This is a genomic window from Flavitalea flava, assembly GCF_054461575.1.
In genome coordinates, this window is the sequence record NZ_JBTLQH010000011.1 from 56000 (window position 1) to 171342 (window position 115343).

Genomic DNA, 115343 nt, shown 5'->3' on the forward strand with positions numbered 1-115343 from the left:
CAGCGCCTTTCAAATCGGGGATGAAGTTTTCGGAATGGTAAACTTTGTTGGTCACGGGAAGGCCTATGCAGAATATGTGGCAGCGCCTGCAGCCCATCTTGCAAAAAAGCCTTTAGTCATTTCTCAGGAAGAGGCTGCTGCTTCGACATTGGCAGCGCTGACCGCCTGGCAGTCGCTGGTGACCTATGCGAAAATCAAGAAGGGAGACAAGGTGCTTATTCATAGTGCTGCGGGCGGTGTCGGTCATTATGCCGTTCAACTGGCCAAACATTTTGGGGCTTATGTGATCGGGACGGCCTCGGCCAAAAACAGGGACTTTGTGCTGAGCCTCGGTGCCGATGAATTCATCGACTACAAGACCCAGCCATTCGAGAGTATCGTCCAGGATGCTGATATTATATTGGATGCTGTCAGCGATCCGAAGCATTTAGCCCGTTCGTTAAAGGCTGTAAGACCAGGGGGATTGCTCATAAGTCTTCTTTTTCATTTTGATGAAGCGTTTGTGAAACAACTGCGCCAGAAGGGGGTGGTTGGGCACCGACACATGGTCGGCAGCAGTGGAGATGACATGCGGAGCCTGGCCGTACTGCTGGAACAGGGGGCTTTGAAATCTCACGTGTCACATGTCTATTCCTTCGATGAGTTACCCCAGGCTCATTTACAGATAGAGACCGGGACTACCAGGGGCAAGATCATTGTAAGGGTGTAGTCATTTGTTAGCTAATAATCGGCGAACTCAGCAAGCGGGGTTTCTCTTTCATCCCCCAAACATAAGTTTTGCGGTTTTTACAGCACATCCTATAAAATGTGTACAAAAATTGTTTACTTTTGTTTTACTTAAATTGAACCTGTTTCATGAAAGAGAACTCCCTTGCAAATTTTGTTTATTGGGAAATACGCAAAAAAATCCTGGCCAATCAGTTGACCGGAGGGTCCCGATTGGCGGAGAATACCTGGGCTAATAAGCTGGAAGTCAGCCGGGTAGCTGTGCGGGAAGCCTTGATTCGGCTTTCCGGAGAAGGTTTGGTTGAGTTTGGAGAAAAGGGAGGTTGTTTTGTGCGTTCCTTTACCATGGACGATATCAAAGAGATCAAGGACCTGAGAGAGTTGCTGGAGATCGGAGCACTTAACCTTCTTTTTAAACACCGGGACCAGGAAGTGATCAGGGAATTGGAACAGATCTGTGAGGATTTCTCTTCCATGGTGGAGCGGGGATACCACAGCGGTGCCTGTGAAGCAGATGTAAAATTTCACGAGACCCTGATCAAAGGGGCGAGGAATGGCCGGTTGATCAGCATTTATACCAATAGTAATATCCCGCTGTTTCACTTTAAATTAAGCAGTTCCAGCCAGGTGGACGACTATGCGGAGACAAATACAGAACATCGCAAGATCGTTGAGTATTTAAAGAGTAATGACCTGAAAGCCGCTTCCCAGACACTTTTACAACATCTGAACCGGGGCGAAAAATTAATGCTGGAATTATTGCCCGTGGAGATGTAGCAGGCCAAACCGGAACGATTTTCCGGAAGACATATTTAACGAGGACGATTTTCCGCCAGATATTGATAACCATCCAATTCGGATGGTTTTTTTGTTGTCCTGTTAAATCAGCCATGGCGCTTTTTCATAAAAAGTATACAAAATCTTTTGAAAATTGTATTCAAAATACTTAGATTTGTTTGTAAGGTTAAGGCTTAATTATACTCACTTATAAACTAAGGACTGCTTATGAAAGGGAAATGGAGAGGTTGGCTGAATTCCTTAATTCCTGGTATCATCACAGTAGCCGTGGTCTTCGGCCCGAGCAAGGTGACCATCGCCTCCAAACTTGGTGCACAATACGGAAGCGCTCTATTGTGGATCATCGTAGTGGCCATCTTCTTTATGGCCATCTATACCAATATTGCGGCCAGGATCGGTATGGCCACCAGGGTTTCCCTGCTGACGACGATCCGCAACAAATGGGGGAGCGCAGTGGCCGGCATCATCGGATTAGGCGTATTTGCCGTCTGTACCTCCTTCCAGGTTGGCAATGCGGTAGGTGCCGGAATTGCGATCGGAGAATTTACCCATACTTCCGCCAAACCCTGGATAATTGTTGTCAGCCTGATCGCCATTGCCCTGCTTTTCGCCAAACGTTTTTATGCCTTATTGTCCAAGGTGATGATTGGCGTTGTCCTGCTGATGTTGTTCTCCTTCCTGGTTACCTGTATATTATCGCACCCCTCTTTTCAGGAGATCGGACAAGGTTTTGTTCCTTCCATCCCTACGGGTTCGGAAGGTCTGGTGATTGCTTTTGTAGCCTCCTGCTTTTCTTTGGTGGCCGCCTTTTATCAATCTTACCTGGTACAACAGCGTGCAGTCCAGTTAAGCGATGAGGCAAGGCTGGGCATGAAAGACAGGAGCCTGACGGGCATGTTGGTGTTAGGGGTGATGAGTGCCGCTGTATTGTTGTGTGCGGCAGCCGTCCTGCATCCCAGGGGTATATCCCTGCAAAGCGCCAAGGATATGGGCAAGGCGTTGGAGCCCTTATTTGGTCTTCGTGCTTCCCAGCTTTTTTTATTGGGATTGTTCGCCTCCTCCTTTTCAGCACTGGTTGGTAATGCAGTCGTGGGAGGCACCGTTTTTTCCGATGCTATTAAATGGGGATACAGCATGGATCAGCTCAGGGTAAAGATCTGCATCGCGGTTATCATATCGCTTGGGGCAGCACTGGCTTATATATTCGGAGCCATGCCGCTGCAAATGATCGTTTTTGCACAAGGCATCACCATTCTGATCGTTCCGGTGATCGGACTGGCCTTGCTCCTCATCTCCAATGATGCAACGATCATGGGCGAACGCAGGAACAACCCCTTTTGTAGAATCAGCGCCATTACCGGTCTCCTGTTGATACTGGTCCTGGCCGGTATGAACATAAAAACCTTGTTTTTTAAATAACGTTTTAAAGTAAATGATATGACGGATTTACAGACAAAATATGCTTCCATGCTGAAGCCTTCTGCAAGGCTCATAGAAGATATCAAACGATTGGATGGGGATATCCTTTTTTTAGGCGTGGCCGGTAAGATGGGACCATCCATGGCGGTCTTAGCAGCCGAAGCCGTACAGGCGGCCGGGCTTCAAAAAAAGATTTATGGTGTAAGCCGATTTTCGCAGCCGGAGATAAAGACGGATCTGGAAAAAAAAGGGGTGATCACCATTTCAGCAGATCTCCTGAACAGACAGGAGCTTTTTCAGCTCCCCGACGTAAAAAATGTGATCTACCTGGCCGGAACAAAATTCGGAACGACCGGCAAAGAGTATTTCACCTGGGCGATGAATAGTTATCTGCCCGGTATGGTGGCCGAAAAATTCCAGCAATCGCGGATCATTGTTTTTTCCACCGGAAATGTTTACCCGCTCACTCCTTTGTCCAGGGGCGGCGCCACTGAATTGGACCCAACAGGACCAATAGGAGAATATGCACAGTCCTGCCTGGGACGCGAGCGGGTATTTGAATATGGATCAGCCACCTACGGAACGGAAATGCTGATGTATCGTTTGAATTATGCCAACGACGTTTCCTATGGGGTGTTGCTGGAGATTGGAAAAGCGGTAAAGGAAGGCCTTCCCCTGGATTTGAACATGGGACATGTGAATGTCATCTGGCAGCAGGATGCCAATGAGATTGCCATCCGCTCCTTATTGCATTGTTCAAATCCACCCAAACTATTGAATGTTGCCGGACCCGAGACGGCCTCCGTCCGTTGGATCGCAGAAGAGTTCGGAAGATTGATGGGCAGGAACCCCGTGTTTACCGGGGAGGAGCAATCCACTGCTCTGTTGAGTAATGCGGGAGAAAGCTTCCGCTTATTCGGATATCCGTCCGTCTCTTTGAAGGAGATCATAGAACTGGATGCCGCCTGGTTATCAGAAGGTGGCAAAACGTTGAACAAGCCTACACATTTTCAGGAAAGAAAAGGAAATTTTTAATACTATGCCGTTAAATTCATCGATCAAGAAGATATTAAGTACAGGTGCCTTCATACCTGCACACCCTCTTGCGCTCACGCAGGATTTCAAACTGGATACGGCCTGGCAGAAAGGCCTGACCAACTATTATATCCGTTCCGGTGCCGACGGCATTGCCATTGCTGTACATACCACCCAATTTGAGATCCGGGATCCCCGGCATGCCTTGCTGGAACCGGTATTGGCCCTTGCCGCCGAGAGCATTGATAAGGCAGGAAAAAACCAGGATTCTTTTATCAAGGTAGCCGGTATTTGCGGCCCCACCACACAGGCGGTTAAAGAGGCGGAGCTGGCGGTAAAGTATGGCTATCACCTGGGCCTGGTAAGCAATGGGGGGCTGAATGATTGGTCCAATGCGCAATTGCTGGAGCGGACCCGAGCCATTGCGGAGGTCATCCCCGTATTTGGTTTTTATCTTCAACCAGCCGTAGGCGGCAGGCTCCTGGATTTTGATTTCTGGGCTGCCTTTGGCGGGATACCCAATGTAGAGGCCATCAAAGTAGCATCGTTCAACCGCTACCAAACGCTCGATGTGGTTAAAGCCGTTTGCCATTCCCCCCGCCGCCATGAGATCGACTTGTATACAGGCAACGACGATAACATCGTTGCCGATTTGCTCACGCCCTACTACATCCCTGTGGGGGATACGATCGTTGAAAAACGTTTTGTGGGAGGCCTGTTAGGACATTGGTCCGTGTGGACAGCTCCTGCAGTACGCTATTTCCGGGAGATCCAGGCCTATCACCGGGACAAGACCGGCAGCCTGGAGAAGTTGCTTGCCTTGAATAGTAACGTCACCGATCTCAACCAGGCGGTATTTGATCCCGAACATAATTTCAAAGGCAGTATCGCAGGGATCCATGAGGCCCTGCGCCGGGATGGTCTCCTCGAAGGTTTGTGGTGTCTCAATCCTAATGAAGTACTTTCCGATGGTCAGGCTGATGCACTTGACCGGGTGATCCGGGCCTATCCCTCCCTGACCTCCCTGGTCTAAATTGGTCTAATTGAAAAACTATGCAAAGGAGGTCCTTTCTAAAGAATACTGTGATGCTGGGCTCATCGGTTGCCTTAGGTAGCCGGGCGTCTTTAGCCTTTCCAGCCGCAGCTTTGCCGGGCACCCAGGGCTCCTCCCAGTTCTCCCTTCATGCTTCCCGGACCCTCCCGGATGTCCCGGATGTCCCGGCATCCCTTCAGGGCAAACGAATTGGTATCATCGGTCTGGACACCTCCCATAGTGTAGAGTTTACGAAAGTACTCAACAATCCTTCCTCCGATTCTCCTTATAAAGGTTACCGCGTGACGGCCGCCTATCCTTATGGCAGCCGCAGTATCGCCAGCAGTAATAACCGGATTCCAGGTTATATAGAGAAAATGAAGGCCTTCCAGGTAATCCTCTGTTCTACCCTGGAGGAATTGCTGGACCAGGTTGATTGCGTATTGCTGGAAACCAATGATGGCCACCTGCATCCACAGCAGGCAGCGCAAGTATTTCAAACCCGCAAACCGGTTTTTATCGATAAGCCTTTGGGAGCGAATCTCCGGGAAGTCAAAGAGATTTTTAAGACTTCAACTCACTACGGTGCTTCATTTTTCACCAGCAGCGCACTGCGATATACCTCCGCCATCCGGGAGATCAGAGCGGCAGAGCCATTTCTGCATACCGGGTCGGACAAGATAACCGGGCCGGGCAAGATAGCCGGGCTTGACAAAGTAACCGGACCGGGCAAAGTACTGGGGGCATCCTGTTTTTCACCCTGTACGATCGAGCCCAGCCACGAAGATCTGTATTGGTATGGCATCCACAGCGTGGAGATGCTGTTTGCCGTGATGGGGCCTGGTTGTAAGACAGTACAGGCCGCTCATTCGACAGATGCCGATATGGCGGTGGGTACATGGGAAGATGGCAGAATCGGTACCTTTCGGGGCACCCGTTCCGGCGTCAATGCTTTCGGAGGCATTGTTTTTGGCGAAAAAAATAATGTCGTGCTGGGAGATTATGATGGTTATGAAGGCTTGTTAAAGGCCATTATTGACTATTTTGCGTCCGGAAAAGTACCGGTACCTATGCAGGAAACCAAGGAGATCTATGCGTTCATGAGTGCTTTTCAAAAAAGCAAACGTCAACGCGGTAAACCCATTCTGCTGGAGCAGTTCTGACCCGTAATTATTTTCTAAAACCAAAAAACGCCAAATGAAAAAAGAGTACAATCGTCGGGGGTTTCTAAAAAATTTATCCATGGCCACCGGGAGCGTCATTGCCGGTGGGGCGATAACGCAACAGGCTTCTGCCGCCCAGATAGAGCAGATCAGAAGGGAGATCCTGGGTGATAAACCTTATTCTGCCAATGACAAGATCAATGTGGCATTGATCGGTGCGGGAGGTATGGGTTCGTCGGATACGAATACTGCCTTGCAGGTGCCGGGTATAAAACTGGTAGCCGTTTGCGATCTCTATGATGGCCGCCTGAACGATGCAAAGACCAAATGGGGCAAGGATCTGTTTACCACCAAACATTACAAGGATATCCTGAACCGGTCGGATGTGGATGCGGTGATCATCGGAACGCCGGATCATTGGCATAAACAAATATCTATTGACGCCATGGCGGCGGGGAAGCACGCTTATTGCGAAAAACCAATGGTCCATGCTGTGGATGAAGGCCCTGCCGTGATCGCCGCTCAGAAAAAATATGGTAAAGTATTCCAGGTCGGCAGCCAGGGGTTGTCCTCACTGGGTAATGAAAAGGCCAGGGAACTGCTGAAAGATGGCGCCATTGGTAAGCTGAATTACGCAGAAGGTTTCTGGGCACGCCGTGCTCCGGTTGAAGTATGGCAGTATCCTATCCCCGACGATGCTTCAGAGAAGACCGTGGATTGGGACACCTTTATCAGCAATACCACGCACCGGCCCTTTGATAAAATGCGTTTTTTCCGTTGGAGGAATTACCGCGATTATGGCACCGCCATGGCCGGCGACCTGTTCGTGCATCTTTTCTCCAGCCTGCACTTCATTACCAATTCGATAGGGCCGGATCATGTGTATGCTACCGGCGGATTGAGGTTTTGGAATGACGGCCGTGAAGTGCCCGATGTATTGCTCGGCTCATTTGATTATCCCGAAAGGACCGAACACCCTGGTTTTAACCTTTCTCTTCGCTGCAATTTCGTGGATGGCACAAGTGGCACGACTTATTTGCGTCTGGTCGGCAGCGAAGGTTCCATGGATGTCGAATGGGACCGCGTTACGGTAAAGAGAAATAAAGCGTTCGATTCGCATGATCCGTTTATGGAAGCCCAGTTGGCCAAGGCTGGCAAAGGACAGGACAACCGGAAAAAAATGTTGTCTCCCGAATCCTTCGTTTTCCAGGCAGAAGAAGGGTATAAGGGAGCGCATTATGATCACTTTTCCAATTTCTTCAACGCTATCCGTAATAACGGCAGCGTGGTGGAAGATGCCGTATTCGGTTACCGGGCTGCCGCACCGGCGTTGATCTGTAACGATAGTTATTACAGTCACAAGCCGATACAATGGGATGCCGTAAACATGAAAGTAATCGGATAACTATTGTTGTATCCATATTTAAGATAAAACAAACAAATCATGAACATTAGAAAAAGTATAATGACTGCCTGGATCGGCTTGGCTGCCATCGCGCCACAGCTGGCCCATTCGCAGGTTGCACCCGTCAATGCCAATTCCGTTACCGGCGGTGACCTGGCAGGCAGGTGGGATCTCACGGTGTTGGATGATGGCAAAGAAAGAGCCTCCTGGCTGGAGATCGAGGTCTCGGGTTTCAGCACGCTGGTAGGGCATTTTGTCGCATCCGGCGGAAGTGCAAGACCGATATCCAGAATCATAACGGATCATAATAAATTTTCCTTTGCCATCCCTCCGCAATGGGAGAAAGTGGATAAAGATATGGTCCTGGAAGGGGAGACCACCCCGGAAGGAATCAAAGGGGTCATCCATTCAAGTATGGGACAGGATCTTACCTTTACCGGTGTAAGAGCGCCACTGCTGACGGAGACCAAAAAAGTTCAATGGAAAAAGCCAATCCAGCTGCTCAATGGCAAAGACCTGACAGGATGGGTAGTGGATGGAGACAAAAATCAATGGATCGTTGAGAACGGAGAATTGATTAGTCCGCATTCCGGTTCCAACATCATTACCAAAGAGAAATTCCGCGATTTTAAATTGCATATCGAGTTTAAATACAAACAGGCCAGCAACAGCGGCGTGTATTTGAGAGGCCGCTACGAAACGCAGATCATCGACAATGCACTCACTGCACAGCCATCGAGCCATCTTTTTGGTGGAATTTACGGGTTCCTAGTACCCAGTGAAATGGCAGCGCTTGGACCCGAAAAATGGCAAAGCTTCGATATTACCCTCATTGGCAGAATGGTTACGGTCGTTGCCAATGGTAAGACCATCATCTGTAACCAGGAGATCCCCGGTATCACCGGCGGGGCGCTGGACAGCCGGGAAGGAGAACCCGGACCCATTTATCTGCAGGGCGACCATGGTCCTGTGTCCTTTAGAAATATAGTGCTCACACCCGGTGAATAAGAGGCGACCGATCTAATAGCTAGTTATAGATACTTAATAGATATTTTACAGAGTAGGGGAGGTACGAAAATCGTACCTCCCTTTTTTTTGTGGCTTTTATGTCAAAGTCTCCGCTACGTCTCTGCTAGGTCTCCCCTTCTTTGCCAGGATCTTATACAATTCCTGTTCTGATGTGTATACACAAATATGATCTTCGTCGGAGTCCAATCTTGACCCCGGGCAGGTAAAAATGAACTGGCCCAGTGTTCAAATGCCAGAGAAGCCCCTTTCTGCTCTGCGTCCCAATGGTTTCAGGCCCCTCAAAATCGCATTTTCCAGAAAATAAACTTATACAATTAACTATATTTTTTTGTATACAAAAATATCCTTAATTTGGATGCACAGACGCTGATTAGTAATATGAATATAACAGACAAACATACCAGACTGCAATCCTTGGATATTTTCAGGGGTATGATTGTTTGTACCTGTTCTCAGAATTGTTGATGAAGCTGCTGCTGTTCCCGGTATCCAAGGCCGGGGATCAATGTGTTCAATTGTTAATAATAATATCTAACCGTTCATTTTTTAAACAACTGCTTATGAGTATTAAAAGTGGTGCCAAAACTACTTCTCTTAAGACCGATTTACATCCTTGTTCGGGTACTGGTCCGAACGATGTATTCAGGGGTCTTTTTTCAAAACTAGCCTTGACAGTCTGCCTGCTCCTCGGTATGACAATATTTGCCCAAAGCCAGAAACCGGTAGGTTCCAAAGACTCGGCTTTTGTGTTGACGGGCTATGTCAGAGATGAATCCGGTAATGCCTTAAGTGGGGTTGTCGTAAAAGTTTCCGGCAAGAACAAAACAGTGCTATCCGATAACGATGGTGCTTTCCAGCTGTCCAACGTCACCCTAAAGGACAGGATCATACTTACGAGCGTTGGCTTTAAAGACCTGGAAACGGCAGTCTCGTCCCCTCGTCTGGAACTGGCCATGCACACCGGCGCCAAAGAATTGGAGGAGGTGGTCGTCGACGGTTACCGGACCACTGCCAAAGTAGTGAGTGTAAGTGCCATCGGGAAAGTTGATGGTAAGGCGATGGAAAACAAACCCTTCGCTTCCTTTCAGCAAAGCCTGCAGGGAAAGGTCGCCGGTGTGACGGTGGTTGGAACCAGCGGGGCGCCCGGAGCAGAGCAGAGTATCCGTATTCGTGGTCTTGGTTCGATGGCGCTTTCTTCCAACCCCCTGGTCGTTGTGGATGGAATGATCGTTAATACCGGAAACCTGGCCAACAATATCAAAACCATGGATGCCTTGTCCGGCATCAACCAGAATGATATTGAAAGCGTGAACGTATTAAAAGATGCGGCAGCCACTTCCCTCTATGGCTCCCGGGGTAGCAATGGTGTGATCGTCATCACCACCAAGGCTGGTAAATATGGAAAGACCAGGATCAGCGCAGATGCAGAAGTAGGTAAATCCCGGCCAATGGACCCTCCGAAAGGTGGTAAACTGTTGAATGCGGCCCAGTATGCAGAACTCTTTAAAGAAGCGCTGACCAATGCGGGCAATACCCCTGCCCAGATCCAGACCCTGTCGGATAGCTACGGCCTCAACAGTGGTAAGAGTAATGATTGGTACGACCTGGTCACCCGCAACGGAAGCCAGTCCCAATACAATATCAGTCTGAGCAGCGGAACGGATAAAACAAAAATATATGCATCTGGCGGCCTCTTCAAACAGGAAGCTACCACCATTGGCGCCAGCCTTAACAAAAAAAGCCTCCTGTTGAATCTCGATCATAAGATCAGCAAACGGATCACGCTGACCACCGGTCTGAATGTATCCAATGTCGCGCAGAACACGCCTTATGCAGATAACTATTACGGCAACCCTACCTATGCGGCGCGTTTTCTGAGACCATTCCAGGTTGCCTATAATGCCGATGGTACCCTGAATACTTCCACCACCGGAAATACCAACTTTCCCGGGGTTTATAATCCGCTCGTCATTTCCAAATATGACGTTAAGAACATGTCCAATACACGCCTGCTGGGTAATGTCAAACTGAGATGGAATTTGTTTGACAATCTGTATTATACCAGCTATTTCAGTGCGGATTATAATGCATTGGAAGAAACAACCTTTCTCAATGCGATCATGGGCGACGGAAAGTCCCTGGGCGGACGCAGTAAAAATTATTATGAAAGATATTTTAACTGGCTGGCCCGCAATCAGCTGGATTATCATTATGATATTCCCGGTTTTGATAATTTTGTCGTAACCGCTACTGCAGGGTATGAAGCCCAGCAATCCAAGTTTTATCTGCTGGCAGCCGATGGATATGGATTCCCCTCTGCCGCCTCCGGTCTGACGGCGCTCAGTAATGCCGCCACCCCCGTGGGCACCTACGGACAGAATGAAGGTTATTCCTTTGTCTCCGGCTATGGTATCTTATCGTTGAATTATAATAACCGGTTCGTATTTAACGGATCCTACAGAAGGGACGGGTCTTCACGTTTTGCTATCAATAACCGGTATGCCGATTTCTATTCTGCCGGCGGTTCCTGGAATATCGACCAGGAAGAATTCTTCAGAAAACAGCATGTTCTGTCTTCGCTGAAACTCCGTTCCTCTTATGGGATCACCGGGAATGCGAACCTGGGTAACTACGCCTGGATGCCCCTCGTCTCCTATAGCGGAGCTACCGGGTATGCTTATAATGGAATAACCGGTCAGGAATATGTCACTTCAGGAAATACCGATTTGAAATGGGAGCGTGCCAAAAAATGGGATGCAGGTCTTGATATCGGATTCCTGAAAGATCGGTTCAGCCTGGTGGTCGATTATTATTATAATAATATCGATGGTTTGATCCAGAATGTGGCTACTTCCTATACTTCCGGCTTCTCTTCTACCCTGAAGAATATCGGGGCGATGGTCAACAAAGGATGGGAGTTTACCTTGAACGGCAACATCATCCAGACCAAGGACTTTTACTGGAATACCAATTTTAATATAGCCTTCAATAAGAACAAGGTCACGTCGCTCTACGGAGCAACGAATGCCCAGAACGGACAATTCTATCTGAAACAGGGATACAATTACTACACCTATTACATGAAAGAGTTTGCCGGCGTAGATCCGCAGAACGGCGATCCGTTATACTATAAGGATGCCGCCCACGGTTCGACGACGAATAAATATTCCGATGCCAGTTATAATGTGTTGAATAAGCAAGCCAATCCCAAGTACATTGGCGGTTTCAGCAACAACTTCAATTACAAAGGCGTAAACCTGGCTGTCGACTTCAATTACTGCATGGGTAATTATGTGTATGGCGCTTCTGATATCTCCTTTACTTCAGCGGCTTATTATACCAATAACAAGTATCTCTATATTTACCAGCATCGCTGGACGGCACCCGGACAGATCACCGATGTGCCCAAATATGCGACGACTACCGATAACTCCACCAGCACCTATCGCCTGTATAAAGGAGATTATATCAGGCTGCGTAATCTTTCGCTTGGATATGATCTTACCAATCTGAAGGGCATCGGTCTGTTTAAAAAATACGGGATCACTAAACTAAATCTGTATGCAAGGGCTACCAATCTGGTTACCATCCTGTTCGACAAGAGGTTGCCCTTTGATCCGGAAGTCAATTATTCCGGGTATGACTACAATAACCTGCCCAAGTATAAAACGATCACTTTTGGAGTCAATGTTGGTTTCTAAAAATCTTACACAATGAAGTACTTAAACAATAGATTTTCTATAGCCCTGATACTGATTGCATCGCTGGGATCCTGCAGTAAGAGTTTCCTCGATCAGTCGCCTAATATTTCGCTCCCGGTTGACAATGCTATTACTTCGGAAGCAAGCATGCTGGAAGCCGTAGCGGGTATGTACCGGTCCATGACCACCTACTATACCTTTGGAAGGAATTATTCGGTTTTTGGTGACCTCTTGTCGGATAATGTTTACCTGAGCAGCTCGAATTCCAGCCGCTTTCTCACCCAGAGCGGATATTTGTGGACTTCAGAATCGGCCGAAGTGCTGGCTTTGTGGCAGAATACTTATTTCAGCGTTCTGCAAGCCAACCGTATCCTTTCCAGCAATCTGGCCCGGACGGAGAATGTAAATTATCTGCTGGGTGAATGTTATACCGCCCGTGCGCTGAGTTATTTTTACCTGGTGAACTGGTTCGCCAAACCCTATACCGTATCATCTTCTGCGCCTGGCGTACCCCTGGTGATCCAATCGGCCAATATCACGGGACCATTGGTATATCCTGCCCGGAACACAGTTGGTGAAGTCTATACGCAGATCGTAAAAGACCTGGATAGCGCCTACAACCTGATGGGTGCTGCGCCCAAACTGCACGCGGGATCCAGTAACTTCCTGTCCAAATATGCCGCCAAGGCCCTTCAGGCCCGCGCTTATCTGTTCATGGGTGATTATGCAAAATCACAGGATGCAGCTTTGCAGGTAGTGAACAACGGAGGTTACAGCCTCGCCGCCGATAATGCCGCTTTTACGACCTATTGGACGGGCACAACCGGCAGAACGGACAAACTGGAAAGCCTTTTTGAATTGAACTATCCCTCCACGGCGAATAATGGGGTGGAAGGTCTGGATTATATTTATTCTCCCAATGGTTTTGGAGATTTGCTGGCTACGGATTCGTTGTATCTTCTTTATAGCGCAACGGATATGAGAAGAGGGCTGATTACGGACGGATTGCGCAACGGCAACCAGGCCTATGTGGTGAATAAATATAAGAATGCTACCGGCTCCAACCGGGATGAGGTGAAGTTGCTGCGTTACGCGGAAGTATTGCTGGTGGCCGCTGAATCCTATGCCCGCAACGGAGATGTCGACAATGCGTTGGTTTATCTCAACCTTGTGGCGCAAAAGCGTGATCCTTCTTTTACCGGGTACGACAATTCGCTTTCTGCTACCGACCTTGTGACGGTGATCCTCAAAGAACGTCAACGGGAACTGGCGTTTGAAGGTCTTCGGTTCTGGGATCTGGCGCGGACCAATGTGGATTTTGTACGGGAAGACATGGGAATAAAAGCCTATTCCAATTATCCAGGTGTCCTGACCACCGATCACCGGCGTATATTACCAATTCCCCTGTCTGAGGTCAATGCCAACCACAATATTGGGCAGAATACAGATTATTAAATAAATTCCAGGATGGTTTACAACGGGCCTGCTTTCCGGTTAAGATATTTTACCTGCCTGTGCTGGTCGTTGCTGCTTGTTTTTCAGGCGGCCGGCCAGCCGGGCAAACCCCTTCCGAAAAGACCGGAAACGAACCCCGTTCCGGTAACGGTTTATCCGGACAAGGCGCCGATTGACAAACAGTATTTTGGATTGCTGAAGGATTCGTCCCTGAAAACCCACAAGGCCGTTTACCGGAAAGACAGTGTCCTGCCCGATCCGGGATATATTCCTCTGGATCTGGATCAGCTGGAAGACGGCACCTATGAATTTTCCAGTTATGCGATCCTTACGCCAAAGGCCGCCACCCTACCGGTGAAGACTTACCGCATGCAATGGCAATGGGGCGGAAACCGGGTTACCAGCAGGATCGTTTATGATAATTATGCCGGAGGCTATCAGTACACCGGCAAATTCGATCTGAGGGGAAAGAAAAAATCGCTGAAGATCTGGTTACCGGCAGGGGTGGCCTTGGGATATATTACCTGTAAGAAATACGAGGGGCCAAAACTTCCGGAAGGCATAACCAACTATGTGCCCAAAGTGACACCTCCACCGGAACATCCCCGGCTCTGGGTGACTCCGTCTTTTCTTCCGGTTTTGAAAGAAAGAGTACAGGCAGCAGAGAACAGCGCAGCCTGGAATAAAGTCCGGCAAACAGCGCTGGCTGCTTATCCTTTCACACCCGATTCATCCAAAGAGATCTTTTATAATGAGACATTGGAAGCGGCTATCCGCATCAAGGCATTTTATTATCTCGTCAATCAGGATACCCGGACCGGACAGGAAGCCGTTGGTCTGCTCTCCGGGTATTTGAGTATGTTGGAATTTGGCAACGTCACTTACGGAGACATCACCCGCGAGATAGGACGGACCATTTATACCAGCGCGCTGGTATACGATTGGTGTTATGATCTGCTGAACGCCAGGCAGAAGGCTTATCTCCGTCAGCACATGATGCGGCTCTCCAGGGATATGGAGATCGGGTGGCCTCCTTTTGTCGATCCGATCGTGAACGGTCATGCCAACGAGGCGCAGGTAAGCAGGGATCTGCTGGCCATGAGTATCGCCGTATATAACGAGGATACTTTGCCCTATCGGTATACCTCCTACGCTTTACTGGAGCAGTTGGTTCCCATGCGGGAATTTGAATACCAGTCACCAAGACATAATCAGGGTATCGATTATGGAGCCTACCGTTTTGGATGGGAGATGCATGGCGCTATGTTGTTTGACCGTATGCTGGGCCGGAAACTATACCCGGATAATCTGAAGAATCTTCCGTATTACTGGATCTATATGCGTTTGCCAGATGGGTATATGCTTAGGGATGGGGATATGTTCAGCAATAAAAAAGGCAATGGGGCCAACAGCTATTGGAAGCAGCCCCAGACTATGCTGCTCTGTTATGCCTACCTGAAAGACCCGCTGCTGAAAGGCGAATTCGAGCGGGAAGGCGGTTTGCCCGATGATCCGGTCCTGTTCTTATTGCTGAACGATCCGGCGCTCAAAGCCATCCCTCAACCCACGCAGCTGTCTTTGACAAAGGACTTCGGACATATACTCGGTGGCATGGTAGCCCGCACGGGTTGGAACAATACTCCGGAAAGTAATGACGTAATAGCGGAGATCAGGGGCGGGGGTTACTCCTTCGGCAACCATCAGCATCCGGATGCAGGAGCCATACAGCTCTATTTTCATGGCATGCAGTTCGGGGATATCGGTTTGTATCTGTCTTATGGATCTCCCTATGACTATAATTTCAACAAAAGATCGATTGCGCATAGTATGATGCTGGCCTTTGATCCGCAGGAGAAATTGTATTACCGGGCCAGGACCAATGACGGAGGCGCCCGCTTCAGCCAGCGTTTTCCGGTAAGCCCTCAGCAGGTGCAAAACGATCCCTGGTTCAACGCGGGGGCTGTATTGTCATCCGATGCAGGGCCCGACCCAAAGACTCCGCTCTACAGTTATTTCAAAGCGGATCTCACCCCTGCCTATTCCGGTAAGATGAGCAGCTATACACGAAGTCTTTGTTTGTTGCATCTCGACAACCCGGCCGTACCGGCGGTTATGATCGTTGCCGATGATATGGAGACCTCCTCTCCGGAAATAGAAAAATACTGGCAGCTCAATGCCTATAACCCCCCTGCCATGACCGGCTCAACTATTTTCCTGCATAGCAGGGTGGCTGATATCACCGGTTATACGGCCATGGACATGCTGCTGCCTGCAGCCGGTGACAGGGAGACAACCATATGGGGTGGAGACAGTTCCCGGAATGTTTTCGGAACTTATTATCCCGTAGACTCTTCCAAGCCGGAAAGCAAGGCCTACCGTATTATGATCTCGCCCCGAGGGAAAACGCGCCATAATAAATTCCTTACCCTTTTTCAGATGACCACCGATACGACGCAGCGATTGCCGGTTTATTTTAAGGAACATGCGGCTTACTATGAGATCCGTATTGCAGATGTCGTCCAGCTATTGAGTCCCGGAAAAGATCTGATCACCGACTCCATTGCCCTGGAGATTCCCCGGAACCCCTCGGGTTTTACAATGGTAGCCACTGGTTTGAATTACGGATTCTGGCATTTGAGGCGACAAGGGGCTGCGGCAAGCACGAATTATTATGTGCGACCGGAAAAGAATACTTTACAAATACGCCTGACGGAAGGCAGTTACTGGCTGGTACCCGGAAGAACTTATAATGGATCTTATACAGAGGAGCCTAACGGGCTTCCTTATATTTTGAAATAAAAAAGATATGAAACCTGCTATAACCTGGTATGTCAAGGCCTGTGCTGCCTTTTTATGGTTCCCTTTTCTGGGCTGTCACCAGACAGAGAGGCAACCGACCTTATTGGATTATTATAAATTAAAGGACCAGGTGGTAAAGGTGACGTCCATTCAGGACAACCTGGATGTGCCCTGGGAAATACGCTATGACAACGGGTCCATATGGTATAGCCTTCAGAAAGGCGAGATCTGGAAAATGGATCTGGCAACGGGGAAAACCCGGAAGATCCTTTCCGTACCGGGTGTTTTTCGTCTGCGTACCATGGGGGCCCTGGGGATGGCGGTAGACCATGATGCGGATTCCACGCATTTGTACCTGATCTATAATCAGCAGAACGATACTTCCAGACTGGATACGTCTTCACTGGTGACCAGGTTGGTGAGATATACCTACGATGCACAAAAAGATAGCCTTATCCAGCCGAAGCTGGTATTGCAATGGACGGCCTATACGGGTCACAATGGTTCCAGAGTACTAATGGGCAGGAAAGGAGATTTGTATGTGACTACCGGCGATATCTCGGAAGGCGGGAGGGCGCAAGACCTGCAGTCACTCAATGGAAAGGTCCTGCGGGTGATGAAAGATGGTTCTGTTCCGGCTGATAACCCCTTTAAAAATTCCTATGTCTGGTCTTATGGGCACCGTAACCCGCAAGGCATATGTTTTGGAGAGAACGGTCTGCTGTATGCTTCGGAACATGGAGATGCCGTTGAAGATGAAGTGAACTTAATTGAGCCGGGCCATAACTATGGCTGGCCCCTGGTAGAAGGCAAACTCGATCAGCAGGAGGAGATCCATAAGATCGACTCTCTGAAGCTGTCGGTGACGGAGCCCATGATCAGCTGGACACCCACCATTGCGCCCGCTGCCATCGCGTGGTACGGGAAGGGGCCAATAAAAGATTTTCAAAACAGTCTCTTACTGGTTACCCTGAAAGGTAGTGCGCTATATGTCATCCATCTGGATGCTGGCGGAAAAAAAGTAACCGGTCATGCTGTTTATTTTAAGAACAGATATGGGCGGCTTCGTTCCATTAGTGTAGATGACGAAGGGCAGGTATATATAGGAACCAGCAACCGCGATTGGAACCCTGCTCCCGGTTATCCCAAACCAACAGATGATCATATCCTGAAAATAACGGCTGCGGATGCCGGCAGTTTGGATAAGGCACTGATAAAAGAGGCTCATGTAAAGGACAGTACGGCCGGCGACGGGGCCGACAAGGGGGCTACGATCTTTCTTAATTACTGTGCTGCCTGCCATAAACCGGCAGGAGAAGGTTTAGCGGGGAACTTTCCCCCGCTGAAAAACAATCCGACCCTGAAGAACACCGAAAAACTATTGGGAATACTCAACCAGGGAAGGACCGGCAATCAGACCATCCTGGGAAATGTTTATTCTCAAAACATGCCCGGTTTTGGCTTCCTGACGGATGACCAGATGCTGGACCTGGTTAATTATCTGAAAACGCATATGGTCATTGACCAGCCTTTATCGCTGACTACGTTGAAGACGCTGCGGAACAAAGCAAAGAAACCCTGACCGTGAAAATAGCTCAATACACTGGAAAACACTATACGTACACGATAGCACTATACGTACACGATAGCACTATACGTACACGATAGCACTATACGTACACGATAGCACTATACGTATACGATAAATCTATACGTACACGATATACAAACATTCACTAAATAAAGAAACGACAATGAGTAAATGGTCTGGATCTGCTGAATTGGTCCAAAAAAATGAAGCATGGATACCCGGAGGCGTAGTTTCTCTTAATCGGAAATCAGAACCCAATATTTGTTTCCATCATGGAGCAGGCAGCCATGTATTCGATATCGACGGCAATGAGTATATTGACTACCAGGCAGGATTTGCCGCATCCTTCTTAGGGCATAACGACCCGGATGTCAATAAAGCAGTGGCGGCATCCCTGGCTGGTAATGCCGTATTGATGGGAGCTGGCCCCACCGAGCTGGAAGGTCGTTTTGCAGAATTATTCTGCCAATATGTGCCTACTGTTGAAAAAATACAGATCACCACGACAGGGTCTGAAGCTACCTTCCACGCGATCCGGATCGCTAGAGCCGTGACCAGTCGTGATCATGTCATCGTCATGCAAGGTGGGTACAACGGCTGGCACAACGACGTATCCTGTAATGTGATCAGCACCCTGGAAGACATCGGAGCCCGCGTGAGCCCGGGTGAATATCCCTACGATACCACTTCAGCAGGGATTCCGGCAGCCCATAAGGCACTGGTCCATGTGGTCAATTTTAACGACCTGGCATCCGTTGAATATGTGATCAAACGTTACCCGGTAGCCTGCATTATCGTGGAACCCATCCTGCAAAACGTGGGTATCGTACCGCCACAGCCTGGTTATCTGCAAGGCCTGCGCAAGCTCGCGGATGAAAATGGTTTCCTGCTCGTCTTCGATGAGGTGAAAACCGGCTTCCGTCACGCGCTGGGAGGATATCAATCCATCTGCGGCGTGCAGCCCGACCTGTCTACCTTTGGTAAAGCATTGGCCAATGGTTATCCTTTGGGAGTGATCGGCGGCAAGAAACAATACATGGATTATTTTGTACATCCGGAAAAAGCCAGACGGGTTTTGATCGCAGGCACCTTCAACGCTTTTCCGCTCACCATCGCAGCGGGTATTGCCACCCTGGAAAAACTGGCTTCCCCTGAGCATCGTGTTTTCGAACATGTTTATGCGTTGGGAGAACTGATGGAAAAAGGCCTGAAGGATATCCTTGCCGATTTGCGCATTCCCTTCCATATAGCCAGACAAGGTTCGGCCTTCTGCGTGTATTTTATGGATCACCAGCCGGTTGACTTCCATGATATCCTTCAAAATCATAATTTTGAGCTGGATAAAAAATACCGCAGACAATTGATTGAAAAGGGGATCTTCCATTTCCCTTTACCGATCAAACAAGGCAGTATTTCTTTTGCGCATTCCAAGGCAGATATCGAAAAGACACTGGAGATCACCAGGAATATTTTTAAATCGTTATAGTTAATTTACGGCCAGTTATGGAAAAAAGCCGGGATAATAAGGTTGTACTGATCAGCGGAGGCCTCGGGGATATTGCCCTGGCTACTGCCCTGGCTTTTGGCAGGGAGGGTGCCCGGATTGCTTTATCTGACATCCATGCTGGCGATGCTGCCGGAGCGAGGTTGGAACTATTGCAAAAAGAAGAGATCGCCTTTTTGTATCACCAGGTCGATATCGGCGATGCCGCAGCGGTAAACAGGTGGGTCGCTGCGGTGGACCAGGCCTGGGGACGCATCGATATAGCCCTTGTCAATGCGGCAACCATTACCCAGAAATCCATTGCCGACATCACCGCAGCGCAGTGGCAAGCGGAGATCCAGGTCAATCTCAATGGTGCTTTTTATCTCGCACAACAGGCAGCGATCTATTTTTCAGCCCGTAAGATTAAAGGGAATATTGTTTTTCTGGGAAGCTGGGCGGCCCATGCCGTACACCCCCATATCCCGGCCTATAGTGTTGCCAAAGCCGGTATCCGGATGTTATGCCAGTGTCTGGCATTGGAATTTGCAGACAGGGATATCCGGGTCAATGAGATCGCTCCCGGTTATGTAAATGCCGGTCTTAGTAAAGCTGTCTGGAACCAGCGTCCCTCACTTGCGGAGGAGGCCAGATTGAAGGTTCCGCTCGGAAGGCTGATTGAAGCAGGGGAAGTGGCCGGCCAGATCCTTTGGCTTTGCCAGGAGGAGAACAGGCATGTTACCGGTAGCTGTTTGTTGATGGATGGGGGTTTATCCCTGCTCCGGCCTTAGCCGATTTTCACGAACCGGTTTCCGGTCGGGTTAAAATTCAAAGGTGAAATGAAGGAAATGGATGTACGCAGCATAGAACCCAATTGTTTTACAGGCTTTTTTGGTGTGGCAGAGGCTTCGATCGATCCGCCGCCGGACATTTATTTCCGGAACTGGGGTGCGGCTGCCGGGGATGCTGCTATTGGTTTTCACAAAACCATGAAGATGCAATGTCTTGCCATCCGGTTGCAGGAAAGTGGCAAACCCCTGGTGCTGGTCACTGCAGATCTGGGATGGTGGATACATGCAGGAGATGAATTGGCCATCCGGCAACAGATGCTCACTACTTTTCAGTTGGAAGAATCACAGCTTTTATTCTGTCTGTCACATACCCATGCCGGTCCTGCCATTTGTTCGCAGGACAAGGATAAAAAGGGAGGCAACCGTATCCTTCCTTATTTGAACCAGTTGAAAGAAACCATGGCGGGTCTGATCCGCCAATCTATGGATCAACTGGCTCCCGGGATGCTGAGCTGGGAATATGGAAAATGCAACCTGGCTACCAACCGGGATCTCCAGGTCGAGCCGCTGAAAGCGGCTCCTGGCAAGGAGGATGAGGGTGGGCAGGTATACCTGGTGGGCTATCATCCCGGTGCGCCTGCAGATGATACCCTGCTCTTTGGGCATATCACCACGGAAGCCGGGTTACCCATTTGTTCTATTGTCAATTATGCCTGCCATCCAACGACCCTGGGGCATGAGAACAGACTGTTCTCTCCGGATTTTGTAGGGGAGATGCGCGAAGTGATCAGTGCCAGGACCCAGGCGCCCTGCCTTTTCCTGCAAGGAGCTTCGGGAGAGTTGTCTCCGATGGTGCAATATGTTGCGGATACCGCCATTGCCGATGGGCATGGGAGGCAGTTGGGCTATGCAGCCTTGTCGGTATATGAAGGGCAACTTCCTCCCGGCAAGGGGTACCGGTTGAGCAAGTCCTTGCTTTCGGGGGCACCACTGGCCATTTGGGAATATATGCCCTTGAATGCCAATACAGCGGCTTCCGTTCTGAAGCTGGAACTGGAAGTCCCGCTGAAAGAGTTGCCCTCCCTGGAGGAGATCAGACAGGAATGGCAGGATTGTACCGATCGTGTATTGAAGGACCGGCTTTGGAGAAAAATGAATACCCGTCAGGTAGTCGGCGATGGGAAAAAGGCCCGGGTCCAGGTATGGCTCTGGAAATTGGGTGACGCTTATATCGTAGCCCAGCCCAATGAGACCTATTCCTATTTTCAACAAAAGCTGCGGGCGGCCTTTCCCGACAAAAAAATGGCTGTAGTGAACATAGCCAACGGCTACGTGGGGTATATGCCCGATGCGGAGTACTACGGCAAGGACATTTATTCCTGTAATACCACTCCCTATGACAAGGGAGCATTGGAGATTTTGACACAAGGCGTCATTGAAGCCATCCGAAACCTGTAAGCGCTATGCATTTAGCTCCGATAGACATCATTATTTTTATCGTATACATTCTGCTGATCATTGGTGTAGGACTCTACGCTTCCCGCAAGGCCAAGGCGACCAAGCGGGATTATTTTCTTGCCGGCGACCGCCTGCCCTGGTGGATGATCGGGGGAAGCATCATCGCCGCCAATATCAGCAGCCATCATCTGGTGGGTGCGATGGGCGCTGCCTATAGCAGGGGTTTTGTGGCTATCACGATGGAGTGGGGGGCGATCCTGATCGGATTCAATGCCCTGCTCTGGGTGTTCCTGCCTTTTTATCTGCGAAATGGTTTTTATACCGTCCCCGAGTACCTGCAACGGCGTTTTGGCGGTGCTACCCGGACCGTGTATTCTGTGCTGATCCTGCTAACCTATATCCTCGTTGAGATCGGGGCGGTATTATACCTGGGCGCACTTTCCTTGTATGCCTTATTTGGCATTCCCCTGCTGTATAGTATCATCTCCTTATCGCTGCTCACCGGAGTGTATACGATCATCGGAGGTTTGCGGGCCGTGATCTGGACCGAAATGTTACAGCTGGTCATTCTGATCGTGGGGGGGATTGCCCTTTCTTTTGCCACCGTGCATGCCTCCGGAGGCATACAGGCCGTGCTGAAGACGACCTCCAACTGGAAAATGTTTTATCCTGCTTCCGATCCGGATTTTCCCTGGACCATGTACCTGGGGGGGCTGTTTTGTATCAGTGTCTTTTATTGTGCGACCAACCAGTTCATCGTACAGCGGGTATTGGCCGCGAAAAATGAATGGCATGGCCGCATGGGAGTCATCTTTGGCGACTATCTCAAGTTCCTGGTACCCCTGATCATTACCATTCCGGCACTGGTGGCCCCCCTGATCTTGCCTTCCCTTGAAAAACCGGATCTTTTATTTGCGACCCTGGTAGAAAAGCTGTTGCCATCCGGACTAGTGGGTATTGTGATGGCCGGCCTTATCTCAGCCATCATGTCGCATATTTCCGGAGCGGTGAACTCCTGCACTACGATACTCACCATGGATATTTATCTGCCCTATATCAACAAAAAAGCCACAGACAGCCAGGCAGTAAGTTTTGGTCGTCTATCCGGCGTGATGATCCTGTTGGTAGGCATCGGCAGTGCCATCTTATTGATCCATTATTCGGACCGGCCCGTTTTTCTGTACCTGATGAATCTGTATGGTTTGTTTACACCCGGCATTGCGACGATGTTCCTGATGGGGGTATTTTGGAAAAAAGCATCGTCGAAGGGTGCCCTTGCCGCGGGTTATCTCACCATACCGTTATCCATCGCACTCAATCTGCTTTACCCCCGAATGCCATTTTTTAATCGTACCGGCATCGTATTCTGGACCTGCATGCTGGTTTGCTGGATCGTCAGCCTGTTTACGGCTCCCAAACCGGAGGCGGAGTTGAAGGGTCTGATCTGGAGCAGAGCCATCCTGCGAATGCCGGAGGACGAAAGAAAGTTCAACAGAGGATGGCGCAATACCGGTATGTGGTGGTTCCTGATTACTGTATTGGTATTGTATTTTTATATCCGTTATGCATAGGAATAGGCAAAAAAATCGTTACTTCAATCATGCGAAAATTTGTCATGTTCCTGTTGATTGTCGCGGTGGCCATTGTAGTCGGGGCCATTTACGGGGTTATTCACGATCAGGTTACCTATTCGATCAGCCCGGAATATTATACCAAATTTAAATTCATCCAGTTCGATCTGGCTGACTCAGTGGCGGCACAACACATGACCCAACCGCGTAGCGCCGTGGTCATGGTGGGTGTTAAGGCAACCTGGTGGATGGGTCTGTATATCGGGGTGATTATCGGGTTGATTGCGTTCATTGGTAAGGATCCGGAGACCATGTTTCAATTGGCCATTCAGGCGGTAGGATGGGTGATAGTCGTGGCCGTGCTCACGGGCATCATTGGCGGGGTCTATGGCCATTATGTTCTCGTGAAATCAGGTGTGAATTGGTGGCTCCCTGAGCATTTAGTGGATAAACCGGCCTTCATTACCGTTGGGTCGATCCATAATTTCAGCTACCTGGGTGGTGGCCTGGGCCTGCTGGCGGGGATCATCTTTATGATCCTGAAAAACAGGGCGATCCGGCGCAGGAGTCAATCAATCTGATATCATGACCACCTGGTATCATGACCACTGCTGAATAATGATGCAAACATCGGAATCATCTTTTAATGCAAATTCCCTGGCTCCCCATGGCCGGAGGGTTATTTCTTTAAGGTTTGGATGCAGGAATTCCGGATGTGTGGAGGCTACTTTTTTATATACCTCTTCAATATTATTTGTCACCAACCTCAATTCAGGCCTGTCCTTTTCGGCGTATTCCTTGTTTTGGAATAAGAGCATACCCAATCCATCTTTCTCGATGGCACAAAAAGGATGATCTGTATTTAATTCATCATGACCAATACTAAATTCAAGACAGTCAATAAAAAGCCGGAGGCCTACCTTAATATCTGTATAAAACAGATTGGGGACCAGTTTGGTAAATTTCATACTTAAGTTGATTTGTATATTTTACGCCTTCCACCTATAAAATCCTACAGAACCTGCTCGGGAGTCTCGATCTTCCGCAAATGTACAAACATACCGGTGACAGGATCGATGATCAAATCATAACTGGCCTCATAACCGCCGGAAGCCAATGCCCTTCCGATCAACCCAAATGCTACCTGGGCACCATTCTTATCTCCCTCGCTGGCAAGCACCTTGACCTTTCCCGTAAAAATGAAGTTGTTGTGCACCTTTTCCAGGGGATAATAACCGTATTCCGTCGCGACATAGGGCTTGCCATTATACACCAGCGCGTACAGGCTTTTGGACTTTAGCTTCACCAGCTTGCCCATACTATCCGCCGCCTCGACCCGGGTGATCGCTTCCTTCCTGTCGGTCTTTATTTGCCCCTGCCGGTCGGGTTGTTGCCGGCTGAAGGAATGGTAATTGTCATATAAACCATCTACGTATTGGGTGGTGGTATACAGTGTTATCCGGCTTTTTTGGATACTGTCGTATTGCAGGATTTCCCCTATCTGGCAGGTTACAGCATCCTCCGGCCTGCGAGGTAATTCATGAGCCAGGAATTCTGTGATGATCCGGCTGCCCTGGTTTTGAGCTGCGCCCGTGACATCGGAGCTGGTCAGGATCATCACGGTGTCCAGGATGGATAGTTGCTGATATTGGTCCAGTACTTTTACGTACAGACCGATCTGCAGGTAGCAGTAACGGGTTGCCGTTTGTTCCACAAAATGAAAATCGCGCAGCTGGAAAAGCAATTCACCATTGCCGGCGGAACTATCGGTCAGGGAGTCCATCAGGGCTTGCAACTGCGGTTGGAAGGGCATGCGGAGCTTAAGTTTCGCCTCATGCCTGAGTAAGCCGGTATTTATGCTGCCGATATAGGTCGTGTCTTCCCGGGAGTCGAGGAAGTTGATTTTTTTATACAGACTGTTGGATACTTTATTGTAGGCCGGCAGGTTCTTTTTGTGCGACGGCTCCCTGATGTCAAAATAACGGAGAGGCAGATCCTGTGCGGCCACGTTTATACCGAACAGACATATAAAGAAGGTAATAGAGCAAGTAAAGAGGGCCAGAGGGCAAAATAGTTTCATAATACCCTAAGATAAACGATAGCTTTTATATTTACAAATGATGGGGGAAACGCGATCATTTAATCCTTTAACATTAAGAATCGTTTAATCCCTTCCCCTTGAGAATATCCTTCATGGATTTTTCAACCCTTGACTCCCGGGTTTTGGATAGTTTGGCTGCGGAAAAATAAAGAAGATATGCTCTTTGCCGCCCGGGGGTCAATGCCCTGAAAGCAGTTTTCAGGGCAGGTTTCTCATCCAGTTTCTTTTGAAATTCTTCAGCAACAGGGAATTCCGTGGTCTTTTTAAATTTCACAGCCAAACCGGCTTTTTCCACTTCAATGGCTTCGTAGATACAGGCTTTCAGGGCAGGTGCCAGTTTGACTATTTCCCGGACATTGGTGAACCTGACCTGGCGCGTTGCCTGCGTATTTTTTGATTGTTGGATCAGCATATCATTGGGATCATGTAACAAGGCACCTTTGAAAAACAAAAGCGCACAGTACTCTTTAAACACATGTATTAAAACGATATTCTTTTTCTGAAGCTGGTAACAGGGAACACCCCACTTCAATTCTTCGGTAAGCCCGCAATCAAGAACGATCATTCTTAATTTCTCAATTTCTTTCTGCCAGGTTTGGGCATTACCGAAGTAAAAATCAACCTTAGGATTCATTTTATTCTTTGTTGTAGCAAGGCTTAAAATTCAAATTTAGCGTAATTGTTCCATATTATTTGTCTCCTATTCAGACGCTTAGCGAGCACCGAAAACCCCTTGCGGCATAATAAGATTCTGCACCGTTGTGATAAACAAAAACAGTGTCGTACCGGCGATCGCAAAAGATAGCCCCGCCAAGTTCTCTGATATGGGCGGGGGTTATTATCCAGCTCGATGTTTTGGTATCGAATTTTCCAAGTTGCTGCAATTTCCGGTATTGCTCTTCTGTCAACAGCTCGATACCCATATCCGAGGCCATGTCTATGGCGGTATTTGCTGGTTTGTTTTCTTTCCTCGAATTCAAAGCTTTACGGTCGTAGCAAAAACTTCTGCGCCCTTTGGGACTTTCCTCCGAACAATCAAAAAAAATGTATTCGCCCTTGTTTTTATCCTGATCGACAACATCGGGTTCGCCGCCGGTTATTTCCATTTCATGGAGCGACCACAGCTTTTCGGTATTAGCTTCCAGCCTTGCCTGTACTTTAGCCCAGTCAAGATCTTTATGCCGGTTTGTGTTTTTCTCAAAACGGGCTTTTACTATACTAAGTAGTTCTTTACGTTGTGCTGGTGACAACTCCTTTTTGCGGCTCATGTTATTCATTTATAAATTAACTGAACTGATCTTTCTATCGGCGGGTCTCAAATACCAGGATAATACCGTAAGAACGGCCAATAAAACCGGGGCAATTATTTGAACCGCAATATCACCGCTGGCAATATGCGAAAACACTGCGCCGGTCATGGTAAAAAATATACCCGCGTATGCCCATTCTTTCAGCAATTTAAATTTCGGGATTAATATCGCAATTATGCCCAATACTTTCCAAACCCCGATAAGCGAAATAAAGTAAGCAGGGTAGCCCAGGGGTTTGAAACCATCCATCACTCCTTTTACCTGGAAAGCCTGAGCCATTCCGCCCGAAAAAATACAAAAAGCTAATATCGCAGTAATTATCCAATACCAAAGCAGCTTTCTCTTTTCCATTTTTTAATTATTTTATAGTACTTAATATTTCCTGAATTCTGTTATGTGCCATATTTAGGCCTTTGGCCATACCTATACCGATATTGATCATTTGGTCTCTTAGTTCGACTGATCTGTATACGATTTGCATATTGAGTCTGCTGGTGTCCTCAGTAAGCGCTTCAAAATCCCGGAACTCAAGCTGGACACCAAAAGGGGTATTTTCCATTTCAAAGGTCCGGGTGATTTTCCGGTTCGGAACAAACTCATGGATTACCCCATTGGCCTTGAATAATACATTTCCTTTGGCATTTGTTGTTTCAAATGACCAACTGCCGTGGTTTTTATTTTCCAGTTTCAGCACTTTCGTTCCCATCCATTGCTCGACAATTTCGGGCTCTGCATAAGCTCTGAAAAGTAATTCCAGCGGCAAATCAAATTCCCTGGTAATCAGTAATTCCTGTTTGCCGGCTTCGGCATTGACTTTTGTTTTTTGTTCCATGGCTGGCTATTTTTTTGTTTTGTATTTTTTCATGATGGCTTCTAATTTATTAAACCTGTCGTCCCACATGTTGCGGAAGGGTTCAATGAAGTCGGCTACTTCTTTCATTTTTTTTGCATTGATATGATAGTGAATTTCCCTGCCGTTCTGATTTTGCTCCAATAATTCGCATTCGGTGAGTATTTGCAGGTGTTTGGAAACGGTCGGTCTTGCTGTGTCAAAGTTTGAGGCTATCGCACCAGCCGTCAGGGATTGTGTAGCTACTAACAGCAGTATAGCCCTTCTTGTCGGGTCTGCTATGGCTTGAAATACATCTCGTCTTAAATTCATTATGTAGCTATTTGACTACAAATATATGCGTAGTTACTTAACTACGCAAATTTATTTTACGATTTTTTTGGCAGGTAACTCCATCCAGGCTGAAACCAGGGAAAAAGAGGATTTTATGAGTTATAACTCATAAAATCCAAAAAACAGAGTAGTTTATCAGTTATAACTAATGAAAAAGGCGCAACTTTATTAGTTAGATAAACACGCATTGACCAATGATTGATAATGACACTACCCGGCTTTCCCGGTTAACAGCCATACTGATACAGCTGCAAACAAAAAAATTGATCACGGCTACCATTCTTGCGGACAAATTTAATGTTAGTGTAAGAACGATTTATCGGGATATCAGAGCATTAGAGCAATCAGGTGTTCCTATTCTGACCGAAGAAGGGAAAGGCTATTCCTTAATGGAAGGCTACCGGATCCCACCGGTTTCCTTAACGGAAAGTGAAGCAAACGCATTGATTACGGCGGAACAATTTGTTTTGAAAAATAGGGACGCTTCCTTTGTAAAAGAATACACCGGAGCCATCAGTAAAATAAAATCCGTTCTGGGACAAACTACAAAGGAAAACGCAAACTTACTTTCCGACCGGATAGCCATCAGTCAAAACAATACAAACGACAGAACAAGTAATTATCTGTCAACTTTGCAATTGGCACTGACAAATTTCAGTTTAACAAAAATAGACTACCAGAAACAGGACGCAAAGGAAACCAGTACAAGGATAATTGAGCCTTTTGCCTTATTAAGTACACAGGAGAACTGGCTTTTGGTTGCCTGGTGCCGGTTACGCAAAGAGTTCCGCCTTTTCCGGCTTGACAGGATTAAAAATCTGCAAATTCAATCTGAAAAATTCGAACCTCATAAAATGACCTTGAAGGAATATTTTGCCCTTTCCGTAAAATAAATCTGACCCCTGACATAGGGCTGTCATAGCCCCCTTTTACCTTTGTTCTATAAATAATTGCAAAAACAAAGAAAAATGGAAAAATCATCGGTATTACGGGGTTTAGCGACAGTTAACTTTTATGCAACAGACCATGCAGCCGCCAAAAAATGGTATAGCGAATTGTTAGGAATTGAGCCTTATTTTAATGTTCCGGGTTATACCGAGTTTCGCATTGGCGACTACCAACATGAATTAGGAATAATCGATAGCAGTTATGCACCGGAAGGTTATTCCGCAAAACCTTCAGGAGCAATTGCCCATTGGCATGTTGACGATTTGAAAGCAACGCTTGACAAACTTATTGCCATGGGTGCAACCGAATATCAACCCATCACGGACCATAGTCAGGGAAAAGGAACATTTGTAACGGCCTCTGTGGCTGACCCCTTTGGAAATATTCTGGGCATAATGACCAATGTGCATTATCTCGAAATTTTAAAACAAAAGAATCTATAACTTCTATAAGAGAACAAATATAATCAGGCAAACAAATTAATACGCCGTTATGGAGATAAAAGATGGAAAACAAGCTGTCTATGCCAAAAAGAGAACAGCATGGCGGAATTGGTTAAAACGGAATGGCCAATCCGAACAATCAGTTTGGCTCATCCTGTATCACCAAAAAAGCGATGTTCAAACTGTGAATCGCATTGAGGCTACAGAAGAAGCCTTGTGTTTTGGCTGGATAGACAGCTTATGTAAAAAGCGGAATGCTGAAAGTTACTATCTGACTTTTACGCCCCGTAACCCCAAAAAAAGTAATTGGAGTAAACCCAATATCGAGCGGGCGGAAAAAATGATAGAACAGGGGTTAATGACTGAACACGGTCTGCAGCTTATTGACATAGCTAAAAAAACCGGGAAATGGGATCATCATTCCGAACGCAAACTCCGCACGGGATTCATCAACGCAGTCCGTATCGACTGAAAACTTACCGTCACAGCCGTAATCAGGATCGCCACCACTGCCGCCGCCACAAACACCAGCGGGTTGATTTGGATCCGGTAATAATATCCATCCAACCATTGGTTCATAAAATAATACGCCACCGGCGATGCGATCACACAACTGAGGATCACCAACAGCATAAAATCCCCTGACAAAAGTACCAATACCTGGGCTACAGACGCACCCAGTACCTTGCGGATACCTATTTCCTTTGTCCGCTGCTCGGCTATATATGCCGCGAGCCCAAAAAGTCCCAGACAGGAAATAAAGATCGCCAGCGCCGCAAAAATCCCTGCCAGTCGCCCGATCAGCATTTCCAGTGCAAACTTGGATGCATAATTTTCATCCACAAAGGAATAATCAAACGGAGTCTCCGCATTGTATTTTATATAGATCGTCTTCAGTTTCTCCAGCGCCACGGGCGTAGACAAGGTAGGGGATAATCTGCTCGTGTTCGTCCAGGCCCAGCCGGGCTGATACACAAACACGGTCGGTTCGGCCGCTGCAAAGGGATTTGTCGTCAGCGCATCCTTTACCACTCCGACGATCCGGAGCCGGTTGGGTGCGTTCGACAGACTCCAGGTCAGGGTTTGATTGATCGGCTGCTTCAGCCGCATCCGGCGCATGGCAGCTTCATTGATGATGACGCTCGTCGAATCCGCCCCCACATACCCTTTAAAATTGGTACCCGCAACAAAACCGATTCCCAATGTCTTGAAATAATCGGTATCCGCCACTGCATTCATCACAGGTGCAAATGGTTCGTTCGGTAGCCGCCCCGGCCAATTATCTATAGTATTATGTGAATGGACCTCGGTCGCCGAGGTCAGCGACATAGTCATACTGCTCACTATCCCCGACTGCAATACCTCCTGTTTAAACGCGGGATATTTTTCCAAAGCTACTCCGGCAGTCACGATAAGCCGGTTGGGATCATACCCCCTCGGCCGGTTCTTAGCATACTGGATCTGTTGATACACGATGACCGTACTGATGATAAGCGCGATGCTACAGGTGAATTGCAGCACGACAAGCACCTTCCGCGGCAAGGTCGCGGCCCGGCCGACCCGCATCGCCCCCTTCAGCACTTTCACCGGTTGGAAGGAAGAAAGATAAAAAGCCGGCCGGCTTCCCGCCAGCAAACCGGTTAACAAAACATAAGACAGCATAACCAGCCAGAACAACCCGTTTCCATAAGGAATATGAATACTGGTCCCTGCAAGGCTGTTGAACGCAGGCAACACGGCTTGCACGATCAAAAAGGAAAAAACAAACGCAAAAAAGGTCAGCATCACCGACTCCATCAAAAATTGGAAGATCAACCCCTGTCGCGAAGACCCGATGACCTTCCTTACCCCAACTTCCCGAGCCCGCTTCTCGCTTCGCGCCGTCGACAGGTTCATAAAATTGATGCAGGCGATCAGCAGCACTAACACCCCGACGATGCTAAACATACGAACATAGTCGATCAATCCACCGGCAGCCTTCCCGTCTTTAAAATCCGTAACCAGGTGCCAGTCCTTCAGGGCATAAAACATGGGTTCCCGGTGAAAAGTGTTATATGAATCGGGAGCGTACTGTTTCACCAGCCTCCTGGCTTTTGCCTCCGCCCTCGCCGCATCAACGCCCGGCCGCAGGGAAGTATATAATTCGAAATACGCGTCCTTCCAATTCGTAGTCGCCGCCTTCACCCAGCCTCCCGACGCAAATTCCACAAAAGGCACCAAAAAATCAAAATGCAAACTGGAATTCCGCGGCAGATCCTTCACTACGGCCGTCACTTTCCGCGAATCACCGCCTCCCATCCTGACGATCTTATTCATTGCAGGACCATTCCCAAACGCCGCCTTGGCCATCGACTCGGTTATTACCACAGTCCCGGGTTCCCGTAGCGCCGTCGCCGCATCACCCTCCACCAGCGGAAATGGGAAAACCTGCAAAAACTCCGCCCCGGCCGAGATCATATGCCCATAGATACGCTTATCTCCTAATTCGAGCCTTCCCTGTCCAAAATCAAAGGCCGGCGCCACATGCGCTATCTCCGGGATATCTTTTTTCAACGCATCACCCAGTGGCAGGCACACATGGTCCTGGTTCCGGATAACCCCATTGTCATTGTAATTGAACCTAACCTGGTAGGAATTTTCATAGCCCGGGAGAAACTTGTCATACGAGGCCTGATCGATGACCCAAAGTCCGATCATCAATGCAACGGCCATCCCTGTCGCCAACCCCAGAATATTCAATGCGCTGTACACTTTGCCGCGGATGATATTGCGCCAGGCGGTCATGAAATAATTCCTGAGCATAGATTTAGTCTTTCCCCTCTGACACCAAACTAATGCCAGTTTCTCAGATGATTATAAATCAATAATTTATGCAGCCAAGAATTTTCCGACCGTTCGTTTCCGGGACAACTGGTGCCCGGTTATCAGCGCAGTTTTTAGCGATGATGCATAATTGAAGGAATAGTGCTATCAGGAATGAGCCTTCTTGGTAAGCTGTTCGGGGAGACCTGTTTTTTTCAACAACTCTTTAGCCTTGGCGGCTTTTTTTTCAAAGAAGGGGTGTCCTTCAAAGGAAGGTAATGAGGGATCTACAGTAACCAATGGTTGGGTACCGGTTCCTACCTGAACTTCTTTTTTTGCTTTAGTTGCCATACCCAACAAAGTTACTTAATTTGACTTGTGAATCTTGTTTCTTATAAAAAACCCTTGTATTAGCTCCGCAATTTGTTCGGTATTCTGCTCACAAACCGCCCAGTGTCCGCCATTTAATAAATGGATTTCCGCCTTGGGTAAGTCTTTAAGATAGGCTATTGCTCCGGGAACGGTAAAGTAGGTATCCTCTTTGCCCCAGGTAATCAAAACGGGTGGCTGATACTTTTTTAGATAATCATGCCATGCCGGATAATTTTTAACATTATTCCCATAATCAAACCATAGTTGCATAAATAATTCCAATCTGCCGGGTTTCAGCATAACGGCTGCATCCAGCACCCTTCGGTCTGGATTTACCTGGTTATTCAATTTCCAGTTATAGGGAGGCTGTTCATAAAAATTCCGATAATAAGCGATCCAATTCTTTTCATAGGTTTTATTTTTATCTTTCCAATATTGTTGCAATTCCCCGAGCGTGTCCCGGGCTTCCGGGAATCCATCTATATAGGCATTTCCATTTTGGATAATCAATGCCTCGATATTTTCCGGATGTTGTAGGGCTAATCTAAACCCTATCGGCGAACCGTAGTCCTGCATATAGAGACTATACTTATGAATGGCTAAGCGGGATAAGAGCAGATCAATGGTATGGCTGATATTATCGAATGTAAAGGAATAGGCGGCAGGAGGAGGGGATGAATAACCATGAGCCGGATAATCAGGAGCTATTAAATAAAACTTATTTTTTAAGCGCTGCATTAATTCCTGGTACATAATGGAAGAACTGGGAAAGCCATGCAGCAATACAAGGACTGGATTTGCGGGATTACCTGCGGTCCGGTAAAATAGTTTCATGCCATCGATCTCTTCCCACTTATAGGAGTTTTCATTCGGTTGAGCACAGGACCTTAACCAGGTAGCTATTAACAAACAAAGAAGGATAACCATTTTTTTAAACAGAACAGCAAGATGTAGCATGGCGGCAGTTTTATTCCTGCTGCAAAAGTTGTAAATGATTCCAATGGCGGCAACCTGATTCTTGCTGAATGTAAAAAAGCTTAAACGGCAAGCGTTGCCATTTCCCAGGCAATCATGGTTTGTTTGCGTATTTTACCATATTGAAAATTACCTACTGTCCCATTTTTAGTGATGATGCGGTGACAAGGTATGAGGTATACGATGGGATTTTTACCGGCTGCGGAAGCAACGGACCGTATGCTGCCCGGATGGCCAAGATCCCGGGCTATTTGCTGGTAGGAGCGAACTGATCCAAAGGGAATATTTACCAAGGCCTCCCAGACTTTTATCTGGAAATCCGTTGCCTGGACCAGCAGATTGATGGTTTCTTTTTTTTCCGATCCCGGCCGGAAGATCTTTTGAATAAAAGACTGAGTAAGATCCGGCTGATGTTTTAATAGAGCAAAAGGCCACTTTTTTTTAAACCGTTCATATTCATCCCGGCTTCCCTCTTCATCGATAAAATGCAAATCACAGACCCCTCTGCCGGTAATGGCGATAAAACACATGCCGAAGGGGGTAACGTGATAACCATAAGAGATTTCCAAACCCTGCCCGGCAGATTTAAATTCCTGGGGACTGACGCCTTCGATATTTACAAAGAGATCATATACCCGTGACTGGCTGGAAAGACCAGCCAGGTTGGCCGCATCTATTACATTATTTGTCCGGTGCAATTGACTTTTCAGATAATCGATAGTCACGAATTGCAGAAACTTTTTCGGAGTAAGACCGACCCAGTCTAAAAACAGACGTTGGAAATGAAAGGGACTAAGATGCACTTTTCCGGCAATCTCATCCAGATCGGGTTGATCCTTGAAATGGGTGGTAATGTAGTGGATCGCCCGTTCAATCCGGTAATAGTTAATAGATAATTCTTTGCCCATCTGAGATAAAGATAAAACACTAGCTAACAATTGCTCCCATATTTTCTAATTGCAGCAGGGCCGTCCTGCGTACTTCTTCTGCGGTCTGGACGCCAAGTAAGGTATGGCTCATGGCACAGGCTCCTGTTCCTTCAAGGGATAAATACACGATCAAGCCGGCCATAATGGCTTCACGGGCAGTAGTAGAGACACAGCCATGGGTATAAAAGCCCATGATCTCCACTTCATCCGTCTCTATTGTTTTGAGCCAGGCACCAAGATCGGTACCGGTAAATGCCCCATAAACATCTTTTTGGAATTCCCTTTCCCTGCCCGCGCGGAGATCGGGGCCCAAACCCGGTACAAATTCGGCTCCCCAGGTCCCGGGCATAAAAGCCGGCGATTCCGTGGGCCGGTTAAAATGCCTGATCCAGGCAATATGCCCTCCCGTTTTACGGGATTGGTCAACCCTGTTCCTTATAACGTCTATTATTTGGGAATGACCGGGCACGGGTCTTTTGCCATCGGGAGAAAACTCATTTTGGGCATCGATAATAATCAATGTTTTCATAAATCATTTCTTTACTTGGCTTTGATTGGAATAGGACAAAGGAAGTAAATAGCCTGTACCCCGGCAACCTGATTCTTGCTGTAAAAAAAGTAGACTGTTAGGCAACTGTTACTAAAAACATCCCGTTTTCCTCTATTCTACCATACTTTTCTACATAGAAGAGTCACACATGCAAGCGCTAAACCGCGCCCCTCCTTTTTGGGGCGGCGGACTGAAACCTGTTAGCCGGAATTTTATTTTATTTTCAAAAAATTATGTATGGGATCGATCCTTAAAAAACAAATAGATAACAAGATCTGCCTGCCGACCCAGAAAGGGTTCACCATTGTAAAATTGGAAGAAATCGTTTACTGCCAGGCGAGCAGGAGTTATACCGTGTTCCATTTTGCGAATAACAAACAAATTATCATTTCCAAGCCCTTATTCGATTTTGACAGCATATTATCCGGCAACATTTTTCTACGCATACATAAGTCATTCCTCATCAATCTTACCCATGTCAAGGAATATATCCGTGGCGAAGGCGGATCGGTTATAATGACCAATAACATGGAAATTGAAGTAAGCCGTCGAAAAAAGGAAGTTTTCCTGGAAAAGGTACAAGGAGTTTTTACCTGCTGACCTGGCAGGCTGCTGACCTGGCAAGTATGATAAATGTAGAACCTGGTCATCGGGTCTTAAAAATCCCCTCCGGCACCACCACCTCCTCCGGAACCTCCACCGAACCGGAAGTCCGGCCCCTCCGGCTGGGCAGCAACAGATTGGAAAGTCTCAGCCAGTATCAGGCCTTCGACAGGTAAATTTTCCAGCACATGCGTTTCCTGGGGCATGGCCGAAGTGAACCCATGCCGCTCAGAACGCAGCCAGCGGATCAGCCTGTAAGCAGCGGCAATCAGCAGGCCGCCTCCGATGATCATTGCCCACTCTGCAGGCAGTACATGATAATAATAACGGAAGGTGAAGATGGCGGCTGCTACCAGGGCCAGACCTGCCCAAAGCCAGATAGGATCTTTTTTTTGAATGCCTTTGAAGATATAGAAGATCGGTGTGATCCCTGTCAGGCCCCACCATAACCAGCCCAGATTGACGGAACTTGATCCGGAACCTGATCCTGGTTCACCTGATAGCTGCGCATTCAATTCACGAATGACATAATAATTCCCGGCCAGGTAAAAGAGGATAAGAGTTATCATTCGCAGGATCTCCAGGCTATCTGCATAATAACGCAGGCGTTGAACAGCAGATAACCGGATGAAGAGCTGATAAGAAGCAATGGCAACGACCATGATCAGGAAAGGCAAAAGAGCCCTGCCCATAGCGCCCTGTCTGATTGCCATATTAAAGAAGAGACTGATCAAGGCTCCATAAGCTACCAGGGCCATCAACCGGTTGATATAACGCAGCGCACCCAACAAGGCCAGCAGAAAGACGATCAGGCTTTGCATTGTAGGGGTGAGTTCAATGAAAGACCTATGTTCTTCAACCAGGAAATTGATCCCTGTCAGCAGCAGGCCGCTGGCTATCCATAACAAGGCTTCATCTGCGCCAGATCTGAACAGGCTTTTGGACCGGATAAAATACTCACATGCGCCATACACGATAATTCCATAAACAATAAGCGTGCTGCCGATATTATTTCCTAATCCGGCAAGCAGTAATAATCCCAGACAGCAGGATGTTCCGAGCACCGTGAGCAGGAAAAGGCCGATACGAACCCAAAAATTGGGATTGTACAATTTGAAGGGATAGGCTTCCCGGATGCTTGCGTGTTCCTCTGCAGTAATGATTTTTTTAGCCAAAGCATTTCCTGCCTCCTCCTGTATGGTCCGATGATCGAGTGACTGACGGTTATAGGCTATCATAGGTTATTCTGGGATTTATTATCCTGGGATTTGAGTTGACGGTTCAAACGGACGAGCACTATGCCCGTTCCCATTGCTGAAAGAATAAAATAGATCAGTCCCAGGATAATTGGGCTGAGATCCCTTGACGGCATCATCGACAGGAATTCAACCACAACATAGGACAAGGCAATATAGGCGTAAAAAAATAGCACCAGGATGAAATAAAACGACCGCCGCTCCATCGCCTGGGTATAAAAAAACCAGGCGACCGCACCTAGTGCCAGAAACCATAGCAGGTATATGCTGTCATACGTGAAAAGGCCGGCGAGTGCGGCTATAAAAAACAAATGGAGCCCAAAATTCGTATAGGTCATCTCGAAATGGGGTTTTAACCGCCTTGCCAGGGACAAACGCCCCGCAGCCAACAGGACGGCCCCTAATAACAATCCCGTAGAGATCAGCCGGTGATCGGCAAAATTCCCCTCTTTGAGTATGGATAAGGGTGTGATAGCGATTCCTGCCCAGGCAGCCAGGTTGGTGATGGCCAGGCTAAGTACCCCCAGGTGGTCGAAATAATAGGCCGCAAAGATCAGGATGATCATCGGGATAAAAGTAGCCATCCCATAATGTTCACCGAACACCGCATATTCATATTGCAGATAACCCAGAAAGATCAATAGGCTTAGACAGCCCAGCAGCAGGATGTAATCATAGAAAGGGTTCCCCTGTTCCATCTTCTCCCACCCGAAGGGAGCCTTTTTGCGAAAGCAGTAATAAAAACAACCGGCGGTAACCAGCGCGATAAAAGCCAGGACCGCCTGGTGACTGATCGTATCGATGTTCTTATACACCAGCATGCCCAATCCTCCGGTGAAGAGCAGTACGCCTAAATACAGCAGGAGCCTGAGCTCCCAATAAAGCGAAAAGAGTCGACGGCCTTCCAGATCTTCCACCTGCTGTAATTGCTGGTCAGAGATATGTCCTTCGGCATGCAGTTTTTTGAAAAGAGGTATATCCATAACGGTGCAATCTTAATCATAAAAATCAAGAGATTTAAACGGAACCCTCCAATTTTTTTATAATATTAGTTATAATGGTTAAATTTAGTGACACCTGGTTTTGCCTGGACAAAAATTAAAAATATCTTATATGCCCATAAATAAGGAAGATATTAAACAGGAAGTATTTGATCTGTATGACGATTATGCCCATAACCGGCTAAACAGACGGAATTTTATGGAAAAACTCTCTGTCTATGCAGTAGGTAGCCTCACCGTGCCTGCCCTGATGAGTTACCTTATGCCTGATTACCAGAATTTCATGCAGGTAAAAGCCAACGACCCGCGTCTGCGTTCTGAATATGTTACCTATAAATCCGAAAAAGGCGGCGGAACGATCAAGGCGTTACTCTCCCAACCGGTTGACATGAAAAGCAAGCTGGGTGGTATTGTCGTCGTTCATGAAAATCGCGGATTAAATCCATATATCGAAGATGTCGCCAGGAGAGCGGCAATAGCCGGATTTATATCCATAGCTCCGGATGCTTTAACGCCTTTAGGCGGCTATCCGGGAGATGATGATAAAGGCCGCGAGTTGCAGAGCAAAAGGGATAAAAATGAAATGCTGGAAGATTTTATAGCGGCTTATGGATACCTGAAAAAACATCCTGCCTGTAACGGGAAAATTGGAGTGGTAGGTTTTTGTTTTGGCGGCGGGATTGCCAATATGATGGCCGTTCGGCTGCCGGAGCTGTCTGCCGCCGTCCCTTTTTATGGAGCTCAACCTTCAAAGGAGCTTGTTCCGCAGATAGGAGCTCCGCTTCTTCTGCATTATGCAGGATTGGATACCCATGTCAATGAGGGATGGCCGGCCTATGAAACTGCCTTAAAAGAGAATAAAAAAGCGTACACTGCTTACATTTATCCCGGCGTGAACCATGGATTTCACAACGATACCACTCCCCGTTATGACAAGGCCGCCGCCGAATTGGCCTGGAAAAGGACCATTGATTTTTTTAGTGAAAAATTAAGCTGAAGGCACTAACTTATCCTTCGGTAACGTATCATTTATGTCTGTATCATTTAAGTCTGTATCATTTATGTCTGCCATAAAATCGAAAATGATCAAATTGTTTGTTGCCGGGTTCGTATCCGGATTTTTGGTTTGCTCCGGAACCGTTTGTGTTGCGCAACCAACTCCGAAACGCTCACTGCTGGCGCTTTCGAAAACTGACCATACCCTGGCCATTATCGATCCGGGAACGCTGAAAGTTATTGCGCGTATTCCTGTTGGCAGTGATCCCCATGAAGTTATTGCCTCTTCTGACGGCAAGACTGCGTATGTTTCCATTTATGGGGGCGGGAGTTTACATGAACTTAACGTATTAGATCTTGTTGCGCAGAAACCATTATTCACTTTTGATACCAAACCGCTTTATGGCCCGCATGGTTTGACGTTTGTGAATGGCAAGCTGTGGTTCTCCGCAGAGGGCTCCAAGTCAGTCGGCCGCTACGACCCTGCCTCCGGTAAGATGGACTGGGCCATGGGAACAGGGCAGGATAGAACGCATATGATCTATGTTTCCAGCGATGGTAGGAGGGTTTATACGACCAACGTTTCTTCCGGAACCGTCAGCATCCTTTCAGATACCGTTCTTCAGCCTGGAAAATCCGCACCTCCGGATGCTAAACCCCGTGAGGTATGGATCCATACAGTAGTTCCGGTCGGCATGGGTTCCGAAGGATTTGATGTATCGCCCGATGGTAGCCAGTTATGGGCAGCAGCAAGCGAAGACGGGACAATTGCTATAGTTGATCTGCAGACAAACAAACTGGCTTCAACTATAGATGCCAGGGTGTTTGGCGCTAACAGATTAAAGTTTACTCCGGATGGCAGCCAGGTATTTATTTCAAGCCTCAGATCCGGCGACTTGTTCATATATGATGCCATAACACATAAAGAAAAAAAACGCCTGAAAATTGGTCATGGGGCAGCAGGCATTCTTATGGACCCGGACGGTTCACGGGTGTTTGTGGCCTGTTCTGCCGATAATTATATAGCAGTTATAGATCTCAAAACCCTGGAAGTCATCAGTCAGTTTGCTGTGGGTGGAGTGCCTGACGGCCTTGCCTGGGCAGTTCGACCTTAAGGAAGGGTATTACCATAGCATTGCTTTTCCTGATTGTTAAATATACTGGTCGGGTAATGCTTTCCTTATTAAGCTCTCCCGGTTCGACCTCTCCGCGGTCCTTAGTAAAAGGACAAGGTCAGTTAATTTTTCAGCATCCACTTTAACACTGCCAAGAGGAATATTCAATTCCTGGCACCCTATCGATTTTGAAAGTTTTGACATGTTTTTGGCGAATTTACCTTTTGACCCGGATGGCTCGAATTGTTCGTCAACAACCAGGCAAATAAATTTTTGACGATAGATTTCTGCCAAATAGGCGTCCTGGATAATTTCCCAATTTATAACGTTTTTATGCACAGTCCTGTCAAAGATCCCGATTTCATTTATGATTATTTGTGGTCTCCTGTCAAGTAAATGATAAATCCCAACCAGCATCGCCAACCCAAAGAATAAAATACCTGCCCATGCAACAAAGGAGGGCGCGTCAGGCCCATTGAGCATATAAAGACCGCCCAAAACGAATATTGAGGATAACAGGATCAGTTTTATTGCTTTCCAGGGAGATTTATAAAGCATTAAATCTGTCATGAGTATCGGTTAAATTTTGTGTCAGATGAATTAAATATAATTTTTCGCGATAGGTCATAAGTAATTTTTTATGTTAAAATAAAGAAAAAAAACACTCCTTATATGTAATTCTTCTTTTCTCCGCATCCTATCTCCAAACTAATTGTATGAATCCGAATTTTCAACTGAAGCTGGTAACCCCTTGTGATAAATCCTGGAATTCCATGCACCCTGAGGAAAATGGCCGCTTTTGTGGATCCTGCAACAAGACCGTGGTGGATTTCACGGGCATGAGCGACAGGGAACTGATCACCCACCTGGCCCGGGCAGGGCAAAACGTATGCGGCCGGCTGGCGCCGGATCAGCTGAACCGGGCTTTTTTGCTGCAACCTGAACCTGATAAAAGCCGATGGAAGGGATGGCCGCTGATCCTGGCAGGATTGCTGGTGGCCAGCCGCCTCCCGGCGCAAATCAGGCAAGCCAAACCCCGAGGCATTGTTGGAACATCCCCCGTCCGTGAACGTATAGCCGCGGTGGCAGTACAAGACACTATGCCAAAACCTGTTACAGATTCATTCAAAGTTTTGCCCACGGCAGTGGTGCATGGGTTTGGGAACCAGAATACGTGCACCGTATATATGGGTGGGCTGTCTGTGGTGCGTAGTATTAAAATTACCAGTTGGAAACAGCGATTGACAGATACCCTTGAAAATTGTCATCTCCTTCCAAAAAAGGAACTATCGGTCTATCCCAACCCGGTGCGTCGGGGTGTGGCTATCAGCCTTTCCTGGCAGGTAGAGGAGGGGGAATACCAGGTATGTTTGTTCAATATGGCCGGCGCCCTTATTCAGCAACGGATTATGCAGGTGGGAAGTACCGCGCAGGTTGATTTGCTGGAAATCCCGCCCACATTACCGGATGGCCTTTATATCATCCGGGCCATCAGGGCCGGTAATGGGAAAACATATTCCCGAAAATTGGTGGTGTTGTGACTTTTATACTAAAACCTCCTTATGTTTATTTGCAAGGGAGTAATCTTTAAGCAAAGCTGGTTTGATTAAGTGAAGCGCCCAATATCAGGGTTTAGTTCGTTGAAAAGGATAAAAGAAGAAAACTTGCGGCAATTGCAGCTTGTAATAAAATCATTGATCGTTTTTTTACTCTAAACATGCTCCAAAATTGGTAAAATTTAATTTACTCTCTTTTCCATTCCTCTATTGCTTGATTAATGGCCGGGTCATTCAATTTTTTCAGGAATATTTCCGCCTCTATTCCATAAAGATTTAAAAAACTGTCTGTCGAAAATTCCCTGGTATCCTCATCTGTACTTTTAAGTAGTTGTTGCAGTACTTTTTTGGTGTTTTCATGTCTAAAGGCACCTAGCGCAAGAGCTAAGGATTGATTTATGGAATTGGATTTACGTTCAAGGAGGAAAAGCAGTTGGTTGGGGTCGGATCTTCTGCGGGTGCTTTTTATGGAATAAAGTAAATTGTCTATTTCGTACTCATCGGTTTCCTCCTTAAGTTTTGTAAGAAGCTGATCAAAAGAGGCCTTCTTTGAAGGTGGCTCTAGCTTTTGACGTAGTTTTCTGCCCTTGATGTTCCCTCGCTGGATACATACCTGACAGGCGCAAGTTGGTCGTTTTAGATGACTATGCGGCAAATACCTCCATCCGATTTTTTGAGGTAGAAGTCTTATCTTATCAATTTCTTTTGGTTCGATTTTCCTGTCGACGATCAGTTCATAACCTAAGGGGTCTTCCAATGCCATAATTTCTTTGATAGCCTCTCCAAGTTCTATTTGCCGGTGTGGCTCGTTATATTTTCCGGCATAAACCATTGCTTTGCTGTCTATTCTAAAGTAAATACCAATAAAAGTCCGGGTGCCATTCCTTTTTAGCTCACGAAGCCATTGGTGCGAAATAAAAAAATTAGGTAGGACAGGCATGCAGAAAATACCTTTCCGGTCCTTGCCAATCTTTATTCCATTTCGTTTGATTCTGGCTCTTTCTCTTTCGTCTGCCAGGTGAACTAATATTGGCATGAATTACCTGTTTAAATTTGACAAGAAAAGATCATGTATTGATCCCGCCCTTCTTCAATAATAATATTAAGGACATTCTTTTTTCTCAAAAAGGGTCCTTTATCGAAAATGTAATATTAATTCCAGGCCATGGGGTAATTTTAATTTTTTGGTTTTCCTAAGATAAGTTTTTGATAACAAAACCGAATAAAATAAGCGGAAAATTGGTTGGAATTTCGTCCTGGCAGGCAAGCGATTCTGAATCAGGTATTGAAAATTGATTTTATGTGGTTAATTTCAATAATGGCATAAGCAAAGATACTGCATGCGGATCGGTTTCGTCATCTGAATATTTTTTTGTTTCAGCTATTCCTTACGTTTTTTGTGACCTTTTTAATTTGCTTCCTTTCGACGGTAGTTGATGGAGAATGGCGGGATTATCTGCCAATAAGAGCGTTAATGACAATTATGATTACAATAGTCATTTATGGGAGGGGTTATCATGCTAATTCTGTCCGCTGTTCCCTATTTCAAGGAAGTAAAGAGAACTTATGATACTGTAATGATAGCAAACAATCCATTTTTGTCAATAACGGGTTGGTTTTTAACTACATTTTGTTTATTACATTTATACCTGCCAAACAAATTCAGTGCATAATTTAGGGACGCATTGCAGGAACTCCTGTTTTTTTGGTAGCTTAGTACAATACCCGTCGCATGAACAAAAGGACCTTCCTCAAAGGCATGACCATTGCCGGCACCAGTCTCCCTTTCTCGCTTTCCGGAATGGCCCGGTGGATCGGCAGCTTCGACCGGCATCCTGTAGAAAATCTCGCTGCAAATGAAGATTTCTGGACCGGCATCCGTCATGGTTACCGGCTAAAGCCAGACTATATCAATCTGGAGAACGGCTATTATAACGTAATCCCCGAAGTAACCCTGGAAGCCTTTATCCGGCATGTGAAAGAGATTAATTATGAAGGGGCCTATTATATGCGGACTGTCCAATACGACCGAAAAAAAGCGGTGGCCTCAAGGCTGGCTTCTCTCGGAGGATGCTTGCCGGAGGAACTCATCATCACCCGGAATACGACGGAATCTCTTGACATGATCATCGGCGGCTATCCCTGGAAGACTGGGGACGAAGCCATCATGGCGCTGAAGGATTATGGCGCCATGCTCCAGATGTTTCACCAGGTTGAAAAACGACAAGGTATCGTTTGCAAGACTGTATCGATACCCAATCATCCCAGTTCGGACGAAGAGTTGGTCTCCTTGTATGAGCGCATGATCACTCCGCGAACCCGGTTACTTATGGTGAGTCATATGGTAAATGTCACCGGGCAGATTATGCCCGTCCGGAAAATCTGCGATATGGCCCATGCCCATGGCGTAGAGGTGATGGTGGATGGAGCACATTCGTTCGCTCATATCCGGCATACAATTCCTGATCTGGGTTGTGACTATTATGGGTCAAGCCTGCATAAATGGCTCAGCACTCCGTTGGGTGCAGGTATCCTTTATGTAAAGAAGGGACTCGCCGGCAAAATCTGGCCCTTGCTGGCAGAGGCCGACGATACCGTCACCAGCATTGCCCGGCTGAACCATACAGGAACCTTACCCGTCCATACCGATCTGGCTATCAATGATGCCATCGATTATTATAATACGCTGGGGCCTGGCAATAAAGAAGATCGGCTCCGGTATCTGCAGCAATATTGGACAACCAGGGTGCGCGGCATTGCGGGCATTATTGTTAATACTCCCGTGGAGGCGACACGCAGCTGTGCCATAGCCAATGTAGGGATCAAAGGGATAAAACCGGACGATCTCGCTGTGCGGCTGCTTCAACGATATAAGATTTACACGGTGGCCATCGACATGCCGGATGCAGGAGTCCAGGGGTGCCGGATCACTCCAAATATTTTCACCATGCCGGAGGAGCTGGACCAATTGGTTTCTGCATTGAAGGAGATGGCAGTGGGTTGAGGCACCATAAATCTTATCTTTTTTCTTTCGTTGCTGCAATTTTATCTTGAACTATGAAGGCAACGGTGACGGGAAGGGGCATTATTTTCAGAACATTATCTTCATAAATTTCGATAGCCTTTGCCATCGCTTCAATTTTTTGAGCATCAGCATCACTAATATTATTATCACCCAAATTCATTAGGCTATATACTTTGTGCACGGCCCCTTTATATTCTTTGTCGGTTGATATTTTCATATTAAAAATTGTTTAAATTAAAAACTGTTTCATTTTGTGAAACTATTAAATATGACCCTCTTTTACTAATATCGGGTATTCCAGGTTGGGTGGTAAATAGCAGAATGGCAATTTCGAAAATTCTGTGATACAAAAATCTTTTGTGGAAAAAAAGATTAACAAGATGCCGGACAAAAAATAGAGGATAACAACTACATCGTGCCGCCTTCCGGCCAATTTTTCCAATGGGTGTTAGCAGGATGTGATGGTCTGTAAACTTTCGTATCCCCGGTAGCCAAAACTCCGGCTATCTGCTGCCAGGTCTCATAACTACTTGGCCGGTCTTCCCATTGAGTTGCGTTCCACTGTTTTGTCTTCTCCAGTTCCTGTTGTATCATTTCGGCTATCATCGGGTTGGTCTGGTCAAAACTCAATAATATCTGAGGGTCTTCAAAGGGTGACTTCATCTGATGAAAGGATTTGTGGTGCCATTCGTCCAGCACCATTACCTTTTTCACCGTTGTTGGGATACCTTGGTATAGTTCCCCCTCCGTAGCGCGAAAGAGCGGACGATGCCGGGGGACCAGGAACCGGAGTATTTCTTCTCCCGTTATCTCCCCGGGTTCTGTTTCTTTCAGTGTGATTCCCTCAGCCCCATAGTCGCTTTTCTCATGGGAGAGCGGGACCTCGACTCCGCGCACAAGCCAGGAGGTCGCGCCGGGTTGTAAAACGTCTATATCGATGGTAGCGTTGAACCTTTCAGCATCCAACGGTAATACAGTATAATAGTTATACTGCTCTTCCTGATCTTTCAGCGGGAGCAGACAGTTCCCAAAATAACGGATCTCCAGGGACACTGCCCAGCCCGCACCACGGGTATTATAACCCAGCACTTCCGATACGATGGCCCATTGTCCGGCCTCATCCCGGAAAAGGTGGAGACGGCAGTCCGCGAGATAGACATAGGGATGTTCCAGGTTAATAAAATGAAAGGCACTGTCCTGGTCGCAGTTGTCGAGTGTGGTGAGAATATTATTTTTCAATAGCGTTATATTTTGGCGCTTTATCGGCTGGTTAAATGGCTACTCCATTAACATCGGTAGTTAACACCTCACTCATATAATCGAAGAACGGGCGCATATTTTTGAAAGCCTGCGATGCCTGTTTAACGAATGAGGTTTCTAAGACTTCTTCATCTGTAAATTTCTTAATAAGTATAAATTGTTTATACCTGAGTAAGTCAATGGCCTCATTGTTACTGTCAAATCCTCTGGGAACAGTCTTTAGCTGTTCGCCCTGCAATTTTCCAAAAGAAGACAAAAACGATTTGCTGTTCAATATTTTTCGTAAAGGAGCAGGATCAAAAGCAATTTCATCCCGTATACGTTTGATATCCTGCGGTTCGGGCCCCCAAAATCCGCCAGCTACAAAACTATTGCCTGATTCAATATGAAAATAATAACTGCCGCGACGTAATTTGGTCGCCCGGGTAAAACTGCCGCTCCAGTTAGTTTTGTAGGGTATCTTTTCCGTAGAGAACCGGGTATCCCTATATATCCGGTGCAGGCTTTTTTTACCGGTGGGAGTTTCGATCAGGTCATGGGAATTAAGGGCGGTCAATAAGGCTCCGGCAACTATTTCCAGGTTATTTTGCCCCTGAATATACAGTTCCTTATTTGCCATAAACCAGGGCCGGTTATTATTCTTTTTTAATAGTTTCAGGAATTTGATACTTGATTCCTGAATTTGAATTTTCTGCATTTTATGATTATACGTTTGCTCTGAATTCTTTTTTCATTTTAGTTTAGGAAATTAGTTACCGGCTGAGGATTGCCTTCTCCACCAGCCCCTTTGATTCCTCCTCATTTACTACAAAGGTACGCGACCATTTGTCGTGCCAGGGATGGGGTGGGCTACCTAGTGCAGAGATAGCCTCGAACGGGATTAACCGGCTAAAACCTCTTATGAAGGCCATGGAAGTAGTAATCGGGCTCCCGTCTTCCTGAACGGCGCGTGTTTGGGTAACCAGCTTACCCAATGTCTTTCCGTTGAAGACCGCTTCGGCAAGGGAGTAGTAAAATCCGAACAGAAGATAATCATCTAACAGGTTCTCCTGCGGGTTCAGGGATGGGTAATTTTTTTCCATTAAGGAAGTATTAGTAAAACCGGAAATTACCATTAAAATCAGTAAAGTGGCACAAAAAAACCCTTAAATTGGCCTATAAAGCGCCTGCCTCTATTTTTTGAAGCTTGTATTTTTACCTTTATTGACATAAATATAAACACGGCTTATGCAAACGGACAGGATCCCGATTTCCGCTGAAACAGAAATAAATGCACCCATTGAAAAAGTCTGGAAAATCTGGACCACTCCTGAAGATATTATGCAGTGGAATAATATGTCGGATGAATGGCATAACCTGAAGGTTGAAAATGATCTTCGCCCGGGTGGTAAATTCCTTTTTGTCATGGGACTAAAAGACGGGAGTTTGCAATTCGACTTTTCCGGCACCTACGACGAGGTGAAAAATAATGAATTGATCTCCTATACTCTTGGAGACGGACGGAAATCGATAATAACCTTTATTCAGGGAGCAAATCCGGAAAAACCCGTCAGGTTGTTGGAAACATTTCAGCCGGAAAATACGCAGCCCGTTGAATTGCAAAAAGAGTTTTGCCAGGCTGTTCTGGATTCTTTCAGAAGATATGCTGAAGCACAACCCTGACTAAAACTCCTTAATTTTCTGCGGCGGGTCATCGGTATTGAATTCAAAAAAACTATATTTGTAAGGACACCATCCTAACTAAAAAGTTTTATTAGATTTTAATGCCCATAAAATGCCTGGATAAGATTTGGACATTCCTTAGCTGTATGTTTTTTTTCAGTGTACTCCGGGCAGCTGAAGGACCTCCTGTTACCTACCTGGGCATTGAACTGGGACTTTCCAATAATTCGGTTACCTGTTTGTTCCAGGATCATAAAGGCTTTATGTGGTTTGGTACCTATGATGGATTAAATCGTTACGATGGTTACAATTTCTATATTTTCCGCAACCGGTTAACGGATGCAAACTCCTTACCCAACAACAGGATAGCATCGATCATCGAAGATTCCTCCAAAAGAATGTGGATCGGGACAAGAAGCGGTGTGGCCCGGTATGATGAGGTGACATCCACTTTTGATCCTGTCTTGTACATTCCAACCGGGGAAAAGAAACCCAGGAAAATCAATGCTATCGTTAATCAGCTAAAAACGGATTTTTGGGGAAATGTACTGATCGCCACGGACGAGGGTCTTTTACGCTACCAGGAAAAAACAAAGGTCGCGCTTCCGGTCTTTATTTCCAGCGATCAGGGCGATCGGGCTAAACATGAAGCCTATCAGGCTTTGTCGGTAGAGTGCGATAGTAAGAAAAATATTTGGGTCTATGTAAGGGAAAAAGGGTTATACCTCTACGACTCAACGTTAAAAACACTTCGCCTGGTGAGTGCTGAGATCAAAAACGGGATTTACCTGAAAGCCGACGGAGCAGGAAATCTTTGGATGGGTGCGGATGACGGGCTCTTTTGTTACGCCATAGCACAAAACAAATTTTCAAAATTTCTTTCCTGCGGTAGCCGTATCGTGCATTTGTCCGCCTACGGTAACTGCCTGTATATTTCATCCGATGGGAATGGGGTATATGCGCTGGATATTCCTTCAAAAAAAATAGCCCCTCTTTTCGCCGGTTCTTCCCGGCAGAAGCTCACCAGTGTAAGCGCGTATGGGGTAATAAAAGACCGGGACGAAAGACTATGGATCGGCACGATCAGAGGGGGTGTAAATGTAGTAGATCCTGAAAGGAATAAATTCAGGACCATAGCACATGACCCGCTTCGGTCCAACAGCCTGATCGATAATTTTGTTACAGGCTGTAGTGAAGACGCGGAAGGGAATCTGTGGTTGGGGACCGATGGGAACGGCCTCAGCTGCTGGAACAGGGGACAGAATACCTTTACCAGCTTCCGCCACCAGGAGCAAAATCTGCAATCGAGAAGCAGTAATTTCGTAACGGATGTCCTTATAGATTTCAAAAAGGAAATTTGGGTCTCCACCTGGGGCGGAGGAATAAACCGTCTTGACAGACGATCCCGGTCCTTCACTCATTTTAATTGCCTGAATACTGAATTAGGCAGAGAGGATAAAAATAATTTCCTGTTATTTCAGGATGGCCGGAATAATCTTTGGGCAGGCAGTTGTTTGGAAGGCGGACTATATTGTTTTAACCGGCGGCAGGAAAAATTTGAATTGTACGATTACAGGCTGAAGAATATCCTGGCCATGTATGAGGATAGGAAAGGAAGTCTGTGGGCAGGTGATTTTTGTTCGCTGATCCGGATAGATCAGGTAAAAAAAGCACATCAGCGGTATCATGTGGGATATGCCGTCCGTTCCATCCTGGAAGATAAAGATGGCAATTTCTGGATTGGAACGGAAGGCTCCGGTTTGTTATTATTCGATCCTGTCACCGGCCGGTTCACCCGATTCTCCGAAACTGACGGGTTATCCAACAACTCGGTGCTGAAAATCCTTGAAGACAAAAAGGGTAATTTGTGGATCAGCACTTTTAACGGTATTTCTGTATTTAATACCGTCACGAGGAAATTCATCAACTTTTCACAATCCGATGGGCTTCAGAGCAGCCAGTTCAGTTACAATGCGGGGTTAAAATTGCGGTCCGGCGAATTTGTCTTTGGTGGAATTAAGGGGCTGAATATTTTCTATCCGGATAGTATTATTAACAATTCCCGGCCTCTTACCGTTTTGCTGACCGGTCTTACGGTCAATAACCAGGCTATCAGGGAAAATGACAATTATATTGACAGACGTACCCAGGACAGGATCGAATGTATCAAACTACCATTTGACAAGGCTGTTCTTTCGGTGGATTTTGTTGCGCTCAACTACTCAGCGTCCGATAAGATCAGATATGCTTATTTTCTGGAAGGTTGGGATAAAGGGTGGAATTATGTCGGAAAGACCAGGACTGCCAATTATACCCGGATTAATGAAGGGGCTTATGTTTTTCATGTTATGGCAAAGGATGCGACGGGTAACTGGAGTGTAAGCCAGGAGAAACTGCTCATAGAGATATTGCCTCCCTGGTACCGGACCTGGTGGGCCTATCTGGGGTATTTATCCATTTTTTGTGCGCTTGTTTACCTGTATGTCCGGTACAAATCCCAACGCGACAGACAGGCTTATGAGATTGCACTCGCCAGGATAGAAACGGAGAAACAAAAAGAACTGAATGAAAAGAAATTGTCTTTTTTCACAAATATATCGCATGAATTCAGGGCGCCGCTTACACTGATCATCGACCCTGTCAAAGAACTGCTGCAGCATCCGGAAAAAAGACATAGTGCCGTCGGTTTAAATATAGTATATCGCAATGCCAGGCGTTTACTGAGCCTGGTAGACCAATTGCTGCTTTTTAGAAAGGCTGATACAGAGGGTGGTATAGTAAAACCGGTCAGGGTTAATTTTTATGAGTTGTGTCAGGATGTATTTATTTGTTTTTCCCAACAGGCCAGGGCAAGAAATATCAATTACGAATTTTCCTGCGACAATCCTTTCCTTGAATTAATGGCGGACAGGGAAAAAATGGAGATCATCTTATTTAATCTTTTGTCCAACGCGATAAAATTTACACCGCCCGGCGGAACGGTGATCCTTAAAATAGCCGAAAATCCGAAAAAGCCTGGAATGGTAGAAGTTGAGGTCTCGGATACCGGTTGCGGTATTGACCCGGAAATAGGAAATACCCTGTTTGAAAAATTTTATCAGGTTAAGAACGGCCAGCATTCGGTACATAAAGGTTTTGGAATCGGTTTGTACCTCGTTCACCAGCTTGTTCAGGCCCATAAAGGGACAATCGTTTACGAGAGCGCGATCGGAAAGGGTACCCGCTTTACCCTGAGTCTCCCGGCCGACCTCCGGGTCGACTTCCCGGCCGACTTCCGGTCCGACTTTCCGGTCGACTTCCGGGCTGATGATACCGGCGGTCTGGCAGCATCTGCCAGACCCAGGGAGGCTATCGGACCAAAGGAAGCTGTCGGGCCGACGGGATTGATCTTTGATGAGGCCCCGGAAAGAAAGCCGGTATTGTTGGAAGAACTGATGGCAGGTCTTGAGGCGGAGACGGCAGGAGGCGCCCGGCTGGACGACCGCGAAAATCTGAACGGGGCAGAAGGGGCTTTACCTGCATTGCCTGATTTCGTTTCGGGAAAAAAATCAATCCTGCTGGTCGATGATAATGCGGACATCCGGGAATATCTGAACGGAATATTTAATAGCCGGTTCCTGGTCTATGAAGCGGAAAGCGGGGAGTCGGCCCTGAAAATGGCCGAATCCTACATACCGGACATCATTATCAGTGACTTGATCATGAATGGAATGACGGGGGTGGATTTCTGCCATAAAATAAAGGCGGATCCTGAGCTTAATCATATCCCCGTAATCCTGTTGACCGCCTCTACTTCGTCTGAGGTCAAACTAAAGGGCATAGAATGCGGTGCTGAAGACTATATTACCAAACCCTTCGAAAAAGAACTGTTAATTGCACGGGTCGATAATATCCTCAAAAACAGAAGTACCATCCAGCAATATTTCCTGGAAACGGTTACCTTACGGAAGAACAAAACCAAGGTTTCCGCTTCTTACCGCGATTTTCTGGACCGTTGCATACAGGTCGTTGAAAACGAGATCAATAATGAAAATTTTACGATAAAGGCGTTCTCCCGGGCAATGGGAATGAGCCATTCCAGTTTATATCAAAAAATTAAATCTGTATCCGGTCTTTCCCTCAACGCTTTTATACGATATCTGCGGCTCCGTAAAGCAGCGCTCTTATTATTAAGCACCGATATCAATATCAATGAAGCGGCTTTCCAGGTTGGTATCAACGATGCCAGGTATTTCCGGTCCCAATTCCATAAATTGTTCGGAATGAATCCCTCGGAGTATGTAAAAAAATACAAAGAGACCTTTAACCACTGATTTACCCCCCTTATTTAGTGATTTACCCCCTCTCTCCTCAGGGCAGATTATCCTAATCTTGTATGGCAGATTGCATTTCACAAACCAAATTAATTGCCATGCGAAATTTACTTTGCTTACTCATTTTTTTCAGTTTTATTAACGGCCGTCTTTCTGGCCAGCAATTGGTCCGCGGCAAAGTTACAGCCGGGGATTCTTCGCTCTCGGGTGTTTCCGTGCAGGTAAAGGGGAGGAGCCAGGCTACCCAGACCAATGCCGAAGGAATATTTCAAATCAATGTATCACCCGGTGCCGTGCTAATATTCAGTACAGTAGGTTTTGCCTCCAAGGAAGTTTCGGTAGGAAATCAGACCAGTTTGCTGGTCCAGCTTTTATCCCTGTCTCAAAACTTGCAGGACGTAGTAGTGGTTGGTTATGGAACCCAGAAAAAGACCAGCCTGACCGGGTCTTCCGCAACCATTTCGGCCGCGGCCTATAAAGATCAGCCGGTCGTCAGCGTCAGCAGCGCCTTACAGGGCAGGGCGTCGGGGGTCGCCGTCAGCAGCGCCTCGGGTGCGCCGGGCGGGGTGGTCAAGGTGCGGATCAGGGGCAGCAACTCGATCAATTCCAGCAACGATCCACTTTTTGTGGTTGATGGGGTTGCTCTGGGAAGTGCCGGTTTCCAGGATATCAATGTCAACGATATTGAATCCATGGAAGTCTTAAAAGACGCATCTGCCTCCGCTATCTATGGTTCAAGGGGTGCCAACGGGGTTATATTAGTCACCACCAAAAGCGGGAAGGCGGGAAAAATGGTTATCGATGTCAACACCTTCCTGAGTACCAATAAGATAAAAAAATACGATCTGCTGGGGCCTTCGGCTTATGCCGAGGAGGCCAATCATATTGCGGGAACGACTGTCATTTCCAATCCAGGAGCCGGAACGGATTGGCAGAGCAAGGTGTTCCGCAACGGCATAACACAGAATTACCAGCTTTCCGCGGCAGGCGGTACGGATAAATCACGGTACTATGTTTCGGGGTATTATGTCAATCAAACAGGTATTATAACCAATACCAGTCAGAAAAAAATAGCCCTCCGTTCGAATATCGACAGTAGAATAACCAACAAGGTCAGTTTCGGGCTGAACCTGTTCCTAACCAATATACAATCGCTTAACAATGGTGATCTGGGTAGTAAAGCCAACCCGGTGGTATCTTCGCTGGCCTGGGCGCCTACCGAACCGGTGTACGATGATCCCGCCACCGGCGCCTATAACCGGTACGCCATCTCTCCCATCGGCCCGAATCCGTACATGATTGCCAAAGAATCCGACTATGAAGGCAAGTCAACTACGGCGGTCCTTAATGCCAAACTAAAGTATGATATTACCGATTGGTTGAGTTTCAGCACGAATGTCGGATTAGACGCGAATTTTTACCGAAGCGCTTATCTGAATAATGAGTGGATCAATCAGACAAATATTTCTTCCGGTCAGGGTTATAAGGATAATTACACCCTGCAGAACAGCAATATCCTAAATTTCCACAAGACTTTTAACAGGGACCATAATTTGTCCGTAACCGGTGTTTATGAGCAGACTTCCAATAAAATCAGCGGTTTTAACGCCGACGGAGGCGGACTAAGTTCTACAGCTTATGGTTACTACGCACTTCAGCTTAACGCCACACAAGGTATCCGATCAAACTACTCAAACTGGGGACTTCAGTCCTTCCTGGGAAGGGTTTCTTATGCCTATAAGGACAAGTATTTGTTAACGGCTACCTACCGGGCCGACGGTTCTTCCAAATTTCAAACCACAAAAAACAAATGGGGTTATTTCCCCTCTGTTTCTGCCGGATGGAGATTGTCCGAAGAAAGGTTTATCCAAAGTATGAACATTTTCTCCAATCTTAAGCTTCGTGGTTCCTGGGGTATTACCGGTAACCAGGCTATTGAACCCTACAGTACCCTTGGCCTGCTTGGCGGTCAGCAGTATTCTTATGGAACCGGAACTTCCTACCAGGGGTATACGCTGGGTAACCCGCCCAATCCCAATTTGAAGTGGGAAACCACCAAACAATGGGATATCGGCGTGGACGCCGGTCTTCTGGCCGGAAGGATAAATGTCACCATGGATTATTTTTCCAAGAACACAGACGGATTATTGCTGCAAAAAACCATCCCGGATTATGATGGTGGCGGATCCCAATGGGTGAATCTGGGATCGGTAACCAATAAGGGATTTGAGTTCTCGGTAAACGCAATGCCTGTTAGAACGACAAACTTCAGCTGGAATGCGACCTTGAATTTCACCACCTATAAGAGTAAGGTAATTAGTTTGGGTGGACAGGACATCATTTATGCCGCCTTCCCCGGAGGCGGTCTGATCAATACGTCCATCCAGGTTGTCAAACCCGGTTATGCGCTCGGTTCGTTCTACCTGATCCCGTGGGAGGGTGTTTACAAACAAGATGATCCCACCTTGGGTTTTAAAGCCGGTGATAACAAATATCGGGATGTCGACGGTAATAAGTCAATTGGTTATGAGGACCGCGTGATTTCCGGTAACGCCACGCCTACCTTTACTTTTGGCTTCAGCAATGATTTCAGTTACAAAGATTTTTCATTGAACCTGTTTCTTCAGGGATCCCAGGGCAATAAGGTCTTTAACGGGACATATGCCGCCATTGCAGCACCATCCAGCGATATAAGATATCCTACCCTCGCTGCCTCGGCCAACTACTGGTCTGCCAAGAACCCCAATTCTGAATGGGCGGATCCTGCCAGCAAGACCGGCAGAAGTTATGTTGAATCCACCCATTATCTCCAGAACGGAAGTTATGTCCGTTTCAAAAATATCAGTCTGGCCTATACCCTCAAAAAGAGGTGGATCGGCTTTGGTGATATACGGTTATCTGTAAGTGCACAAAATGCCATCACGATCACAAAATATAAAGGATTTGATCCCGAAGCCGACACCATGGGTAATAGTGATATCGGTGCCGGTATTGACCTGGGTGCCTATCCTAATCCCCGCACCTTCACGATTGGATTGAACGCTAAGTTTTAATTAAAAAAATATTTTTTATGAAAAAATATCTTGCCATTGCTGTCGTCTCGCTTCTGGCTTCAGCCTGTAGCAAAAATCTGTTAAAGGAAGAACCCAAAGTTCCCACCGGAACCGATTTCTATGCAAATGCCAATGACCTTTCCCTGGCGGCAACCGGTCTTTATGCCTTAAATAATGTGGCTTTCAACCAGGTCGCCGGTTTTGCCACCTGTTATGGCAGTGACGACGTAGGGGTAGCCAGGATTGGTAACAAACTTTCTTTTTCCGATTTTGACACCTTCCAGCCAAATTCATCGAACGACAGAATGACCAACTGGTGGACCAGCTTCTATGCAACGATAAAATCCTGCAATTCGATGATCCTGAACTATGCCAAGGCAACTGCTTCAGCCGACCAAAAGAACAGGGCCGCGGGGCAGGCCTATTTCCTCAGGGCATTGAGCTATTTCTTTCTTACCCGTACCTGGGGTGCTATTCCGTTAACGACGGAGAATAAGGTGGATTATACGCGCCCGAAGGCCGACCCGTCAGAAATATACAACCTGATCGTCGCCGATTTACAACAGGCTGAGACCATGTTACCGGATACCTGGAGCGGACTGGGCGTGCAATTTCAAAATGGGGTGAATGTGGCCCCCACGAAAGGATCGGCAAAGGCGCTGCTGGCGAATGTCTATCTTACCATGGCAGGCTGGCCGCTCAAACAGGCGGATAAATATGCATTGGCCGCTGCAAAAGCCAAGGAGGTAATCGACAACAAAACCCTGTATAGTATCGATCTGCATGGTAATTTTAATGATTTGTGGCAAAGGGAATTCCAATATAACAACGAAGCCGTTTTTGCCTGTTATTATAATAATAACGTTCCGAACACGCCCTGGAACCAGTGGAATATGATGGGGCCTAATTCTTCACAGCCGGGAGATGAAAATGGATGGGACGATTGGTTTGGGGAAATAACGTTCTACAATAACTTTCCGGCCGGTGCCCGCAAAGATGCGACCTACCAGGCCGTATACATGGTCGGGGGTACGTCAAAAGATTGGACGGGCACGGCACTGAAACACCCCTATTTTCAAAAATACCGCGATGACGCAAGTTATAACAGGGTAACACATGTCGGTAACTGGGCTGGCGATCATACCGTCTATGTTATCCGCTATGCGGAAGTCCTGCTTACCTACGCCGAAGCAACGGCTATGTCTGCCACACCGGATGTCTCTGCCTATAATGCCATCAACCTGGTACGCCATAGGGCCGGTCTGGGTGATCTCGTGCCGGGGCTTTCTCAGACAGTATTCCGTGATTCGGTAGTGGCAGAAAGGGGTTGGGAATTTGCCGGTCTCGAACCCGCTGCACGCTGGTTCGATCTGCAGCGCACCGAAACCGTGGCTAAGGCAAACGCCAGCCGCAGCGCGGGCGATGAACCGTTGAAGAATGTTCCAGACGATACGCAGCACAGTTTTTACCTGGCTCCGATCCCTGTTAATGACGCGCAGTTAAACCCTAATCTAAAATAGGTACGCCTTTTGCAAATTCGGGAACTACGGTATCCTCCTAAAAAGTCTCGTTCAGATTCAGGAAAAATCCTTTGTTGCCGAATTTGCCAAAAGCATAATCCAGTGCCAGATTGGTTCTTGTAGCCTTGTTGAACAACACCCGCAGACCGCCGCCATAGCCAGGCTGAAAAACCTGGAATATTTTGGTCCCATGTTCATCATTGCCGGTTTGCAGATTTCCAAAAACAACGCCGCTGAGGAATTTGTTGGCCAGTATGGGAAAACGGAATTCGGCTTCGGTATCGTTAAACTGAGTTCCTTTAAAATATTGAGACGTATAACCTCTGCCGCTTCTAAAGGTTCCGTCCCTGGCCGTACCCGGTAATTCCAGGTAGGGTATTGAACCGGCAACCAGGTAAGAGCCCCAGTTCCAAAAGGCAAACACGGTTTCCGGGCTTGTGGACGACAAACTAAAATATTTCCTGAAGTCGGTTGTCATTTGCAAGGAATTTTTTGTGCTTCCAATCCATGTTTGATTTAGCCGGAGACCTGCATCAAAAAAAAGACCCTTGTAGGGGCGGTTCGGATTGTCACGGGTGATGTACTCTATATTAAAAAGAAACCCGTTGGCCGAGTAACTGTTTTGAGGAAAACCATGCCGGTTGTTGTAAACGCTGGATGGTGTGGCATTGTTCGTCGTATCTTTGTTTTCAATTTTCCTCCTGATCTCAAAGGATAATCCTGCACCCACAAAAAAGTTTTTCGACACGTTTTTGTAGACCTTTTCCCGGATATTGTAATATTGAGAGTGTATCGCATAAACCTTATGCGTTGGATCTGCCAGGACAGAATCTTCAGCGCTTCCTCCGTTGAATTTCTTGCCTATCCCTAAACCAAAATCTGGAGATACGGTTTTGGCGATTACCAGATTGCCCTGTAGGTTCCACTTGTTGCCGGGCGTAAATATATTATGGTTCACATAAAAATAAATAATTCCCTTGGTGGTTATGGAAGCCGAAGTGGCTGCCACGGAAAAAAGGGTATTCGGATCGTTACCGAGCCTTCTGCCAGCCACTGCTTTTATTCCCAACTGCCCGCCGATGGTGGGATTGGCGGCGATGTTAGGGACAACGGTGATGCCCGATCGTTTTTTTAAGGTGTCGGCCGACTTTTTGGGATGAAAGACATTCCGCAGTAAATCCCCAAAATCATATTGTTGGTTGATATTATCTGCCGGTTTATGAGCCTTTGCGGCATTAATGCGCAAAGAATCTGCCTTGAGAGAATCTGCTTTGAGAGAATCTGCAGGAACGATCACCTGGCTGTAGGCAAATCCTTGTATGAAAAGGAACAAGGAAAAGAATAGCCATTTTAATGGAAAAGGTTGTTTATTGCCCGGGCTTAACTGTTTGACCAAAGTGTATAGTTTAAATGCCGATAATTAGATATTAAAATCATCTGATGAAAAGAGCCATGACCTGTTATTGTACAGGAACAAAGTTAAATAACAAATATAAGTCCATGACCAAACGGCCTGCTACCTATTAAACAAATTGTTATATCATTTGATTTTGATTGGAGATTAAAATATTGACATAATTCCTTAATTTTCAAATAGATAGTATTCGCTACGTCTTCGAAAGTTGGCCATTGGAGAAGGTATTTCTTTATTGTTTTGATTGTACTTCCGGTTGATTTCCGTCTTCAGGTTAAGGGCAGGATTAACCGGAAAAGTGGGGAGAAAGATCCACAACGGATGAATAGGAATTTATCCAGGAATGTCGAGCTTCATAGACTTCGCATTTCCTTTATGTTGCCTTCCCATTTCACCTGTCCTTTTAGGACCAGGAGTTCTTTCTTTTTCATCCAGGCAACACAGTTTTTTGGCGTTTCTTGCCCAGCCCCTTTTTTTGGTTTTCATTTTGTTAAGCTTAACAGCTTGTCTGAAGAACATGGAGGAGAAATTACCTGCCAGGTTATTCATGCGGGTAAACCGATCCTGTATTGTCTCCTTGTCAAAAATTACGGCGGTCACCAGGACGGCTGTACAGATCAATGAAACGGTCATACCGGTGGGAGAGAATTACAGAGAGGCCTTTAGCCAGTTCTTCCGAAACTGGATCGTGTAGCAAGCTATAGCCATATGTAAATATGTAAGACAAATTTTTTTCCATGATTAATGGATAGGGGATTGTTATTGCCTTTACCTTTTAAATTTTTATGTATGTATCCCGGACTGCCCATTTCCTTGTGTCTTTTTTTTCTGTCAGTAGCTTACCTGCCTGTCGGAGCCCAACAGAATAAACCTGATCCGGTAGAAGCTCAGCAGAAGATACCTGTTTCTGCACGGATCAAACGAGACTATATGCGCCAGCAGGCGGCACTCCGGTACCCGGCCTTGAGATTGGCCACGATTCAGGTGGAGACGATCGGCAGCATGCATTATACTTCCAAGCTGGATGGCAAAGATTTTCTGAAAGGCACGATGCAGCCCAAAACCAATATCAGGGCGGTATTTAATCTTCCGGTTTATACCTCGGGCGGTCAGGAACTATCCGTTGTTGTAGCCTATAATTCACTACAGAACGCACTGAAGAATACTGTCAACGAGATCCCCCAGTCCCGGGTCGGCGATGGATCGTATACCTTACAGAATCTTTCGCTGGGGCTCAATTATCGAAGGACAGATTCTCTTTTTAATAAACAAATCATATGGGGCGGCTTGTTGCTGACGAATTTTTCGCTTCAATCATCCTATTCCCGCACATACGGCCTGATCTATGGTATTGTTCCTTTGAAAATGACCCGAACGACCCGCATCTCCGCCGGTCTGGTAGTGTCTACCAACCCCTCCAGCCCTATCCCTGTAATTCCGACTTTTTCTTACTGGCATAAATTTACCGGCACCCCCTGGGAAATAAGCCTGGATCTGCCTACCCGTCTCCTCCTGAGAAGGGCCATCTTTTCAAAAGGACTATTATCCTTTGGCACGGAACTGGCAGAAAATACATTGTTACGAAAAATAGATCAGCCCGGGTTGGAGGGAGGATTGGCCTTCAAGGATTTTAGCTTGAAAACAGGAGTCACCCTGGAATATCCCATTTTCCGAAAATTGCTTATCGGGTGCAGCGCCGGCCTCCTTTATACGACGACATACAGAGTGGTGGATCCGGGTAAGAGCATCAACGATTATATCATGGGGATCAAAAGGGATCCAGGCCCTTATTTTAACATTAATATTTCCTTTCTTCGTTAATATCCACCAATATGAAAATCGTAAAAGTCTTCAAGACAGATGTGCAGGATCATCAGGTTGCTAAACATGTCATTCTTTTCCTTCAGCAAACTTTTTCGCATTGCAGGATCAATTTCGATCTGGACGATTGCGATAAGATCCTCCGGATTGAAAGCCTTCGGGAGCCGATCGAAGAAACCAGGATCCAGTTATTAATGGCGGGATACGGACATTTCTGCGAGCCTTTGCAGGACTGAACTATTAATACATTTAAGTACTAAATCCTCCCGAAAACCGTTTACATACAAGATTCCTTACTACCAATATCCACCTTAAGAAATAGCTGTATGAAGAACCGGATCGCCCTGCTCTGTATTACCGTAGCCTGCTATTCCTGCAGTTCTACCAATCTGATGTCCCTCAGCGTGATGCAACCGGCCCCGGTGAGCCTCTCGCCCAATATGAAGGCTGCGGCCATCGTAAACAGGACAAGGGTCACCGATGAGAACAAGGCTATCGATGCCATTCACAAAGTAGTCTCCCTTGAAACCAGGGACCTGCAGGCGGAAGGGGCAAAGGCCAGTATGACCGGCCTGGCGGACGAATTGTTGAAGAACAACCGGTTTTCCTCAGTAAAACCCCTCAATAACCTCGATCTCCGATCATACGGGGCAGGAGTATTTCCTTCCTCCCTGCCCTGGGATACAGTGGAAAAGATATGCAGGGAAAATAATTCGGATTTGTTGTTTTCCCTGGAGCTTTTCGATGCAGAAACAAAGGTTAACATCAACGCTTCCCCGGCAAAGCTGAATGCCATCATTGGTAATATCCCGGCCCTACAGCAACAGGTGAGCATGACTACGCTGGTAAAGACCGGCTGGAGGATCTATGATCCCTCTTCCCGAAATATCCTTGACGAATATATCCTTTCCAGGGACCTGGTCTTTTCCGGCCAGGGAATCAATCCGCTTGCCGTCGGCTCGGCCCTCATCGGTCGTAAAGAGGCGGTCAAACAGGTGGGCAACAAGGCAGGGCAGGCTTATGCATATCGGATCGTACCTTATTCCATGCGGGTATCCCGATATTACTATGTCCGGGGCTCCGGTAATTTTATCATTGCCCGGCGCATGGCTCAAACCGGTAACTGGGATGGCGCCGCTAAGATCTGGCAGCAGGAAACTTCAAGCGTCAGCCGGAAAGCGGCGGGGAGAGCCTGTTATAATATGGCCATAATCAGTGAGATCAACGGCGAATTGGACGGAGCCATCAAATGGGCCCAAATGTCCTATGAGAACTATAACAACCGTTTGGCCCTCAGTTACGTCAATGTCCTGCGAAAGAGGCAAGATAACAATGCTGTTCTGCAGAGTCAGAACGAAGTCTCACGCATTCCCTGACTTCATGAGTAGAAAGATGAGCAGGAAGACTTTAATTCTTCTCCAGCCATTTCATCAATTCGTTTCCTTCTTTTTCCGTCCAAATAGCGCAATTGGATAGGATAATGACCGCAAATTTCTTTTCCGCATTTATGGCCAGGTACGATCTGTAACCCCCGGTAGCACCATTATGAAAAAGCACTTTCCTTTCTCCAGGTTGAGTATAATGCCAACCAAGCCCTATTACGGACTGACCATTGGAAAATGTCGTATCATGTGTCAATTGCATGGCTTTGACTAAGCCGGTCTTGCCCATCGCATTAACATCCCCCTCGGCTCCGGCATATTTCAGCATATCCCTGGCGGTAGACCGGATGCCACCGGCTGCGACAAAGGACGGAGGTAAATTCCAGGGACCATTATATTCTCCGTTTTCATCATAGCCTTTTGCAAAACGGGCGGAGTCATTTTTCCGGATGAGGATGCGGGTATCGTTCATTCCCAATGGGGTACAGATATATTTTATGATAAGCTCCTCATAAGAACTATGATAGATCTTTTGCAGGATGGTCCCCAAAAGACCTACAGCCGTATTGGAATAGTCGTACTCCTTTCCCGGTTCCCGGGTCAATTTCAAATGGCCGAGAAAGGCATAGAGCTTTTCAATGCTGTAGTTTTTATACAGGTCTTTGGGGTCGGTTATCGTAGATTGAAAATCAGAAGGCAGGGAGGGGATAGCCGAAGTATGATTCGAAAGATCTTTCAGGGTAATTACCCTGCCATTATATTGCAAAGAGGGGATGGAGTCCGGAAGATATTTATTGACGGGGTCATTCAGTCTGACCTTCCCTTCTCCTACGGCGATAGCCAGGAGTGTTGCGGTAAAGGTTTTGCTGATGGAGCCGATCTCAAAGATCGTTCCGGTCTCAGGAATGGTTTTATTTCCTTTGGCCGTTTCCCCATACCCATAGAAATAGGTTTTGCCATCTTTCAGGATGCCTATGCTGAGCCCGATGGCGCCCCCTTTTTTAATATAGGAACCGGCTACGGAATCGACCTTTTTATCAAGAGAAGTGGTTAATGGGTTGGAAGAAGGAACCGGGTAATTTTTGATGCTAGCCTCTTCTTTATAGGGTTGAAAGGAAAAAGCCTCCAATTTTCCTTCCGGATTGAGACTCATCACCAGAAAAAAGGAGACTGTATTAAAATCGGCTTTGTAAAAGCTAATCCCATTCACATTTTTTTTAAACAATGTTTCCTTAATCTCTCCCAAAGGGAACAGATTGTTCTCCGAGATCGTTTGGAATTGTTCGGGGCTGAGCTGTTTCTGAAAGCTTTGCCCGGTTAGCTGATATAATTTATCAGCTGATTTTTCATTGAAATATTTTTTTACAAGGGCGCAGATAGAGTCGGTTTTTTGTTGTTGAGAAGTTTGTGAGAAGGCGGAAAAAGAAATGAATAGAAGGAAGAATAGAAAAGGAACTGATTTCATGATATTTTCAGGTTAGGTTAATCATTGGTGAAATTAGGGATTAAGCATTAAATTGATTAGGCTTGAAGGATAAGCGGAAATGGAATAAAACGAAAGGGCATATAAGGGGAAATATGTATTTTGCAGGATACTTGTTGTTCATGATCACCAAATCCCTTTTACCTCAGCTTTTATGTTTGCTGCTTTGCGCCAGGACCTTTGCCCAGGCTGATAATTACAAGGCTGAACCTTCAGCCGGCACCTGGTTTCCGGCAAAAGGGATTTCAGAAAAAGCCACGAGTGATTCGGTGACGGCGGTTGACTCGCCGTTGTCTGCATCCGTTAATGATTTTTTAAAGGATCTGAATGGCAGCTTCCGGCCGGTGGTTTGCTGGTATTCCGGTTCAACGCTTGACTCGACAAAGACTTTTACAACCGGTAACCTGAAAACCGGGGAAAACAAATGGACCTGTCAGATCAATTCGTCTGACAAGTCCGGTTTATCCGGTAATGCCCTTGATCTCATGCTCAAATTTACACTGACCAAAGGGACCGCTCAATCAGCTGGCGTCGCAGCTGCCTTTGATTTTTCCGGCTGGACTACGGATAATTATATTCTTGTGCCTGCCGTACTTTATGGAGGGAACCGGTTCCATATTCTTCCCATAGGCTATCCGCCCTACATACATGATGAAAAGGACAGGCCTTTGGATATGCCGGTAACCGTTACCAACATTCCTCATCTGAATCGGGATGGCAGTCATGCAAAGGTCGAGATGAATACAGGCAATGTTGCCACTCCCCTGCTTAGTTTTTTTAATCCGAAGAAAAAAATGGGCTTTATTCTCCTGGCCGGACAAGGTACCCGTTTTGGCAATAATGGCCTTTTCGTGGAAGAGGATGCCGGCCTGAATACGGTTAACAAACATATGTCTTTCGTGGTCAGCGCTCCGGGTGTACGGGTTCAACGTTATGAGATGTGCGGTCGCGCTGCCAGCGGGGATAAGGGGGCAGGCTGGAAAACAGGGGATGAGTTAACCCTTGGATTCAAACTCTATTCGTTTCCCGCTACAGATATGGCCGCATTCTATGAAAAAGTGATGAACGTACGCAAGGCGCTTACCGGAGCCAACAGCTTTGCCAATGTTACTCCATACAGCGCAGCAGCTGGTCTGGTCCTTGCACATTTCGACAAGGACAAATGGTTCGAGGATAAAAATACGGCTTATTACAGCAATCGTCCCGGCGACCCCAACCCTTATCATTTTCAGATAGGATGGGGAGGAATGCCTGTTCTGGCTTATCCAACCATGCTTGCACAAACGCCCGGGCGTTTGCGGCGGATGTTGCTCCTATTGGATAACATGGTTTTCAAAGCCCAGGGAAAGACCGGGCTTTTCTATGCCATATATAATAATGGGGTGATCTTTAGCGATGAGCATGGGAAGATGTCGGAACGGCCTGCCATTTCCATGACCAGACGCAGTATGGATTTGTTGTACTTCACGCTTCGTATGTTTGATTTGATGAAACAGCGCGGTCAAAACAATATAATCAGACCTGAATGGGAAAAATCTTTGCATGTCTGTGCAGATGGTTTGTTGAAAGTCTGGGCAGCTTACGGCCAATTCGGCCAATTTATAAATGTAGATAACGGGAAAATGGACATCAATGGATCAACCGCCGGTTGCGCCGCAGGAGCGGGTCTTGTATTGGCTTCGAAATATTTTTCCGAACCCAAATATCTTGAGGTTGCCGAAGCTGCTACGAAAATGTATTATGAACGGGATTTTCTAAAAGGTTATGCCGGTGGCGGCGCGGCTGAAATATTACAGTCTCCGGACAGCCAAGCTCCCTGGGACATGGTGGAGTCATGTATGGCCCTCTATGAGGCCACGGGCAAACAGGAGTGGCTTGATCGTGCCCGGTTCGCCGCCAACATGCTCGCCACCTGGATGGTTTCTTACGATTACAAATTTCCCAAAGGGTCCGACATGGAACGTGCAGGCACACATGCAGCCGGTAGTTTTTTTGCCAGTTCCCAGAACAACCACGCCGCCCCCGGATACTACATCTTATCCGGAGATTGTTTGCTCCGGCTTTTTCGCGCCACCGGTGACCGGAGATATGCTGAAATGTATAAGGATCAGTCACATAATATAGTCCAATATGTCGGCGCACCGTATAACCCGCTTCGTCACGAAAGCGGTTATGTGACGGAACGTGTCCAGCTTTCTGACTGGGATGGCGGGAATATGGGCAGTGTAGACAATGGAGATTCAAATATGGCCTGGGAAACATTGGCCGCGCTCACCTGTATTGAAAACCCCGGCATTTATCTGCACACGGATGATTCTACCTTTTTGTTGATGGACCATGTGGAGGCGAAAATTATTAAACGGGATAAAACAGGTCTTACACTCAGGATCACCAATCCCACTGCTTACGACGCAATAATATCCATCCTGGCAGAAACGGCAGAACAGGCAAAAAAACCACTTTCCGCAAATGCATTTTCCAACTGGCCAAAAGTAGAACTGAAAGCCGGTGGGTCTAAAACGATAACTATTCCATTATGAAAAAAAATAACCTGATTGCTTAGCCTAATACCGACAAGGACACCTTGATGATATCTTCCAGTGTTTTGCGGTCGGTGCCGGATTTGGCCGTGACACGAAGACCGGCCAAGTTGGTGAAGAAGAAACGGGCGATGGAGAGGGGATCAAGTGTAGTGGCGATCTGACCTGCTTTTTGCCCTTTTTTTATGGCTATGGAAAGAATGTCCTCCACTTCCTGCTGGTTGGATTTGACGATGGCTGCGATTTCAGGATCGTGCGGGGCCAGTTCGATGGCGCTGTTGACCATAAAACAACCTTTTTTCAAGGGGGCGTTAAGATTGTCCGGAAGGATGGATTCGAATATTTTTTCCAGGGTCTGCCTGACGTCTGGACTGGCATCTACATTACGCCTCATCTCTTCTATACTTTCCCGCTGGTATTTTTGCAAGGCCTCCAGGAAAAGCTGGTGTTTGTCCCCGAATGTCTCGTATATACTTGACCGGCTGAGACCCAGGCCGTCCACCACGTCCTGCATGGAGCAGCCATTGAAACCCTTGTCCCAGAAAAGATTGATGGCCTTGTTCAGGACATCGTCGGTATCGAATTCTTTTGTACGAGCCATAGGAAAATACCTTTACAGGTTTGATCTGTAAAGGTATTTAAATTCATTCATTAAGACAGGATCGAATTGACCACTATGCCGCCGTCAACAAGATAATCGGCTCCTGTGATGAATCCTGCATCGTCACTGGCCAGGAAGGTCACCAGTTTGGCCACTTCTGAAGAAGCTCCCAAACGTTTCAGGGGGACCCGGCTGCTTAAGGTAGCCGCGAATCCATCACGTGTAGCCTTATCCAAACCCATTTTGTCCATGATAGGTGTTTCGATCGGGCCTGGACTGACGGAGTTCACCCGGATCCTTCTGGGCGCCAGCTCCGTAGAGGCCACTTTCGCCAATGAATTCAGGGCTGCCTTGCTGGCGCCATAGACAGAGGAGTTGGCCATTCCGGCTGTTGCACTGATCGAGGATAATAAAATGACGGACGCACCGTCCTTCAACAGGGGAATGAATTTGTTAAGGGTGAAGTAGGCACCTTTGAAATTAATATTCATGATCTGGTCAAATTGCTGTTCGGTAGCCGATTCAAGGGGAAAGAAGGATCCTACGCCGGCATTGATGAAGAGTACGTCTACTGTGCCATACTGTGCTTTTACTTTGGCGACCAGGGCATCGGTATGTTCAAGATTGGCGGTATCTGCCAATACTCCTGTGGCATTGTCGCCCAATTCGCGGACTGCCTCGTCGATGGCGGCTTGTTTGCGTCCGGTAATGATAACTTTTGCACCCTGTGCGATAAATTCTTTGGCGGTGGAAAATCCTATACCGCTATTGCCACCGGTAATAACGGCGACTTTGTTTGCTAACCTGCTCATATTTTCGTTTTTTCTGATCTGTTGTTATAAATTTTTTTCTATGTTGTTGTACTTGCCGGCATATCTGGAACGATCGTTCCGTAAAGGTAAGGTTATTGGAACGATCATTCCAAATAAATTTTTAAATCATTTTTCAAGATTTTATTGCACCAGTAAATTCAGATCGATATAATTCAGATGGTCCAGGTTGTCTCCTCCCATATAAAGTTTGTCCTTATACTCAAAAACGGAGGACATTTCGCTAACGGTTTTGCCTTGCGTATCATAATAGCTGTTCAGGATTTTTCCCTGTTCATCGATATGCAGCAAGAGACCAAATGGTGCCGGTTGTGGTTTTAAAAAGCCCGGGAGACCCATGACTATTTTTTTAAGCAGGGGATAGGGGTGAATTTTATCCAATTCATCATTGCGGTTGGTGGAAAAGGCCAGCCAGAATGTTCCATCCTTTCTGCGGACGATATTATTGGGGAATCCGGGAAGATTTTCTGCTATAGTTTCCTGTGTGCCTTTCTTTTCTCCTTTTATCCATATTTTTTTTATCCGGTAGGCTCCCATTTCAACGACCAGGAGCGCTTGTTCATTTTGTGTTAAGCTGACGCCGTTGATCCCTAAAAATCCCTTGGCAATCGTTTCTACATTTCCGGTTGAGGGGTGATAACAATATAATCCTCCCTGTGGCTGCGACGATGCCAGGAGTTTGACCATATTATCTGTGTTGAAATAGGTTTCACCGGAGGTGACAGAAAAAAATATATCACCATTACCAGCAATATCCATGTCGTTGGGGATTTGAAACGGCTGGTTGTCACTGTCATGCAGGGCCAGCCAGGTAACCTGCCCCAAACTATCAATCGAAGCCAGCCCTTTACCGATAACACAGGCGATCAAATTCCCCATATTGTCGAATTGAATGGCGCCCAACCAGGATGGAAGAGATGCAAATTCTTTGACTTCCCCGGAAGACAGATCGATCTTCAGGATTTTTCCCTTGGCGTGGAAATCTTTTTTATCTGCACGCGCCCCGCAATATAAAAAACCGTTTTTTTCGGCAATATCTTCCGGACCGTAATAACCCTGCAAGGATAGTTGGCATGCATGCTGTAAGACCTCATTTTTGGATAATATGCCGGCATATCCGGGTTTTACCGGAGGGGTAAATGCGTTGGCCGTATATGTCCATGAGTTGACCAGCGCATAGGTCAGCAGGACTAAAAAGAAAGTGGGTATTATCAACAGCGCTCTGATAATTATTTTTTTCATGTAAATAATTTAGATCAAAGCTAGCTGGACCTTGCTGTACCAAAAATGATAATTGTTAGGAAATCGTTGTTGGCCGGGTTATTTCATTTCTTATCCGGCTCAGGGACTCAGGGGCAATGCCCAAAAAGGTGGCAATATATTGTACAGGAGTTTGATTGATGATCTTTAAAGGTTTCTCCTGCAGGAATTTAAGATAGCGGTCTTTTGCCTTTATATGATGCTGGTTTTCCAGGAGATTGGCCAGACACAATACGCTTTCTTCCATTAATTTTCGTCCCACTATATTCCAATTGGGAATGGCCTGGTAAAGGCCTTGCATTTCTTCAAAGGAGATTTCCAATATGGTTGAGTCCTCCAGACATTGTATATTATCGTAGTAAGGCTTTTGTAATAAGAAACTTTTCGCGGAAACGACAAAGGAGCCATCACAAGCCAGGTAGTTGGTAATTTCCTTTCCATTTTCCCGCAATTGATACATGCGTATAAGCCCTTCTTTTATAAAAAAAAGTTTGGTACACACTTTCCCGGCTTTCAGTAAGAAATCATTTTTTGCATATTGTTTTACCACGAATTTCTCCGAGATCGTGATTAATTCGTTTTCGGTAAAACCTGCTATTCCGGTAAAGTTTTTTAATAAGGACTGGGAATACATGTCCTAAATCTACGCAATTTTGTGCTTGTTTTAAATCAATGGTGACCTCCCCGATTTTTTTCTGAAAAAGACATAGTTCTGTTTTAAACATTTGGGTTGTATATTGAGACGGTAAAACGGAAATAACACAGGATATATGAGAATTATAACGATTTCACTTTTTCTCCTTTTGGCCTTTCTCCTGGAAATTACGCTTGTGCAGGGCCAAACCGAAACCTTCGAATTTTTTGATGCCAAATGGAAACCCATAAAAGAAAAAAAAGCTGTTTATTTAGTTCGTATGCGTCTTTCCGAAGACACTTGTTGGGAGTATAGCTTTTATTATTTGCATGGCCCATTGATTAAGATAGAATCCTATCAGGATGAACAAAAAAGCGTTCGGCAGGGTTTGTTTGCCTGGTATAATAAGGAAGGTAGAATGGATTCCAGCGGTTACTTTTACAGAGGCCTTCCGGATAAGGATTGGATTTATCCGGATGAAACCTGGAAGATTCGGACCACGAAACATTATGATAAAGGGATAGCTCTTACCCAAAAAGAGTTTGAGGAAAAATTAAAGGCAATGGAAATAATTGATCCGGCATACCCTGATCTTTCCCGATTAAGTCCGGAATCTTACTACCCCGGAGGGTCCAGAGGGTGGAATCAATACCTTGGAAAAAATTTCCGTTACCCGGACAGAGCGGTAAATAATATGGTCGATGGCCGGGTCCTGGCCTGTTTTCTTATAGAACCTACCGGACAAATCCAGGACATTCAAATTTTACAATCTGTTGAACTTTCGTTGGATGAGGAAACCATTCGGGTCTTAAAAAACTCTTCTACCTGGGTGCCTGCTATAAAATTTGAACGAAAGGTCAGATCTTTTAAGATACAGCCAATGATATTCAAACTCGATTTCCCAAAAAGGCGATGAACAGGCTCCCACTCTCCGGGTCACTGACCACCTTTCCATTTCAATAATTTCTCGTCGACGATTTTTTCCAGGTTGTTCTCAGAGGTTGTTGTTTAAGGGTTTCAATCGCCGTATCCAGATCTTTGAATTGGTCAAAGATATTTTTGCCGGCTGTCCGGAATTGTATTTCCGGGTATACCAGTCAATATGATTTTCAAAGAAGTCTCCTTTTTTTCTAATACTACGTAGCGATTTTGAAAAGATATATCCTTCCGGTGCCAGGGGTACTGCTATAAATTCCTGAAATAACCGGGAAATCCGGTCACCTGGTTTCAGATCGGTGTAAAGATGATTGGGCATTGGAGATACTGTTTGGATGATGGTTAGGACGGTTAAAAATAAAACGTTAACCCTGATATTTTCATACATTTGTCCCCACATGGCAAAAGAAAAGAACAAACCAGTCCCGGTCAGATTTGATTTGAAGCTGATGGAAACCTTGAAGGAAGAAGAGAAGATCGATACTCCTCAACAGGCCCTGAACTTTCTGGCCAGATTCTGGGAAGATAACCGCCCGGCCAAAGAAGGCTTTGAAAGTGGTCTTACAGAGATTGGAACAGGGGTTAAGCCGAAAAAAGCCGCTGCCGCTTCAAAAAAAAAGGATCGTGATTTAACCGCTTCTTCTTTGGAAGCTGGTCCACAGGAATCAGGATCTTCCGGATCCGGTTCGGCCGCTTCTCATCCATCCGGCCTGTCCGGTATCGATCTTTCTATCTGGAAGGCCGAGCAAAAAGAAAAAAGCAAGGCTTAAATCAAGGTCAGTGCTTTTCAGGTAACGGACAATAGTTGGATAAAGCTTCCGGTATCATTTTTGATTTGTCACCCAGAAATACAGCTTTTCTTAAATCCTGGCAAATTTTGTCTTTTTCTTCCTGCGGGATGGGAACTTTGTCTTTTGAAGCCAATACAGTTACCTCGCTGTTTTTAAATAAGCTTCTGCTATTTCCAAATTGATATTTTCTTATTCTTGCAAATGCCCGATTGCTTAAGGCATTTTCCATAAACGGTTCAAATTGCAGAGCTTTAAACTATCCTTGTTCTTAATGACGGTAATATCCGAAATATCGTTGTTTTCAATTTCGTTTCCTTCTTCAGGATCGGTTAATACTGGAATGGAATCAAATAAGGTTCTTCACGATCGATGGTTTAGGGATGACAATATACCGCTTTTCTTTTATAGAAAGGTCTTGTAACCCGTTGAGCAATAAACTCCCCAAAAGCCTCCTGGAATAACCGCTGGCAAGCTGGTGGCACTGGCTTTGCATAGTTAAGTATATTACTTAATTAAAACCAATGATTTATGCCAGTTAACACACCCTACAACATAGCCAGATTGACCTTAATTGCAGCATTCAGTATCGGAGGGTTGGTTGCCTGTAACAGCAATACCGACTCTCAGGCAGATAAAGAGGCTGCAGCCGATAGTTTGAGAAATGTAACCGATAATGCTGCTAAAGACTCTGCCGCAGCAAAAACCGCTAAGGTTACCAAAAAGAAAGGTAGGGGAACCCTAAATCTTTCTTCAGACAATACTGCGGATGCCTCTGCTGCCAGTAAAGAAAAAATGATGAAGGATAAAGATGGTATTTACAACAGAGCCGAAGTAATGCCTGAATTTCCCGGTGGCAATAATGCCCTGGCCAATTATGTGAACAATCATCTGGAATATCCGCAGCAAGCAATCGATAACAATAAAGAAGGTACGGTAAAGGTATCTTTTGTCGTCGATGAGAACGGGAAAGTAAGCAAGGCGAATATAATGGATGGCTCCAAATTGGGTAATGGGCTGGATGAAGAAGCCTTGAAGGTATTCAACAATATGCCTGTATGGAAACCCGGTAAGGTCCATGGAAAGAATGTAAAAACGAGATTGGAATTACCCATCGCTTTCAAATTGGAAGAGGCCTGATTGAAAGGGGATCAAGATTGAGTAGGATTATGATTTGCGTGAGCATAATGTAAACTTTTTTGAGCCATGGATTTCACTATCCATGGCTTTTCTTATTTTATTATCCGTTCTTCCAGCTTTACGGTTACCTTGTCGCCTGCTTCTTTGCCGATTGCTTTTCGTAAGTCGGCATTAATGGGAAGTTTATGGGTGCCATTTCCCAAGGCCATAAAGGAGCTTCGGAATCTGTGACCATCCATGGTACCTCTCACTTTCACCAGGCCCTTTGTTTTGAAAAATGTAACAGAATCCGGCCAGATCACATAGTGCCAGCCGTTTTTGGCAGCGCTCTTATGAATGGCTGCCGTAAATTCTATATTCAGTTTACCCTCCTTGACCGGAGTAGTTTTTACCTGTTTCATTTTTGAGATTTTTAACGGTTTAACATTTTTGATGCTTTTAAATATTTTCTGTAAATAATTGAACATACATAATGGACATAAAGGTATTCATCCCGTTTTTGTCGGATCGGGCGTGTTTGTGACTTATCCCGGGGGAGATTGGGACAATGAGGGCCTTGATCTTTAAAGATATTTTCCTGTTTAGCTGGAGATTCTATAGGCTAAACCCACCTGGAAGACGCGGTTACGCAAACGGGCGAAGCCCCGTACAGGATAGTAAGTAGGATTTCCATTGATATATTCCAACCTTTCTGATGCTAAAAGAGGCATCAAACCATATACATAACGGATATCTAAGGATAATCGTTTGCCGGCCTTATAGGAAAGGCCCCCATCAAGACCTAGATCGAATCGGGCAAATTCATTGATGTCCGGAGAATAATCAGCAGTCCTTACCCTCACCAGAAAACCGAATTCGGGCCCCAGAAGAATTGACAGTTTTTTGGAAAGATTAAACCCGGCCAGAAGAGGAGCGCACAGGTAATCAATTCGGAAATTGCCCAGACCCCGGACTACTGTTATTTTATTACCCTTCCTTGAATAATAGAGTTCAGCGTCAAGGAAGAATTTTTTGTTGATGGGTAGAGTAGCGTACAAACCAGCGTAATAGGATATCTTCCAGGGGGCAAACTCATTTACATCTCTAATAGTGGTGATATTGCTCCCACCTTTAATACCAAAGTTTAGCTGGGCGTAACCGTTGAGCGACAGAAAGGCTAGTATAATGAGGATAACCCTCTTTAGAGGGAAGTAAATACAATTCATATGATTGGTTTAGGGGATAAATATATAAAAGATAAAATGACCCCGGCCAATCAGGTTGGTTAAAAATATGGTAATTGCTTGCTTTATTTAAATTTGCCTGCGGATCGCATTAAAGACTAGCCATATCGATAACAAAACGGTAACGCACATCTCCTTTTAACATCCGGTCGTATGCCGCTGTGATATCCTTGATATCGATCATTTCTATATCCGAGACAATATTGTTTTTGCCACAGAAATCCAGCATTTCCTGGGTCTCGGCAATTCCACCAATACCCGAACCGGCAAGACTTTTTCTACCGCCGAGCAAACTGAAGGCAGCAACTTCTGCCGGTTTGGAGGGAACACCTACACATATCATGGTACCATCGGTTCTTAATAAAGAGAGGTACATATTAAAATCGTGTTCTGCAGATACCGTGTCCAGGATAAAGTCGAAAGAATTCCGCGCTGCTTTGATCTGGGCCGGATCGGTGGTTACCACAAAATGATGTGCACCTAATTTTTTTGCATCCGCTTCTTTTTTTGAGGAAGTACTCAGTACGGTAACCTCTGCGCCAAAGGCAACACCAAACTTTACAGCCATATGACCAAGACCGCCTAAGCCAAGAACAGCCAGTTTGTGCCCTTTTCCTACCTTCCAGTGTCTTAAGGGTGAGTAAGTGGTGATTCCGGCGCATAATAAAGGGGCTACGGCCGCCAGATCCAGGTTGCCTGGAACACGAAGGACGAATTCCTCCCTGACGACGATGCTATTGGAATAACCGCCATAGGTTGGCGTTTTGCCATCCTGTTCCAATCCATTATAGGTCTGGGAGTTTCCTTTCAGACAGTATTGTTCCAGGTCCTTTTTGCAATTTTCACAAACCTGACAGGAATCAACCATACAGCCGGTGCCGGCCAGATCGCCCACCTTAAATTTGGTAACCTGGTTACCCACTTTTACTACACGCCCTACGATCTCGTGGCCCGGAACCATCGGGAAGATACCCGGGAACCAGTCGTTCTTGATCTGATGAAGATCCGAATGACAAACACCGCAAAACAAAATATCGAATTGAACATCGTGCGGCCCTACTTCACGTCTTTCAAAATTCCAGGGGGCTAAATCCGTTTGCGGATCCTGTGCTGCATATCCTTTGGCTGGTATCATATTTCTTATATTTTTTTTGGTTAAACCGTTGTGCCGGGTGGAAGGGGTATAAAAGAAGTATGAAGATATACCATATATGGCATAAAAACACCCCCAAATTTGTTATTTACCCCCCTGTTGAAACAGCAGGTAGCAACTATTTTGAGGCTAATTAAATTTCAGACCATGACTGCTTTACCCAAATTCACTTTAAGGAGCCTTATCCCTGTTTTTTTTTCTTCTTTATCTTGTTTGCCGGAACGCCTGGTTCGGCTCAGGTGGCGACGAATAGTACATTAGAAAAAATGCCTGTTTCCCTGGAAACGGATTTTGCTTTAAGCGCCCTTCCCGCTCATCTGCGTGAAGGTGCAACTGTTTATCTCCTGGATCCCGCCAATGAACGGGAAAGGGCGAAGATCCTGCGTGAAAATAAAGATCAGCTGAAAAGGCTTGCGGATTATAAGCCATATTTTGCCGTAGAGCCAGGAGGTATGTCGCATTGATAAACCAGGCTGTATTCCCTATTGAATTTCCAGAGACAGGTGATCAAAGCTTTTTGGCAGCTTTGATCTGCGTCTGCATATCGGCGGGGGTACTGTCTGCAATTTTTTTCGCCACCAGCTTTACCCAGAGAAAGGCCAGGATTCCCTTTACCCAAATGGTATTGGTAATTTTCAGCCCATCGGGGGTCGTTTCAAAAAGATGCTCATCATACATTTTTGCTAAAGGGAAGGACGTCACATCTATATACTTCTTATTGGGAATGGTTTCCGTCAATACGACTTTTACCTCAGGACCACCTTTTGGCCGGAGCATAAAATAATTTCCCTGTTCGAAAGGGCCTTCCAGTTTAGCAGATTCAATCCCCGTGTCCCAGGTATACCAGTTGTTGACATCGGAGAAAAGTTTCCACATTTGTTCGGCCGTTGCTTCTTTTGTTACTGTCGAGTAAGTTTTGATCCACATAAATTTTTGTTTTTGATATTATATGTACAAATATAATAAGTGCACTTAGTATATCCAAATTATTTCCAAATTTTATCCGAAAAATATTTTTACCTTTTTCAAAACCGTTGCCCAACCCATTTCCACCGGTAAGTTTGTTATTGCCGCCGGATAAAAACTACCGCCTTTAGTGCTTGTACGATCAGGTAATTTTCCTCATGGTACAACATATCCTCATGGTGCAACATATAAGACAAAAGTCCATTTCAGGCAAATTCAGGGTTCTTATCCTTATATTGGCTGGGTTTGGCCTCTTCGCGGGGGCCTGCCGTAAATACGATAACCCCCCGGTCGCGATGCCTGTTCCGGCCCCACAGTTGGTTTCATTCGATCCGGCCGAAGGGCCAATGGGTTTCACCGTGGTACTGAACGGGGCGAATTTCAGTTCTTCGCTAACCGGGAATACCGTAACCTTTAATGGCAAAACGGCTATTGTTTCGGCGGCTACCAGTAACCGACTTACGGTTACCGTACCTGCCGGAGCAGGGGATGGCAAAATAGCCGTTCAGACAGGCGGTCAGACCGTCACCTCGGCAACCGGTTTTACCTACCTGTACACCGTCAGTACTTTCGCAGGGAGCAGTCCTCCTGCGTATTTGGATGGAGCAGGCGCCGTTGCTAAATTCCATTTCCCCTTTGGTGTGGCGACAGACGCCGCCGGAAATATAATCATTACGGATCTCAATAATCAGCGGATCCGCAGTATTACGCCTGCAGGAGTGGTGAGTACGGTAGCCGGCGACGGTTTGCAGGGTTTTATAAATGGGGCAGGTGTGGATGCCCGGTTCAGAGAACCCTTTGCAGCTGCGGCAGATGCCTCCGGTACGATCTTTATCGCGGATGTGGATAATAATATGATCCGGAAGATCACGCTGTCAGGGGAAGTAAGTACCCTGGCCGGTGATACTATTCAAGGGCAGGTAAATGCCACGGGTACAGCTGCCCGTTTCTCATCACCATCCGGGGTGGCCGTAGATGGGGCCGGAACGATCTTCGTCGCTGATGCAGATAACCACCTGATCCGGAAGATCTCGCAGGCGGGGGTAGTTACCACTTTTGCCGGTGATGGTCATTCCGGGTATAAAGATGCCCCGGGAACGGAGGCTGAGTTTAATTATCCCAGCGGAATAGCCCTGGACGGTTCCGGAAATGTATATGTAGCGGACGAGAGTAATAATATGATCCGCAAGATCACGCCGGCCGGAATGGTCAGCACGCTTGCCGGTAATTTGAACAGCGGACACCAGGATGGAAATGGCAGGGAGGCGGGTTTCAATTCTCCGATAGCCATGACAGTTGACCGGTCGGGAAATGTATATGTAGGGGATTATAACAACCAACTCGTTCGTAAGATCACCCCGTCAGGAGTGGTCACTACCATTGCCGGCGATGGGTCTCCGGGTTTTAAGGATGGGGTCGGCAGGGATGCACAGTTCCGAAATCCCGCAGGTATTGCCATCGGTGCTTCGGGAATTATTTACGTGGCCGATTTTGGGAATCACCGGATAAGGAGCCTTCAGTGAAGCGGCGGATGTGCTTAAACAGTTCCGATTTGTACAATTATAAGCGAATTATAAGGAGTAACTTTGAATAAATAAGCAGTACCGGAATAAGCAGTACCGGAATAAGCAGATCCGGAATAAGTAATCCCGGAAATTATAAAAACCCAATAGTGGCCTTTACAGAAATTCTTCCCAGTCCATCATTAAGACCTTATATAAAGGGGTTCTACCTATATGAGTCGACCTCGGACTTAGCGTTTGACGATATTGTATTTCCCAGTGGAAATATGGAAGTGATCTTTAACCTGGGAGAAGGGAGCTGGATGACGAGGAAGGAAGAGGGGCGAAAGGGCGGAGTCTTTTATACCACACCTCCCATTGAGCTTTGGGGTCAGATCACCCGGCCGAAATCCATAAAGTCCCTGGGGAAAAACACCATGCTGGGTATCCGGTTTTATGCCCATTCTGCTGCCTATTTTTTCAAGGAACCGGTTTCTCTTTTTACGAATGAAATTATTCATGCAGCTGATCTGTTGGGACGATCTATTACCATTTTGCAGGAAAGGTTATTGGAGACGTACGATTTAAATAGCCGGATTTCGCTCCTCGAAGAATATTTATTGAACCGGTTGACGGTATCCGGTAAAAAACATCATAAAATAAAGTTTATCGGCGAGATTGCTGCCAGTTTACAGGATAATGCCAGTAACGAAAAAATAATTTCCGTTTCTATTCGGAATAATATTTCTACCCGGTATCTGACGCAGTTGTTCTCGGAATATACCGGGCTGGCGCCAAAACTGTTTTGTAAAATAAACCGGTTTCAGCACAGTCTTAATCTTATACAGGCCAATGATCAGAAGCTGACCGGTATCGCCTATGATTCCGGATATTTCGATCAGTCCCATTTTATCCGGGAATTTAAATTGTTCACCGGTATTACACCCACCTCCTTTGCCACACAGGCATTTCCTATCAATCAGTTGCTGGCTAATAATTAATTAATAAAAACCTGGTATTGCCGATTTGTACAATTTCCGCTGATAAGGACTAACTAGTTTTGTACGGTAAATATGATTTATTCACCAGTACAAATTTTAAAAAATGAATCTCCCCAAAAAAGCAGAGGATGTCCATGCAGCATTGGCAAACGCCTTTAACACCGGTAATCCTGACATCGTAATGAGTATGTATGATGTTTCCGGAATTATCGTACCTGAGCCCGGAAAACCCGTTTCCGGTAAGGAAAGATTTGAAGAAGCGATCAAAGGCATTTTATCCATCAAGGGTAAAATGGAGATTAAAACCGTGTATTGTCTTCAAACGGGAAATATTGCCGTAGGTAGATCCGAATGGAACATTACCGATAAGGGTGAAACTAAAATCAGTGCCAAAGGAATCGAGGTTATGAAACAACAGGAGGATGGCAGTTGGAAAATTATCGTCGATCATGCCTTCGGCGCCGAAGAGGGGCTTGTTCCTTCCCGATAATTTATCCGGTTTTGTCTTTTTTGAACTATTTTTATTCCTGAACGTTCCTTCGAAGTTCAACTTGCTTATTTCCTATGTCTGCAATAGTCAACGAAAAAGATATCAAAGCCCTTATTAAAATTGATAAATTATTTGCCGATATCTACAAGGCTCATAAAATGCCGCCAAATTGGTCCCGACCGCAAGGGTTTATCACCTTGTCGAAAATAATTCTGGAACAGCAGGTTAGCCTGGCTTCAGCCAATGCCCATTTTCTAAAGCTCAATGGTTATATTCCGGCTTTTACGCCCGAAAATATTTTAAAGTTGAGTGATATAGAAATGCGGAACTGTCAGATCAGCCGTCAAAAAACAAAATATCTCCGGGAACTGTCCACGGCAATCCTCCATAAAAAAATTGATCTGGACAATTTATCGACCCTACCCGAACCGGAGATCAGGCGGCAGCTGACTGCTATAAAAGGGATCGGCAACTGGACCGTCGATATATACCTGATGTTCGCTTTGCAGGGAAAAGATATTTTTCCAATTGGCGATATCGCCATTGTCAATACCATTAAGAAATTGACGGGTGTTACGACAAAAGAAGAAATTTTAGCCATGGCTGAAACCTGGAAACCTCTTCGCTCCCTGGCCACCTATTTTTTTTGGCATTCCTACCTGGAAAAACGGAAAAAGGGATAAAGCGAAAAAAAGAGATAATGTGATTTTTTATGTGTCAGTTGGATGCTGATCATTTTTTAATTGAACACTAAAATCAAACAAAATGGCAAACAGATTTGACGAATTTTTGGCCTTACATCATAATGACCACCCTCTTCTGATTGGCAACGTTTGGGACGTTCCGGGAGCAAAAGTTTTTGAACGTAAAAAATTTAAGGCAATTGCTACCTCCAGTGCAGCAGTAGCGGAAATGCTAGGTTATGCCGATGGCCAGGAAATGAGTATCAGTGATTATTTGTTTATTGTTAAACGGATTGCCCCCTCTGTTTCAATTCCTTTTTCGGTGGATATAGAGGCTGGGTATAGCGATACACCGGAGGCCATTAAACATTGGATTGCCCGGTTATATGAGATGGGGGTTGCAGGTATAAATATGGAAGATTCCACGGTTAAGGATGGCGTACGAAATATTGAGCCCGCATCTGTTTTTGCAGAAAAACTTAAAAAAATAATGAACCTGTTGGAGGACGATCATATCCATATGTTTGTAAACGTTCGCTCTGACAGTTTTCTGTTGAATTTGCCCCATGCGTTGGAAGATGCACTAGCCAGGATAGATTTGTATCAACATACCAGCGTTCATGGATTATTTTTTCCCTGTATTACGGGCCTGACGGATATTGAAAAGATCACGAAACGATCTATACTTCCGGTAAATGTTATGTGTATGACGGGGTTGCCAGATTTTGCCCAATTGCAGCAGGCCGGTGTAAAGAGGATAAGTATGGGCCCTTTTTTACATACAGGTTTGTACAAGGTTATGGAAAACACGGTTGGGGATATAGTCGCAACAGGCAGTTTTGCCGGTCTATTTAATGATCAGCGTTCCTTTCGCCCTCAGGTCCTGTGACGAAGCGCCGATCATAATCCGGTAAGCGCCGGGCTCCGTTACCCGTTGAAGCGATGCATTCAGTGTAAGCAGCAGGGCAGGGCTTATGTCGAAAGAGATCTCTTTCGTTTCTCCGGGCAGCAAATGCACCCGTTGAAAACCTTTAAGCTCCAGCACAGGACGGGCAAGGGTTGCCTCCAGTTCCCGGATATATAACTGGACGACCTCATCGCCTTCTTTTTTTCCCTTGTTCGTTAACGGAATATGAACGCGGGTGGATTCCCCTTTATTGAGGATCGTTTTGTCAAGGACCAGTTCTCCATATTCGAAATGGGTATAACTCAGCCCGAATCCAAAGGGGAATAAGGGAAGACCGCTCAAATCGTTATAGTCGTCACCTCTGCCTGTTGGTTGGTGGTTATACACCAATGGTAATTGTCCTTCGGAAACGGGAAAGGTGATGGGAAGACGACCGGCTGGATTATAGGTTCCAAAAAGAACATCGGCTACCGCTGCTCCGCCTTCTTCTCCCGGATACCAGACATCGAGAACCGAAGGTACTTTATCGAGCCATCCCGACATCGTGATAGCGCTGCCACCGGTGAGAATGACCACCACCGGTTTGCCGGTAGCCGCTATTTCGCGGATCATTTCTTCCTGATGTCCGGGCAGACCCAGGAATGCCCTGTCCTGGAATTCACCTTCCCGGATACCGGTCACGATGACGGCAACTGAAGACTGGCGGGCGGCAGCCACTGCCTCCCTGACCCTGGTCTTCCACCCGGTATCTGCGCCAATAGTCCATACGAGTTTGATATGGCCATTTCCAACGGGTTCGAAGAATTCCACCCTGATCGCATAGGTCTTTCCTTTTTCGAAGGAATAATCCCTGAGTAAGGTGCGATAGGTCTGTTTTTTCCAATTATCGATGATCAGTTGCTGGTTGATATAAAGCCGGTATCCATCATTTCCCTCCAATCCGATCTTATAACGACCACTCTGCGGAGCTGTTAACAGGCCCGTCCATCTTGCGGAGAAAAAATCATTTTTTATCGATGGGGCGGGAGAGGAAAGCGTCCAGCTAAAATTTATGGTTTCATCCTGCCTGGTAAAGGTTGGACTTCCTTTACAATCGATATTAGTAAAGTATTCTGCCAAAAGACCTTTTTTGAAGGAGGCTGCCGGAATGGCTGTAAATTCTTCGGTTCCTCTGCCAGATCCCGGTGTGTAAAGGACCCGGGTGCCAGCTCCGGCTTTTTTACGGATCCCTTCCAAAATGGAGATCTTGCCATTGCCTTTACCGCTGTACCCGCCCAAACGCGCTTCTTCGGCATCGGAGCCGATTACGGCGATTGACGCGAGATTTTTATCGAGAGGAAGAAGGCTTTCACCTGGTTGTAAACCCGGGGCTGAGACTTTTTCATTTTTCAACAGGACAATGGTCTCCAATGCCGCTTGTCTGGCCAGGGTTTTATGCTTCTTGTCTTTCGATAGGCGTTCTGCCTCCTGCATGTCAACATAGGGGTTTTCAAAAAGACCTAATTCGAATTTGGCCCGGAGCACTCTGGATACGGCATCGTCGATCCGTTGCTGCGCAATACGCCCGTCCAGAAAAGGAGGGATAAATAATTTATATTGGTCATAACCCGTCTGGAAGATAACATCGAGCCCATTGGTGATGGACTGTGCACTGGCCGTTGGGTAATCTCCGGAGGTCAGGTGAAGGACGGTGGAGCCGCCGGTGGCGCCGGCATCAGAAATGACAAAGCCCTGAAAGTTCCATTCTCCCTTGAGCTTTTTATTGAGCAGCCAGTCATTGGCCGTACAGGGATTTCCATCCAGGGAGTTATAGGCGGTCATGACCGATCTTGCCCCTGCCTTTTGAAAGGCTTCCTTAAACGGGGGAAAATAAATTTCTTCGAGGATCCGTTCGTTCAGGTGTACGGGATAACTATCCCGGCCGCCGTCTGCATAATTGGCGATAAAATGTTTGGGTGTGGCAATGATACCTGTTTGTTCAAAGGGTCCGATATAGGAAACCCCCATGGCCGCAGATAAAAAAGGATCTTCTCCATAGGTCTCTTCCACTCGCCCCCAGCGGGGATCGCCGCCAATATTTATGACCGGGCCCAGGATATCCCTGATCCCCCTCATTTTTGTTTCCTGTGCGACGGCTTCGGCTATCCGGGCGATCAGGCTGGTATCAAAAGTAGCAGCCAGACCGATGGCCTGCGGGAATGCTGTGGCCCCATCCTGAATCAGGCCGTGCAAGGCTTCGTCGAATACGAGGACAGGGATGCCCAGACGGGATTTTTCCAGAAAATATTTTTGGATTCCATTGACTTTTCTGGCTAAATTAACGGCATTCCCGGATTGGCTGTAATGCAGGAGTTGGGTGAACGCATCGGCACCTTGTCCCTGGGCGCTCATTTGAAATCCGAAGATGCCATGCAGGTATTGAGTGTCAGGAACATGATCCAGATCCCCGGGGATCATATACAGTTGCCAGAATTTCTCTTCCGGCGTCATTCTCGATAACAGGTCCTTAACCCGCTGTTCCACTGGTAAAGCCGCGTTTTTATAGGGGGGAAGGGGTTGCCCGGAAATGCCGGATTGCGCTGAATTGCCGGGTTGCCCGGATTGCCCAAGGACAGTTAAGGTGGTAAAGATCAAAATGATAGAAAAACCCATTTTTCTCATGTGCCGGTGATTCAGGTAAAAATTAATAAATGATGTGCCGGCGCAAAGATAAGGGGTGGAGCTTATTTTCGGATGAACGGTAATCGCCCGGAAATCGTTCTGCAGTAAATTCATTAATGTTTGCACACCCATCAATCTTTGCACACTAATAAATCATGTCCAACCGCCAAACCTTTCCCAACCATGACTAATTCCTGTAAAACTGCCTTTTATTTATTTTTGATTTCCCTTGTTGCGATCAATGACTCCATAACGGCGCAGCAGCCTGCAGCGGTCGTTGCAGATAAATTCCTTATCCCGGAAAGCATTACGTACAATGAAACTACCGGAGAATTTCTTATCAGCAGCCAGAACAAACAAAAAATAGTAGCCGTCCGTCCCGGGGGATCATACCGTGATTTTATTTCTTCCGCGCAGGATAGTTTTCTATGCGGTGTAGGCGTGAAGGTGGATCCCAAACGGCATGTACTTTGGGCATTATCCAATTCGGGTATTAATAATATACGCAGGGGAGGGATCTGGGCTTATGATTTGGGAACGGCCAAACTGTTGAAAAAGTGGATATGGACGGATACGGCTGCTTTTATGTTCAATGACCTGGTGATAGACAGTAAGGGGAATATATTTATTTCAGAGTCATTTGGCTGCCGGGTTTATTATCTGGAAAAAACAATGGATCAGCCACGGCTTTTACTGACACTTCCCAAAAATAATTATCTTAATGGGATCGCCCTATCCGACGGCGATGAACGTTATTTGTTCATCGCCTGTTATCAGAAAGGGATCGTTTGTTATGACCGGCAAACCAAAGAAAACTGGGAACTGCAGGCTCCCGAAAAGGTAAATGCAAAAGGATTGGATGGTTTGTTCTGGTACAAAAACTCCCTTATCGGCGTGGATAACAGCGCGGAGGATTTTTCCAGGCATAAAATTGTTCAATATACTATTTCCCCTTCCTTCAAAACGATCAGCAGGGCCGCTGTCATCGATGAGCATAATCCTTTTTTTGATGTACCTACTTCTGCCGTAATTGCCCATGATTCCTTGTTCGTCCTGGCCAACAGCCAGCTCGGGAATTGGGATGATGGAAAAGAAAAGATAAAGGATTCGACAAAATTGAAGCCGATATACATTTTATCCTATGACCTTAAAAAGGCAAAGGGAATTAATTAGAATCAATTGTAGTTTAGTCAAAATGGGTTTACCGGTTATTCCCGATTTTGATAGAGATCAGTGAATTGTTAACGGCCATACTCCCTTCCTGGAGGGTCACTGCCCCACCGGAAGATTTCGCGGAGCCTGCAGCAACCTTGCCGGAGCCGGGTTCGAGGACAATATCCAGCTGCTGATTTAGCAGATTGACAAATTCAGTATAAGAAGGGGGGGTACGTCGGTTGAGGTATAGCGTTAACAGACCGGTAACCGTATACCTGAGCTGACTTTTCAATAATTCTGCGTTTTCAACGCTTATCAAACCCTTGCTCAGGCAATAGTTCCATTCCTCTTCGCAAACGCTGTCCAGGGAATATTGTATGGTGTCCAGAACCGGTTTTTTCCCTTTGATGTCCCCGATCTTTTCGATAAAGAACAGATCGAATATGCCGGGATACTGAATAAAAAAGTCAGCATACGCCCTGATCGCAGCGCGTAAACTTTTAATTCCTTTTTCCTTTTTTTTTATTTGCTCTTTTACGAATTGTTTGGCTTCTTCCTGGAAATCATGTACGCATAAAAACACGAGATCGTTGACATCCTTGAAATAACTATACATAGTGGCGAAAGAATAACCCGCCTTATCGGCAATACTGCGAACGCTGATACTTTTCAGTCCCTCGCCTTTTAAAAGTTCCTTCGTAGCCTGTAAAAAATACCCCCTCATTCGCTGTTCCTGGAGCTCCTTATTCTTCATTTTGTTGGTGTTATGCCGTTTTTTATCTGTCTGGATTTCATCCGACCCCGGTTTAACTAATGTAAATATATTTAACATTGTTAAATTTTCAAAACATTGTTTTTTTATCTGACAAAATGAGCGGGAAACTATCTTTTACGGGAAACTGTCTTTAAAAGAGAATTTTCTTTACTTATTCCGTCTTTAACGCCTTTACCGGATCGCGCCTGGCGGCGTTAAACGTCTGTGAGCCGATGGAGATCAGTCCCAGCACCAGTAATATAAGGGTGCCGGAAAGGATGGTTCGCAGACCGAAATCTACCCGGTTGGGAAATTTTCGCAGCCACATCGTATTGAGCAGATAACTAAGGGGGGCTGCGATGAGGATGGCGATCACCAATACCCGTATAAAATCTTTGGACAGCAGCAGCATTATCCCCAAATTCTCTGCGCCGAGCGCCTTGCGGATGCCAACTTCCTTTATCCTTCTTTCTGTAGTATAGGTAGCCATACCGAGCATCCCAAGACAGGCGATAGTGACGGCTGTAAAAGCCAGGAAACCCAATATAGAGACAAGATCGAAAAATCCACGGGATGTTGAAGCCAGCTGGTCGTCGAAAAATTGATATTTAAAAGAGTGCACGGGATCGATGGTTCTCCATTTTTTTCCAGGCGGTCCAGGGTCCCCCGCAAGTCTCCCGAAGCGATCCGTATATTGACAAATTTAAAGAGTGCCGGCTGGTTCTGCAATACCAGGGGCTGAATCTGGTCCTGATCGAGGCTCATATGGAAATCCTGTACTACCCCCGCCACCTGAAAAGAAAAGGTATCGTTGCCTTATATCGTCGATCTTTTTTGCCTTGATCAGGGTTTCCATGGAGGAGGCCGAAATCAGCACGTCGAATTTCAAATGAGATTTATAGGGTTTGTCCGCCAGGACTCCGGTGATGGTATACACCCCCCATTTTACCGGGGCCGAGGATTCTCCCTGGTCAAAGAAAGTCAAACCGCGATCGGTAAATTCAATTGTTTTACCGATAGGGTCTTCTTCCTTAAAAAGGCGACGGGCCGTCTCACTGGTAATGACCATCGAACCCGGAGCTGCCAGCGCCTCTTCTTTATTGCCTTTGCCCAATTCGAAGCTAAACAGGTTAAAAAGAGAGGGTGATGCGAAATAACCCCGCATTTCCACGGAATGCTGGCCGCTCAAACCGCCACTGTTCAATCTGTCTCCGGTTACTCCGTTTTCGCTTAACCTGCCTCCCCCTATTCCGTCTCCGCCCACTCCCATAATGAGCTGGGTCACATCTTTAATGACCGGGTCGTTTGCCCTTATGGCGCCGGCCATCGGGTAAGGACTGGTAGCATAAGGATGCCGGAAATCCGGTTTGTCTGTAAGGATACGGTAAAGGCTTTGTTTGTTCGTATTGAACTGGTCATAACTTTTCTGGTCGGCCACCATCAGGACGATCAGCATACAAACCGCCATGGCCGCTGCCAACCCGAACAGATTTATAAAGGAGAACACCTTGTGTTTCAGGATATTCCGCATTCCGACTTTCAGGTAGCTTTGGAACATGTTGATTTTATTTTAAAGGAAACGGGCTTACCTCCGGTAGTTAAAGTGGATCAGACGCCTTAAAAATGCGCCAGGTTACAGCCATTCATCGGTTTAAATGGTTGTTCGGCCCGTTGTTCCGCCCGTTGTTCGGCGATACCGGATAATATTAGATGCCATACCTTCAAACATAAAAAAGTGGAAGGGTAATACTGCATACCAATACAATCTGCCCGCCAGGCCTTTGGGGCGGAAGGTGGCGGTTTGTTGGAGATAAGATATATCATTTTTAGTGATGATCCTGAATTCAAGCCAGGCTTCTCCCGGAAGTTTCATTTCGGCATATAACAATAATCGTTTGTTGGGTTTGTCAGCAGCCAGCACCCGCCAAAAATCCAGTGAATCTCCGGTGTTGATGGTATGTGGATTCCTTCTTCCCCGGCGCAATCCGACTCCGCCAACAAATTTATCGGCGATTCCCCGCAAATGCCATAACCAATTTCCATAATACCACCCGCGTTGGCCACCGATGGACCAGATGTTGTCAAGAACCTGGTCAATGCCCGTTGTCAACTCCTTCTCTCTTCGGTCGGTAAAACAACCATCTGTTGGGACATTAATATGTTCCATCAGAAAAGAATTACCGGTATAACTGGAAATGAGAGAGTCCTTCCAGCTTGAAAGGATATTGTTTTGTTCAATCTTCTGAAAGGCCAGCTGTACGGCTTCCTCGTAGGGCACTGGTTTAATGCCGAGTATTTTTTCAAGGTTATTATCTTTTGCTACAACCTCCACTTTCATGCTGTCCACCAGGTTTACGGCAAGTCTGTAGGAGGTGGAGGTGACAAAGTACAGCCAGTAAGAGGAAATCCTAGGCGTCATGACCGGGACGATTAAGATGTATCTTTTTAGCCCGCGTACCTTTGCAAAAATCAGCAGCATTTGCTTGTAGGTTAAAATATCAGGCCCACCGATGTCATAGGATTGGTGGAAGGTTTCCTGTTTGCCTAATACTCCGCTCAGGTATTCCAGCACATTTCTGATGGCGATGGGTTGTATCTTTGTACTGAGCCATTTTGGGGTGATCATAAAGGGCAGTTTCTCAACAAGATCACGGATGATCTCGAAGGATGCGCTGCCGGATCCAACAATAATGCCCGCTTTGAGGGAAGTAAGGGGGATATGGCTTTTGCCGAGGATCTCTTCCACCTTTTTTCTTGAATCCAGATGTTTGGATAGTTTGTCCACGTTGGTGATCCCACCGAGATAGATGATCTGTTTGACGGAGGTTTGAACCAACAGGTCGATAAAATTATTAGCGGATAAGGCTTCGAGGGTATCAAAGTCTTTTACACCGGCACTCATCGAGTGGATGAGATAATAAGCGGCATCTATATCTTTTATGACATCGGGCAGGTCGGTTTTTATAAGGAAATCGATTTCCAGCAAAGAGATGTTTGCCTGCTGAAAAATGCCCTCGGGAGGAAGCCTGTTCTTATCCCTTAAACAACAGACAATCTCATGACCCTGTTCCACCAGGACGGGAAGCAGTCTTTTACCAATATAGCCGGTTACTCCGGTTAGCAATATTTTCATTAATCAGGAATAGTTGAATTCTACCATTACTAATAGAAAACATAAAAATAAGTTAGCACAAATATCCTTATGCTGTAACTGGAAAAAGGGTTTTTCATCGGGAAAATGACGGTGTATGCGAAAAGCTATTCGTGATAACCTGAATGCGGCTGAGAAGGATATTTATGAACCGGTCACCAGCGCATTCTTACGTCACTGGGCAGAGGAGCCTAATCAGACCACGCTGATCTATATTGCCGGATAAGGGGATGATGGGTTGAGGGGCTGGATTATGCGTCCGGGTCAGTGTTTGGAAAAATGCTCCCGGACAAAGGCATGTTGTTGATTCTCCGTCATCTTTTCGGCTGGTTTGATTTCTATCACTACTTTTTCGAAAAGATGATCGGCCCTGAGGAGGTTCAAAAGCTCCGTTTTGGCATTCGTAGGACCGAAAAGAACGACATGATCGAATTTTTTGACGACTTCACCCAGTGTTTTGTAATAAGCCGTTTGTTCATGCTGCTCCTTGTTATGCGACAGGTTCTCACTCTTACCCAAACTTTTCTCTTTTTCCGCATGGTTAAAGGTGGAAGAAATCAAGGTCGTCGTTATAGGGTCGGTGGTGAATTCCATGACGTGGGCGCTTGCATGATCCATCCAGATACCTGCATTTTTTGTTATAGTCATACTATGAATTTTTGAGCGGACAGATTTATATTCATCCGCCGCGGGAACGAAATTAAGGGTAAGAATCTCCCTAACTCTTACATCATTAAGGAATTAGATTACATTATTCACACTACGGGCGAAATACCGTGTTTCTACCTATGGCGATTAAACCAGAACACCCTATTTTTGTAACCTACCAGGAACTACTTTTCTACCCGGGCTACCCCCTTTAATTATAACCTTTCGGATAAACTTTCCGTATTCAACTGATTAGTTTCACTATAGCAATTTGGTTGATTCAATCGATTAGATCGATCCAAGCGTCTTATTGATTCGTTCATATTAAAACCATGTTTTATGGATTTGTTCGACCCGGGACCTCCTGCAGCATTTGCCCGGCATTTTGCCGCACTTCCCGATTATACGCCCGTAAAAGATAATTTCTGGTTCGATTGGGGCCCTGTGTTTTACCGGGGTCGCCTCGATGGCAGCGCCAAAGTGATCTGTGTAGCCTCCGATCCGGGTCCGACCGAGCGGATCGCCTGCCGGACTTTAGTGGGGAATGCCGGTCAGCGTGTTCAGGGATTCCTGAACAAGATCGGCCTCACTTCTTCCTATGTCTGTGTAAATGGTTTTGCCTACGCCCTTTATCCCAGTCATCTCAGCGAGGGAATCGAAACCTTATCCCGGCCCGATCTCACCGATTGGCGGAATAATCTTTTCGATATGTTGAAAACCCCAAACCTTCAGGCCGTTGTGGCCTTCGGCGAGGTGGCACAACAAGCGGTCAGGCTTTGGACGGGTATTGAAAAGACCCCGGTATTCAATACGTTCCACCCCAGTTATCACACTACGGCGCCGGGTGCGCAAAAGAAAATGATGGCGGACTGGAACAAGGTTGTGCTTGCTTTGCGCCTTATTATTACCAGGGACGCCGGAGCTGTAGATAATTTGCCGCTTTACGGCAGCAAATTCATCGAGCGCGATTATGCTGCGATCCCAAGATTCGATCTGCCCTTCGGCATGCCGGACTGGTTTGGCCATGATACCTGGTTCAGGGCGCATCGGAGTATGAATAGTGTCAGCCGTCCCAGCCCGGATGACCGGCATACCCTGAAATGGAAAGCGCCAAAGATAAACTCCTAAAAAATGAATATGCCAGTTACCTCCATGAAAGTTACTCCAATAGATCCTCTGGAAAGCCCTTCTTATGGTTTAAACGGCCGGATCGTAACCATGCGGTCCGCTGACGATATAATCGACAATGGGATCGTGTATATCAGCAAAGGGAAGATCATTGCTGTTCTGAAAGAAGGGGACCCCGTTCCTCCGGAAATGAAAGAGCTGCCGGTGTATAAAACAAAGTGTACTATTTTCCCCGGCCTGATCGAACTCCATAATCACCTCAGTTATAATTGTCTTCCTCTTTGGAATGTTCCAAAGACCTATGGCGACCGGTCAAAATGGGCCGGGATAGATGAGTACAAACAATTGATCAGTGGACCTATGAAGGCCCTTGGGAAAACGCCGGGTTATGTGGAAGCCATCGTTCGTTATGTGGAATGCAAATGCCTGGTTGCCGGGGTTACTACCTCACAGGGGGTTATGCTGTTCAGCAATAGCGGGATCAGAAAATATTACCGCGGCATCGTCCGTAATGTCGAGGATACGCAAGATCACGAACTTCCCAGGGTGGATGCACATATTCCGGATATCGCTGCCAAAGACGCCACACATTTTTTAGCCCATTTAAAAAAGACATCCTGTCTGCTGCTGCATCTCAGTGAAGGGACGAATGCACTTGCCCATAAAGCGTTTGAATCTCTAAAGATCGATGAGGATAATTGGGCGATCACGGAGGCCTTGACAGGTATTCATTGTGTCGCCCTGCAAGCGGAAGATTATGAAATTATGAAAGAGAAAGGCGCCTCTATGATCTGGTCCCCGCTAAGTAATCTGTTGCTGTATGGCAAAACCGCCGAAATAAAGGCGGCCAAAGATAGCGGGATTACCATTGGCCTGGGCTCGGATTGGTCGCCTTCCGGCAGCAAAAATCTTTTTGGGGAATTAAAAGTAGCCAAGCTGTATAGCGCGGCTAACGGCAATATTTTTTCCGATTATGAACTTATCTGCCTGGCTACTAAAAATCCTGCAAAAATTATTCGCTGGGATAAGTTATTGGGTACCGTGGAAAAAGGCAAACTGGCCGATCTTCTCCTGATCGAAGGCGTAACCAAAGACCCTTACCAGCTGTTGCTGAATGCCGCCGAAAACAAAATAAACCTGGTTGTCATTAATGGCACTCCCCGTTTTGGCACTATTCCCTTAATGCAAAAATTTGGTGTATCGACCGAGCAGCGTAAGATCGGCGGGGCGGACCGGCTGTTAAACCTGAGCCAGGATACGGAGGATCCTGTGGTCAGTCAACTGACCCTTGCGGCTGCGGAATCCAAACTAAAAAAAGGGCTAAAGAACCTGAAGGATATCGGTAAAAATTTGCCTCCCTTAAAAGCCATAACGGGACCGGCTAATGCTAAATTTTTTGTACCGGAAGAAAAAAAGAAACTGGTGCAGAAACCGCAATGGTACCTGGTACTCGATCATGATGAAGGGGAAGGAGAATCCGTCAGGCCCCATTTGCCGGGTGATCCTCCTTCAACGGCGGAACCTCTCGCTTCCGCAAAGTTTGCGGCGAAACTATCTCCAAAAAAAGATTTACCTGTCCTGCCCATTCGTCTCGATCCGTTAACGGTTGCCGACGACAAACAATTTTTTAAGCTATTGAAAGGGCAATTGAATTTGCCGGATATCATGAAGGATGGATTGGAGAAGATGTACAAGTGATATAAGATCTGTGAAGGGCGGTGAAGATCAGTTTGTAAACAGAGCGTTAATTTTTGGATTTTGGCGCAAAATAAACTTCGACTGAGGTAATAATGAATTCGCCGGGATTGATCTTGCTATCGATGCCTCCGGGGAAGGTGATACCCAGACGAAGTACTGAGGTCGAACCCACGCGTACGGGGAGCGGCCATGACCAGGCATTGGCAGAGGCATCCGGTTTGTCGGTTGTCCTGGTGGTATAGTCTCCCCTGAGCAGGGTGGGAAGGGTAAATTCTGTATTCGATCCGTTACGCAGCTCTACACTTCGCATGGATGGTCCTTGTGCGCTGGTTCGAAAATGGATGACAAGCCGTTGCATTTTAAAATCTGCGGCATTTGGCGGAGGCATTACCAGGTTTCATATACCGGCCTCCTGTTTTAGTAAGTTAACCAATTTGGGAAAGAATTCAAAATTTTAACGAAGCCAAAATGAAGTAAACCTTTTTTTAGGTTAAATTGTTCCATGAAATATTTACTACTTATCCTTGTTTGTCTCTCCAGTCTTCTTCCGGCTTATGCACAATCCGAAGCGTTGACCGTGGTGATCATCCGGCATGGTGAAAAAAATGATGCAACAGATAATCTTTCCTGCAAGGGGCTTCATAGGGCATTGTTACTGCCCCATGTATTAAATAGTAAATTTAAGAAGCCTTCTTTTATCTATGTGCCTTCGCTCTCCACCCACAAATCCACGGGGCATGCCCGCATGTTTCAAACGGTCGTGCCGTTTGCGGTGCAGGATGGGCTTCCGGTGAATTCGAAATATGAAGTAAATCAGACATCCGGTCTTGCTGCCGAGATACTGAAAAAGACCGGCATCGTCCTGGTGGTATGGGAACACGGGAATATTCCCGATATCGCCGTCGCTTTGGGTGTGAAAGATGATCATCTGCATTGGGAAGGCAAGGATTACGACAGTATATGGGTGATTACCTATAGTACCTCAAAAAAGGGCAATCTTAAGGCGAAGCGGGCAGTAGATCAGGAAGGGTTGAATCCTTCGGAGGCTTGTGATTTTTAGATTCCCGGATTGGGCATGGATGCTTTTATTTTTTCTACAAAGGCCTCGGGAACTTCGACAAAGTCTGCAATTTCAGAAACCGTTTTTTCTCCTGCTAAAATCAATTTTTTTATTATTTTGATTTGGGCTTCTTCACGTCCCTTCTTATACCCTTCTTTAAACCCTTCCTTAAACCCCTCCTTATATCCTTCCCGAAAGCTTTCCTTATATCCTTCCCGAAAGCTTTCATCTTTGGCATACTGTAAGGTGGCGTATTCATCCCATTTTTGCAACTGGCTTTTGCTATATTTCATATATTTTTCCTTAGATAAATTAGAAACTGCTGCAACGCTGAATAATGATTCAGCCTTGTTGTTGAATTTACGTGGAGTGTATGTTTTGTGATTTTAATATAAGGTGGGACTGATCGCCCCACCTTATATTATTGTAAGGCAGATATATTACTGCAAGGAATCTTTTATTTTTTGGACAAAGGCCTCGGGAACTTCGACAATATCTGCAATTTCAGAAACCGTATTTTTCCCTTTCAATATCATATTTTTTATCGTTTTGATATTGGCTGCCTCAAACCCCTCATCTTTGGCATACTGTAAGGTGGCGTATTTATCCCATTTTTCCCACTGGCTTTTGCTGTATTGCATATATTCCTCCTTTGATAAATTAGAAACTGCTGCAACGCTGAATAATTTTTCAAAAATCGGTTTTCTTAAAAAGGCCGAAACCTCATGCAATTTACTCATATTTTTGAAAACAAACAACCATCGGTCAAGATCAGTTTCCAGCTCCTGTTCCGCCTTATTAAAATTCGGCAACTCTATAAAGATATAACCTAGTTTATCGTAAAACGTCTTACAGGTCTCTGCCTCGGTAAGAAATACCTGGTGAAGATATTTCTCCGGTTCCGTGTCGTCAAAACAGAACTCCATCAAGGCAACCAGGTATACTTCTTTTAACTCGAAATTCCAGTCTGTTCCTTTTTGCCCCAGTTCCTGGATAAGGGTTGACGTGTAAAATACGGCCCTGTCCTTAAAGAATTTTTGTTTTGCCCGCTGGATCTCGATGATAAATTGTTCTCCATCCTGCCCGGTACAGGTTAGATCATATACAGATTTGCGGGAATTCTTTAATGGACCCTGCACTTCATTTTTATTATAAGCCAGGTCAATGATCACTTTCTTCCCTTTAAATAAGGCGTTAAGAAAACTAATCAACAGATCTTTGTTGGGTTCACTCCCAAACAAAAGTTTAAATCAAAAATCACTGAACGGGTCGATATACTTATCTATTTGTTCTAAAACCATTTCCTTTTCCATACTACTTGTTTAAAAATCGATTAATGAAATATACTGCACATACTAATCCTTATGGGGCATCCGTCATCGATGACCCATACATTGTTCTTGATAGTAAAATCCATATAATCTAACCTGCGCGCGCAAGGCGATTATATCAATTTAAAATTTAGTTTACGTTGATAAGCGGGAAGTAAGTTTAGCTTCTTTGAAAACGATTAGGTTATCGGTAACGGGATCGGTTACCTGCAAGGATGAATCAAAAGTAAATTTATTTTGAATAAACCAAAAAAATACTTTTCCACCAAACAAAGTAGAATTAATTTAAATAATTGTACAAATGACGTATACTTGTTATTGCATTACCAATGCTCTGATAAATTAACATCCTCCATATGAATATTTTTTTTCGTGGTCTGACCGGTAGTCTGATCCTTTCTATGAGTTTAATTTCGGCTTACGGGCAAAGGCCTGATGAAAAGATCGATCCTCTCAAAGCAGTCTATATATCCCTGAATGGGCAGGCTCTCACAAAAGGAAACAAGGTTGAAAAAGACGGCACGGTTCGTAACCGTAAGGCCGCCCTGCTGCGTCTGGTGAGGACGACTTCCAGTTCGCCGAAAGGAACCATCCTGCTGATTCCCGGTGGAGGATATGTAATGTTGCAGATAGCTCAGCCTGAAAATGATGCAGTTCCACTCCTGAATAAATTGGGGTTTGATGTTGCCATATTGGATTATTCTATTGCAGTCGGTCCGGAAGCCCCGGGCCGTAAATTTTTGGAGTCCCAATTACCCCGGACTACTCTCCCCAGGGCCTGGACCCTGGATAGGGCCTTGTCGGAGACACTGAAGGCCTTCCGGCTTTTACGAACGGGTTACGATAGTCTTGGTTTACATGGAGGGCGATTTGGTATAATGGGTATTAGTTCCGGTGGTCACCTGGCCGCAAGGACGGTTCAGCGGCTGGCCGATCAGGAGCAGCCGGATGATCAGATCCTTCTTTTTCCATCCAACCTGGACGAAACTATTCCGGGGACGGTAATTCCGGCAATCATGCCGCCGCTTCACCCGAAAGGAAGGCTTTTGGCAATCATGTCCACGATTAATAACCCTTCCTGGATAACTGGTTGCAGCGAATACGTTAAAGTGTGGAAAGGGTATGATGGCCAGGCGGTATACCGGTTATTAAACGATAGTGTTACAAGTCAGGTTATACAACTAACCCAATTTTTGGGATCGGCCGGTGAAAACAATTTTACGTCTCCCAATCCTGCCGCTAACCCTGCTCCCAATCCTGCTCCCAATCCTGCCACCAATCCTGCCGCCATCCCAGTTGCCGGGTACAGTCCGGACCGGCATGGCGAAAAGCTGAAATTGGTGGCCAGCCATAAATACGATCTGATTATGTTGGGAAATTCGATCACCAACAATTTTGAAAAACCGGAATACCAACCTGTCTGGCAACAGTTTTTTGCTCCGCGTAATGCGGTGAATCTTGGTTTTAGCGGATACCGCACGGAGAATCTGCTGTGGAATATTCAGAACGGGGAGCTCGAAGGACAATCGCCAAAAGTCGTGGTATTGGAGATCGGCACCAACAATATCGATGAGAAGAATTATCCTACACGCCATACGGCGGGTGAGCTGGCGGGAGGTATAGAAGCTATCGTCACTCTTGTTCGCAGAAAGGTTCCCGGTGCAAAGATCCTTATCCTTCGTTGTTTCCCGGGATGTTACGGAGGACCTAATCCCACCTCTCACAGGGCCATCCTGGAAAGGGCCTCGGATATCGTTTCCAGACTGGCAGACCGAAAAAATGTCTTTTACTGTGATGTTAATCATGTTTTCCTCAACCTTGATGGTACTATTAAACATGACCTGATGCCCGACTGGCTGCACCCGAGCCCCGCAGGCGCCAAAGCCTGGGCAGGCTATGGAACCTCTGCTCTCCCAACTCATGGGTGACAAATCCCTGGATACGGAGATCCTGGCCAATACGGCCATTGTACCGGTATCCAAACTTGAAAATGATAGTTATAACTGGTGGGACCGACACGACGAAGTGCTGCGTATTAAAGACTCGGTCAATCCGGAGATCGTACTCATCGGAAATTCCATCACCCATTTCTGGGGAGGACAGCCGGCCTTAAAAAATGAAAATGGCCAGCCCAGAATGCCAAACGGACCGAAGTCATGGGATTCCCTGTTCCATGCTTACCGGGTGTTAAATCTTGGTTTTGGCTGGGACCGGACCCAAAATGTACTGTGGCGTCTCGATCATGGAGAATTGGATGGACTCCATCCACGGATCGTTGTCATCGATATCGGTACCAATAATACCAGCCAGACAGAAAATGCGCGGATGAATACGGCCCCCGAGATTGCAGAAGGTATCCGCAAGATCTGCGAACGGGTGCGCTCCAAGGTGCCGGGAACAAAGATCGTTCTGATGGCGATTTTCCCAAGGGAACAGGACCCGGCAAATCCCAGGCGTACCCTCATTGCCGGAATCAACAGCTTGCTGAAAGATTTTGCCCGGGAGCAAAAACTTATCTTCCTGGACATTGGCCCCGGCTTGCTGGGATCAGATGGCCGTTTCCTTCCCGGTATGATGCTGGATTTTACGCATCCTACGGATAAAGGATACCAGGTATGGGCAGATGCGCTTTCTCCTTTGCTCGCTTTACCTTAAAGGGAAGAAAGCTTGACAGCTACTGGTTCACCTGGTTAAATACTTATTGATCGCCTCTTCCCAGTCTTTCAAATTCATGGCATACATTTTTGTAATAAGATGTTTGCTTATAGTATTACCTGTCTCATTGAGTCCTGTAAAGGTGTAAGTGATCGTTGCCCGGGTTGCGGAACCTGGAGTTCCGGCAGTTGCTGCTGCACAGGTAATGGTGATCGTCTGGAATCTGCCCGGTGCGATAACGGTATACTGAACCAGGTGATCCGCAGGTTGGTATTTCGAGACGACCCAGATATTTTCCGTTTCGTAATGGATATGTCCTGCGGTCTTGAAAAGTATGCCTTCTGCCATCGTCTCCGATAAAGGAAAAAGGGGAACAGGGTTCCAGCCTTCCGCCCATTTTTTTTCTTCAAATGCCCCGAAAAGCGGGAAAACCGTATCGATTGGACCGTTTAATACTATCGTTGCGGTTTTGGTTATTCTTTCGGCCTGAAAGTTTCCATTGTTTTGGTTATCCATGGTATGATTTAATTGATTATGACAGGCCCCGGGAACGAGGGCCACCAACAAGTTGAATAATAGAAATCCTTTCATAAGGCAAAACTACACGGCCCCCCCGATAAGGGCTTATTCAAAATTGACAATTTACCGGAGAATGTTTTTTTGCTTTATTAGCTTGCGAAGCATCGGAGCCATGATCGTCTATTTTAAGGCATCTGTTTGGATGGGGATGCGCCAAACCGTCTTTTATACAGATTACTGAAGGTCCCAACGCTTTCAAAACCTACCATCGAGCATACTTCGCTGACAGTATATCTTTTTTCATTTAAAAAATGATGCGCCTGCTCCAGTTTGAGTTTGATAATATACTGATGAGGGGTAGTGCCAAATAATGTTTTAAAACTGCGCAGGAAATGAAAACGGTTCAGACAGGCATGGCTGGCTATTTCTGCGATCGTCACCTGTCCACAGCTATGGTCTTCCATATACTCTTTGGCCATGGTCAGTCTTTTGTATAATTCTTCGCGGGTAGCTTTTTTTACAGATCCTATCCTGCTGATCTGTCTGGCTGTATCCCGATGAAGCAGAAGAAAATCGGAGAAAAGATCCGTTACCAGACCGTCAAGCGGACTATCTAACGGACTAACGAGCGGATCATCAAGCTGATTATCGGAGGGACCGTCTTGTGGACCGTCCGGCGGACCGTCAACCTGATCATCAGTGAGCCTAAGCAGTGACAAGGCCTTGATCTGATCGAGCTTTTGGCGGATCGGATCGTTCAGATAAAAAGGAAGAGCAGGGATATAGAATTCCAGGGCTTTTTCGGGGTAATGGGCATCTAATAATTGTCGATCGGAGGATAGATTGGCCTGAAGGATATTTTTTACCAGGTCAGTGTCGAATTGCAACAACCAGGTTTGTCTTGGTTTTGGGGTAGGAAAGTCAATTTCCAGGTTATCGCCGGGATTGAGGAATAAAAAGCTTTTGTCTGAAAGGTATGCGGGTTGTTTGTTTACCTGGTAATTTCCGGGATTGAATTGATTGGCTACCAGCAAATATGGGGTTTGATGCACGGGGTATCTGTACCTGCCGGTCGTATAGGCGCAGATCATCGTATGCTTACTGACTGCCCGCTTCTTGGATAATGGATCCGGTAAAGTTGTCCGTATCATCTCGCTAACCATATATCAAAACTAGGGGATTCAAGGTATTAAAAAAAGAAGGCCTTCCCTTGAAGGTTATCCGCCTTCCCTTGAACGTTATTCTGTTTGATCTTTATTCCGTTCTTATACTTTTTACCGGGTTCCTGATAGCCGCTTTGATACTTTGAAAACATACGGTTATTAAGGCTATGGCGATGGTCAGCAGACCCGCCACTGCAAAAATCCACCAGGTGATATCCGCCTTATAGGCATAGTCCTGCAGCCATTGGTTCATGGCCAGCCAGGACAGGGGGAAGGCGATAAGAATGGCCAACATAACCGGTTTTAAAAAATTACCCGACAGCAGGGTAATGATATTTTGTACGGATGCGCCTAAGACTTTGCGTACGCCGATCTCCCGGGTGCGTTGTTCTGTCGTGAACATAGCCAGTCCGAACAAACCCAGGCAGGAGATAAAAATGGCCAGAAAGGCGAAGAGATTGGATAGTTTGCTGACTACCTGCTCGCTCCTGTACAACCTGGCGAATTCCTCATCGGAAAATTGATACGTGAATGGAAATTTGGGGTTCAGGGTTTTGGCTAATTTTTCCAGGCCCGAAAGGGATTCCCTGGTTTTCCCGGCTTGTATCCGGACCAGCATGGTGCCCCAGGGACGGGCCTCATCAAGCCGGATGATCAATGGTTCGATGGCCTGGTGCATGGAGGTAAAATGAAAATCATTTATAATGCCGATTATTTTCCCCTCATGGTTACCCCACCATAACGGCTTGCCTAACGGATCAGAATACCCGATCTTTCGAAGAGCCGTTTCGTTCAGGATAAAGCTGGCCGAATCCGTTCCAAAGGCGGGTGAAAAATCACGCCCCTGAACCAGGGTAATATGCATTGTCTTTACAAAATCATAACCGACTACCGTATTGACAAAAGAGGCTACCAGAACGGGGTCTTTTCCCGCCCAACGGATATCGCCGGTATGATTACCCAGCCCGGTCGGAGATTGCCTGATCTTCGACAGTTCCAGGATACCCGGTATTTTATGCGCCTCCTCTTTGAAGAGCGTATATTTTTGCAGTAACTCGCCCTCCAGAGGAATATACACAAGATTTTCACGGTCATAACCGAGATTTTTCGTTTGTATATAATTTACCTGCCGGTAGATCACGATCATGGCCACGATCAAGGATACAGATAACACAAATTGAAAGACGACAAGTCCTTTCCGGAAATAGACAGACTTCCATCCAAACCTGAGACTGCCTTTTAATACCCGGACGGGATTCAGCGAAGAGAGGAACAGGGCAGGATAACTTCCTGCAACAAAACCCGCTACCACGAGCAATCCCAGCAACATGACCCAGAAAAAAGGTTCCCCGGCGGGCAGGGATAATTGTTTCCCGGTCAGGTCGTTAAACAGCGGTAATAATGCATTGGCCAGTAAAACGGCGGCAACTATCGCCAGGAAAGTGAGCAGTATGGCCTCTCCGATGAACTGCATCATTAAGGTCAGACGGCTGGCTCCGACAACTTTGCGAACGCCCACTTCCCTTGCCCGTTTGGCAGAGCGGGCGGTGGCGAGATTCATAAAATTGATACAGGCGATCAGCAGGATAAAAACGGCTACGATACTAAAAAGACGTACATAGGCTATCCTGCCTCCGCTGATCCGTCCATTCTTAAACACGGAGTGAAGATATTTTTCAGGATAGGGCTGAAGACCCAGTTCTATTGCAATTCCTTTGCTTTTTCCCTGATACCGGTAAATGAAATCCCTGATCCTGGCCTCCACTTTAACCGGATCGGCATCTTTACGGAGCTGGACGAAGGTGGGCGCATCGGTATTTCCCCAATGCTGGATCCAATCGGCATTTTCTTTTTCGAAGGCCAGCCAGCTCCTCAAAAAATCGAACTGCAGGGAAGAATTTGCCGGTAAGTTTTCAAACACCGCCGTTATGGTAAAATTATCGCTGTTCTCATAGCGGATGGTTTGTCCGATCGCCTTTTGCACGCTTCCAAAAAAATGCTCGGCCATCTTGCGGGAAATCGCAACCCCTTCCAGGGTGCTCAGCGCGGTCTGTTTGTTCCCCAGCAATAAAGGATAACTGAACATCGTGAAAAAGTCAGCTCCGGCGAAGGATCCCGTCATCTTATCCGTTTTACCGGCTGCTTCAAATGTATTGATGGTATTCCATTCCAGGCTGCTGGAATATTGGATTTCGGGGATCACCTTTTTCAACTCTCCGGCTAATAAACCTTGTGTCGGATAACTGGCTTCCACCCTGCCATCAAAATACTGACGTTCGTATACCTGGTATAGTTGTCCGCCATTGACGTGAAAGCCATCCACGCCGCGCTCGTCCCGGACCCATAACAGGATGAGCAGGCTGCAGGCCATTCCCAATGCCATTCCCGAAATATTGATCGCCGAAAAGGTCTTATGACGGATCAGACCCCGCCAGGCGATCTTAAAATGGTTCTTTATCATGTACTTCCATTTATGGTACTTATTTACTGCCAATACGGTATAATACTTAACGGTACGATACTTATATATACCGCTAAGACAATGCCTTTGTGTAATTGTTTTAAAACAACTTAAATATATATATGATTTTTTTTTAATTGTTCGTTTATGATACATCCCGTGTTACATTTTTGATTAACCCTGACGGGGCATACCTGTGGAATTATTACCTCAATGATCTTTGAGTATTTATCCGCAGGTGATATAATCACCTATATAGTTACCTGAAAAACAGCAGGTTTTTCCTTATCCCTCTGTGGCATGGTTATAGACTAGGTTAACGTCTTTCCCCCCGTTTCATACATCCTTAAAATAACAATCGTTATGTCAAGTGCATTAATCGACTCAGTCAAATCAGTTTTCACGGATATCCTTATTACAAAGTTTTCGTTATTGCTCGGTGAGCCCGAAGGCAATGTTCAAAAGGCCATTCATGGAGCCATTCCCATGATATTGAATGATGTCTTATATAAGGCTTATTTTCCTGAAGGCGCTACGAAAGTGGCGGATCTTGCCAGACAGGCAACCGGCAGTGATTTTTTTGGACAGCTGCATGAATTGAGCATCAGTACAGGTGGCCTGATGACGGGCAGCCTGCTGCTGAATAAAGGAACAGATTTCGCCCGGGCCTTGCTTACCCCACGCACTGATGCGGTGATCCAGGAGATCGGCCGTTATTCGGGTATCAGTATTCCTTCCGCCTCCTTTATTACAGCCATAGCCAGCTTTGCCTCTCTCGATGCGATCGGCCGGCATCTGACCCATTCCAACGTGGACAGCGGTGGACTTGCCCTCTGGCTAAAATCTCAATCCGACAGCATCGTTCATGCCGTCCCGGCAGCCTTGCAGGTAAAGACAGCCCTGGGCATTCATCATTATCCCTGGGAAAAAGCTGAAGGGGTTCGAAAAAATTCACTTCTTTATATTCTGGGAACTATTTTGCTGCTGGCTGTACTCTTCTTTTTCATTTATCGTTCCTGCGGAAATACCGAGGTAACGGCTCCGGTCAGCCCAGCTGATACGGTGGTGTCGAATCCGGCTCCTGCAAATCCTGCTCCTGCAACGGCAGGCAGGGATACGGTTGTTTCTCCAACCATTAAAGTAACCTTGCCCAATGGAAAAGTTTTAGACGCCTACCAGGGTGGAACGGAAGACCGGTTGGTTAATTTTCTAAAGGATCCAACTGCAAAGCTGGATAAGAAGAAAGGCAATTGGTTCGACTTTAGCCAGATCGGTTTTGCCAGCAATAGTTCCAGTCTGTTGCTGGAATCCGACAGGCAATTGAAAAATATCGTTGCTATTCTCGATGCGTTCCCAAAAGCAAAAATTAAGATCGGCGGCTATTCGGACAATACCGGGGATTCAACGGCCAATCTGCGTCTGTCCCGGGAAAGAGCCGATAACATATTGGCAAAATTAAAGGAATTCGGGGCTAAGGCTGCTCAACTCACCGGTGCTGAGGGATACGGACCCAAATTTCCGGTCGGTGATAATGGGACGGCCAGTGGCCGCGCGTTGAACAGAAGAATGTCTATCAATGTAAAAGCTAAATAACGCAAAAAAGCAAGATAGTCGGCCTGAATCAGGTCAGGAGACAAATTCGTATATTTGAAAGCCCCAAAAGGGCTTTCTTTTGAATAATATACTTATGAAGAATTCCGTCTCCTTTACCTGTCTGCTGATCCTGTTATCCGGATGTACCCCGAATCCCTATAAGGCGACCAATAAGGCCTATAAGGACCAGGCCAAACAGTTTGCCCGGGAGATCAGACAAACCCCGCTGACTACCGGCGCAGACTCTGTTCCGGCAGCACCCTATTGGGTAGGTACGACCAATTTTAATCTGCGCAAACCGAATTTTGTGATCATTCATCATACCGCCCAGAACAATTGCCCGCAGACCCTGCAAACCTTTACCCTGACCCGTACCCAGGTCAGCGCTCATTACGTGATTTGCAAGGACGGAACTGTCCATCATATGCTGAACGATTATTTAAGGGCCTGGCAGGCCGGAATAAGCAAATGGGGAAATATAACGGATATCAATTCTATTTCTATCGGTATCGAACTGGACAATAATGGATTCGAACCTTTCTCCGGTCCCCAGATCATCAGCCTCCTGCATTTGCTGACCAGGTTAAAAACGTCCTACAATATACCCTCCGCCAATTTTATCGGTCATGGGGATATAGCGCCAACCCGAAAGAACGATCCCAGTTCCCTGTTCCCCTGGCATGAGCTGGCAGACAAGGGATTCGGGCTTTGGTATACCGATACAACGGGTATTTCCGTTCCTGATAATTTTAACAGCCTGACGGCGCTTCGGCTTATCGGTTATGATACACGGGACAGTAGTGCAGCCGCTCAGGCTTTCAAACGACATTTTGAGCAGGATACTTTACGTACCTGGGGAGACCCGGATAAAAAAGTGTTGTATAGTTTGTACCGGGCTTATGAATAAACCTTAAATCAATTTTATGGAACAAACACCCAAGTTCGGTCAGGCCTTTTTCGCGCCCCAGTTATGCGTTATCGATGGCGCTGCTGCCATTGCGTTTTATATAAAAGCTTTTGGAGCTCTTGAACTCCGGAGATGGAGTAACGATGACGGAACTGTGCATGTCGCAGAATTATCGATTGAAGGGGCCTTGTTTCACCTGCGTCAGGAAACGCCACATAACAGTCTCTTCAGTCCCGGAACCTTTAAAGGAAGTACCTGTATCATCGGATTATTTGTAACAGATCCCGATGCGCTGATAAAAAAGGCGGTTGCTGCAAACGCCAAAGAAGTCAGCCCGGTTCAGGATTATGATTATGGCTACCGGCAGGGAATGGTAGCCGACCCCTTCGGGCATCACTGGCTTATCGAGAAGGCCATTTATTGAATAGTTGAATGCTGTTAATGATCGATTTTCACTGATCACAATCGTATTGGTAAAATATAGACGAGCTGGTGGCTCCGGCCCCGGTAGAAAGGGAAGAGATATAACCATCGGACCCAAATCCATAGGTTATGGTAGCGCCGCTAATCGATTTCAGCAGGTTTTTAGTCCGAAAAACCTCATAGCCCTGAACAATTTGAACAAGGTTCAAATAATCGCCTGCCTGCCTGGGCTTGTCCTGATAATAATCAAAAGGCACCGTAGCTGATCCTGTCGTCTCTGAAATCATATTATGATTCGACCAGGTAAAAGTGATGATCGATGCCGTATTCGTCTCCGAAGAGGTGCTGATCGATCTGGTAAGCTCTTCCCCATTGTATTCATAGATATCATCCGTCCAGGCTGTGCCTGCAAAATCATTTTCGGTCCGGACATGGGTAGCCAATCCTGCAGCATTTACGGTAATCGTCTTTTTGTTGACAAAGACACCGGTATCCTGTGTTACAGCAATGTTTGTACTCGTTCCCGGATTGTAGTCGAAGGTTATCGTGCTGACACCATTAATAACTCTTTCTATCCTGCCGTCACGGTTATAGGATATAAGAAAGGGAGCCCCTGACGGGACGGGTGTCGCTCCGGTTAGCCTGCATGCCTTTTTGGTTTCCTTTCTACATCCTGTAAAGGTTCCAGATATACCAGCAAGAGAAGCGGCGATAATTAAAATAGTTAAACTTTTCATCGGGTCCAAAAATACGTAGTACCCTAATTTTTATTTAGCGGAAATGCACCAACGGCGGTGTCGTACTTTCCGGTGGAAGGTTTGAATTTTTTAACGGTTTTTGAAATTCGTATACAAAAAAAGCCCGGGTACATACCCTGAGTGAGATACTCTTAGTATATGCCCGGACTTATGTTAACTATTTAAATGTTGTTATATAGATTCTTTTCGGTCTTTATCTATTACAGCTAAAGCGTAAAATTATCCTTTAACATCTTCCCATGACTGTTGAACAGCAGGTGCTTTTTATCGATATCGCTTTTAGCGACAACAATATGGTATTGAACGGCCTTGTCGGAAGAATGCAGGATATAAGTGTCTTTAACTTTCCATTCAGAATACTTGCTTTTGGCGAAACCATTCCTGACCGCAGAAGGGAGGGATGGTTCTGTTATTTGCTGTTCTGTTTTTTTCCAAACGCCCTTGCTGCTAAATTTTGCTTCGCATTTGGTATTATCGGAAGAGGTAAAGGTTGCCTTGAAATCAGTCAATTGATCTTTCCATTCTACCTGGGTTGCCCCCGGATATTTTGCCTCAAAGGCAGTGGTGACCGGTGCGGGTATTTTTCGTAGTTGCGCGCTGACCGGAATGGCTGCGATAATAAAAGCCATCGATACTATAATGCTTAGATACTTTTTCATACTGAGTTCAATTGTAATTATATGTAGGAATGTCGACAGGATAGGATATTCAAAAGCTATGCCACCTCCCTGAGCATCCATTTCACTGATCCTTAGGTGCTTTTGTGCTGAGATTATTTTTAACGAAGGCTTCGGGAAACAAATACGGGTAATAGTTCCCCAAAAACAAAATGTTAAAATTTTACGACTGTACACTGTGCGGGAAATTCATGGTCCCTTTTTTCCGGTTCATCGGATGCGGGCAATACCCATCTTTCTTTTCCGAGTTTGGATAGATCTTCATATTGCCCAAGAACAGTAAAATGATCCAATACGAAGGGAAGCCCTTCTGCCCCTAAAGGAGAATTATTGTCAGCCATATGTAAATGCAGATGAGGGCCGGAGGAATCCCCGGTAAACCCTAATTTTCCAATAACCTGTCCGACTACTACATGATCGCCTTTTTTTACGCGGATACTACCCAGTCTTAAATGTTCGTAGAATACATAATGATGATCTCCCAGATCCAGCGCAACATAATTACCACTTGCCTCTTCCGGGGTATGCGGACCATTTCCTGAAACAGTCGTACTCTCTTTTATACTATCGCGCATGGATGCCACTATTGCACTGGCCACGGCCAGCACATCCTCATTATAACCGAAGGCATTGGATACGATGTCTTCGTCGCCCGCTGCAAATTTCCCTTGTTCATTCAGTTTGACCCAGTCAATGGCAAAACGTCCAGGGATCCGGGGATGGTCATCGGTAGAATAGACAACGCGCCGGTGACCCCGGGACCAGGAAGGATTATAAATGGCAATCCATGGCCCTCCGCGCAGGGGAGCCGAAAGATGGATGGGAGCTTTTTTAAGTATCGTTATGGCAGGCCCATCGATGGTTGAGGATTTGTCCGTTTGCTCCTGTGGATCTTTAAAAGAATAAGTGAACTGGTGTTTAAGGGGTAGCGGTTGTTGATCGTTGTCGATCTCATATTCCAGATAAAACAGTGCATGTTGACCCGATTTAATAAACTTTGCATTGGCCTCCCCGGGTTTATTTCCGATGATGGACAATCTCTCCTCTATTGAATTTCCCTCGAATTGTCTGATCTTTTTTCCAGAGCTGGCATCAGTGATTGTTATGCTTTTTAGTTGTATAGCCAATTGAGTAATATTAGTCAGTCGGATCTCGTATACGAGGTACTGTTTATTATTGATAATTTGCGGAACGGGTACCCAGGGTATTTGAATGGTTAAAGATTCCTGGATGAAAGGGCTGTTATTAATGGTAAGTGTGGCAGGACAGATCCAAAACAAACTAAAAATAAGGGTTGTGATTTTCATGTGATGGCTTAAGGACCTAAATATAAATTACTTTACATTTATACGACCAAATCAACCGAAATGTCCCAATTTCTTACCTATAGCCGATTCGTAGGGATGGCTTTCTCTTCCTTGCTTATGCATATTCCAGGCGCCTTTTCCCAACCAAACCCGGCTACACCCAATCTTTGCCAGGGGAGTTATTATACGGAAGAACAGGGTGCTCAGGTCCTAAAAGGGCTTGGTAGTCTTTATAACGACCGGGCTTCCTGGGAGAAACGGGCAGCCCTGATCCGCCAGGGAATCCTGGAAGGCGCGGAACTGGAACACATGCCGCGCCAGGCGTTGAAGATCATACGTACAGGGCTGCACCGGGAAAAGGGATATGTCGTAGAGAATATAGCCATAGAAACATTGCCCGGCTATTATCTTACCGGAAATTTATACCGCCCGGAAAAGGAATTGTCTACCATGGCCGGCATCCTTTCGCCGCATGGTCATTTTTCGAATCCCGATGGCCGTTTCCAGGTGCAAACGCAAAAGCTCTGTGCGACACTCGCCAGGAAAGGCGCTGTCGTCTTTACCTATGATATGGTCGGCTACGGAGATAACAAACAATGTTCGCACAAGATCCCCAAGGCGCTCAAGTTACAAACGTATAATAGTGTCAGGGCGCTGGATTTCCTGCTTTCGCTCCCCCATATCGACAGCTCGCGAATCGCAGTTACCGGTGCATCAGGTGGCGGAACTCAGACCTTCCTGCTCACGGCCATCGATAACAGGATCAAGGTATCTGTACCCGTTGTGATGGTATCGGCCCATTTTTTCGGCGGTTGTGTTTGTGAGAGCGGAATGCCTGTTCATCACCGGCCTGCGCATCTGACCAATAATGTGGAGATTGCCTCCCTTGCAGCCCCCAGACCCATGCTGCTCGTATCGGACGGGAGCGACTGGACGAAAAATAACCCCAGTGTTGAATATCCATATATTAAGACCCTCTATGGCTGGTACGGTGTTCCGCAAAATGTAGAGAACGTCCATCTGGCGACCGAGAAACATGATTATGGCCCTTCCAAACGGCAGGCGGCTTATGCATTTCTGATCAAACATCTCCGGTTGAATGACAACGCTGACAACACTCATGTTTCCGCACAGCAGGGGCTGATCGATGAACAGGAAAGCGCAGTGCTGTCTGTTGAAGAGCTCTCTGTTTTTAATGAATCGCATCCCCTGCCGGCAGGGGCCGTTTCCGGCGATACGGCCGTAATGGGGTTATTAAACTGGTGAGCCACTCTATAATTTAGTATCTTTAAAGCCAACCCTTTCAACCCTCTTAACTCTGATTATGACGAACCTTTCTTTGCGCAAATCCTGCATTTTCTTTTTCCTGCTGAGTTTGGTTTTTTTGTTTATGTTTCCCTCCTGCAAAAAATCAGGAATAGACGGTTCTTATTACCCCAATCCCTATCCGGTCGATAGTATCAATACGAGATATCTGTTGTATAATGATGGCAGCGTCAATGGGACTTCGGGACCGGCCTGGACAATCTTTACTTATAAGGGAGGCCGTATCGTTACCCGTGAAGGAGCGTTTGTTTCTATTGGACCTTCCAGTGGCTATCCGTTGCCCTTTTATTGGTATTTTGTTTATGACACGGTCATTTACCAGGGAAATAAAATAACCATCCTCACTAAATCAAGAGATGATTCTTATAATCCATCTCCCAACCAACGGGATTTTATCATCGAAAATGGCCGGATTAAACAACTTATTACCGCGCGTGATACCATCAACTATTTTTATACGAATAACCGAATAACCAGGACGGAGGATTATTCAAAAGGGTATATAGGCACGAGAACCTTTTTATTCGACAATAAAGGAAACCTGACGGAGATGTCCAGAAAGAATGTTGCACGGTGGGATGGCTCTTCGGCAGGTTATGCGACCATGAATTTCAGTGGCTTTGATGCCTCGGATAATCCATTAAAAGGATTTGGTTTATGGGAGGATCTTTATTACAGGAGCGTGTCCAATAATAACTTCAGCACTTTTGAGTATACTGACGGTTCGCTTTATTCCAGGATAACTATGAATTTGTTTTACGATAGTAAAGGAAAGGTTGATTATAAGGTGAAATAGGAGGTCGTAATTTTGCCCCCCGAAAAAAAAGCCTTATTTTGGACTATGCAGGATGAAATAACCAAACACACCAGAAAGGCTTACGGGGCCATAAAGGATTCATCGAAAAAATGGACGGAAAAAGTAACGGAGATCCTTATTGAGATTTGCATTATTGTTTTTGCGGTCTCTTTATCGATCTGGTTTCATAAAAGAAGCGAACATGCCAAAGAGCAGGCAGATGTTAAGGAATTTCTGCTGGGGTTAAAGACCGATCTGAATGGGACGATCGCTTCAGGCAAGGATGCCATCGAAGGATATAAGGATAGCAAGGAGAGGTTCACCTGGCTAAGTTCGCTAAGCCGCAACCGGAAGCCCAATACCGACAGCCTGAATAAATATTTTGACCTGATCTACAGCAGTCCGGTATTCATCAGCTATTCCAGCCGTTACGAAGGATTTAAGAGCAGCGGCAAACTGGAACAGATCGAAAATAAAAAATTGCTGGATGCCATCCTGGATTTTTATCAGCAGGATATTCCTACCTGCAAAGGAACCGTAGGGGCTTGGGACGCCATGCGTAATCAATTACATAACCTGGTGATCGATAACCTGGTCAGGAACGAAGATGGAACGGATAACCGGTTCCAGGTGGTCACGATGCCAAAGGCGCATAATCTTTGTGAGAGCCTGATACCGTGGGGGCAATTGTTCGAACGGCATGAGATCCTGATAAAGGATGCGCAAGGAATTGTCCGGCAGATCGACGAAACCTATCCTGAAAAATAAAACCAAATCATATGCGAACAATTACCTTCCTTCCGGTCTTACCGGTCTTTAAAAGGCGTCGAAAAAAATGCATCTGCCCGCAGGTTGAATTCGTTCGCATATTCCCTTAGGGTGGCATGACCGGAATTCGGCAGTATCCAGAGATTGGCATGCGGGATATGCTGGTAGATCTGGACGGTATGTTCCAGTCTTATTACATCATGATCCCCGGCGACGATGAGCGAGGGGCATTTTATGGCCTGTAATGCCTGCAAAGGAATATTGGGTTGCATCCAGTCGAGTAGAAATATTTTCCAGTCATTTTTTTCTTTCGCAGTTGACCAGGTTTTATCTTTTGACGTATTATACCGGCGTTGGTCTTCCACCCAGCCGCCGGGATCCAGGGCCGTGGAGTCGGGCCAAAGATTGGCGCCGGTGGATACCAGTTTTTTAACTTTTTCCGGGTGCCGCATAGCCAGCAGCAATGCATTGATGCCGCCATCGCTCCAGCCGATTACATAGGCTGAATCCAGATGAAGGGTATCCAGCAAGGCGGAAAAATCATCGGCCATCATTTCAAAACTTAAGGAGTCCTGCCCATCCACGGACTTCCCGTGGGCCCGGCTGTCTACTGCGATAACCGTATACTTTTTTGCAAAATAGGGGATAGTCTTGTCAAAGGCGCTTATATTGCCTCCATTGCCATGTATCAGCAGTAAGGGTTTTCCGCTGCCGTATATTTCGGCATAAAGCTGAATCCCCCGGATAGCATAATATTTACCGGCAGGCTTAGCGACAGGTTTTCCCTGACTGCGGGCGTTAAGGAGGAGAAACAGGTTTAGAACAAAAAATAAAACAAGGGATAAAAAAGCCGTTAGTTTTTTCATACTATTGGTGAAGATACCTATTAATCGTAATTGGACAGCAAAGTATGAAACTGGAGCATTATCATCCTATCGCCGTTCTACAGCCTTATATCAGGTCTTATCTTATCATCGACAGCGATAAGGAGGTCTCGAACACGATCCTTCCTGACTCCTCCCTTATTATGGCCTTCCGGTATAAAGGAAAGGTGACCATCCTGGACCCGGAAGGTCCGGCAGGGAAGGAGGGAGGGCAGGCGCAAAAGCAGCGGGAAGTCCCTGTAATCCTGCCTGCTTCAGTCATCACCGGTTTGCGAAAGACGCCCCGGATCATAAATTATGCACCCGGAACGGCCAATGTATTGGTCGTCTTTAAGGAGGGCGGAGCGAATGCATTTTTGCGGGAATCGCTGCATACCTTTTTTGGAGAATCCCTGGCGCTTGATTCGATGATCCCCTATTCCGAGATCAGCCAGATCGAAGAACAATTGGGAGAGGCTGCGGGAAATGAGGAACGGATTTGTTTGATCGAAACATTCCTGCTTTCACGGATGACCCTTCTTTCCGGGAAACGGAGCATTCAACCGGATCTGCTGATTGGTGAGGCCATCCAACGTATAAAGGCGGCAAATGGTAATCTGTCGATACGCGATCTGGCTTCCGCGATGGCACTAAGTCAGGACCCCTTTGAAAAACGTTTCCGCCGTTTTACGGGAACGAGCCCCAAACAATTCTCCACCATCATCCGGCTCAGGCATGTGATCACGCACTATTCAAAAGGCCTTTCCCTTACCAGTGCCGCCTATGACGCCGGGTATTTCGATCAGGCCCATTTCATAAAAGAATTTAAACAGTTTACCGGTCAAACCCCGGGTGTTTTTTTTGCGGGAAAGGAATGGATGTGACGAATCCGGCAAAAACTGATAGTTCTCATGATCAGGCTGATCATACAGGTTTGTATTTCAACACGACTATTCCGCAGGGGTAAGCTCTTGATGTGATCAGTGTCAGGTTTAAAGGGTGGCTTACTTCATGAAATATGCGAAGCCCGCTGCCCAGAACCGATGGATTGATGATCAGGTGGAACTCGTCGATTAGCCCGGATTTGATGAGGGAGGATAGGAATGTGGCCCCTCCGTAGACGATGATATTGCGCCCGTTCGCCCGTTTCAACCGGGTGACTTCTTCGGTTAGGTCTCCTTTGGCAAGAACTGTATTATCCCATGTAGATTGAGAAAGGGTTTTGGTAAGAACGACTTTCTGCGCCTTGCGGATGTCCATAGCAAAACCGGCCTGGGGATTATCTTTTTTTTCCGAAACCGCGGCCCAATGATGAATGAATCCTTCCTCGGCCATTTTCCTGCTTAATAAAACAGTATCCACCGACCCTGTAACCTCCTTCTGGTATTGCTGAAGGGCTAGATCCCAGGTCCAATACTCACCCCAGTTCCATAACATCCAATCGGTTTTCCCATTTTTATCCGCAATAAATCCATCAACGGATATCTGTACCTGAAGTATTAGATTTCGCATTTTTTTATTTATCAATATGATAGACAAACTTAACTTTCTTATGACGGATGAGCCGGGGCAAACAGGACAATTTCAGAGGGTGTTTGAGACATTTTTTCGGATTGGGCATTGGATAGGGGGGGGGTCCCGGTTTTTTTGAGCCGTTTTAGGTTTAATTTCAATAATTTGGGTAATTCGTAAAAACGGTCCTTAAAACAACCTTCAGATGACTCAAAGAGCAACCAGACCCGGCATTGCTGATATTATCTTTCTTTTATTACCCCTTGTCCTATTCTTTTGGTTTAAAAATGAAATTTTAACCGCTGTCCATAAATTCGCTCTGATCCATTCCGGACAGGCGGCTTTTACCAATGGCTCGGTAAGCGATTCGGACTTCGATCCGGATAACGGATCTTTTGACTGTACCATAAATTATGCTGTTCAATCGAATCCATATGTTCTGAAAGAAACCATCGCCATAGATTCCACGGGAGACTTAGCCAAAGGAAAGACGGTACAGGTTCGTTATCATAAGAATAACCCGTCCCTGGCCACCATAGATTTTGACAATAATATAAACGGGTATTTTGCCGGAGCTATGTTGGTGACCCTTGTTTTTTTTCTTTGGGCCCTGGTAAGGGTGGGGAGGAAGATGGCCGGGAATTGAATCCCGCCCATAACCATCCCTCAACGCGCCCCGCCTATCCCACCCCAATCCCCTCCCGTCAATTTTCCGCTACCCCTCATCCTTTTTAAGAAAAGTGGGGCGTCCATTTTTGTTAGCTTTAAGAGAACAGGTGATTTAATATGATAACAATCACGGTTAACAAAAAAAGCTATGCAGTTGATGTCAGCCCATCAACGCCCTTACTTTGGGTTATCCGGGATATTATTGGATTGACAGGAACAAAGTTCGGTTGCGGAATGGCCCTTTGTGGTGCCTGTACTATTCATCTGGATGGAGAACCGGTACGCTCCTGTGTCACCCCGGTCTCCCATGCAGCTGGCAAACAGATCACCACTATTGAAGGATTATCGGAAGGAGCCGACGGCCCGGAGAGTATCGGCAAACGTCTCCAGCAGGCCTGGCTTGTTGAGAACACCCCGCAATGCGGGTATTGCCAATCCGGACAGATCATGTCTGCCGCAGCCCTGCTACATAAGATATCTCAACCCACCGATGCGGATATAGATACGGCCATGTCAGGCAATATTTGCCGTTGCGGTACCTATCAGCGGATCCGTAAGGCGATTCACCGGGCTGCAGGTAACAAAGAAGGAGGTTTGCCATGAAAAAGAAAGACCCGGCAAAGGATAACGGCCAGCAAAAAGGCAACTTACAACTAAATCGAAGAGATTTTTTAAAGACGGGTGCATTCGTAGGAGGAGGGCTGGTCATTGCTTTTGTTATTCCAACGATCCTTAAACGTCTGGCTTCACAACATGCTGCCGGAAGCTCCGGAGAAGTTTTTACACCAAACGCCTTTCTGCGGATCGGTGAAGACGATCAAATTCAAATTATTCTATCCAAGGTGGAAATGGGGCAGGGGGTTTGGACGACCTTGCCCATGCTGATGGCCGAGGAGCTGGATTGCGACTGGAGTAAGATCAGGGTAGAGCACAGCCCGCCCGGAAAGGAAAAAGATTTTACAGAGCAGCCCATATTAAAAAGCACCGGAGGATCGATGACCACTACCTCCCAATTCGATCTCTACCGGGAGGCGGGAGCAACAGCCCGTACTATGCTCGTCCAGGCTGCTGCCAAAAGATGGGGGGTAAGCCCCGATGCCTGTCATACGGAAAACGGGTATGTTATTTATAGAGATCCTGCAGGAAATAATGCAGGACATCCTGCCGGAAGTAATGCAGGAGGTAAGGATTCAATCGGCGGCAAGGGTAAGCGTTTCCGTTATGGGGAACTGGTGGCCGAAGCCTCCAAACTTCCTGTACCGACCGTTAAACTCCGGGAGCCCAAAGAATGGAAAATTATCGGAAAATCGCAGCGGCGTCTGGATAGCCCGGAAAAAGTTAACGGGCAGGCTATCTTCGGAATCGATATCCGGTTCCCTGGTTTGTTGATCGCGGTAGTAGCTCACCCTCCGGTTTTTGGAGGAAAGGTCAGAACCTTTGATGCCACAAAAGCCAAATTGGTCCCCGGTGTTCGTGAAGTGGTCCAAATGTCTTCGGGTATCGCTGTACTGGCCGATCATTATTGGGCGGCCAAACTTGGACGCGATGCCCTGACCATCGATTGGGACCTGGGCAATACGAATGAGCATACGGATACCAAACGGCAATGGGAGGAATACAGGAAACTGTCCGCGACCAGGGGATTGGTTACCCAGCAGAAAGGTGAGGTAACAAAGGCATTGGGGAAAATGTCCTCTCCTATTATAGACCGCGAATTCAGATTGCCCTATCTCGCTCATTCCCCTATGGAGCCGCTGAACTGTACGGTAAAACTGGAAGGCGATAAATGTGAGATCTGGGCCGGTACACAATCCCCGTTGCTGCACCAGGCGGAAGTGGCCGGTTTTTTAGGCATTAAACCCGAAAAGGTCCTGTTGCATACTCCTTTCCTTGGCGGGAGTTTTGGAAGGAGGGGTTCATTCCAGTCCGACTGGGTGATGGAGGCAGTCAGGATTGCTAAAATCAGTGGCCGTGTAATTAAATTGGTCTGGTCAAGGGAAGACGATATTAAGGGTGGATATTACCGTCCTGCCTATTTGCACCAGGTTCGTGTCGGTATTGGAAAGGATGGATACCCGGTAGCCTGGCAACACCGGATCGTCGGGCAATCCCTTTTTGTAAATACTCCCCTGGAATCCATGATCGTTCAAAAAGGTATCGATTATAGTTCAGTGGACGGGGTGCAGGGCTCTCCTTACCTGACTTCCGTTCCGGATCATACCGTGGAGCTTCATACGACAACGCTGGATGTCCCGGTCCTACCCTGGCGTTCGGTTGGAAATTCCCATACGGCCTTTGTCATGGAGAGCCTGATCGATGAGCTGGCCTTTATGGCTGGTAAAGACCCGGTTGATTATAGAATTGTTTTATTAAAAGAGCATCCCCGGCATCTGGCTGCCTTGAAATTAGCGGCCGAAAAATCAGACTGGGGCAAGCCTTTACCTGTTGGCAGGTTTCAGGGAGTGGCGGTGCATGGCGCCATGGGAAGTTTTGTTTGCCAGGTAGTGGAATTGTCTGTCACCGACAGGAAGATCAGAATTCACCGGGTGGTCTGTGCCATCGACTGCGGTCTTGCGGTAAATCCCGATGGCGTTCGCGCGCAGATGGAGAGCGGGATCGTGTTCGGTCTTACGGCTGCCCTGTACGGTGAGATAACCCTGGAAAATGGACAGATCAAACAAAGCAATTTCCATGACTACCGCATGCTGCGCATGAATGAAATGCCCTTTATAGAAGTGCAACTGGTTCCTGGAACAGAAAAAATGGGCGGTGCAGGGGAACCCGGTGTGCCTCCGATTGCACCGGCCCTGGTCAATGCTCTTTTCGCCGCTACCGGTAAACGAATCCGCAATTTGCCGGTGAAGATGGAAGAATTGGTTTAGACAGCTTAATCTAGATTAAGTCCTTTTCTTATGCTAGGACATTTTTACTTTAGTACAGGAGTATGAACTTTGCCCTGTAAATATTATTATTAAACAAACTGAAATGAGTTTTTATGGCAACGACATCATGGATTATCGACCCTTCGCATTCTGAAATACAATTTAAGGTTAAACATTTGGTGATCACTACGATCACGGGAAGTTTTAAAGAATTCTCCGGCACCGTAACTGCGGGTGATGAATTTGAAAATGCCCAAATAAATTTTGAATCAGGGATTCATTCTATTACGACTAATAATGATCAACGTGACGGGCATTTAAAAGGAGCTGACTTTTTTGAAGCGGATAAATTCCCTAAACTTTCCTTCGAATCCACTTCCCTTACTAAAAGAGGTGCTGATGAATATGAATTGAAGGGCAACCTGACTATCAAAGGTGTAACCAAACCCGTCACCTTTGAGGTAGAATATGGCGGAACTGCAACCGATTCGTACGGACAGGTTAAAGCCGGTTTTGAATTGGCGGGAAAGATCAATCGTAAAGATTTTGGTCTTACCTGGAATGCAACCACCGAAGCTGGTGGTCTCGTAGTAAGTGAAGATGTGAAAATAGTGGCTAATATACAATTGCTGAAAAAATAAAATATTTGACGGATATTGCAAAACTTATCCTGCATAAGCAGTACTAAGATTAGCGCAATATCCGCCATTTTCTTAAGGCATGACTGATAAAATGCTAAGGCCATTGCAGGTCATTTCCTTATAGCCCCATATGTAGGCTTACTGCCGCCATTGGTAAAAAATTCGGTAAATTGTATAAACCTTTCTGATATGGGCAACGAAAATAAAGAAAAAGCACCTTATGAAGTTGTCAACAATGAAAAGGAACAACAACTGGAAATATTTGCAGAAGACAATAAGGCCTACCTGGTTTACCGGATGTACAAGGATTCCATTGCATTTATGCACACGGATGTTCCTGATGCCCTTGAAGGAAAGGGTATCGGCAGTACGCTGGCCAGAGCGGCATTCGCTTATGCCGACTCGCTGAAAAAACCGGTATTGGTCTATTGCCCATTTGTTGCTTCGTGGCTGCTGAAACATGAAGAATATAAGAAACAACTAGATCCGCAGAATTATACAAAATAGGATCCGGCTTTTCTTGCGTCGAGTTAGCTTTCCCGGGAATAATCAATATTTTATAGTATTTTAGAGAACCGGATCGCCTAAAACTCAAACGATTATGCCAATTGAAAATCCTCCGGCCGAAAGGCCTGCTCTATCCTTTAAAATTT

At 46.3% G+C, this 115343-nt stretch carries 112 protein-coding genes (2 of these 112 running past the window's edge); 63 read left to right on the forward strand and 49 right to left on the reverse strand.

Features of this window, described 5'->3' with window-relative positions; translation table 11 throughout:
* The 17 genes from ACX0G9_RS12610 to ACX0G9_RS12690 all read left to right on the forward strand — a co-directional run.
* Nucleotides 1-709, forward strand: partial view of an NADP-dependent oxidoreductase gene (locus ACX0G9_RS12610; RefSeq protein ID WP_459065267.1) — the 3' portion only. It extends 248 nt beyond the left edge of the window; 709 of the gene's 957 nt are visible here — the last part of the coding sequence; its start codon lies beyond the left edge, outside the window; its stop codon occupies nucleotides 707-709.
* Nucleotides 710-855: 146 nt separating this feature from the next.
* Nucleotides 856-1503, forward strand: a complete 648-nt coding sequence (locus ACX0G9_RS12615) for a GntR family transcriptional regulator (RefSeq protein WP_459065268.1) — start codon at nucleotides 856-858, stop codon at nucleotides 1501-1503.
* A gap of 228 nt (nucleotides 1504-1731) precedes the next feature.
* On the forward strand, nucleotides 1732-2943 hold the full coding sequence (locus ACX0G9_RS12620; RefSeq protein WP_459065269.1) for an Nramp family divalent metal transporter: 1212 nt from the start codon (nucleotides 1732-1734) through the stop codon (nucleotides 2941-2943).
* An 18-nt stretch (nucleotides 2944-2961) separates the two neighbouring features.
* Nucleotides 2962-3978: an NAD-dependent epimerase/dehydratase family protein gene (locus ACX0G9_RS12625; protein WP_459065270.1), complete on the forward strand. Its 1017-nt coding sequence runs from the start codon at nucleotides 2962-2964 to the stop codon at nucleotides 3976-3978.
* 4 nt (nucleotides 3979-3982) lie between these two features.
* A complete protein-coding gene (locus ACX0G9_RS12630; RefSeq protein ID WP_459065271.1) occupies nucleotides 3983-5011 on the forward strand; it encodes a dihydrodipicolinate synthase family protein in 1029 nt (342 codons plus the stop codon).
* A 20-nt stretch (nucleotides 5012-5031) separates the two neighbouring features.
* Nucleotides 5032-6174: a Gfo/Idh/MocA family protein gene (locus ACX0G9_RS12635; RefSeq protein WP_459065272.1), complete on the forward strand. Its 1143-nt coding sequence runs from the start codon at nucleotides 5032-5034 to the stop codon at nucleotides 6172-6174.
* 79 nt (nucleotides 6175-6253) lie between these two features.
* Nucleotides 6254-7579, forward strand: a complete 1326-nt coding sequence (locus tag ACX0G9_RS12640) for a Gfo/Idh/MocA family protein (RefSeq protein WP_459065273.1) — start codon at nucleotides 6254-6256, stop codon at nucleotides 7577-7579.
* A gap of 39 nt (nucleotides 7580-7618) precedes the next feature.
* The gene (locus ACX0G9_RS12645) at nucleotides 7619-8587 is read left to right on the forward strand and encodes a 3-keto-disaccharide hydrolase (protein ID WP_459065274.1); all 969 of its coding nucleotides are present in this window, start codon (nucleotides 7619-7621) and stop codon (nucleotides 8585-8587) included.
* Between the two features lie 581 nt (nucleotides 8588-9168).
* Nucleotides 9169-12309, forward strand: coding sequence for a SusC/RagA family TonB-linked outer membrane protein (locus ACX0G9_RS12650; protein WP_459065275.1), 3141 nt, complete (start codon nucleotides 9169-9171; stop codon nucleotides 12307-12309).
* A gap of 12 nt (nucleotides 12310-12321) precedes the next feature.
* Nucleotides 12322-13764, forward strand: coding sequence for a RagB/SusD family nutrient uptake outer membrane protein (locus tag ACX0G9_RS12655; RefSeq protein WP_459065276.1), 1443 nt, complete (start codon nucleotides 12322-12324; stop codon nucleotides 13762-13764).
* Between the two features lie 12 nt (nucleotides 13765-13776).
* A complete protein-coding gene (locus ACX0G9_RS12660) occupies nucleotides 13777-16563 on the forward strand; it encodes a hypothetical protein (RefSeq protein ID WP_459065277.1) in 2787 nt (928 codons plus the stop codon).
* A gap of 7 nt (nucleotides 16564-16570) precedes the next feature.
* Complete coding sequence (locus tag ACX0G9_RS12665; protein WP_459065278.1) at nucleotides 16571-18145, forward strand: PQQ-dependent sugar dehydrogenase; 1575 nt, start codon at nucleotides 16571-16573, stop codon at nucleotides 18143-18145.
* Between the two features lie 172 nt (nucleotides 18146-18317).
* Nucleotides 18318-19640 (forward strand): aspartate aminotransferase family protein, encoded by a 1323-nt coding sequence (locus ACX0G9_RS12670; protein WP_459065279.1) that lies wholly within the window; start codon nucleotides 18318-18320, stop codon nucleotides 19638-19640.
* 17 nt (nucleotides 19641-19657) lie between these two features.
* A complete protein-coding gene (locus ACX0G9_RS12675) occupies nucleotides 19658-20428 on the forward strand; it encodes an SDR family NAD(P)-dependent oxidoreductase (protein WP_459065280.1) in 771 nt (256 codons plus the stop codon).
* Between the two features lie 48 nt (nucleotides 20429-20476).
* Complete coding sequence (locus ACX0G9_RS12680; protein ID WP_459065281.1) at nucleotides 20477-21886, forward strand: hypothetical protein; 1410 nt, start codon at nucleotides 20477-20479, stop codon at nucleotides 21884-21886.
* A gap of 5 nt (nucleotides 21887-21891) precedes the next feature.
* Complete coding sequence (locus ACX0G9_RS12685; RefSeq protein WP_459065282.1) at nucleotides 21892-23457, forward strand: sodium:solute symporter family transporter; 1566 nt, start codon at nucleotides 21892-21894, stop codon at nucleotides 23455-23457.
* A 29-nt stretch (nucleotides 23458-23486) separates the two neighbouring features.
* Nucleotides 23487-24038: a hypothetical protein gene (locus ACX0G9_RS12690; protein WP_459065283.1), complete on the forward strand. Its 552-nt coding sequence runs from the start codon at nucleotides 23487-23489 to the stop codon at nucleotides 24036-24038.
* Nucleotides 24039-24056: 18 nt separating this feature from the next.
* On the opposite strand, the gene ACX0G9_RS12695 is transcribed toward ACX0G9_RS12690, so the two are convergent.
* From ACX0G9_RS12695 to ACX0G9_RS12725, 7 genes are all read right to left on the reverse strand, one after another.
* Nucleotides 24057-24425: a VOC family protein gene (locus tag ACX0G9_RS12695; protein WP_459065284.1), complete on the reverse strand. Its 369-nt coding sequence runs from the start codon at nucleotides 24423-24425 to the stop codon at nucleotides 24057-24059.
* Between the two features lie 44 nt (nucleotides 24426-24469).
* Nucleotides 24470-25537 (reverse strand): hypothetical protein, encoded by a 1068-nt coding sequence (locus ACX0G9_RS12700; RefSeq protein WP_459065285.1) that lies wholly within the window; start codon nucleotides 25535-25537, stop codon nucleotides 24470-24472.
* A gap of 73 nt (nucleotides 25538-25610) precedes the next feature.
* Nucleotides 25611-26192 (reverse strand): YdeI/OmpD-associated family protein, encoded by a 582-nt coding sequence (locus tag ACX0G9_RS12705; protein WP_459065286.1) that lies wholly within the window; start codon nucleotides 26190-26192, stop codon nucleotides 25611-25613.
* Between the two features lie 70 nt (nucleotides 26193-26262).
* Complete coding sequence (locus ACX0G9_RS12710; RefSeq protein ID WP_459065287.1) at nucleotides 26263-26826, reverse strand: DUF4256 domain-containing protein; 564 nt, start codon at nucleotides 26824-26826, stop codon at nucleotides 26263-26265.
* A 9-nt stretch (nucleotides 26827-26835) separates the two neighbouring features.
* Complete coding sequence (locus tag ACX0G9_RS12715; RefSeq protein WP_459065288.1) at nucleotides 26836-27219, reverse strand: DoxX family protein; 384 nt, start codon at nucleotides 27217-27219, stop codon at nucleotides 26836-26838.
* A 7-nt stretch (nucleotides 27220-27226) separates the two neighbouring features.
* Entirely contained in the window at nucleotides 27227-27700 is a 474-nt protein-coding gene (locus tag ACX0G9_RS12720; protein ID WP_459065289.1) for an SRPBCC domain-containing protein, read from the reverse strand.
* A 6-nt stretch (nucleotides 27701-27706) separates the two neighbouring features.
* Complete coding sequence (locus tag ACX0G9_RS12725; protein ID WP_459065290.1) at nucleotides 27707-28030, reverse strand: ArsR/SmtB family transcription factor; 324 nt, start codon at nucleotides 28028-28030, stop codon at nucleotides 27707-27709.
* A gap of 215 nt (nucleotides 28031-28245) precedes the next feature.
* On the opposite strand from ACX0G9_RS12725, the gene ACX0G9_RS12730 reads away from it, so the two are divergent.
* From ACX0G9_RS12730 to ACX0G9_RS12740, 3 genes are all read left to right on the forward strand, one after another.
* Complete coding sequence (locus ACX0G9_RS12730; protein WP_459065291.1) at nucleotides 28246-28944, forward strand: helix-turn-helix transcriptional regulator; 699 nt, start codon at nucleotides 28246-28248, stop codon at nucleotides 28942-28944.
* A 75-nt stretch (nucleotides 28945-29019) separates the two neighbouring features.
* On the forward strand, nucleotides 29020-29442 hold the full coding sequence (locus ACX0G9_RS12735) for a VOC family protein (protein WP_459065292.1): 423 nt from the start codon (nucleotides 29020-29022) through the stop codon (nucleotides 29440-29442).
* 49 nt (nucleotides 29443-29491) lie between these two features.
* The gene (locus ACX0G9_RS12740) at nucleotides 29492-29914 is read left to right on the forward strand and encodes a YdeI/OmpD-associated family protein (protein WP_459065293.1); all 423 of its coding nucleotides are present in this window, start codon (nucleotides 29492-29494) and stop codon (nucleotides 29912-29914) included.
* Here ACX0G9_RS12740 and ACX0G9_RS12745 read toward each other — a convergent pair.
* The 5 genes from ACX0G9_RS12745 to ACX0G9_RS12765 all read right to left on the reverse strand — a co-directional run bounded on the left by ACX0G9_RS12745 (nucleotide 29860) and on the right by ACX0G9_RS12765 (nucleotide 35049).
* Entirely contained in the window at nucleotides 29860-32244 is a 2385-nt protein-coding gene (locus ACX0G9_RS12745; RefSeq protein ID WP_459065294.1) for an ABC transporter permease, read from the reverse strand. The two genes, ACX0G9_RS12740 and ACX0G9_RS12745, sit on opposite strands and share 55 nt — an antisense overlap.
* A 168-nt stretch (nucleotides 32245-32412) precedes the next feature.
* Nucleotides 32413-32595 (reverse strand): hypothetical protein, encoded by a 183-nt coding sequence (locus ACX0G9_RS12750; RefSeq protein WP_459065295.1) that lies wholly within the window; start codon nucleotides 32593-32595, stop codon nucleotides 32413-32415.
* A 15-nt stretch (nucleotides 32596-32610) separates the two neighbouring features.
* Complete coding sequence (locus ACX0G9_RS12755) at nucleotides 32611-33573, reverse strand: alpha/beta fold hydrolase (RefSeq protein ID WP_459065296.1); 963 nt, start codon at nucleotides 33571-33573, stop codon at nucleotides 32611-32613.
* 80 nt (nucleotides 33574-33653) lie between these two features.
* Nucleotides 33654-34499, reverse strand: a complete 846-nt coding sequence (locus ACX0G9_RS12760) for a methylated-DNA--[protein]-cysteine S-methyltransferase (RefSeq protein WP_459065297.1) — start codon at nucleotides 34497-34499, stop codon at nucleotides 33654-33656.
* A gap of 19 nt (nucleotides 34500-34518) precedes the next feature.
* Complete coding sequence (locus ACX0G9_RS12765; protein WP_459065298.1) at nucleotides 34519-35049, reverse strand: cysteine hydrolase family protein; 531 nt, start codon at nucleotides 35047-35049, stop codon at nucleotides 34519-34521.
* Nucleotides 35050-35307: 258 nt separating this feature from the next.
* Here ACX0G9_RS12765 and ACX0G9_RS12770 point away from each other — a divergent pair, with 258 nt between their 5' ends.
* Complete coding sequence (locus ACX0G9_RS12770) at nucleotides 35308-35670, forward strand: LytR/AlgR family response regulator transcription factor (RefSeq protein ID WP_459065299.1); 363 nt, start codon at nucleotides 35308-35310, stop codon at nucleotides 35668-35670.
* 56 nt (nucleotides 35671-35726) lie between these two features.
* On the opposite strand, the gene ACX0G9_RS12775 is transcribed toward ACX0G9_RS12770, so the two are convergent.
* Together ACX0G9_RS12775 and ACX0G9_RS12780 are read right to left on the reverse strand one after the other, a co-directional pair.
* Entirely contained in the window at nucleotides 35727-36911 is a 1185-nt protein-coding gene (locus tag ACX0G9_RS12775; protein ID WP_459065300.1) for a hypothetical protein, read from the reverse strand.
* Nucleotides 36908-37912 carry a DUF2157 domain-containing protein gene (locus ACX0G9_RS12780; protein ID WP_459065301.1) on the reverse strand — a complete coding sequence of 335 codons (1005 nt, stop codon included), beginning with the start codon at nucleotides 37910-37912 and terminating at the stop codon, nucleotides 36908-36910. Before ACX0G9_RS12780 ends, ACX0G9_RS12775 begins: the two co-directional genes overlap by 4 nt.
* A 130-nt stretch (nucleotides 37913-38042) precedes the next feature.
* Here ACX0G9_RS12780 and ACX0G9_RS12785 point away from each other — a divergent pair, with 130 nt between their 5' ends.
* Both ACX0G9_RS12785 and ACX0G9_RS12790 read left to right on the forward strand, forming a co-directional pair.
* On the forward strand, nucleotides 38043-38927 hold the full coding sequence (locus tag ACX0G9_RS12785) for a dienelactone hydrolase family protein (RefSeq protein WP_459065302.1): 885 nt from the start codon (nucleotides 38043-38045) through the stop codon (nucleotides 38925-38927).
* An 85-nt stretch (nucleotides 38928-39012) separates the two neighbouring features.
* A complete protein-coding gene (locus tag ACX0G9_RS12790) occupies nucleotides 39013-40041 on the forward strand; it encodes a YncE family protein (protein ID WP_459065303.1) in 1029 nt (342 codons plus the stop codon).
* A 36-nt stretch (nucleotides 40042-40077) separates the two neighbouring features.
* On the opposite strand, the gene ACX0G9_RS12795 is transcribed toward ACX0G9_RS12790, so the two are convergent.
* The gene (locus tag ACX0G9_RS12795) at nucleotides 40078-40611 is read right to left on the reverse strand and encodes an STM3941 family protein (protein WP_459065304.1); all 534 of its coding nucleotides are present in this window, start codon (nucleotides 40609-40611) and stop codon (nucleotides 40078-40080) included.
* 146 nt (nucleotides 40612-40757) lie between these two features.
* Here ACX0G9_RS12795 and ACX0G9_RS12800 point away from each other — a divergent pair, with 146 nt between their 5' ends.
* Entirely contained in the window at nucleotides 40758-41582 is an 825-nt protein-coding gene (locus ACX0G9_RS12800) for a T9SS type A sorting domain-containing protein (protein ID WP_459065305.1), read from the forward strand.
* A gap of 202 nt (nucleotides 41583-41784) precedes the next feature.
* Here ACX0G9_RS12800 and ACX0G9_RS12805 read toward each other — a convergent pair whose 3' ends face one another.
* Nucleotides 41785-42633 carry a hypothetical protein gene (locus ACX0G9_RS12805; protein WP_459065306.1) on the reverse strand — a complete coding sequence of 283 codons (849 nt, stop codon included), beginning with the start codon at nucleotides 42631-42633 and terminating at the stop codon, nucleotides 41785-41787.
* A 696-nt stretch (nucleotides 42634-43329) separates the two neighbouring features.
* Between ACX0G9_RS12805 and ACX0G9_RS12810 the strand changes: the two genes are divergently transcribed.
* Nucleotides 43330-44601 (forward strand): aminotransferase class V-fold PLP-dependent enzyme, encoded by a 1272-nt coding sequence (locus ACX0G9_RS12810; protein ID WP_459065307.1) that lies wholly within the window; start codon nucleotides 43330-43332, stop codon nucleotides 44599-44601.
* 13 nt (nucleotides 44602-44614) lie between these two features.
* Here the strand turns inward: ACX0G9_RS12810 and ACX0G9_RS12815 are convergent, their stop codons facing one another.
* From ACX0G9_RS12815 to ACX0G9_RS12830, 4 genes are all read right to left on the reverse strand, one after another.
* Nucleotides 44615-44839, reverse strand: coding sequence for a hypothetical protein (locus ACX0G9_RS12815; protein WP_459065308.1), 225 nt, complete (start codon nucleotides 44837-44839; stop codon nucleotides 44615-44617).
* A 191-nt stretch (nucleotides 44840-45030) separates the two neighbouring features.
* Nucleotides 45031-45861 carry a DUF7003 family protein gene (locus ACX0G9_RS12820; protein ID WP_459065309.1) on the reverse strand — a complete coding sequence of 277 codons (831 nt, stop codon included), beginning with the start codon at nucleotides 45859-45861 and terminating at the stop codon, nucleotides 45031-45033.
* 31 nt (nucleotides 45862-45892) lie between these two features.
* Nucleotides 45893-46579: a DUF2461 domain-containing protein gene (locus ACX0G9_RS12825; protein WP_459065310.1), complete on the reverse strand. Its 687-nt coding sequence runs from the start codon at nucleotides 46577-46579 to the stop codon at nucleotides 45893-45895.
* Nucleotides 46580-46634: 55 nt separating this feature from the next.
* Nucleotides 46635-46964 (reverse strand): RDD family protein, encoded by a 330-nt coding sequence (locus tag ACX0G9_RS12830; protein ID WP_459065311.1) that lies wholly within the window; start codon nucleotides 46962-46964, stop codon nucleotides 46635-46637.
* 145 nt (nucleotides 46965-47109) lie between these two features.
* Here ACX0G9_RS12830 and ACX0G9_RS12835 point away from each other — a divergent pair, with 145 nt between their 5' ends.
* The 4 genes from ACX0G9_RS12835 to ACX0G9_RS12850 all read left to right on the forward strand — a co-directional run bounded on the left by ACX0G9_RS12835 (nucleotide 47110) and on the right by ACX0G9_RS12850 (nucleotide 56430).
* Nucleotides 47110-47544, forward strand: a complete 435-nt coding sequence (locus ACX0G9_RS12835) for an SRPBCC domain-containing protein (protein WP_459065312.1) — start codon at nucleotides 47110-47112, stop codon at nucleotides 47542-47544.
* A gap of 146 nt (nucleotides 47545-47690) precedes the next feature.
* Nucleotides 47691-51857, forward strand: coding sequence for a hybrid sensor histidine kinase/response regulator transcription factor (locus ACX0G9_RS12840; protein ID WP_459065313.1), 4167 nt, complete (start codon nucleotides 47691-47693; stop codon nucleotides 51855-51857).
* 98 nt (nucleotides 51858-51955) lie between these two features.
* Nucleotides 51956-54910, forward strand: a complete 2955-nt coding sequence (locus ACX0G9_RS12845; RefSeq protein WP_459065314.1) for a SusC/RagA family TonB-linked outer membrane protein — start codon at nucleotides 51956-51958, stop codon at nucleotides 54908-54910.
* Nucleotides 54911-54927: 17 nt separating this feature from the next.
* Nucleotides 54928-56430, forward strand: coding sequence for a RagB/SusD family nutrient uptake outer membrane protein (locus ACX0G9_RS12850; protein WP_459065315.1), 1503 nt, complete (start codon nucleotides 54928-54930; stop codon nucleotides 56428-56430).
* A gap of 37 nt (nucleotides 56431-56467) precedes the next feature.
* Here ACX0G9_RS12850 and ACX0G9_RS12855 read toward each other — a convergent pair whose 3' ends face one another.
* Complete coding sequence (locus tag ACX0G9_RS12855) at nucleotides 56468-57826, reverse strand: BamA/TamA family outer membrane protein (protein WP_459065316.1); 1359 nt, start codon at nucleotides 57824-57826, stop codon at nucleotides 56468-56470.
* A 361-nt stretch (nucleotides 57827-58187) separates the two neighbouring features.
* Between ACX0G9_RS12855 and ACX0G9_RS12860 the strand changes: the two genes are divergently transcribed.
* The 4 genes from ACX0G9_RS12860 (at nucleotide 58188) to ACX0G9_RS12875 (ending at nucleotide 61041) form a co-directional block, all read left to right on the forward strand.
* Nucleotides 58188-58538, forward strand: a complete 351-nt coding sequence (locus ACX0G9_RS12860) for a LytTR family transcriptional regulator DNA-binding domain-containing protein (RefSeq protein WP_459065317.1) — start codon at nucleotides 58188-58190, stop codon at nucleotides 58536-58538.
* A gap of 95 nt (nucleotides 58539-58633) precedes the next feature.
* Complete coding sequence (locus tag ACX0G9_RS12865; protein ID WP_459065318.1) at nucleotides 58634-59665, forward strand: hypothetical protein; 1032 nt, start codon at nucleotides 58634-58636, stop codon at nucleotides 59663-59665.
* Nucleotides 59666-59676: 11 nt separating this feature from the next.
* On the forward strand, nucleotides 59677-59901 hold the full coding sequence (locus ACX0G9_RS12870) for a hypothetical protein (RefSeq protein ID WP_459065319.1): 225 nt from the start codon (nucleotides 59677-59679) through the stop codon (nucleotides 59899-59901).
* 90 nt (nucleotides 59902-59991) lie between these two features.
* Nucleotides 59992-61041: a DUF6340 family protein gene (locus ACX0G9_RS12875; protein ID WP_459065320.1), complete on the forward strand. Its 1050-nt coding sequence runs from the start codon at nucleotides 59992-59994 to the stop codon at nucleotides 61039-61041.
* Nucleotides 61042-61072: 31 nt separating this feature from the next.
* On the opposite strand, the gene ACX0G9_RS12880 is transcribed toward ACX0G9_RS12875, so the two are convergent.
* Nucleotides 61073-62512 (reverse strand): serine hydrolase domain-containing protein, encoded by a 1440-nt coding sequence (locus tag ACX0G9_RS12880; protein ID WP_459065321.1) that lies wholly within the window; start codon nucleotides 62510-62512, stop codon nucleotides 61073-61075.
* 140 nt (nucleotides 62513-62652) lie between these two features.
* Between ACX0G9_RS12880 and ACX0G9_RS12885 the strand changes: the two genes are divergently transcribed.
* Entirely contained in the window at nucleotides 62653-65070 is a 2418-nt protein-coding gene (locus tag ACX0G9_RS12885) for a hypothetical protein (RefSeq protein WP_459065322.1), read from the forward strand.
* 19 nt (nucleotides 65071-65089) lie between these two features.
* Here ACX0G9_RS12885 and ACX0G9_RS12890 read toward each other — a convergent pair whose 3' ends face one another.
* The 4 genes from ACX0G9_RS12890 to ACX0G9_RS12905 form a co-directional block, all read right to left on the reverse strand.
* Nucleotides 65090-65671, reverse strand: coding sequence for a TetR/AcrR family transcriptional regulator (locus ACX0G9_RS12890; RefSeq protein ID WP_459065323.1), 582 nt, complete (start codon nucleotides 65669-65671; stop codon nucleotides 65090-65092).
* A gap of 50 nt (nucleotides 65672-65721) precedes the next feature.
* Nucleotides 65722-66483 carry an SDR family oxidoreductase gene (locus ACX0G9_RS12895; protein WP_459065324.1) on the reverse strand — a complete coding sequence of 254 codons (762 nt, stop codon included), beginning with the start codon at nucleotides 66481-66483 and terminating at the stop codon, nucleotides 65722-65724.
* Nucleotides 66484-66624: 141 nt separating this feature from the next.
* Complete coding sequence (locus ACX0G9_RS12900) at nucleotides 66625-67743, reverse strand: SMP-30/gluconolactonase/LRE family protein (RefSeq protein WP_459065325.1); 1119 nt, start codon at nucleotides 67741-67743, stop codon at nucleotides 66625-66627.
* A 55-nt stretch (nucleotides 67744-67798) separates the two neighbouring features.
* Complete coding sequence (locus ACX0G9_RS12905; RefSeq protein WP_459065326.1) at nucleotides 67799-68395, reverse strand: Crp/Fnr family transcriptional regulator; 597 nt, start codon at nucleotides 68393-68395, stop codon at nucleotides 67799-67801.
* Between the two features lie 136 nt (nucleotides 68396-68531).
* On the opposite strand from ACX0G9_RS12905, the gene ACX0G9_RS12910 reads away from it, so the two are divergent.
* Nucleotides 68532-69311: an energy transducer TonB gene (locus tag ACX0G9_RS12910; protein ID WP_459065327.1), complete on the forward strand. Its 780-nt coding sequence runs from the start codon at nucleotides 68532-68534 to the stop codon at nucleotides 69309-69311.
* 78 nt (nucleotides 69312-69389) lie between these two features.
* Here ACX0G9_RS12910 and ACX0G9_RS12915 read toward each other — a convergent pair whose 3' ends face one another.
* The gene (locus ACX0G9_RS12915) at nucleotides 69390-69650 is read right to left on the reverse strand and encodes a hypothetical protein (RefSeq protein ID WP_459065328.1); all 261 of its coding nucleotides are present in this window, start codon (nucleotides 69648-69650) and stop codon (nucleotides 69390-69392) included.
* Nucleotides 69651-69729: 79 nt separating this feature from the next.
* Here ACX0G9_RS12915 and ACX0G9_RS12920 point away from each other — a divergent pair, with 79 nt between their 5' ends.
* Nucleotides 69730-70101, forward strand: coding sequence for a hypothetical protein (locus ACX0G9_RS12920; RefSeq protein WP_459065329.1), 372 nt, complete (start codon nucleotides 69730-69732; stop codon nucleotides 70099-70101).
* Nucleotides 70102-70108: 7 nt separating this feature from the next.
* On the opposite strand, the gene ACX0G9_RS12925 is transcribed toward ACX0G9_RS12920, so the two are convergent.
* On the reverse strand, nucleotides 70109-70351 hold the full coding sequence (locus tag ACX0G9_RS12925; protein WP_459065330.1) for a hypothetical protein: 243 nt from the start codon (nucleotides 70349-70351) through the stop codon (nucleotides 70109-70111).
* A gap of 299 nt (nucleotides 70352-70650) precedes the next feature.
* Between ACX0G9_RS12925 and ACX0G9_RS12930 the strand changes: the two genes are divergently transcribed.
* Complete coding sequence (locus ACX0G9_RS12930) at nucleotides 70651-71259, forward strand: energy transducer TonB (RefSeq protein WP_459065331.1); 609 nt, start codon at nucleotides 70651-70653, stop codon at nucleotides 71257-71259.
* A 92-nt stretch (nucleotides 71260-71351) separates the two neighbouring features.
* On the opposite strand, the gene ACX0G9_RS12935 is transcribed toward ACX0G9_RS12930, so the two are convergent.
* From ACX0G9_RS12935 to ACX0G9_RS12945, 3 genes are all read right to left on the reverse strand, one after another.
* The gene (locus ACX0G9_RS12935) at nucleotides 71352-71660 is read right to left on the reverse strand and encodes a DUF1905 domain-containing protein (RefSeq protein ID WP_459065332.1); all 309 of its coding nucleotides are present in this window, start codon (nucleotides 71658-71660) and stop codon (nucleotides 71352-71354) included.
* 180 nt (nucleotides 71661-71840) lie between these two features.
* Complete coding sequence (locus ACX0G9_RS12940; RefSeq protein WP_459065333.1) at nucleotides 71841-72464, reverse strand: porin family protein; 624 nt, start codon at nucleotides 72462-72464, stop codon at nucleotides 71841-71843.
* A 109-nt stretch (nucleotides 72465-72573) separates the two neighbouring features.
* Nucleotides 72574-73617 carry an NAD(P)-dependent alcohol dehydrogenase gene (locus ACX0G9_RS12945; protein ID WP_459065334.1) on the reverse strand — a complete coding sequence of 348 codons (1044 nt, stop codon included), beginning with the start codon at nucleotides 73615-73617 and terminating at the stop codon, nucleotides 72574-72576.
* 284 nt (nucleotides 73618-73901) lie between these two features.
* Between ACX0G9_RS12945 and ACX0G9_RS12950 the strand changes: the two genes are divergently transcribed.
* Nucleotides 73902-74099 carry a hypothetical protein gene (locus ACX0G9_RS12950; protein WP_459065335.1) on the forward strand — a complete coding sequence of 66 codons (198 nt, stop codon included), beginning with the start codon at nucleotides 73902-73904 and terminating at the stop codon, nucleotides 74097-74099.
* Between the two features lie 43 nt (nucleotides 74100-74142).
* Here the strand turns inward: ACX0G9_RS12950 and ACX0G9_RS12955 are convergent, their stop codons facing one another.
* The gene (locus tag ACX0G9_RS12955; RefSeq protein WP_459065336.1) at nucleotides 74143-74562 is read right to left on the reverse strand and encodes an SRPBCC family protein; all 420 of its coding nucleotides are present in this window, start codon (nucleotides 74560-74562) and stop codon (nucleotides 74143-74145) included.
* Between the two features lie 215 nt (nucleotides 74563-74777).
* Here ACX0G9_RS12955 and ACX0G9_RS12960 point away from each other — a divergent pair, with 215 nt between their 5' ends.
* The 5 genes from ACX0G9_RS12960 to ACX0G9_RS12980 all read left to right on the forward strand — a co-directional run bounded on the left by ACX0G9_RS12960 (nucleotide 74778) and on the right by ACX0G9_RS12980 (nucleotide 79166).
* A complete protein-coding gene (locus ACX0G9_RS12960; RefSeq protein ID WP_459065337.1) occupies nucleotides 74778-76124 on the forward strand; it encodes an IPT/TIG domain-containing protein in 1347 nt (448 codons plus the stop codon).
* 149 nt (nucleotides 76125-76273) lie between these two features.
* Nucleotides 76274-77104 (forward strand): DUF6597 domain-containing transcriptional factor, encoded by an 831-nt coding sequence (locus tag ACX0G9_RS12965; protein ID WP_459065338.1) that lies wholly within the window; start codon nucleotides 76274-76276, stop codon nucleotides 77102-77104.
* A gap of 103 nt (nucleotides 77105-77207) precedes the next feature.
* Nucleotides 77208-77594, forward strand: coding sequence for a YybH family protein (locus ACX0G9_RS12970; protein WP_459065339.1), 387 nt, complete (start codon nucleotides 77208-77210; stop codon nucleotides 77592-77594).
* A 74-nt stretch (nucleotides 77595-77668) separates the two neighbouring features.
* A complete protein-coding gene (locus tag ACX0G9_RS12975; RefSeq protein ID WP_459065340.1) occupies nucleotides 77669-78277 on the forward strand; it encodes a DNA-3-methyladenine glycosylase family protein in 609 nt (202 codons plus the stop codon).
* An 82-nt stretch (nucleotides 78278-78359) separates the two neighbouring features.
* Nucleotides 78360-79166, forward strand: coding sequence for an isocitrate lyase/PEP mutase family protein (locus ACX0G9_RS12980; protein WP_459065341.1), 807 nt, complete (start codon nucleotides 78360-78362; stop codon nucleotides 79164-79166).
* On the opposite strand, the gene ACX0G9_RS12985 is transcribed toward ACX0G9_RS12980, so the two are convergent.
* A complete protein-coding gene (locus tag ACX0G9_RS12985; protein WP_459065342.1) occupies nucleotides 79125-81971 on the reverse strand; it encodes a glycoside hydrolase family 3 C-terminal domain-containing protein in 2847 nt (948 codons plus the stop codon). The genes ACX0G9_RS12980 and ACX0G9_RS12985 overlap by 42 nt on opposite strands.
* A gap of 57 nt (nucleotides 81972-82028) precedes the next feature.
* Between ACX0G9_RS12985 and ACX0G9_RS12990 the strand changes: the two genes are divergently transcribed.
* The gene (locus ACX0G9_RS12990) at nucleotides 82029-83018 is read left to right on the forward strand and encodes an SMP-30/gluconolactonase/LRE family protein (RefSeq protein ID WP_459065343.1); all 990 of its coding nucleotides are present in this window, start codon (nucleotides 82029-82031) and stop codon (nucleotides 83016-83018) included.
* A gap of 28 nt (nucleotides 83019-83046) precedes the next feature.
* Here ACX0G9_RS12990 and ACX0G9_RS12995 read toward each other — a convergent pair whose 3' ends face one another.
* From ACX0G9_RS12995 to ACX0G9_RS13010, 4 genes are all read right to left on the reverse strand, one after another.
* Complete coding sequence (locus tag ACX0G9_RS12995; RefSeq protein WP_459065344.1) at nucleotides 83047-83754, reverse strand: TetR/AcrR family transcriptional regulator; 708 nt, start codon at nucleotides 83752-83754, stop codon at nucleotides 83047-83049.
* A 172-nt stretch (nucleotides 83755-83926) separates the two neighbouring features.
* Nucleotides 83927-84376: an ABC transporter permease gene (locus tag ACX0G9_RS13000; protein ID WP_459065345.1), complete on the reverse strand. Its 450-nt coding sequence runs from the start codon at nucleotides 84374-84376 to the stop codon at nucleotides 83927-83929.
* A gap of 81 nt (nucleotides 84377-84457) precedes the next feature.
* Nucleotides 84458-85312: an ABC transporter permease gene (locus ACX0G9_RS13005; protein WP_459065346.1), complete on the reverse strand. Its 855-nt coding sequence runs from the start codon at nucleotides 85310-85312 to the stop codon at nucleotides 84458-84460.
* A 93-nt stretch (nucleotides 85313-85405) separates the two neighbouring features.
* A complete protein-coding gene (locus tag ACX0G9_RS13010; RefSeq protein ID WP_459065347.1) occupies nucleotides 85406-86887 on the reverse strand; it encodes an SDR family oxidoreductase in 1482 nt (493 codons plus the stop codon).
* 115 nt (nucleotides 86888-87002) lie between these two features.
* Here ACX0G9_RS13010 and ACX0G9_RS13015 point away from each other — a divergent pair, with 115 nt between their 5' ends.
* Nucleotides 87003-87131 carry a hypothetical protein gene (locus ACX0G9_RS13015; protein WP_459065348.1) on the forward strand — a complete coding sequence of 43 codons (129 nt, stop codon included), beginning with the start codon at nucleotides 87003-87005 and terminating at the stop codon, nucleotides 87129-87131.
* A gap of 38 nt (nucleotides 87132-87169) precedes the next feature.
* Here the strand turns inward: ACX0G9_RS13015 and ACX0G9_RS13020 are convergent, their stop codons facing one another.
* On the reverse strand, nucleotides 87170-87553 hold the full coding sequence (locus tag ACX0G9_RS13020; protein WP_459065349.1) for a hypothetical protein: 384 nt from the start codon (nucleotides 87551-87553) through the stop codon (nucleotides 87170-87172).
* Between the two features lie 339 nt (nucleotides 87554-87892).
* Here ACX0G9_RS13020 and ACX0G9_RS13025 point away from each other — a divergent pair, with 339 nt between their 5' ends.
* The gene (locus tag ACX0G9_RS13025; RefSeq protein ID WP_459065350.1) at nucleotides 87893-88681 is read left to right on the forward strand and encodes a uracil-DNA glycosylase family protein; all 789 of its coding nucleotides are present in this window, start codon (nucleotides 87893-87895) and stop codon (nucleotides 88679-88681) included.
* Between the two features lie 3 nt (nucleotides 88682-88684).
* Nucleotides 88685-90379 (forward strand): amidohydrolase family protein, encoded by a 1695-nt coding sequence (locus ACX0G9_RS13030; protein WP_459065351.1) that lies wholly within the window; start codon nucleotides 88685-88687, stop codon nucleotides 90377-90379.
* 46 nt (nucleotides 90380-90425) lie between these two features.
* On the opposite strand, the gene ACX0G9_RS13035 is transcribed toward ACX0G9_RS13030, so the two are convergent.
* On the reverse strand, nucleotides 90426-90767 hold the full coding sequence (locus ACX0G9_RS13035; protein WP_459065352.1) for a hypothetical protein: 342 nt from the start codon (nucleotides 90765-90767) through the stop codon (nucleotides 90426-90428).
* A 114-nt stretch (nucleotides 90768-90881) separates the two neighbouring features.
* On the opposite strand from ACX0G9_RS13035, the gene ACX0G9_RS13040 reads away from it, so the two are divergent.
* Complete coding sequence (locus tag ACX0G9_RS13040; RefSeq protein ID WP_459065353.1) at nucleotides 90882-91439, forward strand: histidine phosphatase family protein; 558 nt, start codon at nucleotides 90882-90884, stop codon at nucleotides 91437-91439.
* On the opposite strand, the gene ACX0G9_RS13045 is transcribed toward ACX0G9_RS13040, so the two are convergent.
* Together ACX0G9_RS13045 and ACX0G9_RS13050 are read right to left on the reverse strand one after the other, a co-directional pair.
* Nucleotides 91436-91732, reverse strand: coding sequence for a Yae1 family protein (locus ACX0G9_RS13045; protein WP_459065354.1), 297 nt, complete (start codon nucleotides 91730-91732; stop codon nucleotides 91436-91438). The two genes, ACX0G9_RS13040 and ACX0G9_RS13045, sit on opposite strands and share 4 nt — an antisense overlap.
* Nucleotides 91733-91879: 147 nt before the next feature.
* The gene (locus ACX0G9_RS13050) at nucleotides 91880-92680 is read right to left on the reverse strand and encodes an Rpn family recombination-promoting nuclease/putative transposase (protein WP_459065355.1); all 801 of its coding nucleotides are present in this window, start codon (nucleotides 92678-92680) and stop codon (nucleotides 91880-91882) included.
* 446 nt (nucleotides 92681-93126) lie between these two features.
* Between ACX0G9_RS13050 and ACX0G9_RS13055 the strand changes: the two genes are divergently transcribed.
* Nucleotides 93127-94698, forward strand: coding sequence for a GDSL-type esterase/lipase family protein (locus tag ACX0G9_RS13055; protein WP_459065356.1), 1572 nt, complete (start codon nucleotides 93127-93129; stop codon nucleotides 94696-94698).
* On the forward strand, nucleotides 94667-95425 hold the full coding sequence (locus ACX0G9_RS13060) for a GDSL-type esterase/lipase family protein (protein WP_459065357.1): 759 nt from the start codon (nucleotides 94667-94669) through the stop codon (nucleotides 95423-95425). Before ACX0G9_RS13055 ends, ACX0G9_RS13060 begins: the two co-directional genes overlap by 32 nt.
* Before the next feature lie 27 nt (nucleotides 95426-95452).
* Here the strand turns inward: ACX0G9_RS13060 and ACX0G9_RS13065 are convergent, their stop codons facing one another.
* From ACX0G9_RS13065 to ACX0G9_RS13075, 3 genes are all read right to left on the reverse strand, one after another.
* Nucleotides 95453-96016: an SRPBCC family protein gene (locus ACX0G9_RS13065; RefSeq protein WP_459065358.1), complete on the reverse strand. Its 564-nt coding sequence runs from the start codon at nucleotides 96014-96016 to the stop codon at nucleotides 95453-95455.
* Between the two features lie 113 nt (nucleotides 96017-96129).
* Complete coding sequence (locus ACX0G9_RS13070) at nucleotides 96130-97095, reverse strand: helix-turn-helix domain-containing protein (protein WP_459065359.1); 966 nt, start codon at nucleotides 97093-97095, stop codon at nucleotides 96130-96132.
* Between the two features lie 103 nt (nucleotides 97096-97198).
* Nucleotides 97199-99568 (reverse strand): ABC transporter permease, encoded by a 2370-nt coding sequence (locus ACX0G9_RS13075; RefSeq protein ID WP_459065360.1) that lies wholly within the window; start codon nucleotides 99566-99568, stop codon nucleotides 97199-97201.
* A 363-nt stretch (nucleotides 99569-99931) separates the two neighbouring features.
* Here ACX0G9_RS13075 and ACX0G9_RS13080 point away from each other — a divergent pair, with 363 nt between their 5' ends.
* From ACX0G9_RS13080 to ACX0G9_RS13090, 3 genes are all read left to right on the forward strand, one after another.
* The gene (locus tag ACX0G9_RS13080; RefSeq protein WP_459065361.1) at nucleotides 99932-101161 is read left to right on the forward strand and encodes an OmpA family protein; all 1230 of its coding nucleotides are present in this window, start codon (nucleotides 99932-99934) and stop codon (nucleotides 101159-101161) included.
* Between the two features lie 94 nt (nucleotides 101162-101255).
* Complete coding sequence (locus ACX0G9_RS13085; protein ID WP_459065362.1) at nucleotides 101256-102068, forward strand: N-acetylmuramoyl-L-alanine amidase; 813 nt, start codon at nucleotides 101256-101258, stop codon at nucleotides 102066-102068.
* Nucleotides 102069-102084: 16 nt separating this feature from the next.
* Nucleotides 102085-102492 carry a VOC family protein gene (locus ACX0G9_RS13090; RefSeq protein WP_459065363.1) on the forward strand — a complete coding sequence of 136 codons (408 nt, stop codon included), beginning with the start codon at nucleotides 102085-102087 and terminating at the stop codon, nucleotides 102490-102492.
* A 28-nt stretch (nucleotides 102493-102520) separates the two neighbouring features.
* Here ACX0G9_RS13090 and ACX0G9_RS13095 read toward each other — a convergent pair whose 3' ends face one another.
* The 3 genes from ACX0G9_RS13095 to ACX0G9_RS13105 form a co-directional block, all read right to left on the reverse strand.
* Nucleotides 102521-103228: a hypothetical protein gene (locus ACX0G9_RS13095; protein WP_459065364.1), complete on the reverse strand. Its 708-nt coding sequence runs from the start codon at nucleotides 103226-103228 to the stop codon at nucleotides 102521-102523.
* Nucleotides 103229-103455: 227 nt separating this feature from the next.
* Nucleotides 103456-103908 carry a PepSY-like domain-containing protein gene (locus ACX0G9_RS13100; protein ID WP_459065365.1) on the reverse strand — a complete coding sequence of 151 codons (453 nt, stop codon included), beginning with the start codon at nucleotides 103906-103908 and terminating at the stop codon, nucleotides 103456-103458.
* 173 nt (nucleotides 103909-104081) lie between these two features.
* Entirely contained in the window at nucleotides 104082-105233 is a 1152-nt protein-coding gene (locus tag ACX0G9_RS13105; protein ID WP_459065366.1) for a M23 family metallopeptidase, read from the reverse strand.
* A 60-nt stretch (nucleotides 105234-105293) separates the two neighbouring features.
* Here ACX0G9_RS13105 and ACX0G9_RS13110 point away from each other — a divergent pair, with 60 nt between their 5' ends.
* From ACX0G9_RS13110 to ACX0G9_RS13120, 3 genes are read left to right on the forward strand one after another with little or no spacing between them, the layout of a single operon-like run.
* Nucleotides 105294-106499 carry an alpha/beta hydrolase family protein gene (locus tag ACX0G9_RS13110; RefSeq protein ID WP_459065367.1) on the forward strand — a complete coding sequence of 402 codons (1206 nt, stop codon included), beginning with the start codon at nucleotides 105294-105296 and terminating at the stop codon, nucleotides 106497-106499.
* A 58-nt stretch (nucleotides 106500-106557) separates the two neighbouring features.
* On the forward strand, nucleotides 106558-107355 hold the full coding sequence (locus tag ACX0G9_RS13115; protein ID WP_459065368.1) for a hypothetical protein: 798 nt from the start codon (nucleotides 106558-106560) through the stop codon (nucleotides 107353-107355).
* A 45-nt stretch (nucleotides 107356-107400) separates the two neighbouring features.
* Nucleotides 107401-108123: a hypothetical protein gene (locus ACX0G9_RS13120; protein ID WP_459065369.1), complete on the forward strand. Its 723-nt coding sequence runs from the start codon at nucleotides 107401-107403 to the stop codon at nucleotides 108121-108123.
* Nucleotides 108124-108161: 38 nt separating this feature from the next.
* On the opposite strand, the gene ACX0G9_RS13125 is transcribed toward ACX0G9_RS13120, so the two are convergent.
* Nucleotides 108162-108989: an alpha/beta fold hydrolase gene (locus ACX0G9_RS13125; RefSeq protein WP_459065370.1), complete on the reverse strand. Its 828-nt coding sequence runs from the start codon at nucleotides 108987-108989 to the stop codon at nucleotides 108162-108164.
* A gap of 44 nt (nucleotides 108990-109033) precedes the next feature.
* Here ACX0G9_RS13125 and ACX0G9_RS13130 point away from each other — a divergent pair, with 44 nt between their 5' ends.
* Nucleotides 109034-109870, forward strand: coding sequence for a helix-turn-helix domain-containing protein (locus ACX0G9_RS13130; RefSeq protein WP_459065371.1), 837 nt, complete (start codon nucleotides 109034-109036; stop codon nucleotides 109868-109870).
* Between the two features lie 40 nt (nucleotides 109871-109910).
* Here the strand turns inward: ACX0G9_RS13130 and ACX0G9_RS13135 are convergent, their stop codons facing one another.
* Nucleotides 109911-110498, reverse strand: a complete 588-nt coding sequence (locus ACX0G9_RS13135) for a dihydrofolate reductase family protein (protein WP_459065372.1) — start codon at nucleotides 110496-110498, stop codon at nucleotides 109911-109913.
* 205 nt (nucleotides 110499-110703) lie between these two features.
* Here ACX0G9_RS13135 and ACX0G9_RS13140 point away from each other — a divergent pair, with 205 nt between their 5' ends.
* From ACX0G9_RS13140 to ACX0G9_RS13165, 6 genes are all read left to right on the forward strand, one after another.
* Nucleotides 110704-111144 (forward strand): DUF3592 domain-containing protein, encoded by a 441-nt coding sequence (locus ACX0G9_RS13140; protein WP_459065373.1) that lies wholly within the window; start codon nucleotides 110704-110706, stop codon nucleotides 111142-111144.
* 140 nt (nucleotides 111145-111284) lie between these two features.
* Nucleotides 111285-111770: a (2Fe-2S)-binding protein gene (locus ACX0G9_RS13145; protein ID WP_459065374.1), complete on the forward strand. Its 486-nt coding sequence runs from the start codon at nucleotides 111285-111287 to the stop codon at nucleotides 111768-111770.
* A complete protein-coding gene (locus tag ACX0G9_RS13150; RefSeq protein WP_459065375.1) occupies nucleotides 111767-114049 on the forward strand; it encodes a xanthine dehydrogenase family protein molybdopterin-binding subunit in 2283 nt (760 codons plus the stop codon). Before ACX0G9_RS13145 ends, ACX0G9_RS13150 begins: the two co-directional genes overlap by 4 nt.
* A gap of 113 nt (nucleotides 114050-114162) precedes the next feature.
* Nucleotides 114163-114690, forward strand: coding sequence for a YceI family protein (locus ACX0G9_RS13155; RefSeq protein WP_459065376.1), 528 nt, complete (start codon nucleotides 114163-114165; stop codon nucleotides 114688-114690).
* Between the two features lie 189 nt (nucleotides 114691-114879).
* Entirely contained in the window at nucleotides 114880-115197 is a 318-nt protein-coding gene (locus ACX0G9_RS13160; RefSeq protein ID WP_459065377.1) for a GNAT family N-acetyltransferase, read from the forward strand.
* A gap of 94 nt (nucleotides 115198-115291) precedes the next feature.
* Nucleotides 115292-115343: the 5' end (the start) of a 3-keto-disaccharide hydrolase gene (locus ACX0G9_RS13165; RefSeq protein WP_459065378.1), read on the forward strand. It continues 737 nt past the right edge of the window; 52 of the gene's 789 nt are visible here — the first part of the coding sequence; it begins with the start codon at nucleotides 115292-115294; its stop codon lies beyond the right edge, outside the window.

Coding starts and splice junctions, on each gene's coding strand:
- ACX0G9_RS12615 (WP_459065268.1), top strand. CDS start 856: ATGAAAGAGAACTCCCTTGCAAATTTTGTTTATTGGGAAATACGCAAA.
- ACX0G9_RS12620 (WP_459065269.1), top strand. CDS start 1,732: ATGAAAGGGAAATGGAGAGGTTGGCTGAATTCCTTAATTCCTGGTATC.
- ACX0G9_RS12625 (WP_459065270.1), top strand. CDS start 2,962: ATGACGGATTTACAGACAAAATATGCTTCCATGCTGAAGCCTTCTGCA.
- ACX0G9_RS12630 (WP_459065271.1), top strand. CDS start 3,983: ATGCCGTTAAATTCATCGATCAAGAAGATATTAAGTACAGGTGCCTTC.
- ACX0G9_RS12635 (WP_459065272.1), top strand. CDS start 5,032: ATGCAAAGGAGGTCCTTTCTAAAGAATACTGTGATGCTGGGCTCATCG.
- ACX0G9_RS12640 (WP_459065273.1), top strand. CDS start 6,254: ATGGCCACCGGGAGCGTCATTGCCGGTGGGGCGATAACGCAACAGGCT.
- ACX0G9_RS12645 (WP_459065274.1), top strand. CDS start 7,619: ATGAACATTAGAAAAAGTATAATGACTGCCTGGATCGGCTTGGCTGCC.
- ACX0G9_RS12650 (WP_459065275.1), top strand. CDS start 9,169: ATGAGTATTAAAAGTGGTGCCAAAACTACTTCTCTTAAGACCGATTTA.
- ACX0G9_RS12655 (WP_459065276.1), top strand. CDS start 12,322: ATGAAGTACTTAAACAATAGATTTTCTATAGCCCTGATACTGATTGCA.
- ACX0G9_RS12660 (WP_459065277.1), top strand. CDS start 13,777: ATGGTTTACAACGGGCCTGCTTTCCGGTTAAGATATTTTACCTGCCTG.
- ACX0G9_RS12665 (WP_459065278.1), top strand. CDS start 16,571: ATGAAACCTGCTATAACCTGGTATGTCAAGGCCTGTGCTGCCTTTTTA.
- ACX0G9_RS12670 (WP_459065279.1), top strand. CDS start 18,318: ATGAGTAAATGGTCTGGATCTGCTGAATTGGTCCAAAAAAATGAAGCA.
- ACX0G9_RS12675 (WP_459065280.1), top strand. CDS start 19,658: ATGGAAAAAAGCCGGGATAATAAGGTTGTACTGATCAGCGGAGGCCTC.
- ACX0G9_RS12680 (WP_459065281.1), top strand. CDS start 20,477: ATGAAGGAAATGGATGTACGCAGCATAGAACCCAATTGTTTTACAGGC.
- ACX0G9_RS12685 (WP_459065282.1), top strand. CDS start 21,892: ATGCATTTAGCTCCGATAGACATCATTATTTTTATCGTATACATTCTG.
- ACX0G9_RS12690 (WP_459065283.1), top strand. CDS start 23,487: ATGCGAAAATTTGTCATGTTCCTGTTGATTGTCGCGGTGGCCATTGTA.
- ACX0G9_RS12695 (WP_459065284.1), bottom strand. CDS start 24,425: ATGAAATTTACCAAACTGGTCCCCAATCTGTTTTATACAGATATTAAG.
- ACX0G9_RS12700 (WP_459065285.1), bottom strand. CDS start 25,537: ATGAAACTATTTTGCCCTCTGGCCCTCTTTACTTGCTCTATTACCTTC.
- ACX0G9_RS12705 (WP_459065286.1), bottom strand. CDS start 26,192: ATGAATCCTAAGGTTGATTTTTACTTCGGTAATGCCCAAACCTGGCAG.
- ACX0G9_RS12710 (WP_459065287.1), bottom strand. CDS start 26,826: ATGAGCCGCAAAAAGGAGTTGTCACCAGCACAACGTAAAGAACTACTT.
- ACX0G9_RS12715 (WP_459065288.1), bottom strand. CDS start 27,219: ATGGAAAAGAGAAAGCTGCTTTGGTATTGGATAATTACTGCGATATTA.
- ACX0G9_RS12720 (WP_459065289.1), bottom strand. CDS start 27,700: ATGGAACAAAAAACAAAAGTCAATGCCGAAGCCGGCAAACAGGAATTA.
- ACX0G9_RS12725 (WP_459065290.1), bottom strand. CDS start 28,030: ATGAATTTAAGACGAGATGTATTTCAAGCCATAGCAGACCCGACAAGA.
- ACX0G9_RS12730 (WP_459065291.1), top strand. CDS start 28,246: ATGATTGATAATGACACTACCCGGCTTTCCCGGTTAACAGCCATACTG.
- ACX0G9_RS12735 (WP_459065292.1), top strand. CDS start 29,020: ATGGAAAAATCATCGGTATTACGGGGTTTAGCGACAGTTAACTTTTAT.
- ACX0G9_RS12740 (WP_459065293.1), top strand. CDS start 29,492: ATGGAGATAAAAGATGGAAAACAAGCTGTCTATGCCAAAAAGAGAACA.
- ACX0G9_RS12745 (WP_459065294.1), bottom strand. CDS start 32,244: ATGCTCAGGAATTATTTCATGACCGCCTGGCGCAATATCATCCGCGGC.
- ACX0G9_RS12750 (WP_459065295.1), bottom strand. CDS start 32,595: ATGGCAACTAAAGCAAAAAAAGAAGTTCAGGTAGGAACCGGTACCCAA.
- ACX0G9_RS12755 (WP_459065296.1), bottom strand. CDS start 33,573: ATGCTACATCTTGCTGTTCTGTTTAAAAAAATGGTTATCCTTCTTTGT.
- ACX0G9_RS12760 (WP_459065297.1), bottom strand. CDS start 34,499: ATGGGCAAAGAATTATCTATTAACTATTACCGGATTGAACGGGCGATC.
- ACX0G9_RS12765 (WP_459065298.1), bottom strand. CDS start 35,049: ATGAAAACATTGATTATTATCGATGCCCAAAATGAGTTTTCTCCCGAT.
- ACX0G9_RS12770 (WP_459065299.1), top strand. CDS start 35,308: ATGGGATCGATCCTTAAAAAACAAATAGATAACAAGATCTGCCTGCCG.
- ACX0G9_RS12775 (WP_459065300.1), bottom strand. CDS start 36,911: ATGATAGCCTATAACCGTCAGTCACTCGATCATCGGACCATACAGGAG.
- ACX0G9_RS12780 (WP_459065301.1), bottom strand. CDS start 37,912: ATGGATATACCTCTTTTCAAAAAACTGCATGCCGAAGGACATATCTCT.
- ACX0G9_RS12785 (WP_459065302.1), top strand. CDS start 38,043: ATGCCCATAAATAAGGAAGATATTAAACAGGAAGTATTTGATCTGTAT.
- ACX0G9_RS12790 (WP_459065303.1), top strand. CDS start 39,013: ATGATCAAATTGTTTGTTGCCGGGTTCGTATCCGGATTTTTGGTTTGC.
- ACX0G9_RS12795 (WP_459065304.1), bottom strand. CDS start 40,611: ATGACAGATTTAATGCTTTATAAATCTCCCTGGAAAGCAATAAAACTG.
- ACX0G9_RS12800 (WP_459065305.1), top strand. CDS start 40,758: ATGAATCCGAATTTTCAACTGAAGCTGGTAACCCCTTGTGATAAATCC.
- ACX0G9_RS12805 (WP_459065306.1), bottom strand. CDS start 42,633: ATGCCAATATTAGTTCACCTGGCAGACGAAAGAGAAAGAGCCAGAATC.
- ACX0G9_RS12810 (WP_459065307.1), top strand. CDS start 43,330: ATGAACAAAAGGACCTTCCTCAAAGGCATGACCATTGCCGGCACCAGT.
- ACX0G9_RS12815 (WP_459065308.1), bottom strand. CDS start 44,839: ATGAAAATATCAACCGACAAAGAATATAAAGGGGCCGTGCACAAAGTA.
- ACX0G9_RS12825 (WP_459065310.1), bottom strand. CDS start 46,579: ATGCAGAAAATTCAAATTCAGGAATCAAGTATCAAATTCCTGAAACTA.
- ACX0G9_RS12830 (WP_459065311.1), bottom strand. CDS start 46,964: ATGGAAAAAAATTACCCATCCCTGAACCCGCAGGAGAACCTGTTAGAT.
- ACX0G9_RS12835 (WP_459065312.1), top strand. CDS start 47,110: ATGCAAACGGACAGGATCCCGATTTCCGCTGAAACAGAAATAAATGCA.
- ACX0G9_RS12840 (WP_459065313.1), top strand. CDS start 47,691: ATGTTTTTTTTCAGTGTACTCCGGGCAGCTGAAGGACCTCCTGTTACC.
- ACX0G9_RS12845 (WP_459065314.1), top strand. CDS start 51,956: ATGCGAAATTTACTTTGCTTACTCATTTTTTTCAGTTTTATTAACGGC.
- ACX0G9_RS12850 (WP_459065315.1), top strand. CDS start 54,928: ATGAAAAAATATCTTGCCATTGCTGTCGTCTCGCTTCTGGCTTCAGCC.
- ACX0G9_RS12860 (WP_459065317.1), top strand. CDS start 58,188: ATGTCGAGCTTCATAGACTTCGCATTTCCTTTATGTTGCCTTCCCATT.
- ACX0G9_RS12865 (WP_459065318.1), top strand. CDS start 58,634: ATGTATCCCGGACTGCCCATTTCCTTGTGTCTTTTTTTTCTGTCAGTA.
- ACX0G9_RS12870 (WP_459065319.1), top strand. CDS start 59,677: ATGAAAATCGTAAAAGTCTTCAAGACAGATGTGCAGGATCATCAGGTT.
- ACX0G9_RS12875 (WP_459065320.1), top strand. CDS start 59,992: ATGAAGAACCGGATCGCCCTGCTCTGTATTACCGTAGCCTGCTATTCC.
- ACX0G9_RS12880 (WP_459065321.1), bottom strand. CDS start 62,512: ATGAAATCAGTTCCTTTTCTATTCTTCCTTCTATTCATTTCTTTTTCC.
- ACX0G9_RS12885 (WP_459065322.1), top strand. CDS start 62,653: ATGATCACCAAATCCCTTTTACCTCAGCTTTTATGTTTGCTGCTTTGC.
- ACX0G9_RS12890 (WP_459065323.1), bottom strand. CDS start 65,671: ATGGCTCGTACAAAAGAATTCGATACCGACGATGTCCTGAACAAGGCC.
- ACX0G9_RS12895 (WP_459065324.1), bottom strand. CDS start 66,483: ATGAGCAGGTTAGCAAACAAAGTCGCCGTTATTACCGGTGGCAATAGC.
- ACX0G9_RS12900 (WP_459065325.1), bottom strand. CDS start 67,743: ATGAAAAAAATAATTATCAGAGCGCTGTTGATAATACCCACTTTCTTT.
- ACX0G9_RS12905 (WP_459065326.1), bottom strand. CDS start 68,395: ATGTATTCCCAGTCCTTATTAAAAAACTTTACCGGAATAGCAGGTTTT.
- ACX0G9_RS12910 (WP_459065327.1), top strand. CDS start 68,532: ATGAGAATTATAACGATTTCACTTTTTCTCCTTTTGGCCTTTCTCCTG.
- ACX0G9_RS12915 (WP_459065328.1), bottom strand. CDS start 69,650: ATGCCCAATCATCTTTACACCGATCTGAAACCAGGTGACCGGATTTCC.
- ACX0G9_RS12920 (WP_459065329.1), top strand. CDS start 69,730: ATGGCAAAAGAAAAGAACAAACCAGTCCCGGTCAGATTTGATTTGAAG.
- ACX0G9_RS12925 (WP_459065330.1), bottom strand. CDS start 70,351: ATGGAAAATGCCTTAAGCAATCGGGCATTTGCAAGAATAAGAAAATAT.
- ACX0G9_RS12930 (WP_459065331.1), top strand. CDS start 70,651: ATGCCAGTTAACACACCCTACAACATAGCCAGATTGACCTTAATTGCA.
- ACX0G9_RS12935 (WP_459065332.1), bottom strand. CDS start 71,660: ATGAAACAGGTAAAAACTACTCCGGTCAAGGAGGGTAAACTGAATATA.
- ACX0G9_RS12940 (WP_459065333.1), bottom strand. CDS start 72,464: ATGAATTGTATTTACTTCCCTCTAAAGAGGGTTATCCTCATTATACTA.
- ACX0G9_RS12945 (WP_459065334.1), bottom strand. CDS start 73,617: ATGATACCAGCCAAAGGATATGCAGCACAGGATCCGCAAACGGATTTA.
- ACX0G9_RS12950 (WP_459065335.1), top strand. CDS start 73,902: ATGCCTGTTTCCCTGGAAACGGATTTTGCTTTAAGCGCCCTTCCCGCT.
- ACX0G9_RS12955 (WP_459065336.1), bottom strand. CDS start 74,562: ATGTGGATCAAAACTTACTCGACAGTAACAAAAGAAGCAACGGCCGAA.
- ACX0G9_RS12960 (WP_459065337.1), top strand. CDS start 74,778: ATGGTGCAACATATAAGACAAAAGTCCATTTCAGGCAAATTCAGGGTT.
- ACX0G9_RS12970 (WP_459065339.1), top strand. CDS start 77,208: ATGAATCTCCCCAAAAAAGCAGAGGATGTCCATGCAGCATTGGCAAAC.
- ACX0G9_RS12975 (WP_459065340.1), top strand. CDS start 77,669: ATGTCTGCAATAGTCAACGAAAAAGATATCAAAGCCCTTATTAAAATT.
- ACX0G9_RS12980 (WP_459065341.1), top strand. CDS start 78,360: ATGGCAAACAGATTTGACGAATTTTTGGCCTTACATCATAATGACCAC.
- ACX0G9_RS12990 (WP_459065343.1), top strand. CDS start 82,029: ATGACTAATTCCTGTAAAACTGCCTTTTATTTATTTTTGATTTCCCTT.
- ACX0G9_RS12995 (WP_459065344.1), bottom strand. CDS start 83,754: ATGAAGAATAAGGAGCTCCAGGAACAGCGAATGAGGGGGTATTTTTTA.
- ACX0G9_RS13005 (WP_459065346.1), bottom strand. CDS start 85,312: ATGTTCCAAAGCTACCTGAAAGTCGGAATGCGGAATATCCTGAAACAC.
- ACX0G9_RS13010 (WP_459065347.1), bottom strand. CDS start 86,887: ATGAAAATATTGCTAACCGGAGTAACCGGCTATATTGGTAAAAGACTG.
- ACX0G9_RS13015 (WP_459065348.1), top strand. CDS start 87,003: ATGCGAAAAGCTATTCGTGATAACCTGAATGCGGCTGAGAAGGATATT.
- ACX0G9_RS13020 (WP_459065349.1), bottom strand. CDS start 87,553: ATGACTATAACAAAAAATGCAGGTATCTGGATGGATCATGCAAGCGCC.
- ACX0G9_RS13025 (WP_459065350.1), top strand. CDS start 87,893: ATGGATTTGTTCGACCCGGGACCTCCTGCAGCATTTGCCCGGCATTTT.
- ACX0G9_RS13030 (WP_459065351.1), top strand. CDS start 88,685: ATGAATATGCCAGTTACCTCCATGAAAGTTACTCCAATAGATCCTCTG.
- ACX0G9_RS13035 (WP_459065352.1), bottom strand. CDS start 90,767: ATGCCTCCGCCAAATGCCGCAGATTTTAAAATGCAACGGCTTGTCATC.
- ACX0G9_RS13040 (WP_459065353.1), top strand. CDS start 90,882: ATGAAATATTTACTACTTATCCTTGTTTGTCTCTCCAGTCTTCTTCCG.
- ACX0G9_RS13045 (WP_459065354.1), bottom strand. CDS start 91,732: ATGAAATATAGCAAAAGCCAGTTGCAAAAATGGGATGAATACGCCACC.
- ACX0G9_RS13055 (WP_459065356.1), top strand. CDS start 93,127: ATGAATATTTTTTTTCGTGGTCTGACCGGTAGTCTGATCCTTTCTATG.
- ACX0G9_RS13060 (WP_459065357.1), top strand. CDS start 94,667: ATGGAACCTCTGCTCTCCCAACTCATGGGTGACAAATCCCTGGATACG.
- ACX0G9_RS13065 (WP_459065358.1), bottom strand. CDS start 96,016: ATGAAAGGATTTCTATTATTCAACTTGTTGGTGGCCCTCGTTCCCGGG.
- ACX0G9_RS13070 (WP_459065359.1), bottom strand. CDS start 97,095: ATGATACGGACAACTTTACCGGATCCATTATCCAAGAAGCGGGCAGTC.
- ACX0G9_RS13075 (WP_459065360.1), bottom strand. CDS start 99,568: ATGATAAAGAACCATTTTAAGATCGCCTGGCGGGGTCTGATCCGTCAT.
- ACX0G9_RS13080 (WP_459065361.1), top strand. CDS start 99,932: ATGTCAAGTGCATTAATCGACTCAGTCAAATCAGTTTTCACGGATATC.
- ACX0G9_RS13085 (WP_459065362.1), top strand. CDS start 101,256: ATGAAGAATTCCGTCTCCTTTACCTGTCTGCTGATCCTGTTATCCGGA.
- ACX0G9_RS13090 (WP_459065363.1), top strand. CDS start 102,085: ATGGAACAAACACCCAAGTTCGGTCAGGCCTTTTTCGCGCCCCAGTTA.
- ACX0G9_RS13095 (WP_459065364.1), bottom strand. CDS start 103,228: ATGAAAAGTTTAACTATTTTAATTATCGCCGCTTCTCTTGCTGGTATA.
- ACX0G9_RS13100 (WP_459065365.1), bottom strand. CDS start 103,908: ATGAAAAAGTATCTAAGCATTATAGTATCGATGGCTTTTATTATCGCA.
- ACX0G9_RS13105 (WP_459065366.1), bottom strand. CDS start 105,233: ATGAAAATCACAACCCTTATTTTTAGTTTGTTTTGGATCTGTCCTGCC.
- ACX0G9_RS13110 (WP_459065367.1), top strand. CDS start 105,294: ATGTCCCAATTTCTTACCTATAGCCGATTCGTAGGGATGGCTTTCTCT.
- ACX0G9_RS13115 (WP_459065368.1), top strand. CDS start 106,558: ATGACGAACCTTTCTTTGCGCAAATCCTGCATTTTCTTTTTCCTGCTG.
- ACX0G9_RS13120 (WP_459065369.1), top strand. CDS start 107,401: ATGCAGGATGAAATAACCAAACACACCAGAAAGGCTTACGGGGCCATA.
- ACX0G9_RS13125 (WP_459065370.1), bottom strand. CDS start 108,989: ATGAAAAAACTAACGGCTTTTTTATCCCTTGTTTTATTTTTTGTTCTA.
- ACX0G9_RS13130 (WP_459065371.1), top strand. CDS start 109,034: ATGAAACTGGAGCATTATCATCCTATCGCCGTTCTACAGCCTTATATC.
- ACX0G9_RS13135 (WP_459065372.1), bottom strand. CDS start 110,498: ATGCGAAATCTAATACTTCAGGTACAGATATCCGTTGATGGATTTATT.
- ACX0G9_RS13140 (WP_459065373.1), top strand. CDS start 110,704: ATGACTCAAAGAGCAACCAGACCCGGCATTGCTGATATTATCTTTCTT.
- ACX0G9_RS13145 (WP_459065374.1), top strand. CDS start 111,285: ATGATAACAATCACGGTTAACAAAAAAAGCTATGCAGTTGATGTCAGC.
- ACX0G9_RS13150 (WP_459065375.1), top strand. CDS start 111,767: ATGAAAAAGAAAGACCCGGCAAAGGATAACGGCCAGCAAAAAGGCAAC.
- ACX0G9_RS13155 (WP_459065376.1), top strand. CDS start 114,163: ATGGCAACGACATCATGGATTATCGACCCTTCGCATTCTGAAATACAA.
- ACX0G9_RS13160 (WP_459065377.1), top strand. CDS start 114,880: ATGGGCAACGAAAATAAAGAAAAAGCACCTTATGAAGTTGTCAACAAT.